Origin of the sequence: Streptomyces sp. CB02980, from assembly GCF_014451325.2 — a bacterium.
Classification (GTDB): domain Bacteria; phylum Actinomycetota; class Actinomycetes; order Streptomycetales; family Streptomycetaceae; genus Streptomyces.
This window is the reverse complement of record NZ_JACSCH020000003.1, coordinates 170864-282914: the sequence shown is the minus strand read 5'-3', so window position 1 is coordinate 282914 and position 112051 is coordinate 170864. Positions and strand designations below refer to the sequence as shown.

The following is a 112051-nucleotide window of genomic DNA, read 5'->3' as shown; positions in this document are numbered from 1 at the left end:
CGCAGGACGCGTACGTCGACGCGGTCGGCGAGCGGGCTCCAGTCGGCGGAGGTCAGGGCCACGCCCTGGTAGTCGTCGAGTACGGCGCAGCGCAGCTTCATGACGGCATGATCGCGCACGGCCCGGGGGCGGCGGGGGTTGCCCCCGCAGGCTGCTCCACCGGCTGCCCCCCGCAGGCTGCTCCGCCGGTTGCCCCCGCAGGCTGCTCCACCGGCTGCCCCGCACGGCCCCGGGCGGCCGCTGTGATCGTCGCAGGCGGTGCGGGGGAGCCCGGGCCCCCGCACCTCACCGACGGACGGTGTCGTCGGTCTTGAGGTCGTTCAGGGAGTCCTCGAAGTCGTCGACCTCGTCCGGGCAGTAGACCTGGAGGACGAGCCGCTCGACCTCGACGGCCTTGGCGTCGGTGATGACAGGACGCATCCCGGGGCCGGCGGCACCGTTCCCCTGCTGGATCTTCCACAGCGCCGTCTTCAGGGCGCTGCCCGGATCGTCGCAGACCGGGCCGCCGTCGGTGCCGAGGACCCGTTCGAGGGTCTCGGTGTCGGGGGCCGGGTATCCGGCCTGCACCAGCTCGTCCCGGAGCTGGTTGGCCTTGGCCGCGGTCTCGTTGTTCGTCTTCACCGCCTCGTACCGGACGAGGCCGGTGATGACGAGGCCGACGAGGATCACGATCGCGCCCCAGTAGATCCATTTGTGCTCGGAGGCGAAGCGGGTGGGGCTCATGCCTGCTCTCCCTCGCTCGGAGTGGTGGCGGCGGCCGTCTTCCAGCTCGGCTTGCGGAACTTCAGGAAGGCCCACGGGATGAGCAGGCCCAGGAGGACGAGGCCGCCGCCGACGATGGCGACGTACGCCCAGACGCTGCCGCTGCCGAACTGCGAGCTCGGGATGAAGCCGATGCACAGGGCGGCGACCGAGGCGAGCAGGCCGACGACGCACAGCACGCCGAGCGCGGGTGCGCGGTAGCCGCGGGGGTGGTCGGGCTGGGTCTTCCGCAGCCGCATCGCCGCGGCGAACATCAGCAGGTAGACGATCAGATACACCTGCGTGGTGATGACCGAGAAGATCCAGTAGACGCTGGAGACGTTCGGGATCAGCGCGTACCCGAGGGCGATGACCGTGGTGACGACACCCTGGGAAACAAGGATGTTCTGCTGAATGCCGTTCTTGTTCAGCTTCTGCAGGTACGGCGGCAGGTAGCCCTCCTGGCGGGAGATCTCCAGGAGGCCCTTCGAGGGGCCTGCGAGCCAGGTGAGCATGCCGCCGAGGGAGGCGGACACCAGGGCGACGGCGGCGATCGGGGTGAGCCAGCCGATGTTGAAGTACGCGAAGAAGGCGTCGAAGGCCTGCATCACGCCCGCCGTGAGGCTGAGCTGGTCGGCGGGTACGACCCAGCTGATGGCGAGCGCCGGCAGGATGAAGATCAGCAGCACCAGGCCCATCGCCAGGAACATCGACTTGGGGTACTCCTTCGCCGGGTCCTTGAGCGAGGAGACGTGCACGGCGTTCATCTCCATGCCGGAGTACGACAGGAAGTTGTTGACGATCAGGACGAGGCTGGCGAGGCCCGTCCACTGCGGGAAGAGGTTCGCGGCGGTCATCGGGGCGGCCGAGGGGTTGCCCTGGCCGAGGAAGACCATGCCGAGGACCACCAGCAGGGTGCCGGGGATCAGGGTCCCGATGATCAGACCCCAGCTGGCGAGTCCGGCCAGTGCCTTCGTGCCGCGCGAGGAGATCCACACGCCCGTCCAGTAGAGGACCACGATGACGATCGCGGTGTACGGGCCGCTGGAGGCGAGTGCCGGGTCGATGATGTAGGCGATGGTGGACGCGACGAACCCGAGCAGGCTCGGATAGTAGAAGATCGTCATCGCGAACTGGCACCACACGGCAAGGAATCCGAGCGGCTTCGACAGCCCCTCCGAGACCCACCGGTACACGCCGCCGTTCCAGCCGGAGGCGAGCTCCGCGGAGACCAGGGCGGTCGGCAGCAGGAACACGATCGCCGGGACGAGGTAGAGGAACACGCAGGCCAGGCCGTAGACGGCCATGGTGGGCGCGGCCCGCAGACTCGCCACCGACGCGGTGGTCATCAGGGCGAGCGTCACCCAGGTGAGGGTGGTGGGCGCCGGCCGCGTCGCCGCCCGCGGTCTGGGTACGTCGGCCGGCGTGTCGATACTGCTCATGGGGCCCTCCCTCGGGTCGCGCGATGAGCCCAAGCTCGGTCGTGCGGGGGCCTTCCACAAGCGGAGCGCGTCCGTACGGGGGACCCGGCGCGCGGGCCCACCCGGCCCTGACGGCCGCGGCGCGGGTCCGAGCTCAGACGGTGGGCGGCGGGTCCCAGCTCAGACGGTGGGCGTACGGGTGAAGGAACGGCGGTACGACCGGGGCGGGACGCCGCGGCGGCGGACGAACTGGGCGCGGAGCACCGCCGCGCTCCCGAAGCCGACCGCGTGGGCGATCTCCTCGACCGGCAGGTCCGTGGTCTCCAGGAGCTCCTCGGCCCGGCTCAGCCGGAGGGAGAGCAGCCACGCGTGCGGGGTGGTGCCCGTGGAGGCGGCGAACCTGCGCGCGAAGGAGCGGCGGCTCATCAGTGCCCGGCGGGCCAGCTCCGCGACGGGAAGCGGCTCGTGGAGATGCTCCCGGGCCCAGGCGAGGACGTCGGTGAGCCGGTCGTCCCGGCTGTCCTCGGGTACGGGCGTGGCGAGGTACTGGGCCTGGCCGCCGTCCCGGTGGGAGGGGAGCACCAGGTCCCGGGCGATGGCGTTGGCCGTGGTGGCCCCGTACTCCCGGCGCAGCAGATGCAGGCAGAGGTCGAAGCCGGCGGCGGCGCCCGCGCCCGTGACGATGGGGCCCTGGTCGACGTAGAGGGCGTCGGGTTCGACGGTGACGTCCGGGTGGCGTTCGGCCAGGAGTCCGGCGAACCGCCAGTGCGTGGTGGCCCGCCGCCCGTCGAGCAGCCCGGCCGCGGCGAGCGCGAACGCCCCGACGCAGTGGGCGGCGACGAGCGCCCCGCGCGCGTGGGCGGCGGTCAGCGCGTCGAGCACGTCGGGCCCCGGAGGGGTACGGAACTCGGCCCAGGGCAGGGCGATCACGAGGTCGGCGGCGGCCAGCCGGTCCAGACCGTGCTCGACCACGAGGGGCAGACCGACGTCGGTGCGGACGTTTCCGGGCCGGTCGGTGCAGAGCGCGAAGTCGAAGAGCGGAAGGCCGCCGCCGCGCGCGTCGAACACCTCGGAGACGATGCCCGCGCCGAGCATGCCGACCCCGTGCGGGGCGTAGGCGGCGACGGTGACGAAGGGCGGCATGGGGCCGAGTGTGGCACGGGGCCCGGGATCGGTACCGATGGCGGTGGCACCGGTGACCAGGGCCCGACGCGGGCGCGAGGCCGGAACGAGAACGATGGCCGTGAGGACGGAACGATGACGATGGCCGCGAGGCCGGAACGACGATGGCACGATTCCCGCGATCGATGGCAGTACGGCCACTCGTGAAGATCGGCGCCGCGCAGAAGACTTGGGGACATGACGAACCACGACGCACCGAGCGCCCGCACCGCCACCTACACGATCCTGACCACCGGATACACGCTCTCCACGGGCCCCGGGGTCGCCGCCACCGTCTCGTACGTGCGGGACGGCGACCGGCATGTGATCGTCGACCCCGGGATGGTGGCGAGCCGCGACCGGATCCTCGGCCCGCTCGCCGAACTCGGCCTGGGACCGGACGACATCACCGACGTGGTGCTCAGCCACCACCACCCCGACAACACCATGAACGTCGGCCTCTTCGGCCGGGCCCGAGTCCACGACCACAAGGCGATCTACGAGAACGACCAGTGGACCGACCGCGACGCGGAGGGCCACGAGCTGGCCCCGTCGCTGCGGCTGATCCGTACCCCCGGCCACAGCCCCGAGGACATCACCCTCCTCGCCGGCACCGACACGGGCGTCGTCGCCTTCGTGGGTGACCTGTGGTGGCGGCCGAACGGCCCGGTGGAGGACCCGGTGGCCCCCGACCACACGGTCCTCAAGGACTCGCGTCTCCGCGTCCTGGCCACGGCCGACGTGATCGTCCCGGGCCACGGCCCGGCGTTCCCGGCGGACGACACGGCGCCGCTGTAGCGGGCAGTGGGGCAGGGGCGGGCGCGACCGCGGCCCGGCCGAGGTCCGGTCGAGGCGCGGTGGAGGTCCGACCGCGGTGCTGCCGCGGTACGGCCACGGGGCCGGAGTGCCGCCTAGAATGGACTTCCATGTCGAAACCTGACGAGCTGCTCGTTGACATTGCCGCCACGGTGGAGTCCGGGCAGAGCAATCAGATGTCCATGACGGTGGTCGTGGGGGGTGCGGTCCTCACCGGTCGACTGGCCCCGGAAGCCCTGTGGCGACAGCGGGTGTCGGAGGTCCTGACGGACTCCGCCCGCCTGGGCGAGTTCTCCGGCGTCTTCAGCCCTTCCGAACGCGCGGACGGGCCACCCACCCACCTGCACTTCCACCTCGCCCGGATCCTCCAGGGCACGGTGGGCATCCCGGAGACCGGCGGCATGTACCGCGTCGCCCTCGAGGACGTCAGCGCCTGGACGGTGGGCGACTTCAGCTATTCCGATCACTGACCGATCAGAAGGGCGTCGACCGGTCAGAAGGTCGTCTCGGAGGGTGAGGCCTGCTCCTCGGCGGTGACCGTGAGGCAGGTGAAGCCGAGCTTCGTCATGGCCCGCACGACCTCGCCGACGCTGAAGTCGCGGCGGTCCTGGCGGGTGACGACCTCACCGACCTGCTTCACGGGGTACTGGCGCCGCCCGATGACGACGACGTCACCGATCGCGGGCTCGGGCTTGACGCCCTTCATGGATTCGATCACGCCGGCTTTGGTCAGCTCGAACGGGAAGCGGGCGATGACACAGCGCATGGTGACTCCTGCGGAGAAGTGGTCCAGAAGGGGGCCGGCCAGGAAATTCCCGCAGCCGATGAGGGGTACTGAAGGGTACGAAGCGGTTCTACGAGGTACTGCACGGTACTGAGGTAGCGCGGTTCTCAGGGTTGCAAAGAGCTGAGGCCCGCACCCCAAAGGTGCGGGCCTCAGCTCGTCAGCTTGTGCTACGCGTCAGCGCCGGGTGTCAGGCGGGGACGATGTTCTCGGCGGTCGGGCCCTTCTGGCCCTGCGCGATGTCGAAGCTCACCTTCTGGCCTTCCTGCAGCTCACGGAAGCCGGAGGAGGCGATGTTCGAGTAGTGGGCGAAGACGTCGGGGCCGCCACCGTCCTGCTCGATGAAGCCGAAGCCCTTTTCCGAGTTGAACCACTTCACGGTGCCAGTCGCCATACCAAATTCTCCTTCGGGGCAGTGCTCGGAGCGCACACAGTGTGTGCTCCGTGTCGCTGCGATGATCGCCCCGTCCGGAAAAAAGCCCGGAAATGAAAAAGGGTGCCCAGCGCCGGAAAACCGGAAGGGCACTCGTACGTTCGGGACCCACAACTGCAACTGATATCGACAGTAGCACGATGGGACGGAGCGTGCGGGGTGAAGATTTCGTCCTGTCGCATCCCGTGTGTTTACATGACAAATTTTCACCGCGCGTAGCTTCGAATTCTTGCGGGGCGATCTCGGAAATTTGCCCGTGTGGAGCACGGGTTGCAGGGGGTCCGGGGAGGCGTCGACGGTGTGGCTCAGGTCACACCGTCCAGTCGATGATCGGCTGTCCCCGGGCGGGTCGTCACGGTGACAACAGAGCGACCGACTCCCGCGCCCGAGGAAGGCGCGCCATGACCGCCACGCTCAACACCCCTGCCCGCGCCACCCGTTCCACCCCCGGAGCGGACGCCCGGCGTCCGCTGCTCGGCGTATCGCCCCGGTCCTGGTGCTCGCCGGCTTCGCGGCCTCCTCCGTCACGGTGACGGCGTTCACGGCCGGCGCGGCCCTGGGCCCGTGCCGGCCGGCGGCGGCCGCGCACCGCCTGCGCGGGAGCTCGACGCCGAGCCGCTGACCGGGTGCGCCGGCAGCCGTGGACCGGGCGCGCCGGTGGTGTCAGCCGGCGGCCTGCGCGATGAGCGCGGCGATCCGGGTCTCGTCGGCGACGGTGAGCTCGGTCAGGGCGTAGCTGGTCGCCCACATGGTGCCCTCGTCGAGCTGGGCGAGGTCGCTGAAGCCGAGCGTGGCGTAGCGGCTCTTGAACTTCTGCGCGCTCTGGAAGAAACAGACGACCTTGCCGTCCTTGGCGTACGCGGGCATCCCGTACCAGGTCTTCGACGCCAGGCCCGGCGCGTGCTCCTTGACGATCGCGTGGATCCGCTCGGCGAGGACCCGGTCGGTGTCCGTCATCTCGGCGATCTTCGCCAGGACATCGGCCTCCCCGTCGGCCTTGGCCGAGCGCGAGCCGCGCCGAGCGGTGCTCTTGAGCTCCGTGGCGCGCTCCTTCATCGCGTCGCGCTCTTCCTCGGTGAAGCCGTCGTACTTCGCGCTGCTCTTGCCCTCGGCGGCGGTGCTGGTGCCGGTGCTGGTGCTCTTGGTGGACGACCGCGTGTTCGACATGACGGGGTTCCTCTCGCAAGGCTGGCTGGGGATGGCTACTGCGTACGGGAAGGGGAGGGGAGGGGAGGGGAGGGGTGCGGTTACGGATCTGCCGGCGTACGGCGTACGGCGCCCGGGGTACGGCGCCCGGGGTGCGGGGTCAGGGGTGCGGGGTCAGGGGTACGGCGAACGGGCCTACGGGGTACCGGGTCAGGACGCGGCGGCCACGGAAGCGGGCTCCCAGGTGAAGCCGTCCGGGTCGGTGAAGGCGCCGGTGCCCTCGCCGCCGAGCACGACCCGGTGGGATCCCTCGCCGTCGACGGGGACGCCGACGTCCTTCGCGAGGGCGCGGCGCCCGTACAGGGCGAGCTTGACCGGGCTGCCCTCGGGGGCGGCGAACTCGACGTACTTGCGGCCGAAGCTCTTCCCGACGGTGAGGCCGTGCTCGACGTAGAACGCCCTGCTGGCGGCGACGTCCTCGGCTCCGACCAGGAGGACGAAGGACTCGACGCGGCCGGTGGCCGGGCCGGTGTCCTTCTTGTTCGAGGTCGCGACCTTCCAGATGGTCCCGTCCGGGGCCTGGAAGACGCCGCCGTAGCCCCAGAAGGACTTCGAGGCGGGCTTGAGCGAGGTGGCGCCGGCGGCGAGGGCCGCGTCGACGAAGTGCCGGACGTCGGCCGGCCGGTCCACCGTGAGGGAGAGCGAGAAGCCGCGGAAGCCGGTGGTCGCCGCGTCGGAGGCCCGCAGGCGCACATGGGCGCCGAGACCGGAGGCGGTGTAGAAGCGGTCGGCGGCCGAGAGGTCGGCCACCTCGAGGGTGATGGAGGCGATGGCGTTCATGAGAATCACGCTAGTTGCGGGGCGGTCACCGGTGCTTCTCGATTCCTGACCGGTCGGGTGACCTGCTTCGCCACGCACGAGGGCAGCCCGGCCTCGCCGTCGGCGACCTGGCGTCGGTAGACGCTGGGCGATACGCCGACGAGCTCGGTGAAGCGGGTGCTGAAGGTGCCGAGCGAGGAGCAGCCGACCGTGAAGCAGACGTCGGTGACGCTGAGGTCGCCGCGCTGGAGCAGCGCCATGGCGCGCTCGATGCGCCGCGTCATGAGGTAGGAGTACGGGGCCTCGCCGTACGCCTGCTTGAACTGGCGGCTGAGGTGCCCGGCCGACATGTTCACCCCGCGGGCGAGCGCCTCGACGTCCAGTGGCTGTGCGTACTCCCGGTCGATCCGGTCGCGAACGCGGCGCAGCCGCGCCAGATCACTCAGGCGCTGCGCCTCGGTCAGTGCGCTCATCCACGCAGGATGACACATGAGGGGAATCCTTTCAGCGCAGTTGCTGGACGCGGACGAGGTTGCCCGCGGGATCGCGGAACGCGCAGTCCCGTACGCCGTACGGCTGGTCGGTCGGCTCCTGGACCACCTCGACGTCCCCGGCCTGCACCTTCTCGAACGTGGCGTCGAGGTCGGGGGTGGCGAGCAGGATCCAGCCGTAGGTGCCCTTGGCCATCATCTCGGCGATGGTGCGCCGCTCGGCCTCGGTGATCCCCGGGTCGGCACCGGGCGGCGCGAGCAGGATGGACGTACCGGGCTGTCCGACGGGTCCGACGGTGATCCACCGGGTCCTGCCCTGGCCGACGTCGCTGCGCACCTCGAAGCCGAGGGCGTCGCGGTAGAAGGCGAGGGAGGTGTCGGGATCCTCGTGCGGGAGGACGGTGGTGTGAATGGTGATGTCCATGCCCACAAGCTAGTTGGGCACGCACGCCCTCGCTTCTCGATTCCTGACGAATGTGTCCGTAAGGCGTTCGCAAGCCGCTCGCTCCTGCTCCAGCGTCACCATCTGGTGCCCCCGTCAGGAGGCACTCTCCCCGGTGTCCCTTCCCTCGCCGATGAATCGGCGCAGTTCCGCGCAGAGGGCGCCGGGGTTGTCCAGCTGGACGAGCGTGCCCGCCTCGGGGATCTCCACGTAGCGCCCCCGCGGCAGCAGTTCGGCGAGTCGGCGGCCCGTGGCGGGCGGCATCATGAGGTCCTGGGCGCCCCAGGCGACCAGCGCCGGCCGGTCGAACTCCCGGAGTCTCTCCGCCGCCTTGAGGTACGTGTCCTTCTCCGTGCTGCGGCAGAACGCGGCGAGGTCCCGGCGGATCGCGCGCTGGGTGAGCAGGGGCCGGTACCAGCGGCGTACCAGCGCGTACGGGATCGGCCGCTTCGCCATCCCGCCCAGCGAGGTCCTCATCCGGACGAGGAAGGGGACCCGGAAGGACTGGAGCAGCAGGTAGAGGCCGCCCGGGACGCGGCTCGCCGCGTGCAGGGTCCTGCCCTGGATGCCGGGCGGGTAGTTGTCCAGCGCCTCGCACGAGGTGAGCACCAGACGGCCGACGCGCTCGTCGCGCACGCCCACGAGGAGCTGAGCCGTGCCGGCGTCGTTCTGGACCAGGGTGACGTCGTGCAGGTCGAGGCGTTCCAGGAACTCGGCCAGGATCGCGGCGATTCCGTGCGCCGACAGGTCCGCGTCCGGCCGCATCGGCCTGCGGTGGCTGCCGATCGGCAGGACGGGCACCACGACGCGGAAGTCCCCGCGCAGCTCCTCGACGACCGCGTCCCAGACCGACTCGTCGAAGCCGAGCCCGTGGACGAGCACCACGACGTCCTTGTCCCCGACTCCGTCCTCGCCCGCGCCTCCGCCCGTGTCCGTGTAGTCGATGACGCCTGCGCTCAGTTCGATCTCGGACAACGGACGACCCCCGACTCGATACGACGACTGTCTCTCACTCGATGTCTCACTCGATCTCACTAGATAGACCGATCTAGTGAGAGACTAGCGAGTGTGAGGACCACGGGCGACACCAGGCAGCGCATCGTCACCGCCGCGACCGAGCTTTTCCGGCGCCAGGGCTACGCGGCCAGCGGGATGAAACAGATCGTCGCGGCGGCGGACGCCCCGTACGGCTCGGCCTACCACTTCTTTCCCGGGGGCAAGGCGCAGCTCGGCGAGGAGGTGGTCCGTACGTCGGGTGCGGCCTACCTGGGGCTGATCGCCGAACTCTTCCCGACCGCCACCGCCGCCGGGGGAGCGGACACGGACACGGCCGTGGCCACGGACATGGCCGCCGTCACCAGCGACGCGTTCATGGCCGCGGCCGAGACCCTGCGCGAGCTCGACTTCGCGGACCCGTGCCCGATCGCCACCGTCGCGCTGGAGGTGGCAAGTACCCATGAGCCGCTGCGGCTCGCCACGGCCGAGGTGTTCGCGAGCTGGACGGACGGCCTCGCCGCCTTCTACCGGGCCGGAGGCATGGCAGAGCCCGCGGCGCACGAGACCGCGAGCTCGGTGATCGCCCTCCTCGAGGGCGCGTTCATGCTGGGCCGCGCCGCCCGCAGCACCGATCCGGTGACGGCCGCGGCGCGGGCGGCCGCGGCCGTCGTGCGTGCGGCCCTGCCTCAGGAGGGAGAGTGCGCTGAGGGCCTGCCCGGAGGATCATGGCCGGGGCCGCGGCCTGTCCGACCCTGATCCGCCGGACACCCCTAGGCGGCCTCCGCCGTCGGACGCAGCCGCTGGAACACGATCCGCCCCAGATCGAGCATGCTCAGACCGAACATCAGCACACCCAGCGGGACATGAACGGCCATCACATGGTTGACGCCCATCACCACCTGCAGGGTCCCGAGGAGCAGGAAGCCGGTGGCGTAGAGGACCGGTCGGGCCGGGGCGCCGCCCGGCCGCCACGCCAGGATCGCGGCGAGCAGGTACAGCATCGACATCGCGTACATGCCCTTGGACCCGAGGTCGTGCAGGGTCGATCCGACCTCTGACGTCAGCGCCATTCCGGCCGTGACGGCCTGGAAGAAGATGCCCGCCGTCTGCAGGGCGATCGAGACGCGCACGAACCCCGCGAACCGGCCGCCGCTCCGCCCCGCCACCACCGCTGCCGATGCCGCCGCCGTGTCCGCCGTCATCGACGCCGCCGTCCCCGCTGTCGTCCGCGTGGCCATGGTGATCCCGTCCTTCCGCTGCCGGTCGCTCTCTCGACAGTCCGACGACGCAGCCCCGGAGAATGTGAGGCGCTGTACCGGGGTTACGGAGTGATGCGCGTCTCACCGATCATGGCGAGCGCGGATCGAACGAAGGGGGACACCACCACCATGAGCGGCAGCCGTACGGAACCAGAACGCGGGCTCGCGCCCGTATCCGCCCGCCCCGAGGGCGAGTACCGGCAGTTGATCAATGTCGCCTACCGGCTGCTCGGCTCCCTGGCGGAGGCGGAGGACGCCGTTCAGGAGGCCTTCGCCCGCTGGTACGCGATGTCCGGCCCGCAGCAGGAGGCCGTCGAGGCGCCCGGCGCCTGGCTGACGACGGTGGTCGGGCGCATCTGCCTCGACGTCCTCGGCTCGGCGCGGGCGCGGCGCGAGCGCTATGTGGGCGAATGGGTCCCGGAGCCGCTGCCCGACACGACGGAGTGGCTGAACGGCCGGCCGGGCGACGGCGGGAGCGACCCCGCCGACCGGATCGCCCTCGACGAGTCGGTCGACATGGCCTTCCTCGTCGTCCTCGAATCCATGACCCCGGCCGAGCGGGTCGCGTTCATCCTGCACGACGTCTTCCGGTACCCCTTCACCGAACTGGCCACGATCGTCGGCCGCACACCCGCGGCGTGCCGGCAGCTCGCCTCCTCGGCCCGCCGGCGCGTCCGGGCGGCCCGGGCGCCGGAGCCGCCGACCGGTCTGCAGGCGCGTGTCATCAAGGACTTCAAGCAGGCGTGGGAGGCCCAGGACATCGCGGCCCTCGTCGGCCTGCTCAACCCCGACGCCACGGTGGTCGTCGACGGCGGCGGCCTGGTCGGCGCGGCACTCCGCCCGATCGCCGGTGCCGCGGAGATCGCCCGCTACATCGTCGCGATCGGCGACATGGCGCCCGGCATGACGCTCCAGATCCGCTCGGTCAACGGCCGCCCCGGCCTGGTGGCCCGACGCGGCGGCACGACCGTGACGGTGGCGGCGTTCGGCTTCGCGGACGACCGGATCACGCACATCTGGGCGGTGCGCAACCCGGAGAAGCTCCAGCCCTGGACGGAATGAGGCGGCCTTTCGAACGTCCGTACAACCTTGAACGGCCGTCGTGAGTCCTGTGGTCGTGGCGCCTGGACGCCACGACCACAGGACCCGTCCCGTGCTCCGGCCCCGCCCCCTCTGCTGATCCGCTCCAGGAAGGTCGGTGGGGCCACTGCCGGGTGCACCGCACCCTTGCCAGGCCCGTCCCCACCCCACGTCACCCCACGCCACGTCACCCCGCCCCACCCCGCCCCACGTCACCCCACCGCCCCGGAGAGACACCCCCGTGACCCCGTACAGCCGCACCACCCCGCGTCTCCTCGCCGCGGCCGTCGCCGTCGCCCTCGCCGCGACCGTCTCCGGCCCGACGGCCCAGGCGCTGGCGGTGGACACCGCGCCTCGTGCCGTCACCGCTCGGGCGGCGGCGGGCGAGCAGGCCGCCCCGCTCGACCTCCCCGACGACGCGAAGCTGCTCAGCGCCGGCCGGACCGGCATGCTCACCAGCACGGGCTGGCAGCAGGAGACCGCCGTCCACCGCTGGACGCCCTACGCGGGCGGCGCCACCGTCACGCTCACCGCAGGGCCCAAGTGGGGCAGCACGGGCTCGGACCTCGTCGCGTCCAAGGACGGGGACGTGTACACGCTCACCGACATGAGCGGGACGGCGGAGCCGGTCGTGATCGACACATCCGGTCTCGGCACCCCCGGCGAGCGCTACCACCTCCGCCGGGTCATCGGCACGACGCTCGTGATGAGCCACTACCTCCAGGGCGAGAGCCGGTGGACGTTCCATCTGGTCTCCGTGGAGAACGGCCGGACCGTCGACCGGCCGATCGCGTCACCGGTCGGACAGGAGGACTACGACCTGTACGACGCCGGGCCGGGCCGGATCGTCATCGGCTACGGCCGGCTCGAATCGACCCACTACGTGCAGCGGCTCTGCGTGGTGGACGTGGCGACCGGCGAGGTGACGGAGACGTACGAAGCCTTCCCCGACTCGTCGTTCCGCATCGGCTCCGTCGCCCAGTCCCCGAACCACCTCGCGTGGATCGAGTGGCGCCAGAGCCCCGTCCTGGCGTTCGCGCCCCGGGGCACACAGGACGTCGAGCGGATCCCGCTCACGACCACGGGCGAGGCGAGCGACGTCGAGGTCCGCCCGCTCGGCGACTGGGCGCTGTACACCCGGCCCGGCGGAGGCACGGCCTACACCGGCGCCGATCCCCTCCACGCGCTCACCGCCCGCTCCCTGACGACCGGTGAGGCGTTCGAGGTCTTGGACCACGCCTCGTCCACCGCCTACGACCGGGACGGGAACCTGCTCGTCCTCGGAGGCACGCTCGCGCAGGGCGAGGGCCTGTACCGGATCGCCCCGGACGCGGCCACCGGCAGGCCGGCCGCCACCCTCGTACGCGGCTCCGGCCGGCCGACCGCCCTCGTCGTGCAGGCGGAGACCCTGCCGCCGACCGGCACCGTCGACTTCGACCGCGCGGGCGGGCAGCTGACGGCCGCCATGACGCTCAGCCGCCCCAACGCGAACGTGACCCTGAAGCTGACGCACACCGCCTCGGGACGGACCGCCGAACCGCACACCTTCTGGCCCGGCGGGATGACCCACCCCACCGCCACCTGGAACGGATGGTTCGACGACGGCTACCCGGCCTACAACGGCGCCTACACCTGGACGATGACGGCCACGCCCGCCAACGGCATCGGCCCGGCCACCGTCCGCACCGGCTCCTTCACCCTCACCCGCGCGCCCCGGCCGCACGACTTCGACGGCAACGGCTCGCCGGACGTGTTCGTCCGCGAGAACAGCATGCTCTCCCTGTACGACGCCGGGCAGATCACCCGTCTCGGCAGCTTCGAGAGCGCGTTCGAGACACGGATCGGCTTCGGCTGGAACACGTACGACCGGATCACCGCGACCGGAGACATCGGCGGCACCCGCAACGGCGATCTCGTCGCACGGGACAGGACCGGGGCCCTCTGGCTCTTCGAGGGCAGGGGCGACGCCAAGACGCCCTTCCGAGCACGCTTCCGGGTCGGCGGCGGCTGGCAGGTGTACGACCGGCTCGCGGGTGGCTCCGACCTGACCGGTGACGGCCGGAACGACCTGATCGCCTCGGACAGGACCGGCGTGCTGTGGCTCCACCCGGGCACGGGCAGCGCCACGAAGCCCTTCGCCGCCCGCAAGAGGGTCGGCGCGGGCTGGGGCGTCTACAACCAGCTGACCGCCACCGGGAACCTGGCCGGCGGCCCGGCCGGTGACGTGGTCGCCCGCGACAAGGCCGGTGTCCTCTGGCTCCACCTCGGCAAGGGCGACGGCACCTTCGCGCCCCGCACGCGGATCGGCGGCGGCTGGGGCGCCCTCAAGAGCGTCGTCGGCCTGGGCGACGTGGACGGCGACGGCCGGAACGACTTGATGGCCCTCAAGGAGGTCGTCGGGGAATACCCCGTGATGCTCGTCTACCCGGGCACGGGCCAGTGGCGGACCCCGCTCGGACCGCCCCGGACCGCCCTCCCCCGGTACGAGAACTGGAGCGGCGAGCTCTTCTGACGCCCCGCCACCCTCCCTCCCCCAGAACGCATTCCAGAAGGAGAGCCACTCCTGTGAACCTCCCGCTCCAGGGACGTACCACCCGTCGTCGGCTCGGCGCGGTCGTCACCGTGGCGGTGGCCGTCGCCCTCGCCGCCACCGCCACCCCGACTGCCGGGGCCGCCTCGGCGCATGCCGCCGTGGCGGCCGCACAGGCACCGGCCGCCGTCTTCTCCCTGCCGGCCGGCTCGACCGTGGTCTCCAGCGGCCCGACCGGCTTCCTGGCCTCCCGCACGGAGGGCACGGCCAACGTCCACACCTGGGTCGCGTACGACGGGACCCCGACGCGGCTGCCGGCCGGACGGTACGAGCCGAACCAGGGCACGGACCTCGTCGTACGGGTCGAGGGGCCGAAGCGCACCTACCTCGACATGGCGACGGGCCGCGAGGTCGTCTCGTACCGCACCACCGAACTCGCCGGGACCCCCGTGCCCCTGCTCCACCAGGGCACCTCGCTCGTGACACGGACGTTCCCGGCCGCGCCCAAGGGGCGGGAGCTGCATGTCGTCGGCAAGGACGCCGAGGGCCGGATCGTGGACCGTGCCGTGCCGGACCTCCCCGCCGACGAGCTGGTGGCGGTGGAGAGCGCGGGGCCGGACACCTTCCTCGCCCGCTCCTACTCCGTCGTGGGCGGGGTGTGGAGCCAGAAGCTGGCCGTCGTGGACGTGGCCTCGGCGTCGGCGGTGGAGACGTACGACCACGTCTACGGTCGGACCGGACCCCAGCCGGCGACCGCGTCCTCGACCCACCTCGCCTGGCTGGAGCTGGGGGAGTACGGCGCCACGCTGGCCACCGTCCGGCGGGGCGAACCCCGGGTCACCCGCACCGACCTGCCGCGCCCGGTCGACCCGGAGACGAACGCCCGGACGACCGTGCGGATCGTCGGAGACTGGGTCGTGTACACCGCGCTCGGCGGCGGCGAGTCGTCCCGTACCGCACCCCTGCACCAGGTGACGGCCCGTTCGCTGACGACGGGCGAGACCGTCCCGCTCCTCGCGCACGCCTCCGGCCTCGTCGCCGCCCCTGACGGTTCGCTGCTCGCCTCCGGCGGCACGCTCGACCGGGGCGAGGGCGTGTACCGGATCTCGCCCGGCGCGACGGCCGAAACCCCGCCCGCCGTCTCGTTCCTGGCGACGACCGGCGTCCCCACCTCCCTCGCCGTCACCACCGAGAACGCCCCGGCCGGAACGGTGGACCTGGACCGCGCGGGCGGCTCACTGAAGCCCTCGTGGACGTTCACCCGGCCCCACGCCGAGGTGCGCCTGACCGTCCGGCACACCGCCTCGGGCCGCTCGTGGACCTCGACGCCTGCGCCCCGCACACCGGCCGAACCGTTCACCTTCACCTGGGACGGTTCCTACGACGACAGGTCCCCGGCGTTCAACGGCGCCCACACGTGGACGATGACGGCGAAGCCCGCCAACGGCATCGGCCCCGACGTCGTCCGCACCGGCTCCTTCACCCTCACCCGGCAGGTCCGGCCGCACGACTTCAACGACAACGGCACCACCGACCTCCTCGTCCGCGACGCGCAGGGCGGCCTCGCCCTGTACGAGGGGCGCCGGTACCTCACGGACGTCCACCGGGAGCCCGAGCCGCCGTCCCTGCCGCCGACGCCGCTCGGCACCGGGTGGAACGCGTACGACCGGATCACCGCCACCGGGAACCTCGGCGGCACCCCCGCGGGCGACCTGGTCGCCCGCGACACGACCGGCGTCCTCTGGCTCCACCAGGGCAACGGCAAGGGCCTCGCGCCCCGCGTCCGGGTCGGCGGCGGCTGGCAGGTCTACGACCAGCTGGCGGCCGGCTCCGACCTGACCGGCGACGGCCGGAACGACCTGATCGCCTCGGACAGGACCGGCGTGCTGTGGCTCCACCCGGGCACGGGCAGCGCCACGAAGCCCTTCGCCGCCCGCAAGAGGGTCGGCGCGGGCTGGGGCGTCTACAACAGACTGGTCGTTCCCGGAAGCCTCGGCGGCGCCGCCCACGGCGACCTGGTCGCCCGCGACAGGACCGGCGTCCTCTGGCTGCACCTCGGCAGGGGCGACGGCACCTTCGCGCCCCGCACGCGGATCGGCGCCGGCTGGAACACGTACGCGACACTGATCGGCGTCGGCGACCACGCGCCCCGCGACGGACGCGCCGACCTGGTCGGCATCTACTCCAGCGGCTACCCGAACACCTACGCGGGCACCGGCGACTGGCGCCGCCCCTTCGCCACCCCCACCGGCGGGTACGCGCCCCTGCCGGTCTCCCGCCCCGGCGACGTCTACTGACACCGACACCGCCGGGGGCCCCGCTTCGTCACCGGGTGGCGAGGCGGGGAGCGGCCGGCTCGGTGGTCGCCGTGAGGCGGCGGCGGCGGCTCGGCATCATCATCGTCGGGTGGGAGACGCTCCATGCCGCGCCCGCGCAGATGAACTCCTTGATACGGGCGCCGGCCCGGCCCGTGACGACGGTGGACGTGACCTCGTCGTCGTGGGTCACCTTCTGGAAGATGGCGTCGCGGCGTCCGAGGCTGATGCACTGCGCGGCGTAGCCGATCGAGTTCTCCGGAACCTTGCGGCCGGTCAGGCGCGCGGCGAGGGCGTCGGCGGCCTGCCACGCCATCGGGCTCGCCGTGGCGCAGGACATCCGCAGCGGCTTGCCGCCCGGTCCTTCGGCGAGCGCGGCGTCGCCGACGGCGTACACGTCGGGGTGGGAGACCGAGCGCATGGTGGCGTCGACGACGATCCGTCCGGTGCCGGACACCTCCAGGGTCGTGGCGGCCGCGATCGGGTGCACGGCGAAGCCCGCGGTCCAGACCGTCAACTGGGCCGGGATCTCCTGCCCTTCACCGGTGACGACACTGTGCGCGTCGACGCGGGCGATGTCGGCGCGCTCGTGGACCGTGATGCCGAGCCGGTCGAAGACGGTTCGCAGATGGCGCCGGGCCTTGTCGCTGAGCCAGTCGCCGACACCGCCGCGGGCGGCGAGGGCGACCTTCAGGTCCGGGCGGGCCTCGGCGATCTCGGTGGCCGCCTCGATGCCGGTCAGGCCGCCGCCGACGATCAGCACGGTCCCGCCCGGCTCCAACTCGCCGAGGCGTGCCCGCAGTCGCAGCGCGTCCTGCTTCCCGGCGACGCCGTGGGCGTACTCGGCGACACCGGGGACGCCGAGGGCGCCGGCGGTGCTCCCCAGGGCGTACACGAGGGTGTCGTAGCCGAGGGTCTCGGCGCCGTGCTCACCGGTGAGTTCGACGGTCCTGAGGTCCGCGTCGACCGCGGTGACCCACGCCGACCGGAGCTCCACGCCGGTGCCCGCGTACACGTCGCGCAGCGGGCGGCTCGGCAGATCCTGTCCGCTGGCGAGCTGGTGCAGACGGACCCGCTCGACGAACTCGGACTCGCCGTTGACGAGGGTGATCTCCACGTCGTCGCGGTGCAGCCGCTTGGCGAGGCGACCGGCGGCGATCGCTCCGGCGTACCCGGCTCCGAGGACAACGATGCGGTGCTTCATGGCTGGCTCCCTATCCGGTTGGACTCACCTCCTGAACCGGACAGCCACGCGATCCCTGACAGGAATCGAGTGTGACGTGGGTCACCACAGCTCTCTGAGCGGGCGATGGGGGCCGGCGGCCGCCCACTGGCGGGTGATGTGCTCCAGCTTGTCGGGGTTGACCTGGAGATGGACCGAGGCGACACCGTCCGATGTCGTGTCGAGACAGATGACGCCGGCGACCCGCTCGCCGATCGAGACCAGCACGGCGGGACCGCCGTTGACGACGGCGGCGTGGAGCTCGGGGTCGCCGCCGGCGATGGTCCGCTTGGCGGCGCTCGGCCGGAACAGCCCCCGCAGGTAGCGCGCGATGCCGAGTGCGCCGACGACCGGGGTCCTGCGGGCCGGAACCCGGGCCCCGCCGTCGGCCACGCCGACCGCGTCGTCGGTGAGCAGCCGGATCAGCGGCTCGGTGTCGCCGCTGAGGGCGGCGGCGAGGAACTCCTCGACGACCTTCCGCGCGGCGACCGTGTCGACCTCGGTACGGGCCCGGTCGGTGGCGAGGTGCTGCTTCGCGCGCCGGTGGATCTGCTGGCAGTTCGACTCGGTGAGGTCGAGGATCTCCGCGATCTCGCGGTGCGCGTACCCGAAGGCCTCGCGCAGCACGTACACCGCGCGCTCGTTGGGCGACAGGCGCTCCATGAGGGTGAGCATCGCGAGGGAGACCGACTCGCGCTGTTCGGCGGTGTCGGCCGGCCCGAGCATCCGGTCCCCGGCGAGCACCGGTTCCGGCAGCCACTGCCCGACGTAGGTCTCCCGCCGGACCCGTGCGGAGGTGAGCTGGTTGAGGCAGAGATTGGTGAGCACCTTGGTCAGCCACGCCTCGGGCGTCTCGATCCGCTCCCGGTCCGCCGCGTGCCACCGCAGATACGTCTCCTGTACGACGTCCTCGGCATCGCCGGCGGACCCGAGCATCCGATAGGCGATCGCCTCCAGACGACCCCTGGAACTCTCGAACAGATCGGCCTCGTACGTGCGGAGCGACATCCCTCCATGATCGGGCCCGCACGCGGGCCACGTCCACCCTCCGCTCACGGCTCCAGGCCGGCGCGGACGAGTCGGCACGTCGGAGGATCCGCTCCGCGTCATCCGCGCGGGCGCACCCCGTCGATGACGAGGGTCAGCAGGCGGTCGGTCTCGGCCGCGCCGTCGGCGTCGTGCTCGGTGGCCAGCGCGATGGCTCCGACGAGCTTGAGCAGTCGGGTGATGGTGACCTCGGGACGTACGGCGCCCGCCTGGTGGGCGCGAGCGAGGAGTCCGCCGCCGGCGTTCACGATCATCGTGTGGCAGTCGTCTCCCAGCGTCGGATCGGTGGAGCCGGTGCCGGGCATCAGGGCCGCCCCCAATCCCTTGTTGGTGACGGCGTGTGTGCCGACGGCGTGGAGCCACGTGACGAGCGCGGCCTCCGGGCCGGTCGTGGCGGCCAGGTCGCGTGCCGTGGCGCAGAGGCTCTCCACCCGGTCCCTGAACACGGACTCCAGCAGTGCCTGACGGGAGGGGAAATGCCGGTGCAGCGTGGCGGATCCGACCCCGGCGTGCCGGGCGATCTCCTCCAGGGAGGCGTCGGCGCCGTGCTGCGCGATCGCCTCTCCGGCGGCGGCCAGGATCCGCTCGTAGTTGCGCCGCGCGTCGGCGCGCATGGGCTTCTTCGGTGAGGCCGGGGTGGCGTCCTGGGACACGGGAGCTCCTGACGTCTTGCTAACCGGGGTGGCCCTCCATATTGTATCGATCATTAAACGGAGGGCCACCCCGGTTAAGGGGTGCGCCCCTCCCCTGCGTGTCCGAGAGCCAGGAGCGACAGTGGAGACGACCGACAAGACCATCGTGGTGACCGGCGCGACAGGCGTGCAGGGCCGGGCGGTGACAAGGCATCTGCTCGACGCGGGCTGGCGGGTACGCGCACTCACACGCCATCCGGACGGGGAACCGGCGAGAGAATTGCAGAGGGACGGGGCGCGGATCGTGCGCGCGGACATGAACGACGTCTCCTCGCTCGTCGCCGCCGCCGAAGGCGCATACGGCCTCTTCAGCGTCCAGCCCACGGTGGGCTCCCCGGGTACCGCCCCGGACTTCTCCGCCGAGGACGAGGTCCGCTGGGGAACGAACATCGCCGAAGCCTCTCGGGCCGTCGGCCTCACGCATCTCGTCTTCAGCTCGGTGGCCGGCGCGGACCGCCATGAGAGCGAGACGCTGCCGGAGAACCTGATCAGCAAGTGGCGGATCGAGCGGCATCTCGCGAAGCTCGGCCTGCCCGCCACGATTCTGCGGCCGGTCTCCTTCATGGAGAACTACACCGGCGAGTACGCCCTTCAGGGCGGCAGGATGGTGTCGGGCATCGCCCCCGACGTCCCCCTGCAGATCGTGGCCGTGGACGACGTCGGCTTCTTCACCGCACTGGCCTTCTCCCGGCCCCAGGAGTGGATCGGACGGGCGGCGGCCCTGGCCGGCGACGAACTGACCCCGGTCCGGATCGCCGCGCACATCGAGACGGCCATCGGGCGCCCCCTGCCGTACGAGCGGATCCCGATGGAAGCGATCCGCGCGGTCGACGAGCGGTTCGCGTTCGCCCACGAGTGGCTCAACGAACGCGGTTACCGCGCCGACGTCGCCGCCACGCGGCGGATCCACCCGGCCGCGATGGACTTCCGTACCTGGCTGGAGCGAACCGGCGCCGCCCGGATCGCGGCGTTCCTGGCCGCCCGGCAGGGAGAGGCGCCGGGCGCATGAGCGATCAGAGGCCCCGGCTCGGGACCATCGGCATCTGGGCAGGCGAACTCGACGGTTGTCCGGCGGCGGAGGTCCGCGAGGCGGCGGCCGTGATCGAGGACCTCGGCTTCGGGACCCTGTGGTTCCCCGAGGTGGCGGGGCGGGAGGCGATGGCGCAGGCCGGGATCCTGCTGTCGCGGACCCGGCGGATCGTGGTGGCGGCCGGCGGCGCGGACATCTACGCACGCGACGCCGTGACGACGGCTGCCGCACAGCGCACCCTGGAGGAGGCGTTCCCGGGGCGCTTCCTGCTCGGGTTGTGGGACAGCCACCCCAGCCTTGCCGAGGATGTCCGCGGCCACCGCTTCGGCCCCCCGGTGCCCACCATGCGCGCCTATCTCGACGCGCTGGACACGGCCCCGTTCGGGCCGCCGGCCTCGGGGGCCTCGCCCCCTCGTGTGCTTGCCGCCCTGGACCACGGCATGCTCGCGCTCGCCGCCGAACGAACCTGGGGCGCAACCCTCTTGGGCATGCCGGTCGACCACACCCGCAACGCCAGGGCCGTGCTCGGGCCGGCCCCGCTCCTGGCCGTCACCCAGCTGTGCGTCCTGGGCCCGGACCGAAAGAGCACCGCCGCACTCGCCCGCGCCACGGCAGCGGCGGCGCTGCCCAACCGTCGCGCTCTGCTGAACGACCTGGGGTACGAGGACCCGGACTCTCTCGGCGACGGGCTCGTCGATGCGATCGTGGCCCACGGCACCGCCGAGGACATCGCCCGACGCGTCCACGAGCACCTCGACGCCGGGGCCGGTCACGTCAGCCTCCACCTCGTCACCTCCACACCCCACTCGCCGCCCCTCCGGCAGTGGCGCGAGCTCGCCGCCCACCTCCTGCCCGTCCTTCCCGGCAGGGCGGCCCGTGCGTCATGACGCGGCTCCCCGGACCCCGCCGCCGGCGTCGAGGCGGGTGATGCGCCGCTGCGCGGCGAAGGCGGCGGCCGGATAGCGCGGGTCGGGCCGCAGGGCGTATTCGCGCAGGCACGCTTCGGTGAACTTGATGACGTGCTCGTCGCCGTGCTCGGCGGCGCGGGCGCCCAGCTCGTCCAGTGGGGGCAGATCCGGTATCTCCGACTGCCAGGCCGCCGTTCCCTCGTCGCGCCGGTCCGAGGTGAAGGCGAACAGGAACGCCGACTGCACCTGCCAGAGCCGGGCCAGCGTCGGCGCGTACAGCTCGTGCGGCAGATGCGGGAGTACGAGGCGGACGGCGGCGGGGGCCGTGACGCCGTGGATCAGCGGGACGGGGTACACCTCGGGGTGGCCGAGATAGACATCGGCGAACTGGGCCGTCATCTCGCTCAGCAGCCGGGGTGCCTGCTGCGGGGCCAGCATCTCCAAGGACTCGCCGTAGCCGGGGAGTTCGGCGAGCGTGTCCAGGCGGTGGCGGGCGGTACCCGGCCCCATCGGGCCGTCGAGCGGTACGCGGGGCAGCCGCGCAACCGCTTCGGGCAGTTCGTGCGGGCCGTGCAGTCGCGGGCGGCCGGGGAGTTCGCTGTAGCGGGCCGCCCAGTAGGCCAGGCCGCGGGCCAGTTCCTTCAGCTGGAGCGCTGTGCTTCCGTCGTCGGTCGCGTACAGGCCGCGTACGGCGTGCGCGGTGCGGATGACCCCGTGCGTGAGGCCGGCGAACAGCCCTGGAAGCAGGCGGGGCCACCAGCGCACGAGAACCTCGCGCCAGTGCGCCTCGGCCAGTTCGCGGACGAACAGCCGCTCCCAGTCCCCGGCCCGTTGGAAGGTGCCGAGGGCGGGACGCCACGAGGACTCGTCCGCGGGGTCCAGGGCGAAGCGGGCGGCGGGAGGCTCGTGGTGTTCCATCGCCTTCCGGTAGCGCCCTACCCACCGGGCGACTTCGTCCACGTGTCCGAGCAGGGCGAGCGCCTCGGCGCCCATCGGGCCGTGGTTGGCGAGATCCACCCCCTGTCCTCGCTCGTACCCCAGGTCGTCCATGCGTTCCAGGGCGTCGTTGAGCGCATCGCTGTAGCTGATCGACGGCATAAAAGATCCTTCGGAGAGCCAAACAGTTTGGATATCAGAACCATATACACTTGTAGCATGCCGAAGAGCGAGAACGCCGGGAAGGCGCCACGGAAGCCGACTCCGGATGAGCTTGAAGTCGCCGGTCTCGTACCGTTGTTGGAGCCGTTCTTCCGCGGCTCGGTGGTGCGGGATCTGATGCCGGCGCCCTTGCGAGGTGTCATGGAGGCGCACGGCCTGACGCCGCGCCACGGCGCCGTACTGCCCCAGTTGCTGGCCGGACAGCCGCTGACCGTCGGTGAGATCGCCCGACGGCTTCAGGTGTCACTGTCCACCGCCAGTGAACTGGTCGGAGCCCTGAGCCGGGCCGGCATCGTGGATCGGGCCGAGGACCCGGCGAACCGCCGCCGCGTCCTGGTGTCCCTGGCCGAGGAACACCGCCTGTCGCTGGAAGCCTTCATCGTCCGGCGGACCGAGCCGCTCCTGCGCGCGCTGGAGGGACTGTCGGCCGACGAGAAGGCGGGATTCCTGGCAGGACTCACGGCCTGGGTCGGCGAAGTGCAGAGGTGAGCGAGTCGTGCGTGCTTCCGCGGGCGGGCGCCGGATGTCGAAGCCTGCGCTGAGAGGCCCGGGCAACACAGCAGCCCCAGGTCGCTGACCTGGGGCTTTGCTATGGAGCGGATGACGGGAATCGAACCCGCGCCATAAGCTTGGGAATCACCGCTGCCTAAGGTGTTGATCTGCCCTCTGACCTGCACGTATCGCCCGTCAGGCGACGTGTGGCGAGGGCTCTGGAACGCCCATGTCGACCGCTGTCATCCGCCACTGAGGGCACGGATGGGGCACGTTTCCGCCCGACGCCCTGCCGATGTCGGGCGCCCGGTCAGGTCCTCCCCGGTGCCGGCGGTTTCCGCGACTAGCCTCCGCATCATGCTGCGTATCGTCGACACCCGTACCGGCCATCTCGTGGAGATTCCCTCCGTACGCCGTCATCTGCTGAGCATCTGCGTCCACCTGCCGGCCGGCGACGTCGGGCTCGGCCTGGGGGACCTGCGGGCGCTCCTGGTCGGTGACGTACTGGCGCGCACAGTGGAGCTGAACGGCCTGCAGTCCCGCACGTTCCGTACCATGCCGGACCTGCCGGACGAGCAGGCCGAGGCGCTTGACCGCTCCATGTCCGCCCTTGGCGTCCACCCGCCCGACACCGTCGGTGTTCACCATCCCAGGGGAACGCTCTGCGCCGCTGCCGACGTTCACGTCCACGCGTACGGGACCGCGGCACAGGACGCGGTCGGCGGGGTCCGTATCGACGTGGGCCAGGTCGGCCCGGCATCGGGGGAGAGAGGCGTCGCGGACCGTGCCCACTTCCCGTCCCCAGGGCTCCTGGAGGCCGTCGCCCCGGAGGGCGCCGATCCGCTGGCCATGAGGATGTTGATGCTCGGCCACGCCTACCGCACGCCGGTCTTCGTCACCAGTACTGCGCTCGAAGAGGCCCGGCGGACGCTGGCGGACTGGCGGCAGCTGGTGGCCGACTGGGCACAGGAGCCGTCCCGGCCGATGCCTGCCGATGTGCTGCGACGCGCCCATGACGTGCTGGCTGATGATCTCGGCGTCCCCGCCGTCCTGGACGCGCTGCTCACCGTGGCGACGCGCGCCGACGTACCGGCCGGTGCCAAGTTCGAGACGTTCGCGTTTCTCGACCGCGTCCTCGGACTGGACCTCGCGCGCGAGGTGGGTCACCAGCACCGGGCAGCGACATGACGTCGGGAGGAGCGGGCCAACGGGCGGTCCGGCTCAGCCGCGTTCTTCCTCTTCGGCTTCCATACGGCGGATTCCCTGGTGGGTCAGGGAGACCATCGCAGGTGTGTTGCCCGGTTCCCGGCCGACGGTGATCAGGTCCTCGCCGGCGAGGTGGGTGCAGGCGGCGGCCAGGTCCTCCTCCGGGATGCGCAGGTCGTTCCGCAGCTTCCGCCCCGGGACTCCGAGGAGTCGGTTGCCTTCGGTGGCTTCGTAGAGGGCGGTCAGGACCCGTTCGTGGTGGACCTGTCGCTCGCGGAGTGTCGCCATGACCGAGTCCTTTCATGCGTGTGAGGTGCGGCCGGCGCTCCTCACGCCTCGTCGACGCGGGTGCCGGTGCGAGGGGACGGTCTGCTGGTGGCGAGCCAGGGGAGGGCGGGTTCCGCGGCGGATCCGGTGTCGACGGTGAGGTGGAGCCGTGTGCCGCCTTCGGGTACGGGGTAGCTGCGCTGTTCCGCACCGGCGAAGGAGCGGCGGATCACTTGGGCGACCGCGCGGGCGGCTTCGGGGGTGGCGGCGCCGTTCAAGAGCGGATGACGGGAACCCGTAACGAAGCGGGGCCCGCCGATACCGACGGGCACACTCAACTCAGTCCGAGGCCGGCGGAGGGGGTGATTCGGCGGCGCGGCGGTACTCGGCGTTGATGCGTTGGGCTTCTTCGAGCTGGTCTTCGAGGATGATGATGCGGCAGGCGGCCTCGATGGGGGTGCCCTGGTCGACGAGTTCCCGGGCGCGTGCGGCGATGCGCAGCTGGTAGCGGGAGTACCGGCGGTGGCCGCCGCCGGAGCGGAGCGGGGTGATGAGGCGCGCTTCGCCAAGGGCGCGCAGGAATCCCTGGGTGGTGCCGATCATCTCGGCGGCCCGGCCCATCGTGTAGGCGGGGTAGTCGTCGTCATCGAGACGGTCGAAGGAGTCGCCTGCTGTCACTTGCACCTCTCTGGTGAACGCGTTGAGGGGCCCTGGTGCCGTATGGCACCAGGGCCCCGAAGGAACTACTACACCATCTGCCGGTCCTGATACCGCACCGGCCTTCTGTTTCCGCTGACCCGACCGAGACGCTGTCGGGCACGCGGGGATCGCGGTTGCTTGACCGGAGACCACCTCACTATCGATGTCCTGCGGTACCCGGGCTCAGACTTCCGCCCGGGCGATCCTGATGGCGCGGGTTCCTCCGTTCTTCCTCGGTGATCAACTACGTACTACGGGGTACTGCGTACTGCACTTACGGGTACCGCGACTGCCATGACAGCGGTCCCGCTCGCGGCGGCCCCTGATCACTGCGGGCCACCCGGTCCGGTCGTCAGTCCCGTCGCCGTCCTGCGACAACCCTGGCTTCGGAACTCCACCACCGCACCGTCCTGCCAACTGCACCTGCGGGTACTAGTGCCCGGCAGTTCGTCTCTGCCAGGCTCTCTTGTCTCGCTGGGATACGAGAGAAACCATAACCACGCCACTACCCAATGTCTACTCTGGCCGAGATAGATTTTCGTGCTCCATGGGGAGAGCTAGACCTTCATGGCCGGTCCAGGGTCTGCAGAGCACCTGCACTGCAGGTCAGGCGCTCGGGCTGGCCACAGCAGAGCGCGTGGGGCGCGAGAATCAGGTAGGCGAGGGCCGGGTGCAGGGACGGCTGGTGAATGGAATCGGCTCCCCTGTCGAAGCCTGACGAGCTGCTCGTCGACGTCGCCGCCTTGGTGGAGTCCGGGCGGAGCAATCAGATGTCCCTGACCCTGGACCATGGGCGACTTCAGCTACTCCGACCACTGACACGGCGCCGCGTGGGGAAACCCGTCGGTACGCGGGAGGGCCCGACCAGCACGCGCGCTGGTCGGGCCCTCATCGCTGTTCCGGTGGCGGCTCACGCCGGTCCCGTCGGTCAGACGGTCACCGGGGTGCCGAGCAGCGCGGATGCCTGCTGGACCGAGGTGAGGGCGTGTGCGGGTGCGGCGTTCTGGGGAAGGCCGCGGCAGGTGAAGCCGAGCCGGGTCATTGCCCGCAGGACTTCGTCGGCGCTGAAGTCGCGGCGGTCCTGGCGGGTGATGACCTGGCCGACCTGTTTGACGGGGTAGGTGCGGCGGCCGATGATCACGGATTCGCCGATGACCTCCTCGGGCTTGATGCCCTTCATGGATTCCAGGACGCCGCTCTTGGTCAGATCGAACGGGAACCGGGCGATGACGCAGCGCATGGTGCCTCACAGGGGGAAGGAGAGAAGGGTCCGGCCGCGGTAGGCGGTTCAGGCAGGGGCGAGGACGCCCGGAGCGCTGCCTTGTTCGGCCACGACGGGCAGGGCGTCGAGCCGGCGGTGGCGCATCGGGTATTCGGCCTGGTTCATCGGGGTGCGGGGTGCGGTGAACGGCCCGCGGTCGCCGGGGACGTCGCGCAGCCGGATGCGGTCCGTGTACGCGTCACTGTCACGGACGGCGGCGAGCTGGGCCCGGGTGACCAGCCGGGTGCACAGCCCGTCGTCGTCACAGATGAGCAGATGCCCCGCGCGGGCACTGATCACGACGGACAGGGCCACTTCGACGGTCATGTCATCGCAGACCTGCGGTGCGGCCATGTCCATGGCGTCGGCCACCGTCCTGTGCATAGGGGTGGCGTTCGCCGAGCGGGGCTGCGTCTGGACCAGCGTCAAAAGTGCCTCCTGCAGAGGTGGGTCGGTTTCCTGCTCACGTGGCGTTCAGGCCGCCGCGTCGACGGCGGACTGCCGCGCGCTCACGCGGCGGGCCGCCGCAGCGGGACTGCGTCGACCGCGGGACACCGGGCCGCGCTTACGCGGCGCGGCCGCCGGCGCGGTGATGGTGACCGGGACGCCGGAGGGGGTCCGGGCGCCGGTGATCCGGTGGAGGGCTTCCTCGCCGGAGCGGACCTGGGTGGTCTGGGGGACGATGCCGGCGTCGGCCATGAGGCGGTTCAGGCCGCGGCGCTGGTGGGAGGTGACCAGGGTGACGACGCTGCCGGACTCGCCCGCGCGGGCGGTGCGGCCGCCGCGGTGGAGGTAGTCCTTGTGGTCGGTCGGCGGGTCCACGTTGACGACGAGGTCGAGGTTGTCGACGTGGATGCCACGGGCGGCGACGTTCGTGGCGACCAGGACGGTGACGTGTCCGGTCTTGAACTGGGCGAGGGTGCGGGTGCGCTGGGGCTGGGACTTGCCGCCGTGGAGTGCCGCGGCGCGCACTCCGCTGTCGAGGAGGTCCTGGGTGAGCCGGTCCACGGCGTGCTTGGTGTCCAGGAACATGATCACCCGGCCCTCGCGCGCCGCGATCTCCGTCGTCACCCGGTGCTTGTCGGCGCCGTGCACGTGCAGGAGGTGGTGTTCCATCGTGGTGACCGCGCCCTGGGAGGGGTCGACGGAGTGGACGACGGGGTCGGTGAGGTAGCGGCGGACCAGGAGGTCGACGTTGCGGTCCAGGGTGGCGGAGAACAGCATCCGCTGGCCTTCGGGGCGCACCTGGTCCAGGAGGGCGGTGACCTGGGGCATGAATCCCATGTCGGCCATCTGGTCGGCCTCGTCCAGGACGGAGATCGCGACCTGGCTCAGCCCGCAGTCACCTCGGTCGATGAGGTCCTTGAGGCGACCGGGCGTGGCGACGACGACTTCGGCACCCCCGCGCAGGGCACCGGCCTGGCGTCCGATGGGCATGCCGCCGACCACGGTCGCCAGTCGCAGCTTGACGGCGCGTGCGTAGGGCGTGAGGGCGTCGGTCACCTGCTGGGCCAGCTCGCGTGTCGGGACGAGGACGAGGGCGAGCGGCCGGCGGGGCTCGGCGCGTTGCCCGGCGGTGCGGGCCAGGAGGGCCAGGCCGAAGGCGAGGGTCTTGCCGGAGCCGGTCCGGCCGCGGCCCAGCACGTCACGACCCACGAGGGAGTTCGGCAGGGTCGCGCCCTGGATCGGGAACGGCACGGACACGCCCTGCCCGGTGAGCGCGGCCAGGAGCTCCCTGGGCATGTCGAGTTCGCCGAACGCCTCGACGGAGGGCAGCGAGGGGGTGATCGTCTTCGGGAGGGCGAACTCTCCCTGTACCGCGGCGGGCCGGCGGCCGTGGCCGCCCGAACGGCTCGGGCCTCCCGTACGACTGGGGGCGGACGAACCGAAGCGACCGGCCCGAACCGGAGCGGCGGTGGAGCCGAAACCGGAGCCGCCGGTGCTGCGGCGGTTGCGGGAGGAGCGGCTGTTCGTACGTGTGGGGTTCATTCAGAACCTTCCTTGATGCGGCACGTCACCAAGGAATTCCCGCAACGGTGGAGCAGTGCGGGGAACCATAAGAACGGGCCGAAGAGAATGCGAAAGCGAATCTCGCCCGCATGGAATCCGTGTCGGCGCAGGCGCTGAATCTGAAATGGAGTGACGTCAGACGAACGTCGAAATCCAGGACAACAGCGGGACGCGGGCTCGAAGCGGCGGCGTCCCTGGGGGTCCGTGGGCGGTGGTCACCGGCGGTCGCCCTACCAGTGGAACCACTGCCGGAAAATGCGTGTAGCTGGGGCCCGCACCCCGAGGGATGCGGGCCCCAGCTACGAACTACGCGTCAGCTTCAGGCGGGAACGATGTTCTCGGCCGTCGGGCCCTTCTGGCCCTGCGCGATGTCGAAGGTGACCTTCTGGCCTTCCTGCAGCTCGCGGAAGCCCTGGGCGGCGATGTTCGAGTAGTGGGCGAACACGTCGGGGCCGCCACCGTCCTGCTCGATGAAGCCGAAGCCCTTTTCCGCGTTGAACCACTTCACGGTGCCAGCAGCCATGTCATTTCTCCTTTGGGCAGTACGCCGGCATCCGCACTGTGCGGATGCCGTGTCGCCGCGATGATGCCCCGACCGGAAAATGACCGGAAATACAAAGCGCCGCCTACGTCATGAAGATCGCATGAAGATTGAACAGAGACGCTTGAAGTTTTTGGGTACCAAAACTGCAACCGAGATCGACAATAGCATGCCGCAGTGGCTTCGGTGCGTAAAATAATCCCGCTCTGCGCGTTAGAGCAAATACTCTCCCTGCGGGGCCCGTTAAACTCTCAGCCCGCGGGCGTAGATATTGATTCACCCCGAGCGTAGTGTTTCGGGAGCGTGAGCTCCGGTTCGATCGTCCGCGCTGTTCAGGTCGCTGATCGCGGAGACCTCGGATCAGGCGTGGTGACCGCCGCTCGGGCCGTTCGCGTGGTGCCTGCCCTGCAGAAACCCCTCCAAGGCTTGCGTTGGAGACGCCTTCGGAGCCGTTGTCATCCGATGTTCGCCGCTCTGAAGGGCACGGATGGGGCACGTGCTGGGAAGGCGCCGTTACGAGCGCGTTCTATGGGTGTTGCGAAGGCGGTGGCGGTCCGCAGGGGCTGCAGCCGAGAGCCGACGCCTGCGGGCGCAACCGCTCCGCAATCGGCTCAGGCCGAGCCACAGCGGACGTGGACAGGCGTGGGCGCCCGGCCTCAGGAGGCGGGTTCGTCGAAGATGCCGGCCGTTGGTGGAGTACGTCCACGAGCAGTCGGCGGGCTAACGCCGGTCCAGCAGACCCCCTTCCAGGGCCAGCACGACCGCGCGTGTGCGGTCGCTGACGTTCAGCTTGGCGAAGATCCGGAGCAGATGGGTCTTCACCGTGGCCTCAGAGATGACCAGGCGCTTGCCGATCTCCGGATTGGACAGGCCGTCTGCAACGGCATTCAGCACGTCCACCTCCCGCGCGGTGAGCGTCACCGGCGAGGGCTGCCGCATCTTGGTCACCAGACGCTGCGCGACGCGCGGGGCCAGAACGGTCTCGCCCCGGGATGCAGAGTGAATGGCCTCGACGAGCTGCTCGCGGGTGGCGTCCTTGAGGAGGTAGCCGGTCGCGCCCGCCTCTACGGCATGCTCGATCTCGGTGTCGGTGTCGTAGGTGGTCAGGATCAGCACGCGAGTGCCCTGACGGCCCGCGACGATCTCGGCGGTGGCACCCGCCCCGTCGAGCACCGGCATCCGCAGATCCAGCAGCGCCAGGTCGGGCTGCAGCCGGTCGACCAGCTCGACCGCCGCCCGGCCGTCGCCCGCTTCGCCGACGATGTCGATGGTGGGCTCGGAGGCCAGCAGCGCAACCAGGCCGGCGCGCATCACTGTGTGGTCGTCGGCCAGGATGATACGGAGCACGTCTGTCGATGTTGTCATGTCACACCTGACCGTTCGTGGGAATCATGGCGAGGATGCGGGTGCCGTCTCCGACCGAGCTGGTGACGGTGAGTTCGCCGCCGAGTTCGGCGAGGCGTTTACGCATGCCGTTGAGTCCGAAGCCCCGGGACTCCTCGACCACGAAGCCCCGTCCGTCGTCGATGATTTCCAGCTCGATGCCGAACGACTGCTGTGCCAGGACGATGTCCACGGCGGAGGCTGCCGCGTGCTTGCGGATGTTGGCGAGGGACTCCTGAGTGCAGCGGAGCAGCGCGATCCGAGCCTGCTGGTCGCACTCGATGTCCGGCAGGTCTGCGGTGACGGTGACCCCGGTGTCCTCGGTGAACCGGTCCAGGGCCCGCCGCAGTGTTCTGGCCGCCGAGCCGGGGGCCACGCCGCTCTGGGGGGCCGAGCCGACGAGGACACGGGCCTCGGCGAGGTTTTCGCGGGCGGTCTGCTCGATGGATTGCAGCTGCTGCGCGCTCCTCTCCGTATCGGTTTCGAGGCCGGAGCGGGCTGCCTCTGCCAGCGCGATGATGGAGGCGAAGCCCTGGGCGAGGGTGTCGTGGATCTCCCGCGCGAGGCGCTCTCGCTCCTCTGCAGCGCCCTGGAGCCGGTGCGCCTCGGCCAGGCTCAGCTGGGTGCTTTTCAACTCGGCGCGCAGCTGGGCGCGTTCGTCGCGCAGCTTGAGAGCCCGGGGCGTCAGTACGGCGATCAGGACGCTCACCGCGTAGACAGCGAGCGAAGAGGTGGTGTTGGTGGTGAGAACATCGGCATTCCAGCCCTCCCGCAGGCTGCCGCCGACTGTGATCGCCACGGCGCCGAGCCCGCTGTAGACGATCGCGGACCGCAAACTGTTCACGAAGATGACGAACTGCGAGAGCGCCAGCGTGTACAGCACCCCGAAGCCGTCGCGGAGGTAGGCGAGTCCGCCCAGGACGAGGACGAGCAGGGCCAGATAGACGTACGCACCGAGCACCGGATTGCCGGGGCGTCTGCGCACGAGCCCGTAACAGATGCCGAGAAGTGCCAGCAGCGCCAGCGACCCGTACTTGGCCGTGCCGGGGGTGTCTCCCACGATGGTGATCACGACCAGCAGACCGATGATCACCCAGGACATGACGTCCCACCAGTGGAGCATCCATATCCAGAACGGGTCGCCGTGCTGTGGCCGTTGAAGCATGATCGTCAGACTACGTTCTCGCGCGGACGGGCAGCCGGGGCGGTGATCGGCGCCGTAAGGGACGACCGCGTCGGCCGAAGCGGCCACCATGCCCGCTCGCCGAGCAGCAGCAGGAGAGACGGCAGGACCATGAGCCGGATGACCACGGCGTCCAGCAGTACGGCCACCGCCAGACAGAAGCCCATCTGCTTCATCTCGGTGAGATGCAGGGCGACGAAGGCGCCGAACACCGTCACCATCACGATCGCCGCGCTGGTCACCACCTTGGCTGACCGGGTGATGCCGTCCAGCACCGCCTCGCGGGCCGACATGCCGTTGTGCATGGCCTCCTGGATCCGGCTGACCACGAACACCTGGTAGTCCATCGACAGGCCGAAGAGGATCACGAAGAGGAACAGCGGCACCCGGGAGGCGATCGCGCCGAGGGAGTCGAAGGCCAGCAGGTCCTCTGCCCACGTCCCCTGGAAGAACACGACCAGCAGGCCGAGCGAGGCCCCGGCGGACAGCAGATTGAGTACGACGCCGATCAGGCCGATGACCACCGAGCGGAACGCCCACACGGTCATCACGAAGGTCACCAGCAGCAGGAACCCGATGACCAGCGGCAGCTTGCTGTTCTCGTGATGCACGTAGTCGGCGCCCCGGGCCACATCACCGCTCACCCCTGTCTCCACGCCGGACAGCTTGCCGACCGTGGCGGGCAGATAGTCCTTACGGAGATGGCCGAGTGACTCGGTCGCTTCGGCGGAGGGCGCGGGGAACGGGACGGCCAGCTCCAGCACGCTGATCCGGCCGTCGGCCGACGTACGCACCTCCGGCACGGCATTCCCGGCGAACAGAGGGTCGGCCTGCGCCCGCCGGCCGAGGTCCGCCAGAGCATGCCTCACCTCCGGGGCCCGGTCCGGGGTGGAGCGGGCGACGACCTCATGCTTGACCAAAAGCTCCGGGAAGGCCGCGTTCAGCCGGTCATAGACCTGCATGGCCGGGATGTCGCGGGAGAAGGTGTCCTTGCCCGGGTCGATGAGCTTCAGGCCGAGCGCGGGCGCCGCCAGGGCGAGCATGACCAGCACCGATACGCACAGGGTGACGGCGGGACGCTTCTGCGCGGGCCGCAGCAGGGCGCCGAACACTCGGCCCGTTTCGGCCTCCGCCCGCTTCGTACGGACCGGCTTGCCGCGGCTCGCCCGGCGAGCGGCCTTGCGGGCCGAACGGCGCTCGGTCCTGTGGCCGATCGTCACAAGGAGTGCGGGAAGTACGGTCAGGGCGCTCACCATGGCGACCGCCACGACCAGGATGGTCCCCGTCGCCAGCGAGGAGAAGATGACGTCCCCGGCCAGATACAGGGTGGCGGTGGAGACGATCACAGCGAGGCCGGAGACCAGGATGGACCGGCCCGCGGTCGCCGCTGCCAGCTCCACCAGGGCTTCCGAGCTGAGCCGGCCACCAGCACGGGCCCGTTCCTCGCGTTCACGCTTGAGGTAGAAGAGCGTGTAGTCGACTCCCACCGCCAGGCCGATGAGCAGGATCATGTTGGTCCCGACACCGGGGTCGGGCAGGACGTGGGACGCGATCATGGACAGCCCCAGGGCGCCGGTGATCGAGGAAAGCGCGAGCAGCAGCGGCACACCGGCCATGACCACCGATCCGAAGACGATCAGCAGGGTGATGAGCGTGACCGGCAGCGTGATGCGCTCGGAGAGCGCGAGGTCCTTCCCGCGCTGATCATTGACGCCCTTGCTGATGGAGGGGGAGCCGGTCTCCTCCACGACCAGGTCCGGGTGGCCGTCGCGCACCATCGCGGTCTGCTCGAGGAGCGGGGCGACGTTCTTCCTGCCGTCCAGCTCGGGGCCCTTCAGGACCACCGAGACCCTGAGTACCTTGCCGTCCTTGGAGCGGACCGGGGCCGCCACACTGTCCACCTCGGGCAGCTTCCGCATCCGCTCGGTGAGGTCCCGGGCCGCGGAGTCGGCTGCGGCCATGTCCAGCGGTCCGGACTTGGCGTAGAACACGATCTGCTCGGTGGGCCTGCGCTGCAGGCCCCCTTCGGCTGCCATCGCCTCGGCGCGCCCCGCCTCACCGACCCGGAAGTCCTCGACAGTGGCTTCGTTGGTGCCGACCGCGATGCCGACGCCGAGGCACAGAATGACGAACGCGAACCAGCCGGCGATCGCACGCCATGCGTGCCGGGCGCTCCAACGGGCTATCCGCACAGGGAGTTGACTCATACCGGAGATCCTGGTCGGCGGGGGCGCAGCCCGACACGCCCGGCCGGTTGAACCTCGGGTCCACCGGTCGGTGGACGGCGGGGGAGCATGACCGCTACCAACGTCCCCTGCAACCGCCGGTAGAAGCCCGCCGAGCAGGCCGAGCAGGCCGATCAGGGGGCAAGCGGTGCGCAGTGGTACGGGACTCCTGAAGAGGTGGAGACAACGACGAAGCCCCAGGTCGCTGACCTGGGGCTTCGTAGAAGAGCGGATGACGGGGATCGGTCGGTCTGCCCACGCGCCACCGTCTGCTGTTCGTTCGCCTGGACGGTGCGACGGTGGGACCGGGCCGGCCGGCCCGCTGCTGAGCTTCCCGTCCGACAGAGGCGGCGCCCCTCATATCGCCTTTTCCTGGCCCCGATCATCGGCGCCATCGTCGACGGGCTCCTCTTCCTGCTCATCATCGGCATCGTGCTGTTCGTGGCCGACCTCATCCATGCCGCCATGCGCATGCGCCCGCTCACCGCCGCCTCGTCTGGTGACGGATCAGAGTCCGTCGCACCCGCACGGAGCTGGTCGGCGCACGCCGTGGACGGAGACGGAGACGGATACGCCTCGTGGCCCGATGCCGACGCCATCGTCACGAGTGGGAGCTAGCCTGCCTCGCGCCGAGCCGCACTCGTGCCAGAGGCTGACGCTTGCGCATCCTCGTCGAACAGGAAGGCTTCGGTCTCCCCGAAGTCGGGCGCCTGGAAGGGATGTGTGGTGGGATGCGGCGATGCTGCAGCGGCGCAGGGGGACGCCCCTTCCGGAGCGGAGAACGGCGAGGTCAGGTCGATGAGAGGGGTCCTCTTCATTGCGGGTCCATGAACGGATCTGGTGTGCCGTGACCGGGCACGGCGGTCCTACAGCTTGCTCATCTTGGCGTACGGACTCAGGATCCGCTCTTGCGCCGAGCCGAAATCCACGACCGTCGCGATCCCGTCCTCAATGCCGATGACCCGGCCGAGGCCGTGCACGTCGTGTGTGACCTGGTCGCCTACGGCGAACTGCTTAGGAGGCAGCGCGACCGGGGCTTTGAAGGGGCTGGTGGGCAAAAAGCGCTTCGGTGCACTCGACTTTGTCATTGCTGCCAGTATGCGCCCGCACATATCCGCTTCGGCCGTTCACGTCCGCAGCGCGAAGTAGCTGAGAAGAGTCTCGCCGAAAAGCAACAGCCCCAGGTCGTTGACCTGGGGCTGATGCTATGGAGCGGATGACGGGAATCGAACCCGCGCTATAAGCTTGGGAAGCTCATGTTCTACCATTAAACTACATCCGCACAGCGGCCCGATGAACGGTGCCGCATGGTTGCACACTGTACCCCATGCGCCACTTGAGGCGAAGCTTGCGCCTTTTCGGGTGCGGAGCGCCGCCTGGAGGGTGTCCCGTTGATCCCCTAATGTGGCTTCCCGTCCACCACATGTGTAGGGGAAGGGACTTGATGGGTTCGATGGAGCGCACCGTCGTCCGTTGTGCCGAAGGGCATGTGTTCAGTACCGCTTCGTTCCCGCTGCAGCAGCTCGGGGCCGGGCGGATCGGGCCGGGGCGGCTGATCCGGTGTCCGCGCTGTGCGCGGTTGCGGCATGCGGTGCCGGTGGAGTCCGGACGGCGCTGACCAGCGCCCGGGGCGCGGATGCCTGCCGATTGGGGCAGGTCCGCGCCCTCTGCGTATCGTGGGGGCGTGCTTCTCTCAGACAAGGACATCCGGGCCGAGATCGATGCCGGACGGGTGCGCATCGACCCGTACGACGAATCCATGGTGCAGCCCTCGAGCATCGACGTGAGGCTTGACCGCTTCTTCCGGGTGTTCGAGAACCACCGCCACCCCCACATCGACCCCGCCGTCGAGCAGCTCGACCTGACCCGTGAGGTCGAGCCCGAGGGCGACGAGGCGTTCATCCTCCACCCCGGCGAGTTCGTGCTCGCCTCGACCTACGAGGTCATCACCCTCCCGGACGACATCGCGTCGCGGTTGGAGGGGAAGAGCTCTCTCGGGCGGCTCGGGCTCGTGACGCACTCGACCGCCGGGTTCATCGACCCCGGTTTCTCCGGGCACGTGACCCTGGAGCTGTCGAACCTCGCCACCCTGCCGATCAAGCTCTGGCCCGGTATGAAGATCGGGCAGCTGTGCATGTTCCGGCTGAGCTCGCCCGCCGAGTTCCCGTACGGGAGCGAGCGGTACGGCTCCCGGTACCAGGGTCAGCGGGGGCCGACGGCCTCCCGCTCGTTCATGAACTTCCATCGGACCCAGGTGTGAGGCGGTCGCAGGCATGAGTGAAGTACGCGAGAACCTGACGTACGAGGGTTTCGGACGCGCCGTGCGTGAGCTGGCGCAGACGATCGCCGACGACGGCTACGAGCCCGACATCGTGCTCTCGATCGCCCGCGGCGGCGTCTTCGTCGCCGGTGGTCTGGCCTACGCCCTGGACTGCAAGAACATCCACCTCGTGAACGTGGAGTTCTACACCGGTGTGGGCACCACGCTGGAGATGCCGGTCATGCTGGCGCCCGTGCCCGACGCGATCGACTTCAGCGACAAGAAGGTGCTCATCACCGACGACGTCGCCGACACCGGCAAGACCCTCAAGCTCGTCCACGACTTCTGCGTCGACCACGTCGCCGAGGTCCGCTCCGCCGTCATCTACGAGAAGTCCCACTCCCTCGTGAAGTGCGAGTACGTGTGGAAGAAGACCGACGAGTGGATCAACTTCCCCTGGTCGGTCGAGCCGCCCGTCGTCAAGCGCGAGGGCCAGGTCCTCGACGCCTGAGCCCGCGCCCGCGCGAAGAGACGCGAAGAGACGCGAAGAGGCCCCCACCGCACCGGTGGGGGCCTCTTCGCGTCTCTTCGCGTGTCGTCAGAGCATGCCGAGCTTGATCAGGCTCAGCAGCGCCACCAGCTGGATCGCCGAGGCGCCCAGCGCCTTCGGCCACGGCAGGTCGTGCGAGCGGCTCACCATCATCGTGAAGAGCGCCCCGGCCGCCAGCCAGGTCAGCCAGCCGAGCACCTGGACCAGGCCGTTCTCGCCGCCCAGGAAGAGCGCGAAGACGAGCCGCGGCGCGTCGGTGATCGACATGATCAGCATCGACAGGCCCACCGTCGGCTGCCACGCCCCGTCGCCGCCCAGCTGGCGCGCGAGGGTGTGCGTCACCGAGCCCAGGATCAGTCCGCCGACGACGAAGCCGAGGGCGGTCATCAGGACGTACGGGATCGCCGTCGACAGGGTCGCGTTGATCGCCTCGTCGCGCGCCTTGTCGAAGCCGAAGATCGCGAGCAGCCCGTAGAGGAAGGTGACGATCAGCGCCGGGCCCCACACGGCGTGGTCCCGCATCCGCAGGAACGTGTCCGCGGGGCGCAGCACGATGCCGCTCAGGAGCGCCTTCCACGGCAGCCGGGGGCCCGTCGGGACGGGCGCGGCGCCGGCGTGGTGGGTCGCGGCGTTGCCGTAGGGGTCGTCGACGCTGAACATCTGGGTGTGGCCCGGGTTGTTCGCCGTCGCCGCGTGCGGGTGCTGCGGCTGGCCGTACGGCTCGCCGAAGTACTCCGGCTCCCCGTAGGGCTGCCCCTGCTGCTGCCCCTGGTGCCCCTGCTGGGGCCCGTGGTGTCCCTGGTGCCCTTGGTGCCCCTGCGGTGGCTGCTGTTGCCACTGCTGCTGCGGGTACGGCGGCGGGGCCGCGTTGTACCCGTACGGCGCCTGCTGCGGTTGATTGTGCGGGGGGCGGTTGTCCCGGCCGCGTCCGTTCCTGAATCCAGCCACGTCGTCGAACGTACCCGCTTCCGCTGTGCGGGCGCTCCCCGGACCTGTCCTTGCCACTGAGCTGTGACATCCCCTAGGGGGTTGAGCGGCCCCGCTGTGGGCCGTGACACGGTCGGTGGACAGGCTTGCGGTCGTCGTGACGAATCCGACGTATCACCTCAATGTCCTACTCGTAGCTTCGGAGATGTCAGCGACCCGAGCAAGGAGTTCTTCCGATGCGTGTCACCCGTCGTTCCGCCCGTACCGCCGCCGTCGCCACCGGGGCCGTCGCCGCCCTCCTGCTGCCGGCCGCCGGAGCCTTCGCCGCCGACGGGCCGGACCAGGGCCCGGACCCGGCGCCGACGTCGGGCGACCAGCCGGTCCTCTGGCGGAACGTCGACCTCGCCGACGGTTCGCTCGCCAAGGTCCACCAGGACGGACCGGGCCGCTTCTCCGCCGAGATCTACGCCGGCGGGTCCCTGATCGACACCCTCACCAGCACCGACGGGCAGCCCGCGTACGGGCAGAACAACGGCCTCCACGTCGTCCTCCAGCCCGACGGCACCGTGCGCTCCTGGGTCGAGACCGCCCCCGGGCCGGACCCGGCCCCCAAGCCGGACCCGACCCCGACCCCGGCCCCGAAGCCCAAGCCCACCCCGAAGCCCACCCCCAAGCCCGTCCCGCACCAGAAGAAGAACACGGTGCGGCAGGCCGACGCCAAGGTCACCCTCCCCGACGGGAACGTCGCCCGGCTCTTCACGAGCAAGACCTGGCCCCGTGTCGAGCTCACCCAGAAGAACGGCCGCTCCCTCGGCTCCCTCGACCTCAGGCACCCGACCGCCGCCCACCACGGCTGGACGTACAAGCTCGTCGACGCCGGCAGGCACCACTACAAGCTCGCCGCCGTCGACACCCCCCGGCAGGGCGCCGACAGCTGGGTCTACGACTTCCAGGGCAGGCTCGTGGAGAAGTACGTCGCCCAGAGGGGCTGACGGAGCGACGGCCCGACATGACGGAGAGGGCCGCCCCGCGATCTCGCGGGGCGGCCCTCTCTCACGTACCGGGTACTACTTCGCCGGTTCCGGCTCCGGCTCCTCGGCCGGCTCCGGCTCCGGGTCCACCGGGGTCTTCACCGATTCGAGGAGCAGCTGGGCCACGTCCACGACGGTGACGGACTCCTTGGCCTTGCCCTCGTTCTTCTTGCCGTTGACCGAGTCGGTCAGCATGACGAGGCAGAACGGGCAGGCGGTGGAGACGATGTCCGGGTTGAGGGACAGGGCCTCCTCGACGCGCTCGTTGTTGATGCGCTTGCCGATCCGCTCCTCCATCCACATCCGGGCACCACCGGCGCCGCAGCAGAAGCCGCGCTCCTTGTGGCGGTGCATCTCCTGCTGGCGCAGGCCGGGGACGGCGGACATGATCTCGCGCGGCGGCGTGTAGACCTTGTTGTGACGGCCCAGGTAGCACGGGTCGTGGTAGGTGATGAGGCCGTCGACCGGGGTCACCGGGACCAGCTTGCCCTCGTCGATGAGGTGCTGGAGCAGCTGGGTGTGGTGGATGACCTCGTACTCGCCGCCGAGCTGCGGGTACTCGTTGGCGATGGTGTTGAAGCAGTGCGGGCAGGTCGAGACGATCCGCTTGGCCGACTTCGGCTTCTTCGTCTCCGGGTCCTCGTCGTCCTCGCCGAACGCCATGTTCAGCATGGCGACGTTCTCCTGGGCGAGCTGCTGGAACAGCGGCTCGTTGCCCAGGCGGCGCGGGGAGTCACCGGTGCACTTCTCGTCGCCGCCCATGATCGCGAACTTGACGCCCGCCATGTGCAGGAGCTCGGCGAAGGCCTTGGTGGTCTTCTTGGCCCGGTCCTCCAGGGCGCCGGCGCAGCCGACCCAGTAGAGGTAGTCGAACTCCGAGAGGTCCTCGACGTCCTTGCCGACGATCGGGACCTCGAAGTCGACCTCCTTGGTCCACTCGACGCGCTGCTTCTTCGCCAGGCCCCAGGGGTTGCCCTTCTTCTCCAGGTTCTTGAGCATCGTGCCGGCCTCCGAGGGGAAGGCGGACTCGATCATCACCTGGTAGCGGCGCATGTCGACGATGTGGTCGATGTGCTCGATGTCGACCGGGCACTGCTCGACGCAGGCGCCGCAGGTGGTGCAGGACCACAGGACGTCGGGGTCGATGACGCCGTTCTCCTCGGCGGTGCCGATGAGAGGGCGTTCGGCCTCGGCGATCGCCGACGCGGGGACGTCCTTGAGCTGCTCCGCGGTGGCCTTCTCGTTGCCCTCCATGTCCTTGCCGCCGCCGGCGAGCAGGTACGGCGCCTTGGCGTGCGCGTGGTCGCGCAGCGACATGATGAGGAGCTTGGGGGAGAGGGGCTTGCCGGTGTTCCAGGCGGGGCACTGCGACTGGCAGCGGCCGCACTCGGTGCAGGTGGAGAAGTCGAGGATGCCCTTCCAGGAGAACTGCTCGACCTGGGAGACACCGAAGACGGCGTCCTCGGCCGGGTCCTCCCAGTCGATCTCCTTGCCGGCCGTGGTCATCGGCTGGAGCGCGCCCAGCGCGGTGGAGCCGTCGGCGTTCCGCTTGAACCAGATGTTCGGGAAGCCGAGGAAGCGGTGCCAGGCGACGCCCATGTTCGTGTTGAGCGAGACCGTGATCATCCAGGTGAAGGACGTGACGATCTTGAGCGCCGCGACGAGGTAGGTCAGGTGCTGGATCGTGCTCAGGTCGAGGTTGTCGAGCAGCGCGATCAGCGGGTACGAGGCGAAGAAGCCCGGCTCCCAGCCGGTGACGTGGTGCTGGACGCCTTCGAGGGCCCGCAGCGTCATGATGCAGAGGCCGACGATCAGGATGACGGCCTCGACGAAGTACGCCTGGCCGGTCTTGGAGCCCGCGAAGCGGGACTTGCGGCCCGCCTTGGTCGGCTTGCTGAGCTGCCGGATCACGATGAGGGTCACGATGCCCAGGACCGTCATCAGGCCGAGGAACTCGGTGAAGATCTCGTACGGCAGCCAGTCGCCGATGATCGGGATCAGCCAGTCGGCCTGGAAGAGCTGGCCGAAGGCGTTGACGATCGTCAGGAGCAGTGAGAAGAAGCCCACCGCCACGAACCAGTGCGCGAAACCGACGATGCCCCAGCGGTTCATCCGGGTGTGGCCGAGGAATTCCTTGACCAGGGTCACGGTGCGCTGGGTGGGGTCGCCGGTGCGGGTGCCGGCGGGCACGGGCTGCCCGAGGCGCACGAACCGGTAGATCTGCACGGTGGCACGACCGAACAGCGCGACGGCCACCACCGTGATGGCGATCGACACGATGATCGCGGCGAGTTGCATGAGGGGCTCCTCGGGCGGGCCTACTAAGCGGTAACTTATGGAGTCCGTGCTGAGATTACCCGTTCGGGGCCCCGTGCTGTAGCGGCGCTCGCGGTGATCTGTGTCGCTCAGGCAAACCTTGCCGCGCGACGTCTGCGGACTGCTGGAAGCGTACGCGCCAGGATCGTCAGATCCATCCCCAGCCAGTGGTGGTCCACGTAGTGGAGGTCGAGCAGCTCGCGCTCCTCCCACGGCAGGTCCGAGCGTCCGCTGATCTGCCACGGGCCGGTCAGGCCGGGGCGTACGGAGAGGCGGCGGCGCCCCTCGCCCGCGCACTCGCGGTGGCCCGGGGTCAGCGGACACGGTCCGACCAGCGACATCCGGCCGCCGACGACGTGCATGAGGAGCGGCAGCGCGGCCAGTGGGCTCTTCGTGCGGAAGGTCAGCATCGTGAAGGGTTCTCCCTCCAGGCCCGCCACCGTGCGGCGGCGCAGCACGCCCCGGCCGGGGGTGGCCGAGCCGAGGGCGACCGAGAGGGCGACGACGGCGAGCAGCGGGGACAGTGCGACCAGGAGGGCGAGCCCGCCCACGATGTCGAACGTGCGCTTGGCCGTCATTCCCCGCACCTTCCGAGCATTCCCCACACCCTTCCGAGCGACGAACGAGAATCATGGGATATTCGTGGGATATGGCTGGTTTGCCCGACATGGGGCCATCGGACTCTCTCATGCGACACCGCGCCGGATCAGGGATCGACGCGCGCTCGACTCCGTATGAGCGAGATAAAGGGTGAAGAGTTGAGCCCCCTCCGCTCAGGTCTGTTGACGCAGTTCGCGTCGTCATGCATCCTTGAGTCAGATCCACTCAAGTACGTCAGCTGGAGGAACCGAAATGGCACGTGCGGTCGGCATCGACCTGGGCACGACTAACTCCGTCGTCAGCGTTCTCGAAGGCGGCGAGCCCACCGTCATCACCAACGCCGAGGGCGCCAGGACCACGCCGTCCGTCGTCGCCTTCGCGAAGAACGGCGAGGTGCTCGTCGGCGAGGTGGCCAAGCGTCAGGCCGTCACCAACGTCGACAGGACCATCCGGTCGGTCAAGCGCCACATGGGCACCGACTGGAAGATCGAGATCGACGGCAAGAACTTCAACCCGCAGCAGATGAGCGCCTTCATCCTGCAGAAGCTGAAGCGCGACGCCGAGGCCTACCTGGGCGAGAAGGTCGTCGACGCGGTCATCACCGTGCCGGCGTACTTCAACGACTCCGAGCGCCAGGCCACCAAGGAGGCCGGTGAGATCGCGGGCCTCAACGTCCTGCGCATCGTCAACGAGCCGACCGCGGCCGCTCTCGCGTACGGCCTCGACAAGGACGACCAGACGATCCTCGTCTTCGACCTCGGTGGCGGCACCTTCGACGTGTCCCTCCTGGAGATCGGCGACGGTGTCGTCGAGGTGAAGGCCACCAACGGTGACAACCACCTCGGTGGTGACGACTGGGACCAGCGCGTCGTCGACTACCTGGTGACGCAGTTCCAGAACGGCCACGGTGTGGACCTGGCCAAGGACAAGATGGCTCTCCAGCGTCTCCGCGAGGCCGCGGAGAAGGCGAAGATCGAGCTCTCGTCCTCGACCGAGACCTCCATCAACCTGCCGTACATCACGGCCTCCGCCGAGGGCCCGCTGCACCTGGACGAGAAGCTCACCCGAGCCCAGTTCCAGCAGCTGACCTCGGACCTGCTCGACCGCTGCAAGGTGCCGTTCCACAACGTCATCAAGGACGCGGGCATCAACCTCTCCGAGATCGACCACGTCGTTCTCGTCGGTGGTTCGACCCGTATGCCGGCCGTCGCCGAGCTCGTCAAGGAGCTGACCGGCGGTCAGGACGCCAACAAGGGCGTCAACCCGGACGAGGTCGTCGCCATCGGCGCCGCGCTCCAGGCCGGTGTCCTCAAGGGTGAGGTCAAGGACGTCCTGCTCCTCGACGTGACCCCGCTGTCCCTCGGTATCGAGACCAAGGGCGGCATCATGACCAAGCTCATCGAGCGCAACACCACGATCCCGACCAAGCGGTCCGAGATCTTCACGACGGCCGAGGACAACCAGCCGTCCGTGCAGATCCAGGTCTACCAGGGCGAGCGCGAGATCGCGGCGTACAACAAGAAGCTCGGTATGTTCGAGCTGACCGGTCTGCCGCCGGCCCCGCGTGGTGTCCCGCAGATCGAGGTCGCCTTCGACATCGACGCCAACGGCATCATGCACGTGACCGCGAAGGACCTCGGCACGGGCAAGGAGCAGAAGATGACCGTCACCGGCGGCTCTTCGCTGCCGAAGGACGAGGTCGACCGCATGCGCCAGGAGGCCGAGCAGTACGCGGACGAGGACCACCGTCGCCGCGAGGCCGCCGAGTCCCGCAACCAGGGCGAGCAGCTCGTCTACCAGACGGAGAAGTTCCTCAAGGACAACGAGGACAAGGTCCCCGGTGACGTCAAGGCCGAGGTCGAGGAGTCGCTCGTCGAGCTGAAGGAGAAGCTCAAGGGCGAGGACACCGCGGAGATCCGCACCGCCACCGAGAAGGTCGCGGCCGTCTCCCAGAAGCTCGGCCAGGCGCTGTACGCCGACGCCCAGGGCGCGCAGGCCGCGGGCGGCGACGCCGGCGCCGGCCAGCAGGCCCAGGCGGACGACGACGTCGTCGACGCCGAGATCGTGGACGAGGACAAGCCGAAGGGCGGCGCTGCCTGATGTCGGAGGAGACCCCGGGCTTCGAGGAGAAGCCCGACGTCCCCGCCGACGGCACGCCCGAGGAGACCGAGGCCGCTGCCTCCGCCGACAAGGCGGAGGGGGCGGCCCCGGCCGGGGACGCTACTGACGTTGCTCTGCTGGCGCAGCTGGACCAGGCCCGCAAGGCGCTCGAAGAGCGCACCGCGGACCTCCAGCGGCTCCAGGCCGAGTACCAGAACTACCGCCGCCGCGTGGAGCGGGACCGGGTCACGGTCAAGGAGATCGCCGTCGCGAGCCTCCTGAGCGACCTGCTCCCGGTGCTCGACGACGTCGGCCGGGCCCGGGACCACGGAGAGCTCGTGGGCGGGTTCAAGTCGGTGGCCGAATCGCTGGAGACCGTCGTCGCCAAGCTGGGTCTGCAGCAGTTCGGCAAGGAGGGCGAGCCCTTCGACCCGACGATCCACGAGGCCCTGATGCACTCGTACGCGCCGGACGTCACCGAGACGACGTGCGTGGCGATCCTGCAGCCGGGGTACCGGATCGGCGAGCGGACCATCCGGCCCGCCCGCGTGGCCGTCGCCGAGCCCCAGCCGGGCGCGGCACCGGCCAAGGACGACGCGAAGTCGTCCACGGACGAGGAGAGCGGTGCCCCCGAGGAGGGGTAGCGCGACCGACCGCACAGCGGTGACACACCCCGGAGCAGTCCGGAAGGAGGGACGTCGATGAGCACGAAGGACTTCGTCGAGAAGGACTACTACAAGGTTCTCGGCGTCCCCAAGGACGCCACCGAGGCCGAGATCAAGAAGGCGTACCGGAAGCTCGCCCGCGAGAACCACCCGGACGCCAACAAGAACGACGCCAAGGCCGAGGAGCGCTTCAAGGAGATCTCCGAGGCGAACGACATCCTCGGCGACCCCAAGAAGCGCAAGGAGTACGACGAGGCCCGCGCCCTCTTCGGGAACGGTGCCCTCTTCAACCAGGGGGGCCGGTCACCCGGAGGCCACGGCGGCGGCTCGTTCAACTTCGACCTGGGTGACCTCTTCGGAGGCACCCAGGGCGGCGCGGGCGGCGGCTTCGGCGGTGGCGGTGGCGGTATCGGGGACGTCTTCGGCGGCCTGTTCAACCGCGGCGCCGGTGCGGGCACCCGTACCCAGCCGCGGCGCGGTCAGGACATCGAGTCCGAGGTGACGCTCAGCTTCACCGAGGCCATCGAGGGCGCGACCGTACCGCTGCGGATGTCCAGCCAGCAGCCGTGCACGGCGTGTTCGGGCACCGGCGACAAGAACGGCACCCCCCGGGTGTGCCCGACCTGCGTCGGCACCGGACAGGTCTCGCGCGGCAGCGGCGGCGGCTTCTCGCTCACCGACCCCTGTGTGGACTGCAAGGGCCGTGGCCTCATCGCCGAGAACCCCTGCGAGGTCTGCAAGGGCAGCGGCCGGGCCAAGTCCTCCCGCACCATGCAGGTCCGCATCCCGGCGGGTGTCTCCGACAACCAGAAGATCCGGTTGCGCGGCAAGGGAGCACCGGGGGAGCGCGGCGGGCAGAACGGCGATCTGTACGTCGTGGTGCACGTCGACACCCACCCGGTCTTCGGCCGCAAGGACGACAACCTCACCGTCACCGTGCCGGTCTCCTTCACGGAGGCGGCGCTCGGCGGCGAGGTCAAGGTGCCGACCCTCGGCGGCCCCGCGGTCACCCTCAAGCTGCCCGCGGGCACTCCGAACGGCCGGACCATGCGCGCCCGGGGCAAGGGCGCGGTCCGCAAGGACGGCACGCGCGGCGACCTGCTCGTGACGGTCGAGGTCGCGGTGCCGAAGGAGCTGGACGACAAGGCACGTGACGCCCTGGAGACCTATCGCGAGGCGACCGCCTCCGAGGACCCCCGGGCGGAGCTGTTCCAGGCCGCGAAGGGAGCGTGACCCGGTGGACGGGCGCCGACGCAATCCGTACGAACTGACCGACGAGTCGCCGGTGTACGTCATCTCGGTGGCGGCCCAGCTCTCCGGTCTGCACCCGCAGACCCTCCGTCAGTACGACCGTCTCGGTCTGGTCTCCCCGGACCGTACGGCGGGTCGTGGCCGGCGCTATTCGGCCCGTGACATCGAGCTGCTCCGTCAGGTGCAGCAGCTGTCGCAGGACGAGGGCATCAACCTGGCCGGGATCAAGCGCATCATCGAGCTGGAGAACCAGGTCGCGGCGCTGCAGAGCCGGATCGCGGAGCTGTCGGCGGCCGTCGACGGCGCGGCGGCGGCGATGCGGCAGCGCGAGGCCCAGGTGCACGCCTCGTACCGGCGCGATCTGGTGCCGTACCAGGACGTGCAGCAGGCGAGCGCGCTGGTGGTCTGGCGCCCGAAGCGCGGCGAGTAGTTCCGACACGCGTGAAGCCCCTTCCACAGCTGTGGAAGGGGCTTCACGCGTGTAACGGACCAGGGGGGTCTACGGGATGAGCTCCGCCGCGATGTCGCCGAGCGTCTCCCACCAGGGCGCGGCGCCCGTGCCGAACGCGGCGGCGAGGGCGGTGCCGACGGCGTGGTCGAGCGGGGTGAGGGCGGCGGCCGGGTCCCAGTCGGCGTCGACCCTGCCGTCCCCGGCGGACTCCAGGGTGCCGAGCGCCTTCCCGTTCCGGGTGAGCCGGCTGTCCACGTGCGAGCAGGGGACGAGCCGGTAGCGGACGCCGTCGACGCGGACGTCCACCCGGTAGGAGCGGCGCAGCAGCCGGGCGCGGGCCGGCTTGACGACGGCGGGTTCCCCGCCCACCGTCAGCGCGAGCAGGGCGGGCTTGCGGGTGCCGATCGGCGTGTGGGTGTCCGGGCGGGTCCCGGGGGCCCGTACGAGCTCCACGGTGGGCAGGCCGTGCCCGGAGACGCGGAGGGCGCCGGCGGGCCCGTCGAGGTCGATCTGTACGTACACGGTGGTGAGTTGTCCCGTTCGACGCTGGTCAGGTGTCTGGGTGGTCAGTTGTCTCCCTCGAGGATGCCCGACTGCGCGATCAGGTAGCCGAGCTGGGCCCGGCTGCCGCTGCCGAGGGCGGCGGCGAGTTTGGCGATGTGGGCGCGGCAGGTGCGCACGTTCATGCCGAGGCGGCGGGCGATGGCCTCGTCGACATGCCCCTCGACGAGGAGTTTGGCGATGGAGCGCTGGACACCGCCTATGCCGTCCACGGAGGGGCTGTACGGGATCTCGTCCTCCCACGGCACGCCGTGCAGCCAGAACTGGTCGAAGACGCCGACGAGGTACTGGACGAGGCCCTCGTGGCGGAGTTCGAGGGCGACCTGGCGGTCGCTGCGCGCAGGCACGAAGGCGACCTTGCGGTCGACGATGATCAGCCGGTCGACGATCTCCTCGAGGGTGCGCAGTTCGAGCCCGTACGGCGCGACGCGTTCGACGTAGGCCAGCGTGGCGGGATGGTGCCGTGCCGTGTGCTGGTAGAGCGTGCGCATCCGGACACCGCGGTCGAGCAGCGGCTCCATGCGGCGCAGGGCGGCTTCGAGGGTCTCGGGGCGGCGGCCGCTGCCGGGCTGGATGGTGAGGAGTTCCTCGGTGCACTCGTTGATGGCGCGGTCGAGGGCGGCGTTGATGACGCTGAGGCCTTCGAGGACCGTGATCGCCTGGGCGCCGGAGGGATCCTGCGTGTGGATCGCCATGAACGGCTCGAAAGCGTCCGCGAGGGCTATCGCGTGCTGCCGTCGGACCTGTATCTCCTGCTCGATGGGGTGCACGAGCTGGTTGAGGGCGATCGACGGCGGCACGGGGCGCAGGCACTGGCTGTCGTCCGGGTCCGGGTGCAGGAGGGAGAGTTCCCTCAGGCAGGGGGCGGCTTCGGCGTCTGCGCGGGCTATGCGGCCGGTGCGGAGCGCACTCGCATAGAGCTCCTTGCCCACGTCGCATAGTTCACCGTGACTGTGCTTATGACCGGACTCGTCGCATTCTCGCCTCATTTGCACCCCCCTCAGGGTCATGAATTACAGGAACATGATGCCCGGGTTGGCTGGTGGAAAGGGTCGGGAGTGAGCCATCGTCTTACTCGCGGGGGGGAGGTAGTGATCAAAAGAGGTGGAGATCGGCCATGACCAGGATGGTTCGTGCACTTAGCGCCATAGCCGTTGCGGCGGCTGCTCTCGGCGCACTCGCCGTCGGCGAGCCCTCGTGGGAGAGCACTCCGGCGCATTCCGTGGCAGGGCCGGACGAGCCCTCGTGGGAGAGCAACCCGGCGCACGACGTGGTGGCCGGACCCGGCGAACCCTCGTGGGAGAGCTCGCCCCGGGACGCCGTAGTCGCCGCTCCCTACGAGCCGTCGTGGGAGATCGCTTCCAGGGGTGCGGGGGTGTGACCGTGCCGCCGGACGACCCCAGGTTCCGCCGGGAGATGGCTTCGGCCTACCGGTCCGGGTGGCACTTCGTCGACCTCGCCACGGCAATCCCCCACCGTGGCGACGCGCTGAAGATCACCCTCTTCGGAGAGCCGATCGTGGTGGCACGGGAGCAGGACGAGGACGTCCGCGCCTACCGCTGCCTCCGCCGTCCCCGCGGCGCCCCACAGCCCATCCGCTGTGCCATCCGGTACGGCATGATCTTCGTCAACCTCGACCAGCGGGACCACCAGCTGATCGAGCCCGAGACCATCACCGCCACCCCCCGCAGTGCCTGAGCGATTCCCCCGTCGTTGTAGATCGCTCCGGCACTTCCCCCACACAGCGGCGCCATCGCGGACCTGAAACGCGATGGCGCCGTTGTGCTGCCCGGACGTCCTTTCGCGGGCCCGGCCGTCCCTGTGCGCGCCCGGCCGTCCCTTCACGGGCCCGGCCGCTCTTTCACGGGCCCGGACTCCCTGTACGCCCCCGGCCGGCCCCGTACGGTCGGGGCACTTCCTCAGGCGCGTCCCATCGCCCGCGTCAGGGCGATCTCGATGACGACCCGGTCCGGGTTCTCCGCCGGCGTGCGCCCGTAGCGCTCCGCGTAGCGCCCCACCGCGTCCGCGACGACCTCCGCCTCCGTACGGATGTGCGCGACGCCCTCCAGGGTGGCCCAGCGGCCCTTGTCGACCTGGCAGACCGCGACCCGCGCGCCGTCCGCGCCCGCCGCCAGGACGTTGGCGACCTTCCGGCTGTGCTTGTTCGTGATGACCCGGGCGTATCCGCCCTCGGGGTCGTAGGTGACGCCCACCGCCACGACGTGCGGAGTGCCGTCCGGGCGCGGGGTGGTCAGGGTGCACATGTGGTACTCGCGCCAGAAGCTGAGGTACGAGTCGGAGGGGTTCCTCGGGTCGGTCGCCATGCACGGAAACTACCCGGGGCAGAGCTCCCTCCGACACCTTGAGCGCAATCGACTCAACTTTGTGTACGCTGGATGAGTCATAAAGGGAGAGGACCCGTACACACCCAGGAGGAGCACCGCACGTGGACGCCGAACTGACCAACCGGAGCCGGGACGCGATCAACGCGGCCAGCAGCCGCGCCGTGTCCGAGGGACACGCCGACCTGACCCCCGCGCACCTTCTGCTCGCGCTGCTGACCGGTCAGGACAACGAGAACATCACCGACCTGCTCGCCGCCGTCGAGGCCGACCAGGCGGTCGTGCGCGCCGGCGCGGAGCGGCTGCTCGCCGCCCTGCCGAGCGTCACCGGGTCCACGGTCGCGCCCCCGCAGCCCAGCCGCGAGTTCCTCGCGGTCATCGCCGAGGCCGACCGGCAGGCCAAGGAGCTCGGCGACGACTACCTGTCCACCGAGCATCTCCTCATCGCGATCGCGGCCAAGGGCGGCCAGGCCGGTGAGATCCTCGACGCGCAGGGCGCGAGCGCTTCGAAGCTGCTCGACGCGTTCGAGAAGAGCAGGGGAGGACGCCGGGTGACCACACCCGACCCGGAGGGGCAGTACAAGGCGCTGGAGAAGTTCGGTACGGACTTCACCGCCGCCGCGCGCGAGGGCAAGCTGGACCCGGTCATCGGCCGCGACCACGAGATCCGCCGCGTCGTGCAGGTGCTGTCCCGCCGCACCAAGAACAACCCGGTCCTCATCGGTGAGCCCGGCGTCGGCAAGACCGCCGTCGTCGAGGGCCTCGCCCAGCGGATCGTGAAGGGCGACGTACCCGAGTCGCTGAAGAACAAGCGGCTGGTCTCGCTCGACCTCGGCGCGATGGTCGCCGGCGCCAAGTACCGCGGCGAGTTCGAGGAGCGCCTCAAGACCGTGCTCTCCGAGATCAAGGCGAGCGACGGCCAGATCATCACCTTCATCGACGAGCTGCACACGGTCGTCGGCGCGGGCGCCGGCGGCGACTCCTCCATGGACGCGGGCAACATGCTCAAGCCCATGCTGGCCCGTGGCGAGCTCCGCATGGTCGGCGCGACCACCCTCGACGAGTACCGCGAGCGGATCGAGAAGGACCCCGCCCTGGAGCGCCGCTTCCAGCAGGTCCTGGTCGCCGAGCCCACGGTCGAGGACACCATCGCGATCCTCCGCGGGCTCAAGGGCCGGTACGAGGCCCACCACAAGGTGCAGATCAACGACTCCGCGCTGGTGGCCGCCGCGACCCTCTCCGACCGGTACATCACCTCCCGCTTCCTCCCCGACAAGGCCATCGACCTCGTCGACGAGGCCGCCTCCCGGCTCCGGATGGAGATCGACTCCTCGCCCGTGGAGATCGACGAGCTCCAGCGCGCCGTGGACCGGCTCCGGATGGAGGAGCTGGCCCTCAAGAACGAGACGGACCCGGCGAGCAAGCAGCGCCTGGAGAAGCTGCGGCGCGACCTCGCCGACCGCGAGGAGGAGCTGCGCGGCCTGACCGCCCGCTGGGAGAAGGAGAAGCAGTCCCTCAACCGGGTCGGCGAGCTGAAGGAGCGCCTCGACGAGACCCGCGGCCGTGCCGAGCGCGCCCAGCGCGACGGCGACTTCGACACCGCCTCCAAGCTGCTCTACGGGGAGATCCCGGCTCTGGAGCGGGAGCTGGCGGAGGCGAGCGAGGCCGAGGCCCAGCAGGAATCGTCGAAGGACACCATGGTCAAGGAGGAGGTCGGCCCCGACGACATCGCGGACGTCGTCGGCGCCTGGACCGGCATCCCCGCCGGCCGCCTCCTGGAGGGCGAGACGCAGAAGCTGCTGCGCATGGAGGACGAGCTCGGTCGGCGGCTGATCGGCCAGTCCGAGGCCGTCCAGGCCGTCTCCGACGCCGTGCGCCGCACCCGCGCGGGCATCGCCGACCCCGATCGCCCCACCGGTTCCTTCCTCTTCCTCGGCCCCACGGGTGTCGGCAAGACGGAGCTGGCGAAGGCGCTCGCGGACTTCCTCTTCGACGACGAGCGGGCCATGATCCGCATCGACATGTCGGAGTACGGCGAGAAGCACAGCGTCGCGCGGCTGGTCGGAGCGCCTCCCGGCTACGTCGGGTACGAGGAGGGCGGCCAGCTCACGGAGGCGGTCCGCCGCCGCCCGTACAGCGTGGTCCTGCTCGACGAGGTGGAGAAGGCGCACCCGGAGGTCTTCGACGTCCTGCTCCAGGTCCTGGACGACGGACGGCTGACCGACGGGCAGGGGCGGACGGTGGACTTCCGCAACACCATCCTGATCCTCACGTCGAACCTGGGCAGCCAGTACCTGGTCGACCCGCTGACCCCCGCGGACGTGAAGAAGCAGCAGGTCCTGGATGTCGTCAGGGCCAGTTTCAAGCCGGAGTTCCTCAACCGGCTCGACGACCTGGTGGTCTTCTCCGCCCTCGACCGGGCCGAGCTGGGCCGGATCGCGCGGCTCCAGATCGACCGGCTCGCCAAGCGGCTCGCCGAGCGGCGGCTCACCCTGGACGTCAGCCCGGAGGCCCTGGAGTGGCTCGCCGAGGAGGGCAACGACCCGGCGTACGGTGCCCGGCCGCTGCGCCGTCTCATCCAGACGGCGATCGGCGACCGGCTCGCCAAGGAGATCCTCGCCGGCGAGGTCCAGGACGGCGACACGGTCCGCGTGGACCGCTTCGAGGACGGCCTGATCGTGGGGCCGGGGTCGCGCTAGGCGACCCCGAGAGGCCCCGAGAGGCCCCGAGAGGCCCTTCACCGCCCTGAGTGGCCCTGGGCGGTGAAGGGCCTCGAACACGTACGAGGGCGGTGACCCCGTCCTCGTACGTGACCCACACGGAGGCGTACAGCCTCGTTTTTCCTTTTCACGCTTTTCGCAGCGGTGATTTCCCCCAGGCGCACCAGATCTTGTCAGCCCGCAGCGGATCGCGGGAGGCAGGGCTTGCCACGGACCGCCCGGCATGGGGGAGGATGGCGACATCCGTACGAAGGGAAATACACGGTGAGCATCGACCCGTCCTCGATTCCGAATTTCGGGGGCCAGCCCCAGCCTCAGGCCGCAGGACCGGCGGGCCCCGTCGTCCCCGACCAGGACCTCGTCAAGCAGCTCCTCGAGCAGATGGAGCTGAAGTACGTCATCGACGACGAGGGTGACCTCGCCGCGCCGTGGGAGGAATTCCGCACGTACTTCATGTTCCGCGGCGAGGACGAGCAGCAGGTCTTCTCGGTGCGGACGTTCTACGACCGCCCGCACTCGGCCGACGACCGCGCCAAGATCCTCGACGCGATCGACGACTGGAACCGCCGCACCCTGTGGCCGAAGGTCTACACCCACCTGCACGAGGAGGAGGACGGCTCCGCCACCCTCCGCCTCATCGGTGAGGCCCAGATGCTGATCGGCACCGGCGTCGCCCTGGAGCACTTCGTGTCCTCCACGGTCAGCTGGGTCCGCGCCTCCATCGAGTTCGACAAGTGGGTCGTCGAGCAGTTCGGCCTGGAGTCCCCCGAGGACAAGGCCGCGGGCGACGAAGAGGCCTGAGCCTCCTCCGCACCACGACGAGAGCCCGGCCCCTTCCGAGGGGCCGGGCTCTCGTCGTCCGCGCCGGTGCGGCCGGGCGTCAGGCCAGTCGCTTGAGCCGGGAGACGGCCTCCTCCAGGACCTCGGTCTTCTTGCAGAAGGCGAAGCGGACGAAGGGGGCGCCGGCCTCGCGGTGGTCGTAGAAGACGGCGTTCGGGATGGCGACGACCCCGGCGCGCTCGGGCAGCGAGCGGCAGAAGGCGAAGCCGTCCTCGGCGCCGAGGGGGCGGATGTCGGTGGTGACGAAGTAGGTGCCGGCGGGCTTGTAGACCGCGAAGCCCGCCTGGGCGAGGCCCTCGCTCAGCAGGTCCCGCTTGGCGGAGAGCTCCGCGCGGAGGGTGTCGAAGTACGTGGCCGGGAGGCGCAGGGCCTCGGCGATCGCGTACTGGAACGGGCCGGAGGACACGTACGTGAGGAACTGCTTCGCCGAACGGACCGCGGAGGTCAGCTCCGGGCTCGCGGTGATCCAGCCGACCTTCCAGCCGGTGAACGAGAACGTCTTGCCGGCCGAGCCGATGGTGACCGTGCGTTCCCGCATCCCCGGCAGGCTCGCGATCGGCAGGTGCTCGGCGTCGTCGAAGACCAGGTGCTCGTACACCTCGTCGGTGACGACGAACAGGTCCCGCTCGACGGCGAGCTCGGCGACGGCGGTCAGCTCGGCCCGGGTGAGGACGGTGCCGGTGGGGTTGTGCGGGGTGTTGAGGAGGATCAGCCGGGTCCGGTCGGTGACGGCGGCCCGCAGTTCGTCGAGGTCGAGGACGTAGGACCCGTCGTGGGGGCGGAGGGTGACGGGAACCCGGGTCCCGCCGGCCATCGCGACACAGGCGGCGTACGAGTCGTAGTACGGCTCCAGGGCGATGACCTCGTCGCCCGGCTCGACGAGGGCGAGCAGCGAGGCCGCGATCGCCTCGGTGGCCCCCGCGGTGACGAGCACCTCCGTGTCCGGGTCGAAGTCGAGGCCGTAGCGGTCCCGCTGGTGGTCGGCGATCGCCGAGCGCAGCTCGGGGACGCCGGGGCCGGGCGGGTACTGGTTGCCGCGGCCGTCCCGCAGCGCGCGGACCGCCGCTTCCCGGATCTCCTCGGGGCCGTCGGTGTCGGGGAAGCCCTGACCGAGGTTGATGGCCCCGGTCCTGGCGGCGAGCGCGGACATCTCGGCGAAGATCGTCGTCCCGAATTCGGCGAGGCGGCGATTGAGCGGCGGTCGTGTCATGACGGCCATCCTGCGGCGAAGCTCTGGACTTCCTCAAGTGCGCTTTGACGGGGCGCGCCTGAGGGAATCTCCCTCGCACAAGAGAACGGGGGTAGTACTGATGGAGATCTTCATCGGGATCGTGATCGTCGTGGCGGTCGTCGTGCTGGTCGTCACCGCCAGGAACCTCGGCCGCGGTGGTGGTGGTGGCAGCCGCCGCACCGGGCGGAGCGGAAGCACCTGGGCGGACGGCGGTGGGGGCGGCGGCTGCAGTGGGGGCTCCAGCTCCTGCGGCGGCGGTTCCAGCTCGTGCGGCGGTGGCGGTGGCGGGGGTGGCGGCTGCGGCGGCGGCAGCTGAGCGGCCGTCGGGCCGGGCGGGGCCGGCTCCGCAGCCGTGTGGCACGTGACGTGGGCAATAGTCAGGGACTTGTCGATCAATTCTGATTGAACAATTGAACTGTGGGGTCCCCGAAGGGGTTGGAAAACACAGCAAGTTGGGTAAAAACGCTGCGAGTCGTCCGGCGTCCATGGTTCTCTCGCTCCTGACAGAGACAGCCCTCGGACCGTATGTGGACCCGAGCCGGCGATTCCCCACTCCCGTTGAACCCTTTTCCGGGGCGCCCCCGGCCCACCCGTCAAACCGTGTTTGCGGAGCCGACCCATGCTCACCACCCTGAAAACCTCCTACACCGATACCCGCGCGGCCGATCTGGCCTGGGCCCTCGGGCGCGAGCCGCTGCCCGCCCTCGCCGTGCTCGACCTCGAACTCTCCGGCGCCAAGCTGCAGTTGAGGCTGCTCGGCGCTTCCCACCAGGTGCTCCTGGAAGAGGAGGGCCGCAACTGTTCGGAGACCGTCGCCTGCATGCCGGGCAGCAGCACCCCGCTGCCGCTCGGCGTCTCCAAGCGCGTCGGCGAATGGGAGTACGAATTCGCCGCCCGTGTCGAGACGCTCTCGCACGGCTCCTTCGCGGGCCGGGCGCAGGAGTTGCTGGCACTCGTCGCCGACCATCCCAACGGACTCGCGGGGACCTTTCCCGGCTCCCCGCACGCCTTCACGGCGATGCTGGCGCAGCGCCACGAGGGTCAGGTGCGCTGGCGCACCTGGCACGCCTACCCGCAGGAAGGGCAGTTGGTGGTGACCAGGACCCGTATCGGCGCACGTATGCCCGCAACGCTCTGATACGCCCTCCAGGAGCTCCAGATCCACTCGTGTGGGTGACAGGGGGCGCCCTGGTCGTGACGTAGCGTTACGGTCATGATCGAGCCGACCGTGACCATGCCACCCAAGAGGGTGCGGCGGGCGCCCGTGCGGCGGCCCGAGCCGCCTCGCGAGACGGTGCGGTTCCCGGTCCTCGCGGTGGTCTTCGTCTGCGCCGCCTGCGGCCTGGTCTACGAACTCGAACTGGTCGCGCTCGCCTCCTACTTGATCGGCGACTCGGTCACCCAGGCCTCCGTCGTGCTCTCCGTCATGGTCTTCGCCATGGGGGTGGGATCGCTCCTCGCCAAGGCGCTGCGTTTCCGCGCCGCCGTCGGCTTCGGCCTGGTCGAGGCCGGGCTCGCGCTCGTCGGCGGCACCTCGGCGATGGTGCTGTACGCGGCCTTCGCCTGGTTCGGCGAATCGCGGTACGTCCTCGTGGCGTTCTCGCTCGCCATCGGGGTGCTCATCGGTGCGGAGATCCCGCTCCTGATGTCGCTCATACAGCGGGGCGACCGGTCGGGCCGGTCCGGGCGGAAGGCCTCGCTCGGGGAGCAGGACGACGCCGCGGGGACGGTCGCCGACCTCTTCGCCGCCGACTACGTCGGTGCCCTGGTCGGCGGCCTGGCCTTCCCCTTTCTGCTGCTGCCCTGGCTCGGCCAGCTCACCGGTGCCCTCGTCACCGGCGCGGTCAACGCCGTGGCGGGCGGCGGCCTCGTCCTCTGGGTGTTCCGCCGCGACCTGACCACCCGCTCCCGAGCCCTGCTCGTCGCGGTGAACGTGTCGGTCCTCGCCGTCCTCGCCACGGCGACCGTGCTCGTCGACGACTTCGAACAGGCCGCGCGCCGGGCGGTGTACGGGGAGCGGGTGCGGGTCGCCGTCCACACCGAGCTCCAGGAGATCATCGTGACCGGGGGCCGCGAAGGCCCGCCCGACCTGTTCCTCGACGGCCGCCTCCGGGTGGCCGGCCAGGACGAGTACCGCTACCACGAGGCCCTCGTCCACCCCGCGATGAACGGCGCGCACGACCGCGTGCTGATCGTCGGCGGCGGAGACGGCATGGCCGCCCGGGAGGCCCTGCGCTACCCCGGGGTCCGCTCCGTCACCGTGGTCGAACTCGACCCGGGCGTCGTCCTGCTCGCCCGGACGGACCCGGCCCTCGCCAGGCTCAACGGGCAGGCGTTCCGGGACCCGCGCGTCCGGGTGGTCTACGCGGACGCCTTCCGCTGGCTCCGGGGCGGCGCCACCGATCGTCTGCAGGAACGGTACGACGTGGTGATCTCCGATCTGCCCGACCCCGGAATCACCCCCAGCGCCAAGCTGTACGCGCAGGAGTTCTACGGGCTCGTGGCCCAGGTCCTCACCCCCTCAGGACGGTTCGCCGTCCATGCCGGGTCCGTCACCGACCGGCCCCGCACCTACTGGACCGTGGACGCCACCCTGCGCGCGGCCGGCTTCGCGACCCGCCCCTACAGCGCGAGCGGCCGCACCCCCGGCTTCGCCGCCGGACCCGACCGCGCCGACGGCTCCGGCGGTACGGGGCGGGGCCCCGGCGACTGGGGCTTCCTCCTGGCCGTACCGGGCAGCCGCCCGCCCGCCCTGGGTCTCGCCCCCGACGCGCCCCGGCTGCGCTCGCTCGGCGAGCACACCCTGGAGGCCGCGGCGCACCGCGCCGAGCGCGGCCGGGGCGACGCCGAACCGCCCCCGTCGACGCTGGTGCACCCGCGGTACGGAGGCTGAAGGGACCGGGTTCCGCGCCGAACGGGCGACGCCGCGCCCCCGTCTGAGTAGGCTCGGCTTCCATGGAGCATGAGGTGTTCGTCCCGGTCCCGGCCGAGGTTCTGCGTGCGACGCTCACGGACCCGGCCCGGGTGGTGCGCTGCGTCCCCGGTCTCCAGCGCGACGCCGACGCGGAGGCGGGCCCCCTGACGGGCCGGCTCAAGGTGCGGGTCGGCGGCAACACCATCACCTACCGGGGCGCCCTGAAGGTCGTCGAGCGGGACGGTGCCATCACCTACGAGGGCCGGGGGACCGAGGCCCGGGGCAAGGGCACGGCGGAGCTGTCGCTCACCGTCGTCCTCACTCCGGTGGCCGAGGGCACCAGCCTGAGCTTCACCGGCGGCCTGACGGCGGTCGGCCGGCTCGCCGAGGCGACGGACGAGGCCCGGTCCACGGCGGGCGCGCGGATGCTCGACAAGTTCGTGGAGGGGCTGGCGGCGCTGGTGGAGGAGCCGGACGCGCTGGAGGAGCCGGACGTGCCGGAGGAGCCGGACGCGGATGTGGCTCCTGAAGGAGCGGCCGCCGCCGCTGCCGATGACGTCGTCGAGCCCGACTCCGACGACGACGGGGTCGACGACGGTGTCGAGGAGCCGCACCGGAGTCCCGTCTTCGACGCGCCGGTGCCGCCGCCCTCCCTCGACCCCCTCCTGGACGAGGACTTCGGCGACAAGCCCATCGAGTTCCCCGCCCCGCAGCCCGCAGCCGAGGCCGCCCACGCCCGCCGGACCATGATCGGCCGGAGCGCCGAGGAGGTCGACCACGCGCCGCCGCGCGGCCGGTACGCCCCGGTTCCCGCGCCCGAGGCGTCGAGCGCCGGTGCCACCCTGCGCTGGATCGCCCCGGCCGCGGCCCTCGCGCTCGCCTCTGCCGTGGTCGTCGGCCGTGCACTGCGCCGACGCCGCTGACCCGATCGCCGCACACTGAGCCGGCGCCGCTGAAACGATCGCCGTGCACTGCGCCGACGCCGCCGACACGATTAGGGTCGGGGCGTGAGCATGCAGACGCACCTGACGGCGGGCGACGCCGAGTTGACCATCAGCCCCGAGAACGGCTGCCGGATCGAGAGCCTGCGCATCGGCGGCACCGAGGTGCTGCGCCAGGGCGAGCGGTTCGGGACCTTCCCGATGGTGCCCTGGTGCGGACGGACCGAGAACGGCCGCTTCCGCAACGGGGCCACCAGCCACCAGCTGCCGGTCAACGCACCTCCGCACGCCATCCACGGCACCGTCCGCGACCTCGCCTGGAAGGCCGCGAGGGTCTCCTCGACCGAGGCCGTCTTCACCTGCGAGCTCGGTGACCCGTGGCCGTACAAGGGCACGGTCACCCAGGTCTTCGAGCTGGCCGAGGACTCCCTCACCCTCCGCTTCGGCGTCGAGACCTACGACGACTCCTTCCCGGCCCAGGCCGGCTGGCACCCCTGGTTCCTGCGGAACCTCGGCAAGGGCGGCCAGGACGTGCGGCTCGACTTCACCCCGGCCTGGCAGGAGGAGCGCGGTGACGACCACCTCCCGACCGGACGCCGGATCGACCCCACCCCCGGCCCCTGGGACGACTGCTTCGGCATGCCCGAGGGGGTCGACGTCACCCTCACCTGGCCGGAGGAGCTGGAGCTGAAGGTCACCAGCCGCGCCGAGTGGGTCGTGATCTACGACGAGCCCGAGGAGGCCGTCTGTGTCGAGCCGCAGTCCGGCCCGCCGAACGGCCTCAACACCCACCCCCGTCTGGTCACCCCGATCGATCCCCTGGAGGTCGAGAGCACCTGGCGCTGGCGCCGCCTCTGAGCAGTGCCCTTTAAGCTCGGGGCATGACTGACGTACGCGCTGAGCTGCTCCAGCAGATCAAGGACAAGGCCGTGGTGCACGGCAAGGTGACCCTCTCCTCGGGTCTGGAAGCCGACTACTACATCGACCTGCGCCGGATCACGCTGGACGGCGAGGCCGCGCCGCTGGTGGGTCAGGTCATGCTCGACCTGACGGCCGACCTGGACTTCGACTGCGTCGGTGGTCTGACCCTGGGCGCCGACCCGGTCGCGACCTCGATGCTGCACGCCTCCGCCGCGCGCGGGCAGCGCCTCGACGCCTTCGTCGTCCGGAAGGCGCAGAAGGCGCACGGCATGCAGCGCCGTATCGAGGGCACGGACGTCAAGGGCCGTCGCTGCCTGGTCGTCGAGGACACCTCGACCACCGGCGGCTCGCCGCTGACCGCCGTGGAGGCCGTCCGTGAGGCCGGCGGCGAGGTCGTCGCCGTGGCCACGATCGTCGACCGGGGCGCCGCCGAGGCCATCGCCGGGGCGGGTCTGGCGTACCTCACGGGCTACCAGCTGGCCGATCTCGACCTGGCGTAACCGCCGCGAAGTCGTGACTTAGGTCCCGGGCATCGGTGATTGCTGTCCTGACCTGCGTTTTTGCCTAGGGGCGGGGTGTTTCACGTGAAACACCCCGCCCCTAGTCATGCCGGGCCCGTGGGAGCCCGGAGAAGAGTCTGGAAGGATGGGCGTCGACGATGACGTCGCCCCCAGGTCAGGGACAGCAACGCACACACCCCGCACATCACAAGGAGCGGACGAATGCCCATCGCAACCCCCGAGGTCTACAACGAGATGCTCGACCGGGCGAAGGCAGGCAAGTTCGCCTACCCGGCCATCAACGTGACTTCGTCCCAGACCCTGCACGCCGCCCTGCGCGGTTTCGCGGAGGCCGAGAGCGACGGCATCATCCAGATCTCGACCGGCGGAGCCGAGTTCCTGGGCGGCCAGTACAACAAGGACATGGTCACGGGCGCCGTTGCCCTGGCCGAGTTCGCGCACATCGTCGCCGCGAAGTACGACATCACGGTCGCGCTGCACACCGACCACTGCCCGAAGGACAAGCTGGACGGCTATGTCCGTCCGCTGCTCGACGTCTCCGCCGAGCGCGTCGCCCGCGGTGAGAACCCGCTGTTCCAGTCGCACATGTGGGACGGCTCCGCCGAGACCCTCGCCGACAACCTGGCCATCGGCCAGGAGCTGCTCGCGAAGGCCGCCGCCGCCAAGATCATCCTTGAGGTCGAGATCACCCCGACCGGTGGCGAGGAGGACGGCGTCAGCCACGAGATCAACGACGAGCTGTACACCACCGTCGACGACGCGCTCCGCACCGCCGAGGCCCTCGGCCTGGGCGAGAAGGGCCGCTACCTGCTCGCCGCCTCCTTCGGCAACGTGCACGGCGTCTACAAGCCGGGCAACGTCGTCCTCCGCCCGGAGCTCCTCAAGGACCTCCAGGCCGGTGTCGCCGAGAAGTACGGCAAGGCCTCCCCGTTCGACTTCGTCTTCCACGGCGGCTCGGGTTCCACGGCCGAGGAGATCGCCACCGCCCTGGAGAACGGCGTCGTGAAGATGAACCTCGACACCGACACCCAGTACGCCTTCACGCGTCCGGTGGCGAACCACATGTTCAAGAACTACGACGGCGTCCTGAAGGTCGACGGCGAGGTCGGCATCAAGTCGACCTACGACCCGCGCACCTGGGGCAAGCTGGCCGAGGCCGGCATGGCCGTCCGGGTGACCGAGGCGTGCGCGGCGCTGCGCTCGACCGGCACCAAGCTGAAGTAAGCGCTGAGGCAAGCGTGGTACGAGCGGCCCGGCACCCCCGCCCTGGCGTGGGGGTGCCGGGCCCTCGGCATGTCTGGAGGAGAGCGATGTCCGGAGGAGAGACCACGGTGACGACGACGTACGACTTCGACCGGGAGATCGACCGCCGCGGGACCTGGTCGGTCCAGTGGGACGGGATCGCGGACCGCTTCGGTGTCCCCGACCTGCTCCCCTTCACCATCTCCGACATGGACTTCGCCTCCCCGCCGGAGGTCCTCGCGGCCCTGCGCGACCGCGTCGACCACGGGGTCTTCGGCTACACCGACTGGCGGCTCGGCGAGTTCCGCGAGGCGATACGCCACTGGTACGCCACCCGGTACGAGGCCGAGGTCGACCCGGACTCCCTGGTGTACGCGCCCTCCGTGCTCTCCCAGCTCTCCCAGCTCCTGCGGATGTGGACCGAACCCGGCGACGGCGTCGTCGTCCACACCCCCACGTACGACGGCTTCCGCAAGGCCGTCACGGGGCTCGGGCGCGAGCTGCGCGGCGTCCCGGTCGGCGACACCGAGGCCCTCGAACAGGAGTTGGCCCGGCCGGACAGCAAGGTCCTGCTGCTCTGCTCCCCGCACAACCCGACCGGCCGGGTGTGGACGGAGGACGAGCTCCGGGAGTTCGCCGCCCTCGCCGAGCGCCACGGCGCGGCCGTCGTCAGCGACGAGATCCACGCCGACCTGACCACCGAGGGCCACCGCCACATCCCGTGGACCCGGATCGCCGAGCGGGGCCGGGGCCGGCGCTGGGCGCTGGTCACCTCGGCCACCAAGGCCTTCAATTTCCCCGCGCTCTCCGGCTCGTACGGGATCATCGGCGACCCCGACGAGCGCGCGGCCTTCGTCCGGCGCATGGAGACCGGGGAGGGGCTCGCCTCGCCCGCCGTGCTCTCGCTGACCGCCCACATCGCCGCGTACCGGCACGGCGCGGCCTGGCTGGACGAGCTGCGCGCGTATGTGGCGGGCACGATGACCATCGTCCGGGAGCGGCTGGCCGAAGGTCTTCCGGGGGTGGTCTGGGAGCCCCCGCAGGCCGGCTATCTGGCCTGGATCGACCTGCGGCCGCTCGGCATCGAGGAGACCCGGCTCCAGGAGGAGCTGGTGACCGTCGAGAAGGTCGCGATCATGCCGGGCGGGGTCTACGGCACCCCCGGCTTCGTCCGGCTGAACGTGGGCTGCACCCGCAGGAAGGCGGAGCGGGGCGTGGACGCCCTGGTCCGGGCGGCGGGACGGCTGCGGACGACCTGAGGGGGCGGCGGCGGGACGGCTGCGGACGACCTGAGGGGGCGGCGGCGGGACGGCCGCGGACGGCCTGAGGAGGGCGGCGGCGGGCCCGGTCGCGCGCGGTGCGGATACCGGGAGGCGGTGTGTCGCAGGCGTGTTCTAGTCTTCCTGCACTGCGCCCCGTGTTGAGGGGCCGGAATCATGCTCTTTGGGGGGCTCTTCATCGTGCGCAAGCGCGCTCTCTCGGCCGCGACGTCGTTCGCGGTCCTTGTCGGTTCCGCGGCGCTGGTCGCGGGCGCGGCCGGCCCGGCGGCCGCCGACAGCAGCAAGGCTCTGCCGATGTCGTCCGTGGGCGACATGGTGGTGGACGGTGTCCACCGGAAGATCTTCATCAGCGACCCGTACCTCGGGAAGGTCGTCGCGACCGACTACGCGGGCACGGTCCTGAGCACCGTCACCGGTCTGCCCGGCGTCACCGGGCTCGCGCTCTCCGCCGACGCGGGGAGCCTGTACGCCGCGGTGCCGGGCTCCGACCTCGTCGTCGCGCTCGACGCCGGGACCGTGACCGAACGGGCCCGGTACGCCACCGGCGAGGGCACCGACCCGCAGTACGTCGCGCTCGCGGGCGGCAGGATCTGGTTCGGCTACGGCAACGGCGACCACGGCGACATCGGGTCGGTCGACACCTCGGGCGCCGAACCCGTGGTGACCCTGGCCCAGGACACCGAGCTGAACTACTCGGGCGCCCCCCGGCTCGTCTCCTCGCCGACGGACCCGAACGCCTTCGCGGCGATGTCCTCGTACTACCACCGGTTCCTGCTGGGCACGTACGACGCGTCCACCGGCACCGCCACCCGCACCGCGCGCACCGCCGCCGACGTCGGCTCGGTGGGCATGGCCAACGACCTCGCCTACACCCCGGACGGCGGCAAGCTCATCACGGCCACGGCCGGCAACCGCCACCGGGTGTGGCGGACCACCGACATGGCCGAGCTGCCGTCCTACGCCAGCGAATACCACGGCACCGCAGTGGCCGTCGCACCCGACGGCACCGTGGCGGCCGGCTCCGACGCCCCGTACGACCCGGACGTGTTCGTCTACCGGCCCGGCGAGACGAAGCCCGTGCGGCGGTACGACTTCCCGAACACGGGGGTCTACAGCGGCGGCGACGGCCTCGCCTACAGCGCCCTCTCCTGGGAGCCGGGCGGCAGCCGCCTGTTCGCGGTGACCACGGCCTCCAGCGGCAACAGCGTCCGGCTGCACGTCCTGGACACCCCGACCAAGTCCCTGCCGACGGTCACCGTGAAGGTCCCGTCCACCGTGGCGGTTCTCAAGGCGATCACCGTCTCCGGCACGATCGCGGCGACGCTGAACCTGCCGGTCGGCTCGCCGCTCACCGTGACGCGGTACGACGCCGAGTTCCCGAAGGGCAAGGCGCTCGGGACGAGGAAGCTCGGGGCGAACGGCACGTTCTCGTTCCCCGACACCCCGACCGCGGCGGGCAACGTCACCTACAAGGTGGCGTACGCGGGTGACGCCACGCACGTGGGCGCGAGCGGCACGGCGGTCGTCAAGGTGACCCCGTTCAAGACCGCGCTGACGCTGGACCGGAACAGGCTCACCGTCAACTACGGCACCAACGTCACGTACACGGCGTCCCTCGGCTGGTCGTACCGGAACCGGGTGGTGGAGATCTGGTCCGACCCGTACGGGCCGGAGCCCAGGCGGCTGCTCAAGCGCGGCACGGTCAACTCGGCGGGGAAGCTGTCGGTGACGACCCGGATGACCCGCGACACCTGGGTGACCGCGGACTTCGCCGGTGACACCCGCTCCGGCCGGGCCCATGTCGGCTCCACCGTGTACACCCGGGCCGGCCTGACGACCTCGCTGTCCCGGCACTACAAGTGGTCGAAGATCGGCAGCATCTGGTACCAGAGCTACCACCAGACCGGCGACGTGATGGTCACCGCGTGGAACAACCCGTACCCGGGCCGGATGACCAAGTACGAGGTCCAGGTCTGGTACGCGGGCGCCTGGCGCACGGGCTCCGAGGACTACGTCCGGCTGAGCAGCGGCGGTATGGCGTACATCCTGTTCGACGGAGCCGGAGCGGCCGGCGTCCGCGCCCGGGTCCGCACGGCGTACGTGGACGGCACGTCCGGTGACAACGTGAACACCACGATCCACGGCGCGTGGAAGTACTTCAACATCACCCGCTGACCCGTCCACCGCAGCCCCGTCCACCGTCCTCTCGGATTCCGGTGGGCGGGGCTTCGGCGTTCGGGGGACCATGCAGGCATGGGCGAGCGCGACGTGCGGATGGCCTCCAGGGCCGGGCGATGGATCGTGTTCACGACCGTCCTCGGCTCCGGCATGGCGCTCCTCGACTCCACCGTCGTCAATGTGGCGCTGCCGCACATCGGCGAGGACCTGGGCGCCGACCTGGCCGTTCTCCAGTGGACGGTCAACGCCTACATGCTCACCCTTGCCGGGCTGATCCTGCTCGGCGGATCGCTCGGCGACCGGTTCGGGCGGCGCCGGGTCTTCGTGATCGGCGTGGTGTGGTTCGCCTTCGCCTCGCTCCTGTGCGGCCTCGCCCCGAACGCCGGGGTGCTCATCGCCGCCCGCGCTCTCCAGGGTGTGGGCGGGGCGCTGCTCACCCCCGGGTCCCTGGCGCTGATCCAGGCGAGTTTCCACGAGGACGACCGGGCCAGGGCGGTCGGCCTGTGGTCCGGCTTCGGCGGGGTGGGGGCGGCGATCGGGCCGTTCGTGGGCGGCTGGCTGGTGGACGGGCCGGGCTGGCGGTGGGTGTTCCTGCTGAACGTGCCGCTCGCCGCCCTCTGCGTCCCCGTCGCGCTGAGGCACGTCCCCGAATCGCGGGACGAGACCGTGCACGGCCGCTTCGACGTGCTCGGCGCGGTCCTGGGCGCGGCGGGGCTCGCGCTCGTGACGTACGCGCTGATCGGCGAGGCCTGGTGGGCCGGGGCGGCCGGGGTCCTCGTCGGCGCCTGGTTCGTGGTCGTGGAGCGGCGGCGCGGCGAACGCGCGATGGTGCCGTCGTCGATCTTCGCGTCCCGGATGTTCACCGCGGTCAACCTGGTCACGCTGTGCGTGTACGCCGCGTTCGGCGGTTTCTTCTTCCTGGCCGCCCTCCAGCTCCAGGTGGTGGCGGGCTACTCGGCGCTCGGTGCCGGCACGGCCCTGCTGCCCACGACCGTTCTGATGCTGCTGCTCTCGGCGAAGTCCGGGGAGCTGGGGGAGCGGATCGGGCCCCGGATCCCGCTGACGGTGGGGCCGCTGCTGTGTGCCGCGGGCATGCTCCTGATGCTGCGGGTCGGTGAGGACGCCGCGTACGTTCGGGACGTGCTGCCGGCGCTGCTGGTGCTCGGGCTCGGGATGACGGCCCTGGTCGCGCCGCTGACCGCGACCGTGCTCGCCTCGGTGGACGTGTCCCGGGCGGGTCTGGCCAGCGGCATCAACAACGCGGCGGCGCGGGCGGCCGGGCTGCTCGCGGTGGCCGCGCTGCCGATGCTCGCCGGGATGAGCCCGGAGGCGTACCTCTCGGCGGAGGAGTTCGGGTCGACGTTCCGGCGGGCGATGCCGATGTGCGCGGGGATCCTGGTGGTGGGCGCGGTGATCGCGTGGACGACGATGCGGACCCCGGCGGCGGCGTACTGCCATCCGGAGTGCAAGGTGCACTGCGGGGTGTCGTCCCCGCCGCTCGACCCGGGACACCGGGACGCCTCGGCCTGAGGGGGGCCCGGTGCTTCCCCGCCACAGGGCCTCCGGCAGGCGGGACTGAGGCAGACTGGCCCCATGGCCATGCATGAGAACCTCCTGGGGGGACCGGCCCCCACCCACCTGCCCGACGACCCGGGTCCGCGCGAGCTGCTCGCGAACGGTACGGCGCCGGCGGAAGTCGCCGCGAAGTACCCGACCTCCTCGCTCGCCTGGGCCCAGCTCGCGGACGACGCGTACGAGCGCGGCTCGGTCGTCGAGTCGTACGCCTACGCCCGTACCGGCTACCACCGCGGCCTCGACGCGCTGCGCCGCAACGGCTGGAAGGGCCACGGCCCGGTGCCGTGGGAGCACGAGCCGAACCGCGGCTTCCTGCGCGCCCTGCACTCGCTCGCCCGCGCGGCCGGCGAGATCGGCGAGAAGGACGAGTTCGAGCGCTGCACGACCTTCCTGCGGGACTCCTCGGAGACCGCGGCGGAGACGCTCGGCTGACATCGCCCGACGGCTGAAACTGGCCGGATTTCCCCTGCTCCGACGGACCGGGGGAAATCCGGACAGACTCCCCGCGCCGTTCGAGGGTGTTCGACTGGGACCGGTACGATCCCCGGAACCGCAGGACCGAACACGCCGGTACCGAGGCGCATTTCCCTCTTCCCCCACTGCCGGCCGACGCAGGGGAGAAGTCTGTCGTGGGCAAGCGTGCCGCATCCGCAGGACGGCGACGAACGCGGAGCCGGCGGCGGGACAGAGGCAGCCGCGGCCCCGCCGGCCGGCTCGTCCTGCCGACGCTGGTCCTGATGACGGTCGCGCTCGGCGCCGGCGTCGCCCTCGCTCACTTCAACGGCCCGCCCGCAGAGGTCACGGCGGCCCCGGCCACCACCCCCGCGCCGCCGGCGACCACCGAGAGCCCGGCGCCGAGGAAGACCGCTCCGACTCCCCGGTCCACGACGGCGAAACCGAAACCGCCGCCGAAATCGAGGTCGACCCCGTCCCCGAAACCGAAGCCGAAGCCGACGCCGAAGCCGAAGTCGATCCCGCTGAAGCCGCCCACCGTGCCGAAGTCCGGCGCCGGGACCTTCACCACCGCGCAGGCCTCCGGTGCACCGGTCGGCGACAGCGGCGAACTGCGCCGCTACCGGGTCCAGGTCGAGGAGGGCATCGAGCTGTCGGCGCGCGACACGGCCGCCGAGATCCAGCGGATCCTGGCGCATCCGCGCGGCTGGGCCGCGCACGGTCGGGGCCGCTTCCAGCTGGTCTCGGGGGACGCCGACTTCGTCATCCGGATCGCCACCCCGGACACGGCCGACGCGCTCTGCCTGCAGCAGGGCCTGGACACCCGCGGTGAGCTGAACTGCGAGACCACCGACGGGGTCGTGGTGAACCTCAAGCGGTGGATGCTGGGCTCGCCGACCTTCGCGGGGGAGGCCGCCGAGTACCGGCACCTGATCATCAACCACGAGGTCGGGCACGAGATCGGCATCCGGCAGCACATGGGCTGCCCGGGTCCGGGCAAGCCCGCGCCCGCGATGATGCAGCAGATCAAGGGCCTCGACGGATGTCGATCGAACGCATTTCCGTATGACGAAGACGGGAGCTACATCACCGGGCCGATCGTGTCATGATGCGCTTGGGACGGCGCGCGACGAAGCCCGCCTCCCGAGGGGACCGGGGCTCCCGTGACGTACGGACGACCGTGCGCACGGTGGAGCAGACCGCTACCCGGTAGTTCGTATCGAGGAGACAGAAATGTCACTCTCCCCGGGTTCTCCCGATTCCGGAGCCGGTTCGGTCACCAACGACCCGAACCTCGACTTCGCCGGCACGACGCCGTACGAGGACTACGTCCAGGCGGACGTCCTGACCCACCTCCAGCACCTCCGCTCGGACGACCCCGGCGAGATGGTCTTCCTGGTCACCACCCAGGTCATGGAGCTGTGGTTCACCGTGATCGTCCACGAGTGGGAGACCGCGAGCCGCGCCCTGCGCGAGGACCGCGTCCCCGTCGCGATGGACGCGCTCAAGCGCTCCGTGCGCGAGCTGGAGGCCCTCAACCACTCCTGGCGGCCGCTCGCCCAGCTCACCCCCGCACAGTTCAACGCCTACCGTGCTGCGCTCGGCGAGGGCTCCGGCTTCCAGTCCGCGATGTACCGGCGGATGGAGTTCCTGCTCGGCGAGAAGTCCGCGTCCATGCTCGTCCCGCACCGGGGCGCGCCCCGCGTCCACGCCGAGCTGGAGAAGGCGCTCCACGAGCCGAGCCTGTACGACGAGGTCCTCGGGCTGCTCGCCCGCCGCGGCCTGCCCGTCCCGGCCGCCGTCCTCGGCCGCGATCTCGCGCAGCGGTACGAGCCCTCGGCCGAGGTCGAGGCGGTCTGGGCCGGGATCTACGCGGACGCCGACCAGAACGGCGAGCTCGTGCGGCTCGGCGAGGCGCTCAGCGACGTCGCCGAACTGGTCTGGCGATGGCGCAACGACCACCTGGTGGCGACCCGCCGCGCGATGGGCTCGAAGACCGGCACCGGCGGCTCGGCGGGCGTGGCCTGGCTGGAGAAGCGGGCGCAGAAGAACGTCTTCCCGGAGCTCTGGACGGCGCGCAGCCATGTCTGAGACTGATGCCATGGCAGACCTCCAGAAGAAGGCGCGCGCACTCGACACCGCGGACGAACTCGGCAAGCACCGCGAGAAGTTCGCGCTCGACGAGGGGACCGTCTACCTCGACGGCAACTCCCTCGGCGCGCTGCCCGCCCACGTCCCCGCCCGGATGGCCGACGTCATCACCCGCGAGTGGGGCGAGCTCCGCATCCGCTCCTGGGACGAGTCCGGCTGGTGGACCGCGCCCGAGCGGATCGGCGACCGGATCGCCCCGATCGTGGGCGCCGCCCCGGGACAGATCGTGGTCGGCGACTCGACCAGCGTGAACGTCTTCAAGGCGGTCGTCGCGGCGGCCCGGCTGAGCGCCGACGACCGCGACGAGATCCTCGTCGACGCGACGACCTTTCCCACGGACGGGTACATCGCGGAGTCCGCGGCGCGGATGACGGGTCACCGGATCGTGCCCGTCGACCCGGCCGCCATGGCCTCGGCGGCCGGCCCGCGGACGGCCGCCGCGCTCGTCAACCACGTCGACTACCGCAGCGGCCGCCGCCACGACCTGCCCGGCATCACGGCCGCGCTGCACGCGGCGGGCGCGCTCGCCGTCTGGGACCTGTGCCACAGCGCGGGTGCCCTGCCGGTCGGCCTGGACGCGCACGGGGTCGACCTGGCCGTCGGCTGCACGTACAAGTACCTGAACGGCGGGCCCGGTTCGCCGGCCTACCTGTACGTCGCCGAGCGCCACCAGGCCGCTTTCGACTCGCCGCTGCCCGGCTGGAACTCGCACACCGACCCGTTCGCCATGACCCCCGGGTACGCGGCGGCCGCGGGCGCCGTGCGGGGCCGGGTCGGGACGCCCGACATCCTCTCGATGCTGGCCCTCGAAGCGGCGCTGGACGTCTGGGACGGCGTCGCGATCGAGGACGTACGGGCCAAGTCCCTGGCGCTCACGGACTTCTTCCTGGAGTGCGTGCGCGCCTACGTGCCGGCGGGCGGCGTCACGTCCGTGACGCCGGAGGCGCACGACGAGCGCGGCAGCCAGACCGCGCTCGCCTGCGAGAACGCGCCCGCCGTCATGGCCGAGCTGATCAAGCGCGGTGTCGTCGGCGATCTGCGCCGCCCCGACATCCTGCGGTTCGGCTTCACCCCGCTGTACGTCGGCTTCGCGGACGCGGAGCGGGCGGCGCGGGTGCTCGCGGAGGTCCTGGCGGACCTGCCCGGCTGAGGCCCCGACCGGGTTCCGCGCGGTCTCGCGCGGTCTCGTACGGTCCGATGATCGCCTGATCTGCGGGGGCTCCACTCCTGGTACCGTCCCCGCAGGTCAGGCCAATTCGGCCTCGTATCCGAGAGGTTGGAACAGCATGCCGGACCCCGCCGCGCGCGATGCCGCCGAAGAGGCGTCGGCCTTCTCGCACCCGGCCGTCCCCCCGGACGTCTCCGCCGCGTACGGCGCCCACCCGGACCAGGTGATCGACTTCTACGCCCCGCGCGACGGGCGGACCAGTGCGCCGCTCGTCGTCGCCCTGCACGGCGGGGCGTGGCGGGCGCCGTACGACCGGCAGCACCTGACCCCGTTCGTGGACTTCCTGGCCCGGCGCGGCTTCGCCGTGGCGAACGTCGAGTACCGGCGCGGCAGCGACATCCCCCGGCAGGGTGGTGCCACTCCGGTCGCCGGGCGCTGGCCCGAGACCTTCGACGACGTCGCGGCCGCGCTCGACGCCCTGCCCGGACTCGCCGCCGTCCACCTGCCGCAGGCAGACACCGGCCGGATCGTGCTCACCGGCCACTCGGCGGGCGGCCAGCTCGCCCTCTGGGCCGCCGCCCGGCACGTCCTGCCCGCCGGTTCCCCGTGGCGGCTGCCCGCCCCGCCCGCGCTGCGCGGGGTCGTCGCCCTCGCCCCCATCGCCCACTTCGGCCGGTCGGTCGAGCTGGGGGTGTGCGGCGGCGCGGTCAGCGAACTGCTCGGCGGACCGTCCTCGTACGAGGAGCGGGCGGCCCACACCGACCCCTCGGTGCTGCTGCCGACCGGGATCGCGACCACCGTCGTCCAGGGCCGTACGGACGTCGACGTGCCGTACGCCGTCGCCGACGCCTACGCCGAGGCGGCCGCGAAGGCGGGCGAGACGGTCGGCGTGACGCTCCTGGAGGAGGTCGGCCACTTCCCGCTGATCGACCCGGCGGCGGACGCGTGCGCGGTGGTGGCGGAGGAGATCGCCCAGCTGGCCTGGTGATCCCGCGGACCGAACCCCGGCGAGCCCGACCCGACGCCCTTCTGAGCCGGGGGACGGACGGGAGCCGGGGCCATAGTCCTCAAGGGGGACCCGGGAGGATCCGCATCGAGCGGGACGACCGGGTTCCCCGCCGCCCGTACCGTGGTGCGGGTGACCCAGACACAGACCCCCGAGACGAGCCGCGCCCCCGAGTTCCACCTGGTCCAGGTCGTCCTCGGCGGACTGCGGCAGGACCTCTTCCGCGACGCGTCGGCCTACCGGCCGCTCCAGCCCGCCGTGGTGAACCCCAAGGTGGCGCGCTTCCTGCCGAAGACGATACGGCCGCACCTCGGCCTGTTCCCGCACGCCGTCGTCGCGTTCCTCGCCCTGATCGCCTTCGCGATGGGCTACGAGGAGTTCGACACCCGCTTCGCCCCGCTGACGCTGATGGTCGTCTGCACCCCGCCCGCGGTCGTGCTGCTCACCCTGGTGCGGCCGGTCCTCGCCTTCTGGGCCTCGCTCGCCGGCGCGCCCGTCATCGGCTACCTCAGCGGCTACGTCGCCGGCTGGCCCTGGTCGCACATCACGTTCTTCTCCCACCTCGCGGTCCTGGGCGTGGTCGCGGCCCGCTCCCGGCCCCGCACCTCGGCGTGGATGTGGCTCGTGACGGCCGGCTTCTCCCTCTTCACGGAGATGTTCCTCGGGGTGGGGCGCAGCTCCGACACCGTTCCGCTGCTCTTCGTCGCCGCCCTGGTCCTCCTCGCCGTGACCGTCCTCCAGGTCCGCCGCCAGGCCGACCGCGAGGTCACCGCCCAGCAGACCGTCACCGCGCAGGAGCGCTCGAAGCGGACCCTCCTGGAGGAGCGCACCACCATCGCCCGTGAGCTCCACGACGTCGTCGCGCACCACATGTCGGTCGTCGCCATCCAGGCCGAGGCCGCCCCGTACCGGGTCGAGAACCCGCCGCCGGAGCTGGAGCAGGCCTTCCTCACCATCCGCGAGAACGCGGTCGCCGCGCTCACCGAGCTGCGCCGCATCCTCGGTGTCGTCCGCGCCGAGGACTACGAGGCCCCCGACGCCCCGCAGCCGACCCTCGCCGACCTGGACTCGCTCGTCCGCAACGTCCAGGACGCCGGGCTCGTCGTCGAGAAGACCGTGACCGGCGCCGTGCGCGAGCTGCCGCAGGGCGTGGAGCTCTCCGCGTACCGGATCGTCCAGGAGGCCCTGTCGAACGTGCTGCGGCACGCGCCGGGCGCCGCCGCGAAGGTCGAGGTCAGCTATGTTCTCGGCGGTCTGGGCCTGCGCATCGCCAACGGTCCGGCGCGCGGCCTCGTGAAGCCCTCCCCGGGCGCCGGTCACGGCATCACGGGCATGCGGGAGCGTGTGACGATGCTCGGTGGGGAGATGACGGCCGAGGCGACCGAGGACGGTGGCTACGAGGTGACGGCCTTCGTCCCCGTGAGCCGTGAGGAGAGTGACCAGTGATCCGCGTGCTGATCGTCGACGACCAGATGATGGTCCGCGAGGGCTTCTCGGTGCTGCTCGGCGCGATGCCGGACATCGAGGTCGTGGGCGAGGCCGTCAACGGCCGGGAGGCCGTCACCCAGGTCGCCGCCCTCCACCCCGACGTGGTCCTCATGGACATCCGGATGCCCGAGCTGAACGGCATCGACGCCACCCGGGAGATCGTCGCCGCCGACGCGGACGCGAAGGTGCTCGTCCTGACCACCTTCGACCTCGACGAGTACGTCTACCAGGCGCTGCGCGCCGGCGCCTCCGGCTTCCTGCTCAAGGACGCCTCCGCCCGGCAGCTCGCCGACGGGGTGCGGGTCGTCGCGGCCGGCGAGGCGCTGCTCGCGCCGACCGTCACCAGGCGGCTGATCACCGAGTTCGCGAAGGCGCCGGGGAGCTCGCCGCGCCCGCCGGCGATGGCGCAGATCGGGGAGCTGACGGAGCGGGAGACGGAGGTCCTGGTGCTCATCGCGCAGGGCCTGTCGAACTCCGAGATCGCCGAGCACCTCGTCGTCGCCGAGTCGACCATCAAGACCCATGTGAGCCGCATCCTGGTGAAGCTGGGGCTGCGGGACCGCACGCAGGCGGCGGTGTTCGCGTACGAGGCGGGCCTGGTGCGCGTCGGCGGCTAGGGCTGTCCGGCGGATCATCGCCGGGGCCGCGGCCCATCCACCCTGATCCGCCGGACAGGCCCTGGATCGGGCTCCGGCGCGCGGGTAGCGTCCGGTCATGGACGTTGCCTTCGACCCCTGGTCCCCGGAGTTCGTCGCCGATCCCTACCCCGCCTACGCCGAGTTGCGCGCCACCGGCCGCGCCCACTGGTACGGGCGTACGCAGCAGTGGCTGATCCCGCACCACGAGGACGTGTCGGCGCTCCTCCGGGACCGGCGGCTCGGCCGGACGTACACCCACCGCTTCACCCACGAGGAGTTCGGGCGGGAGGCTCCGCCCGCGGCGTACGAGCCCTTCCACACGCTCAACGACCACGGGCTGCTCGATCTGGAGGCGGCCGACCACACCCGGATCCGGCGGCTCGTGTCGAAGGCCTTCACTCCGAGGACGGTGGAGCGCCTGGCCCCGACGGTACGGCGGCTCGCCGCCGGGCTCGTCGGCGATCTGGTGGCGGCGGGCGGCGGCGACCTGCTCGCCTCGGTCGCCGAGCCCCTCCCCGTCGCGGTGATCGCCGAGATGCTCGGCGTCCCGGAGGACGACGAGGAGCGAGGGCGGCTGCGGCCCTGGTCGGCGGCGATCTGCGGGATGTTCGAGCTGAGCCCCTCGGAGGAGACGGCCCGGCGGGCGGTCGAGGCCTCCGTCGAGTTCTCGGACTATCTGCGGGAGCTGATCGCGCGGCGGCGGAAGAGCCCGGGGGACGATCTGATCTCGGCGCTCATCGGGGTGGAGGAGCTGACGGAGCAGGAGATGATCTCCACCTGCGTCCTGCTCCTGAACGCGGGCCACGAGGCCACCGTCAACACCACGGTCAACGGCTGGTGGACCCTCCTGAAGCACGAGGTCCGTCCGGATCCCGAAAAGTTGTCCACAGCTGTGGAAGAACTTCTGCGCTACGACACCCCGCTCCAGATGTTCGAGCGCTGGGTCCTCGACGACATCGAGATCGGCGGCCAGGTCATCCCGCGCGGCTCCGAGGTCGCCCTCCTCTTCGGCTCCGCCAACCGCGACCCGGCCCGCTTCGGCCCGACGGCCGACGCGCTCGACCTCACCCGGGCCGACAACCCGCACGTCACCTTCGGGGCGGGCATCCACTACTGCCTCGGCGCACCGCTCGCCCGCCTCGAACTGGAGGCGGTCTTCGGTGAGTTGCTCCGCCAGGCGCCGGGCCTGCGGCTCGTGGCGGAGCCCGTGTGGAAGCCGGGGTACGTGATCCGGGGCTTCGAGGAGCTGCTCGTGGAGGTGTGAGCCGTCAGCCGATCACGTCCCGCCGCCGCAGCCCTGTCAGCCGATCACGTCCCGCCTCCGCAGCCCTGTCAGCCGGGAGCGCGACCTCGGCACCCGGCGCGAGCGGTACGTCCTCCACAACGAGCTCTGGTACGAGACCTTCACCCGCCGCGACCAGATCCTGGTCCGCTGGACGGCCTACAGGGAGGCCCGGGGAGCCGAGTTCTCCTCCTGACCGTCCCCGGCGTCCACGGGCGGGGCGTCCACGGGCGGGGCGAGCCGGGCGAGGAGCGCGGCGCCCTCCGCCCCGGCGGCCGGCCGGTACGGCCCCGCCGGCCACAGCGCGAGCCCCTCGAACCGCGGGACGACGAACGGCAGGTCGTCGGCGGAGAAGTCGTGCCAGCCGCGCAGCTCGACGGTCCCGGCGGGCTTCGGCGGCAGCCCGAGCCACGGGTGCTTGCCGGTGCCGGGCGGCACCAGCGGGAGAAGCCCCTCGGGCAGGTCGTGCAGTCCGCCGTGGGCGGGGAAGACGACCAGAACGGGAACCCCGTCCTGCGGGTCGTGGAGCAGGACGTACCGCCGCCGGACCGGTACGGGGGAGTGCGCGGCCCGGGCCATCAGCCGGACCGCGGGAATCCCGCGGGTCAGCAGGTGGTGGCCGGAGTAGACGAGTGCCGCGAGCCCCACGATCGCCACGAGGAACAGCTTCATCAGGCCGCTCCCCTCCGGGCGGATGACCGCCGCCACGGCCGCTGCCGCGCAGACGGCCAGCGACACCAGGACCCGGCCGACCCCGGCGGCCCGCCGCAGGCTCCGCACGCGCCACCACGCCACCTCGCGGACGTCCGCCTCCGGTCGCCGATTCCGGGTCCGGGGCCGTGCCACGGCCTGCCGCCCGGCGTGGGCCGCGAGCCGGGCGTACGTCGGGGCGCCGGAGGTGTCCGACTCGGGCTGCTCGACCAGGCTCACGCGGGGGGCCGGATCGGTGGTCGGGACCGGATCGGGGACCTGCGGCTCCTGGGCCGTCACCTGCGGCATCCGGACCCGCACCGGCGGCTCCTGGACCTTCACCTGCGGCTGGACGGGGGTCGCCCGGCCGAGGAGTCCCGTCCGCGCGGCCTGCTCCACGATCCGCCGGCGCGCCCGCCGATGCTTCACCGGCCTGGTCCAGATCAGCGCCCCGCCGCCGGGCGGCGCGAGCACCCCGCCCTTCGACGGGTCCCCGCACCACCACATCACCCCGTCGGGGCCCGGCCGCAGCGGCTCGTACCGCTGCCGCATCGCGATCACCTCAAGCGGCCACAGCTCCTCCCCGGCCGGGGACCGCAGCACGACGGCCTCGGTGCTCCGCATGTCGCGCACGGCCGCCGCGGCGTGCGCCGACCAGGCTCCGGAGCCGAGCACGCGCCTCATCCGGCGGGCCAGGGCCCAGGACCCGGCGCCGGCGCCGGCCACGAGCACGCCCAGGGCGACGAGCGCGCCGATCAGATCGTCCGCCCAGGGCTCCCCGGGTGCCACGAGCGCCACCCCCGCGGCGGGGACGAACAGGACGCACCCGCCCGTCATCACCCCGCTCGCTCTTCGCCCGTACCGGTCCACAGCCTTCGCCGTCTCCGGCAGATCCAACGCCCGTGCCATCCCGCATCCCCCGTCACGCATGCCGTTCACGCCACGCGTGACGTTAGACGGCCGCCGTACCCCGGCACCAGTCCGTTCGGCACCGGCCCGGCTCCGCGAAAAGATCAGCTGCGGGGCAGGTCAGCCCAGGGGCCAGTCCCTGGGCAGGGTCAGCCCCCACGCCTCCCCCAGGACCGTCCACGTCCGGCGGCGGACCGGCCCCGTGACGCGGCCGTCCGCGCGGTAGCGGAAGTCCGGGCCCGAGACGGTGAGGACGCGGGCGGTCGTGTGCCGGGGCGGGGCGGCCGAAGGGTGGACGACCACCTCGGCCGTACCGCCGACCGAGCGGACCGTGAGGCTCTCCAGCGGGGTGTCGACATCGGTGAGCAGCACCCCGTCCGCCTCCACCCGCAGCCGGTGCGCGCGGACCGCGAGGGCCGTCGGGGCCGGGCGGACCAGGGTGCGGACGAGGGAGCGGCAGGTACCCCAGACGGTCGGGGAAGCCGGGGTGAGGGCGGGTGAGGCCGGCACCTGGAGGTCGCCGATGACGACGCCGTCGCTGTCGTCGACCAGCAGGTCGAGGCGTCGTACGGTCCCGTCGAGGACGGCCCGGGCGGCCGCCGGGGTGGAGCGCGGCACGCCGAGGGCGTGGGCGATTTCCAGGGCGTCCGGGGCGCCGATCGGGACGAGGGAGAGGGCGCCCGCGGCGAGCTCCCGCTCCCGGTGGAGGAGGGCCACCGTACGCAGCAGCGCGCGGTCGTCACCGAGCACCACGGGGCGGCGGGAGCCGCGCCTGGCCAGGGCGCGGGTGAATTCCTCCGGGCTGTCCGGCAGGCAGATCTTCGCCTCCGCGCCCGCGGACAGCACATCTTTCGCGATCCGTACGGACTCGCCGTCACTTCGGCGGGCGACCGGGTCGACGATGACCAGCAGCTGGTCGTGATCCGACACCTCGGTCCTTCCTCGGGTAGCATCTTTGTGCAAGAGCCCCTTGCGCTATTGCGCCAGGGGCTTCGTCTATTCCGGGGCACACCGGTGAGGCGGCCTCGGCCCCTGACCTTGGACATGCCCCACCCGGAAGGGGTGTACGCCTGTGCCCGCACTTGTGCTGCTCGGTGCTCAGTGGGGTGACGAGGGCAAGGGAAAGGCCACCGATCTCCTCGGTGGATCCGTTGACTATGTAGTGCGCTACCAGGGCGGCAACAACGCCGGCCACACCGTCGTCGTCGGCGACCAGAAGTACGCGCTGCATCTTCTCCCTTCCGGAATCCTCTCGCCGGGGTGTACCCCGGTGATCGGAAACGGTGTCGTCGTCGACCCGGCGGTCCTGCTCTCCGAGCTGAGTGGACTGAACGAGCGCGGCGTCGACACGTCGAAGCTCCTGATCAGCGGCAACGCCCACCTGATCACCCCGTACAACGTCACCCTCGACAAGGTGACGGAACGGTTCCTCGGCAAGCGCAAGATCGGCACCACGGGCCGTGGCATCGGTCCGACCTACGCCGACAAGATCAACCGCGTCGGCATCCGGGTCCAGGACCTGTACGACGAGTCGATCCTCGTCCAGAAGGTCGAGGCGGCGCTGGAGGGCAAGAACCAGCTGCTCGCCAAGCTCTACAACCGTCGCGCCATCGACGCGGAGCAGATCGTCGAGGAGATGCTCCAGTACGCGGAGCAGATCAAGCCGTTCGTCGCGGACACCACGCTGATCCTGAACAACGCGCTCGACGAGGACAAGGTCGTCCTCTTCGAGGGCGGCCAGGGCACGCTGCTCGACGTCGACCACGGCACGTACCCCTTCGTCACCTCCTCGAACCCGACCGCGGGCGGCGCCTGCACCGGCGCCGGCGTGGGCCCGACGAAGATCAGCCGGGTCATCGGCATCCTCAAGGCGTACACGACCCGTGTCGGCGCCGGCCCGTTCCCGACGGAGCTCTTCGACGCGGACGGCGAGGCGCTGCGCCGCATCGGCGGCGAGCGCGGTGTCACCACCGGCCGTGACCGCCGCTGCGGCTGGTTCGACGCGGTCATCGCGCGCTACGCGACCCGGGTCAACGGCCTGACGGACTTCTTCCTCACCAAGCTCGACGTGCTGACAGGCTGGGAGCAGATCCCGGTCTGCGTCGCGTACGAGATCGACGGCAAGCGCGTCGAGGAGCTGCCGTACTCGCAGACCGACTTCCACCACGCGAAGCCGATCTACGAGATGCTGCCGGGCTGGTCCGAGGACATCACCAAGGCGAAGACCTTCGCGGACCTGCCGAAGAACGCGCAGGCGTACGTGAAGGCGCTGGAGGAGATGTCGGGCGCACCGATCTCCGCGATCGGCGTGGGCCCCGGCCGCACCGAGACGATCGAGATCAACTCGTTCCTGTAGGCGGAACGCCCGAGGGCCCGCACCCCGTACGTCGGGTGCGGGCCCTCGGCCTTTCCCCTCGGCCTTGCTCAGACGTCCAGCTTCGTGTCCCGGCCGAGCTTCTCCCAGGTCGTGAGGTCGTCACGGACCTGGTCCAGGTGCCCCAGGATCGTGTCGATCGAGTCGTCCCCCAGGGCAAGCCGAAGCGGCGTCTCGTCGGCGTTCAGCGCGGCCAGCACCGCCGCCGCCGCCTTCGCCGGGTCGCCCTCCTGCAGCCCCCCGCCCGTCTCCACGAACGCGCGGGTCGCGCCCACCGTCTCCGTGTAGTCCGCGATGCCGTCGCCGCTCAGGCTGTGGTTGCCGAAGAGGCTCGTGCGGAAGGCGCCCGGTTCGACGATCAGGACGTCGATGCCCAGCGGCCGCACCTCCGCCGCGAGCGCCTCCGACATGCCCTCCAGGGCGAACTTCGTCGCGCTGTACGCGCCGAAGCCGGCCATCGACATCTGGCCGCCGACGCTGCTGAGCTGCACGATCGCTCCCGAGCGGCGGGCCCGCATGTGGGGCAGGACCGCGCGGGTCAGCGCCGCAGGGCCGAAGACGTGGACGTCGAACAGGGAGCGCAGCTCGGCGTCGGAGGTCTCCTCGACCGAACCGACGTGCGTGCGGCCCGCGTTGTTGACGAGGACGTCGATGCGGCCGTGGCGCTCGGCGACCTCCGCGACGACCTTGTCGACCGCCGTCGTGTCGGTGACGTCGAGCGCGACCGGGTCGACCTGGTCGGGGTGGGCCGCGACCAGGTCGTCCAGGGTCTCGGTGCGGCGGGCCGCGGCGACCACGATGTCGCCGGCCGCGATCGCCGCCTCGGCGAAGGCGCGTCCGAAACCGCTGTTGGCGCCCGTGATCAGCCAGACCTTGCTCATGGGGATCCCTCTTCCTCTTGCTCGTTCTCGTCTTCGCTTCCGCGACTCAACCAGCGTGTGCCACAAGGCTGTTGCCGGTCCAAGACCTGCTGTGATAACCCATGGTTATGACCATGGACGTGCACGGGCGTGACCTGAGGTACTTCGTCGCCGTCGCCGAGGAGCTGCACTTCACCCGCGCCGCCGAGCGGCTGTACGTCTCGCAGCCCGCGCTCAGCAAGCAGATCCGGGCCCTGGAGCGGCAGCTCGGCGCGCCCCTCTTCGACCGCGACCGGCACGGCGTCCGCCTCACCCCCGTCGGTACGGCCCTGCTGCCGCACGCCCGCGCCGTGCTCGCCGCCTGGGCGGAGGCGGACGGGGCCGTGCGGCGGGCCCGCGCCGCCGAGCGGTCCACGCTCGTCGTCGGCATGTCCACCAGCCCCGGGCGCGGCGGGCTGCTGCCCGCGATCCGCTCCCGTTTCACCGAGGCCCACCCGGAGGCCGTGCTCAAGCTGCGCCAGGTGGGGTGGGAGGACCCGACGGCCGGACTCGCCGACGGCGCGAGCGACGTGGCGTTCGTCTGGCTGCCGCTGCCCGCGGCGGAACGCTTCCGCTGGGTCGTCGTGGCCGCCGAGCCCCGGCTCGTCGCCCTCCCGGAGACCCATCCGCTGGCCGCCCGCGAGCGCCTCGACTTCGCGGACCTCCTCGACGAACCGTTCCTCGCCCTGCCGGCCACCGGCCCCGAACTGCGCGACCACTGGCTGGCGCTGGACTCCCGGGGCGGCCGCCCGCCGGTCGTCGGCGCGGAGATCGCCAGCGCCGACGAGACGTACGAGGCCCTCGTCGGCGGTCTCGGCATCTGCCTGGTCGCGGCCGGCAACGCCCCGCTCCTCGCCCGCGACGGCGTCGTCACCCGCCCCGTCGACGGCGTCGGCCCCAGCCACTTCGTCCTCGCCCACCGCGCGGACGACACCCGCCCCCTGGTCTACGCGTACGCCGAGGCGGCGGCGGGGCGGTCGGGGCGATCGGTGCAGGCAGGGCAGGCGGGGCGGTCGGGCTCCTACGAGCGGTAGTACTCGTTCGGTTCGCCGTCGAGCATCGGGTAGACGAGGAGCCGGTCCTTGCCGTTCAGCTTGTCGACGAGGAGGTAGCGGGAGAGGCCCTCCTGGCATTCGCGGTCCCAGGCGTTGGTGTCCCGGGTGGCGGGGCCGACGATCAGCAGGTTGCCGACGCCCGCGAGGACGGCCGTGGTGCCGCAGGACCAGTCCTCGTCCAAGAGCACGCCGTCGACGGTGCGCGGATAGCCGTCGAGGACGCCGACCACGGGGGCGCCGACCGGGCCCTGGGTGATCGTCACCTGTGAGGTGTAGCGCTCGTCGTTCTCGCCGTAGATCTCCGGGGCGGGGATGCGCGTCCAGCGGCCGAGGAAGCGGGCGGGGACGACCTCGGTGCCGGTGGGGGCCTTGCGGAAGGTGGCCTTGGCCGTGCCCGAGGTCCACTCCAGGACGTCGGGGGAGCGCAGCGTGAGGGTCTGGTGCGCGGCGGGGACGCAGCGCTGGGCGGGCACGCTGGTCGTCACGTCGGACTCGCCGAAGACGACCTTGTCCTCGTCGGCGGAGACGAGCCGGGAGCGGCCCATGCACAGGCGGTTCTCGGCCACCTGGACGTAGACCGCGTTCTTGGCGCCCGCCGCCCCCTGGCTGATCTCGAACCGGGCGGTCTCCCGCGGGTGGTCCTGGGAGCCCTGGATGACGCCCTCCCAGGCGCCGAGGAACGCGGCCGGGACGATGCCGGCGGGGCGGGCCGCGACGTTGCCCGTGCCGCTCGGGGCCCGGTTCTTCTGGTCGTCCATGCCGGTGTTCGGGTCGGGCCAGAAGGTGTACGTGAGGGTGGCCGCGGCCGCCACCGCGAGGGCCGCGAGCCCGGCGACCAGGGCCGTCCGGCGCGGGCGCCGGGCCTGGGACCGAGGCGCCGTGGAGGCGGTGGACGGGAGGGGCGTGGGCGGGGTCGGGTCACCGTCGGCACGGACGACGCCACCGGCACCGGCACCGCCGGCCGCACCGCCACCGGAACCATGACCGGCCGCTCCGCTCCCCGTTCCCGTCGCGCTCTCCGTCTCCGCCTCCAGGAGCCGCGCCGCGTGCCGGCCGAGCCGGGCCAGGACGTCCGCCGGGAGCCAGGGGTCGGGGATCGGCAGCGTCTCCGCGATCTCGACGGCCGAGGGCCGCGCGGCCGGGTCCTTGGCGAGGCAGGCCCGGATCACCCCGCTCAGCTCGGGCGCCAGATCCGTCAGGTCGGGCTCGTCGTGGGCGATCCGGAACATGGTCGCGTGCACACCGCTGTCCGCCGTCCCGAAGGGGGAGCGGCCGGTCGCCGCGTACGCCAGGACCGAGCCGAGGCAGAAGATGTCCGACGCGGGGGTGAGCCGGTCGCCCCGCACCTGCTCGGGAGACATGAAGCCGGGGGAGCCGACGACCGCGCCGGTGGTGGTCAGATTGCCGCCGTCGGCGACGGTGTCCACGGCGCGCGCGATGCCGAAGTCGATGATCCTCGGCCCGTCGACGGTGAGCAGGACGTTGGACGGCTTGAGGTCGCGGTGCACGAGCCCGGCGGCGTGGATGTGCACGAGGGCGCGGGCGAGGCCGGCGGCCAGCGCCTTCACGGTCGCGGGCGGCAGCGGCCCGAACTCGTCGCCGACCACGGTCCGCAGTGACGGCCCCGGTACGTAGCCGATCGCCACCCACGGCGCGTCGGCCGCGGTGTCCGAGCCGAGGACGGGCGCGGTGCCCGTGCCGCCGACCCGCTCCAGGGAGGCGACCTCGCGGGTGAACCGGCGCCGGAACTCCTCCTGGGCGGCCAGCTGCGCGTGCACGACCTTCACCGCGACGGTCCGCCCGCCGACTGAACGCGCGAGGAACACCCGGCCCATGCCCCCGACCCCGAGGCGGCCGAGCAGACGGAACGGGCCGATGCTGACCGGGTCTTCCGCGTTCAATGGCTCCACGTCGTCAGAGCATGCCAGACCGGGGGTCGGCAGTCCCTACCGATCGCGTGCCGGACCGGGGGACGGACGTGCGGTCAGCCCTCCCCACAGATCCTCAGTCCCTTCGGCGTCGAGCAGGGCAGGTGCCCGTGGGCGCGGATGACGTCCTGGCCGCTGCCCCAGCGCAGATAGGTGAGGAAGCTGGCGGTCAGCGAGTCGGCCCTCGGCTCGCGCCAGGTGTAGGCGTACTCGATCTCCCGGTACGGGTAGCTCGACTCGCCCAGCTCGTCCAGGACCGGTCTGCGGCCGTCGATGGCCACCCGGTGCAGGCCCTTCAGGCCGGTGCCCTCACGCACCTCGGTGTAGCCGATGGCGCCGGGCAGCTTGGCCACCGTGGACAGGACCTGTTCCGTGGAGTCGAGTTCGCAGCGGATGACCTGCGACTCGGGGTCGTTGCCGGTCCGGCAGTCCAGGGAGGAGTTGGCGGGCTCGTTGCGCCCGAGGACCCGGCGCTGGAACACCTCCCTGGTACCGGAGTTGGCGTCCCGGCTGACCAGCAGGATCGGCAGGTCCATGCTGGGCACCAGCTCGACCCAGTTCTTGATCTCGCCCCGGTAGATCCGGCGGATCTGGTCCAGGGTCAGGTTGTCCACGGGCACGTCGTCGTTGAGGACGAGGGTGTAGAGGGAGACGGCGACCATGCTCTCCCGCAGCTCCGGGAAGCCGCCCGGCTTGCGCCCGTCGGACAGGGCGACGACCGCGGGGGAGCCCTTGCCCTTCTTCGCCCCCTCGTCGGCCAGCCGCCGTATCCCGGACGTCGACCCGTGCGCCTCCACGCTCACGGTCGCGCCCTCGCAGTCCTTCTCGTACTTCTTCGCGAGGTCCCGTACGACGGGGGCGAAGGCCGTCGACCCGGTGACGGTGAGACTGCCCTTGGCGCAGCCGATCGGCGGCGGGGTCTGCTCCCGGACGATGATCACGGCGAGGGCGATCATGCAGAGCGTGAGGGTGATGGTGACGGTCCGCGCGACCCGGCTGAAGAGGGGCGCCTTGTCGTCGGGGGTCGTGCTGTGGTTGACGTGGACGACGCCGTCGTCGAGGGTGCCCTCGACGGTGACGGGGGCACCCGTCGGCCCGCCGGTGAGCAGGACGAGCAGCTTGTAGTGGGCGCCCCGGTTGAGCGGCACCTTGGGCAGCCGGATGGAGCCGACCCCCATGGTCGGCTGCCAGGCGGCGTCGAAGTGGGTCAGGAGCCCGGGGTGGTCGGGGGCGGTCACGACGATCGCCTTCATCTGGCGGCCGGGGCCGGTGCCGTCCGGGTGGGTGAACCGCACGGTGAGTCCGGTGTTGCCCCCGTCCGTGTAGTCGTCGCTGCCGACGGCCAGGCCGCCGTCGTTCTCGATCCGGAGCAGGACGATGGTGGCGTCGGTCAGATCCTGGGTCGTGTCGAAGTACCCGCGCCGTACGGTCGCGCCGGGGCCGGTCATGGCGCTGCTGGCCGCGGCGCCGGCGCCGATGGACGTGTCGAGCTGCACGCGGTAGCCGATCCGGCGCCGGCGTGGCACCCACCATTGGACCCAGATGGCGGCGATCGAGACAAGGACACCGATCAGTGCGGTGACCACGGCGATGATGTTCTCAGCGGTAAGCCAGTCCACCCGCGCGACGGTACGGACGCGTGTGCGGTTACGGCGGGTACGTCGCTTCCCGCCACCTGGAGTTCGTCCTTCCGTCAGCCGGGACCCTCCGCCGGCCGGACCCCCTCCGTCGGCCGGGCTCGGCGCGGGCATGCCGGGACGGCGCGCGCGGGCGCTGCGCGGGCGGGTCATCAGAGGTTGCCGGGGGTGTGGAGCGTGGGTGTAATGGCCACGAGGGGGCCTTCAGCCTGAGGAGAACCCCATGCGTGTCGTCGAAGTGACCGCCTACGGCGGACCCGAGGTCCTCAGAATGGCCCGCCGGCCCGAGCCGGTGGCCGGGGACGTCCCCGGCAGGGTGCGCGTACGGCTCAAGGCCGCCGGTGTGAACCAGGCGGATCTGCGGATCCGGGCCGGCCGGTACGCCGACGCGGTCGGCGCGCTCAAGCCCCCCTTCGTCCTGGGGACGGACTTCGCGGGGAAGCTGCTCGATCCCGTGCCCGGGATGGCCGAAGGGACTCGTGTGGCCGGTTACGTCAACTGGTACGAGGAGCTGACCGGCGAGGGCACGTACGCCGAGGTCGTCTGGGTCGATCCGGCCTGGCTGGCCCCGATTCCCGACGACGTGGAGTTCACCGTCGCCGCGTCCGTCCCGCTGGCCGCCGCCACTGCCCAGCAGGGCCTCGACCGGCTCGCACTGCCGGCCGGGTCGACGCTGCTCGTGACCGGTGCCAGCGCCGTGGTGGGCCGATTCGCCGTCCAGTACGCCCACGCGGCCGGACTGCGGGTCGTCGCCGTCGCCCACGAGGGCGACGAGAGCGAACTGAAGATCCTCGGCGCGGACCACGCGGTCCCGCGCGGCACACCGGAGGAGGTGCTCGCCCGCGTGGCCGAGGTCGCCCCGGAGGGGGTGGACGGGATCTTCGACGGGGCGCTCGTGGCGGAGGCGATCCTCCCGGCGCTGAAGGACGACGGCGTCTTCGTGGCGATCGCGCCCGACCGGGTCCCGGCCGCCGAACGGAACATCCGCGTCGAGCCCGTCCGGGCCGCACCGGACGCCGCCCGGCTGAAGGAGACGCTGGAGAAGGTCGCGGCCCGCGAGCTGATCACCCGGGTGGCCGACGTCATGCCGCTGGAGGAGGTCGCCGAGGCCCACCGCCGCGCGGAGGCGGGCCACCGGCCGGGGCGGATCGTGCTCCTGATCTGAGGGAGCCGCCCCTCCGCGGCGCGGTGCTCCCCAGGCTCCGCGGGGCACTTCAACCTGTTCTGGTCGCACCCGTCCCACCTGCGCGGTGACTGCACGAGGCGGCCCCGGGCTCGGAACTCCGAGCCCGGGGCCGCCTCATGTGCGTCCGGGGCAAGTGGAATCCCCACTGTCACAACTTCTGGTCTATACCTTGACAGGTCCAGACCAATAGCGGTTCGCTGTGCTTCCCCACCCGGCCCCACCCGGAAGGAAGTTACGCATGCTGCGTAGATTGGTCGCCTCGCTGGCCGCGCTCTGTACGGCCGTCGGACTCGCCGTCCTCCTCGTCCCCTCCGCCTCCGCCGGTGCGGTCGCCGCCTGCGCGGCCGCATGGAACTCCTCCGCCGTCTACACGGGCGGGATGACGGCCTCGCACAACGGCCACAACTGGTCGGCCAAGTGGTGGACCCAGAACGAGACTCCCGGCACGACCGGCGAGTGGGGCGTCTGGGCCGACCAGGGCGCCTGCGGCGGCGGGCCCACCACGCCGCCGCCCACCACCCCGCCGCCGAGCGGCGGATTCGTGGTCTCCGAGGCCCAGTTCAACCAGATGTTCCCGAGCCGGAACCCCTTCTACACGTACGCGGGCCTCACCGCCGCCCTCAAGTCGTACCCCGGCTTCGCCAACACCGGCAGCGACACGGTGAAGAAGCAGGAGGCCGCGGCCTTCCTCGCGAACGTCTCCCACGAGACGGGCGGCCTCGTCCACATCGTCGAGCAGAACACGGCGAACTACCCGCACTACTGCGACTCGGGCCAGCCCTACGGCTGCCCCGCCGGCCAGGCCGCCTACTACGGCCGCGGCCCCATCCAGCTCTCCTGGAACTTCAACTACAAGGCCGCCGGTGACGCCCTCGGCATCGACCTGCTGAACAACCCGTGGCGCGTCGAGCAGGACCCGGCCGTCGCGATGATGACCGGCCTCTGGTACTGGAACACCCAGAGCGGCCCGGGCACGATGACCGCCCACAACGCCATGGTCAACGGAGCCGGCTTCGGCCAGACCATCTGGGCGATCAACGGCAGCCTGGAGTGCAACGGCCGCAACCCGGCCCAGGTCCAGAGCCGGGTCACCAAGTACCAGCAGTTCACCCAGATCCTGGGCGTCCCCGCGGGGTCGAACCTGTCCTGCTAGTCAGTTCTGCCACGTAACGAACGCGGTCCAGGCGGCGGGCTCCACGGTGAACGTGGGCCCGTCGCTCTGCTTCGAGTCGCGGAGATGGACGGCGCGGGGGCGGGTGGCCACCTCGACGCACTCGCCGCCGCTGTCGCTGCTGTAGCTGGACTTGAACCAGTGCAGGTTCTCGCTCATGTTCCCTCTCCCGCCAACCGCCCGATGAGGCCCAGTGATTCGCGAGGGTCCAGGGCCTGTGCTCGGATCTTCGCATAACGCTGGGCGTATGTACTCACCTTCGCCGGGTCGCTGACCAGCACGCTTTCGTCTTGGATTTCGAGGTAGACGAGACGGTTGTGATCGGCGGTCTCGATGAGGGACATGGGACCTCGGGCACCTGCGTTCTCGCCCCCCAGGCCGACGTCCAGGGCGAGTACCTGGAGGGTGACGTTCTTGCGCTGCGCGCACTCTGCCAGGAAGCGGTACTGCCCTCGCATGACCTCCGTGCTGCCGAACTTCCGGACCAGTGCGGACTCGTCCAGGATCAGCTCGATCAAGCCCATCGGCTCCCTGTCGAAGATCGCCTTGCGGGCCATCCGCGCCGTCACGAGTTCCTCGACGCGCCCCTCGGAGGGAGGGGGGTATCCGCCTGCGATCTGCGCCCGCGAATACGCCTCCGTCTGGAACAGACCATGCACGTTGTGCATGGAGAACAAGCACAGGCTCAGGGCCGACTGCTCGATCGGCGCGTAGTTCCTGAACTGCGCCGGCAGTTTCTCCAGCCGTACCAGCTCCCGCATCGCCTCGAAGATCCCGGTCCCGTCCCCCAAGACCCGTTCCAGCTGGGCCAGCATGTCGTCGCTCACCGGTTGTGAGAGCGTCTCCATCGCGCTGATGGCAGCGCCGGTATATCCCATCTGCGCCCCCAGCTGCTCCTGGGTGAGCCCCTTCCGCAGCCTCATTTTCTTGGCCAGGGCCGCCACCATCCGCGCCGCAGGCCCCGCCGCCTCTTTGTTGTCCGCTCGCGCCATTCCCGCTCCCCATTCGGACTCAACCGATCTCAACCGGTCTCAACTGCTCCCCGCCGAATTCGACTGCCTGAAAGGTGCGTCGGTGCAGGTCAAAGGGTTGCCGACGCGCCCGTCGCAGTCGTGGAAAACGCTAGCGTCGGCGCGGGAACATGTCCTCGTGAATGAAGAGAATCGGGAAGTAAACGTGGATTGGATTCCAGTTTCCGGATTCCAACTCCGTAAGGCGGGCGTGCAATTCGACGCCGTTCGGGTGGACGGTGACGAGGGGCGGCGGCTCGCCGACCGGATGGAGGTGCTCACCGGGGGCGACCCGGGGCCGGTCGTGATCGAGGCGAACGGGCGGCGCGGGGTCTACTTCCTCGTGCCGCCGGGGTCGACGGCACGGAAGCCGTGGCCGCGCGGGGTGACCCGGTTCCATGCCGGACCCGCCCATGTGAGTTACGTGCCGGTGCCGGCGTTGACGGGCAGGACCTGGCCGCTGTCGTGGCGCTTCCCGCCGTCGTCGCCGGACCGCTTCGTCCATCCGCTGCTGCTGCGGAGCGCCGTGACCGAGCTGTTCAGCGGTGTGTCCTGACCGCTCGGTCCCGGCGGGCCGCCTACTGGTGACCGGCCTCGACGGTCTCAAGCGCCGCCGACAGCCGCTCCAGGACCCGTACCGTCTCGTCGAAGGCCTCCTGGCCGCCCAGCTCCCGCAGGAGCGCGGCGGCCAGTTCCGCGTGGCCCGGCTCGATGCGGGCGATGGCGGCCCGGCCCGCCTCGGTCGGGGTGAGGAGCTTGGCGCGGCGGTGGGCCGGGTTCGGCTCGTACGCCGCGAGTCCCTCCCGTACGAGCAGGTCCGCGATCCGCTGGACGCTCTGCCGGGTGATGCCCATGGCCCGGGCGATCCCGGCGACCGGGAGGGGTTCCGGGAGGACGGCTCCCAGGACCTGCCACCAGGCGGCGGTCAGACCGGCCGGCTCGGCGAGCTTCTCCGAGACGGCGAGGAACTGGCCGTTGAGGCGGAAGACGCCCAGGGCGGTACGGGAGAGGGCGTCCTGCGGGGCGCGGCTCACGAGTTCAGCTCGACGAACGCCGCCGGGTCCGAGTCGTGGAAGAGGCGGTACCAGGCGTCCCGCTTGCCCTCGTACGCGCCGAGCACCGCGAAGACCTCGCGCGCGAACGCGACCGGCTCCGTCGGGCCCGCCGTGATCAGGTCGCCGGTCCCGGCCTCGCCCTCGGACGTCACCGCGTCCGTGTCGACGTAGTGCTCGCCGCCCTTGTAGCCGGTGGCGGCCAGGTAGAAGGAGACCGCGCTGGTGTGCGGCCGGTCGTCGAGCAGGCCCTCCTTGGCGAGTCCGGCGGTGGCGCCGCAGATCGCGGCGACCGGCACCCCGGCGTCGAGGAAGGCGCGGGCCGCGGCCGGGAAGGCGGCGAGCTCGTCGCCCTCGTCGTACTTCTCGGCTCCCGGAAGGATCAGCAGCTCGCTGTCCTCGGGCCGGAGGTCGGCGAGCGCGAGGTCGGGGACGATCCGGATGCCGGCGAGGGTCGTGACGGGCTCTCCGGCGACCGGGCCGACGGTCCGGACCGTGTAACCGGCGCGGGCGAGCCAGGCGGTGGCGTGGCCCGTCTCCCAGTCGGCGAGCGTGTCGTAGACGGCGAGGTGGACGGTCTTCGTTCCGGTCTTCGTTCCCATGGCTGACCCCTTGGTCGGTGTGGTCGATCCCTCGGTTCCGCTGATGACAACAGACTGTCATGACGACAGGATGCTGTCAATTGCTCGAAGGATTCCGCGGGGATTCCGTGTCACGGAACAAGGTGTCGCGTCCGCCCCGGTCTCGGTGGACAAGATGGCCATGGCCCGCCCTACCTGCGGTTCCTTACCCTCGACCCCATGACCCCTCATGTCATCGAACCCGATCCCCAGGCCGGGGCCGCCGTCAAGGCCGCCGACCGCGCGCACGTGTTCCACTCCTGGTCCGCCCAGGGCCTGATCGACCCGCTCGCCGTCGCCGGCGCCGAGGGTTCGTACTTCTGGGACTACGACGGAAACCGCTACCTGGACTTCACCAGCGGCCTCGTCTACACCAACATCGGCTACCAGCACCCCCGTGTGGTCGCCGCCATCCAGGAGCAGGCCGCGAAGCTCACCACCTTCGCGCCCGCCTTCGCCATCGACGTCCGCTCCGAGGCCGCACGCCTCATCGCCGAGCGCACCCCGGGCGACCTGGACAAGATCTTCTTCACCAACGGCGGCGCCGAGGCCGTCGAGAACGCCGTCCGCATGGCCCGGCTGCACACCGGCCGCACGAAGGTGCTCTCCGCCTACCGCTCGTACCACGGCGCCACCTCCACCGCGATCAACCTGACCGGTGACCCGCGCCGCTGGGCCTCCGACAACGGCTCCGCCGGCGTCGTGCGCTTCTGGGCGCCGTTCCTCTACCGCTCGCCCTTCTACGCCACCACCGAGGCGGAGGAGAGCGCGCGGGCCCTCCAGCACCTGGAGGACACGATCGCCTTCGAGGGTCCGGCGACGATCGCCGCGATCATCCTGGAGACCGTGCCTGGCACCGCCGGCATCATGACCCCGCCGCCCGGCTACCTCGCCGGTGTCCGCGAGATCTGCGACAAGTACGGCATCGTCTTCGTCCTCGACGAGGTCATGGCGGGCTTCGGCCGCACCGGCAAGTGGTTCGCCGCCGAGCACTTCGACGTCGTGCCCGACCTGATGACCTTCGCCAAGGGCGTGAACTCCGGTTACGTGCCGCTCGGCGGCGTCGCCATCAGCGAGAAGATCGCCGCCACCTTCGACAAGCGGCCCTACCCGGGCGGACTGACCTACTCCGGTCACCCGCTGGCCTGCGCCGCCGCCGTCGCCACCATCCAGGTGATGGAGGACGAGAAGGTCGTCGAGAACGCCGCCCACATCGGCGAGAACGTCCTCGGCCCCGGCCTGCGCGAGCTCGCCGAGCGCCACCCGTCCGTCGGCGAGGTCCGCGGCCTCGGCGTCTTCTGGGCGCTCGACCTGGTCAAGAACCGCGAGACGCGTGAGCCGCTCGTCCCGTACAACGCGGCCGGCGAGGCCAACGCGCCGATGGCCGCCTTCGGCGCCGCGGCGAAGAAGAACGGCCTGTGGCCCTTCGTCAACATGAACCGCACCCACGCCGTCCCCGCCTGCAACGTCACCGAGGCGGAGGCCAAGGAAGGCCTCGCGGCCCTCGACGCGGCCCTCACCGTGGCCGACGAGCACACCGCGTAACCGCGGAACGGGTGGCCCCTTCCGTCTGGACTAGGGTGTCCGGAACCGGACGGAGGGGGCCGACCCATGCCCGCGAGCGGAGCTGTCACCCGCAACACCTTGCGACAGCAGATCGCGGACGCGCTGCGTGACGAGGTGCTCGCGGGCCGTCTCCAACCCGGCGAGGAATTCACCGTCAAACAGATCGCCGACCAGTACGGCGTCTCGGCGACCCCGGTGCGCGAAGCCCTCGTCGACCTCTGCGCGCAGGGCCTCCTCGACTCCGACCAGCACCGCGGCTTCCGCGTCCACCAGTACTCGGTCGACGACTACCGGGGCATGGTCGAGGCCCGGATGCTCGTCGTCGACGGCATCTTCCGCCGCGACGCCGCCATGGTGCCGCCCCGCTCCGCGGTCACGGAACCCGATCTCGGCATCGGCGTCGCCCTCGTCTCGATCCGGCGCAGGGGCGAGGCGGCCGCCCGTGCCGCCCGCGCCGGAGACCTCGACATCCTCATCGGGTACGACATCCGGTACTGGCGCGAACTCGCCCGGCTCGTCGCCGCCAACGACTACATCGCCGAGTTCCTCCACAAGCTCCGCGTCCAGGCCTGGGTGTTCTCCGTCCCCTACCTGCGCTCCGAGCGGGACGTCCTCGGCTGGCTGTGGAGCGGGCACGTCGACCTGGTCGACGCGATCACCCGCGGCGACGCGCAATCGGCCGTCGCGGTCGTACGGGAGTACAACGCGCACTCGATGGAATGGGCGGACCGGCTGGAGCGGCGGGCCCGCTGAGCGCCCCGCGTGACGTGACCCGGACGGGCCGGCCGGGTGGAGGGCGGTCTCCGGGTTGAGGGGCGGTCTCCGGGTTGAGGGCCCGGCTCCCCGGGCAGTTCCTCAGCGGGTGGGCGGTGTCCGTGGGGCGCCGACTAACCTGGCCGTCCCTGCAAAAGCCTGGCGTACGCCCTGCGAGCGTCCCCCGCAACTGACGGAGAGCGAGCCTCCCTTGGCCTGTGACCTGTGGCTGGTCCCCCTCGTCGACGTGCTGTGCCACAGCCCCGACAATCCCTTCGCCGAAGAGATCGCCGCGTACGACGCCGTGCTCAGCGCGTCCGGTCTGCCGACCGTGCCCGTCTACGCGTACATGCCGGGGCTCTCCGGCGACGTCGCCCCGATCGCCGGCTTCGACTACGAGGCCCTGCACTTCCTGCGCCGCGCCTACCTCCTCCAGATGTGCGGACTGCCGGTCGAACCGGTCGGCGAGCTCGGCGGGGACTACGAACAGCTCCTGGAGATGTTCGAGGCGACCGCCCAGCAGTCGCACCTGGTCTGGCACTACGACCACGCGGGCGCGTACGTGCCGGTCGACTTCCCGGTCCCGCTCGCCAGCGACGAGCTCCTGGAGGGCGGCGGGCCGCTCGGCTCCTCGTACGGGCTGCTGCGCGAGCTGGAGTTCGTGGCGCCCTCGATCGGCATCGACCCGTCGAACCCGCCGGCACCCCCCGTACCGCCGGGGCGGCCGACCACCCTGGAGGAACCGGCCGTACCGATTCCGCTGGACGGCGGCCCCTTCGCCCGGGAGCGCCATGTGTGGCTCGGGCTGCACGCGGCGGCGACCCGGAGCCTGGCCCAGGGATCGATGATCATCCTGAGCTGAGGTCCGCGCGCACGGCCCGAGCGGGCCGTCCCGCGGCCTGCGGCCCCGAGGTGCCCCGGAGGCCTGCGTCAGCGGGCCTCCGGGGGCCGCTGACGCGGCATGTTCGGCCGGGTGCCCGGCGGCAGCGGGAAACGGCCCGAGGGGTGATGGCTCTCGGCCCGCGCGGGCATCACGCCCACCGACTGGAGCGCGAGCGGCGCCGGGCCCGAGCGGAACTCGACCATCCAGTCCGCGGTCTCCGCCCGTACGAGCTCGGTCACGTCCTCCGAGAAGCGGCGCAGCACGCCCAGACAGCGCTCGGCGGCCTCGCTCGCGGTGCCCTCCGTGGGGCCCAGGACCTCCCGGACGCTCTCCGAGGCCCAGTCGAACTGCAGGGCCTGGAGACGCCGCTGCACGGCCTGTGCCGTCGCCACGTCCCTTATCCAGCCGGAGGTCAGACCGAAGTACCGGTCGCAGGCCAGGCAGGCGGCACCGAGCAGCAGTGAGAGGTAGCCCCAGCCGGCGGTGCCCTCCGCGACACCGGTCAGGTCGAGCAGCGGGAGCGCGGCGCCCGCGATCACCCCGGCGGCCGTGCCGATCCGCAGGATCCGGGCGCTGCGGCGCTTCCAGACGCGGTCGGAGAGGTACCACTCGGCGGTGCGCAGGGCATTGGACTCCACCCAGCGGTACAGCTCGTCGAGCCGCTCGGCGGGCTCGCCCCAGTCACCCAGGGGGAACGGCGTACCGGTCAGATCGCGGTGGACGTCTCCCCCGGGGGGCCCCGGTGGCTGCATCTCCGGCTGCTGGCTCACCGGGGGACTCCTCTGTTCAGCTCAGTGCTCGTGTCCTTCTGTGACGTGCGGTGCACGTGGTGCCTGCCCTTCCTACCGCCGAATGGTGGGCGGTGGGCCCGGAATCCCAGGATTTCCGCCCGCAAGGGGGTCTTGATCAGGTAGAGGAGCCCGCAGTTTCTCACCCGAAAGAGTGGTGGAGCAGGGCGGGCGGGGACCACGTAGGCTCGGCGTACCGACATACGGACGTACCGAACCTCAGGAGTGACCGTGATTCCCGGTGGTGGTCAGCCCAACATGCAGCAGCTTCTCCAGCAGGCCCAGAAGATGCAGCAGGACCTCGCCCGCGCCCAGGAGGAGCTCGCGGCGACCGAGGTCGACGGACAGGCGGGCGGCGGCCTGGTCAAGGCGACCGTGACCGGCTCCGGCGAGCTGCGCGGCCTGGTCATCGACCCCAAGGCGGTCGACCCGGAGGACACCGAGACGCTCGCCGACCTGATCGTGGCCGCCGTGCAGGCCGCCAACGACAACGCGCAGCAGCTCCAGCAGGCCAAGCTCGGCCCGCTGGCCCAGGGCATGGGCGGCATGCCCGGCCTCGGCTTCTGAGCCCGAGGGCCTTCCCCGGCCCGAGCGCTCCTCCGGGCCCGAGCGCCTTCGAGCGCGGCCCCTGGCTCCCGTGGGCTTCTTAGGCTCGCTTTAAGCCACTACCGTAAGAATCAAGCACTCCCTTGAAAGGGCGTTCCGTGTACGAAGGCGTGGTTCAGGACCTCATCGACGAACTGGGCAGGCTGCCCGGCGTCGGTCCCAAGAGCGCGCAGCGGATCGCCTTCCACATCCTCCAGGCCGAGCCGACCGACGTACGGCGTCTCGCGCACGCGCTCCTGGAGGTCAAGGAGAAGGTCAGGTTCTGCGCGATCTGCGGCAACGTGGCACAGCAGGAGCAGTGCAACATCTGCCGGGACCCGCGCCGCGACCTGACCGTCATCTGTGTGGTCGAGGAGCCGAAGGACGTCGTCGCGATCGAGCGGACCCGCGAGTTCCGGGGGCGGTACCACGTCCTCGGCGGCGCGATCAGCCCGATCGAGGGCGTCGGCCCGGACGACCTCCGCATCCGTGAGCTGCTCGCGCGGCTCGCCGACGGCAGCGTCACCGAGCTGATCCTCGCGACCGACCCGAACCTGGAGGGCGAGGCCACCGCGACGTACCTGGCGCGGATGATCAAGCCCATGGGACTCAGGGTGACCCGGCTCGCGAGCGGGCTCCCGGTCGGCGGCGACCTCGAGTACGCCGACGAGGTGACCCTCGGCCGTGCCTTCGAGGGACGGAGGCTGCTAGATGTATGACGACCGGGCCGGCGCGCTCTCAGGGAGGCTCCTCGATGTCTGACCCCACGCTGCACGCGATCACGCAGAACCCCGACGACTTCGCGGTCCAGATCGCCGACTCCATCGAGAGCTTCATCGTGGCGACCACCGAGGTCGCCAAGGGGGACGAGCCGGACAGCGCGGTCCCCTTCCTGCTCCTGGAGATCTCGCAGCTGCTCCTCGCGGGCGGACGGCTCGGCGCGCACGAGGACATCGTCCCGGACGAGCGGTACGAGACGGACACGGGTCCCGAGCCCGACATGGACGACCTGCGCGAGCGCTTCGCGGTCCTCCTCGAACCGGTCGACGTGTTCTCCGAGGTCTTCGACCCGTACGAGCCCCGCAAGGCCCCGGTCCCGGCCCGTATCTCCGACAACCTCGCCGACATCGTCGCCGACCTCCGCCACGGCCTGGCCCACTACCGCGCCGGCCGCACCAGCGAGGCCCTGTGGTGGTGGCAGTTCTCGTACTTCTCCAACTGGGGCCCCACCGCCTCGGCCACCCTCCGCGCCCTCCAGTCCCTCGTCGCCCACGTCCGCCTCGACCAGCCCCTCGCGGCCCTCGACGGCCTCGACACGGACGAGGACATCACCGAGGACGACCTCGCCGAGGAGGCGGGCCGCGTGATGGCGGAGGAGATCGGCGGACCGCTGGGCCTGAGCGAGCGCCTGTAGGTGACGCAAGGGGGTGTCCGGAGCCGGCGGCCTTCGTGAACTCCCGTACGAACGGCTGCCGTCGGGCGGCCGATTCCCCCATCATGGGCCTCATGGCAGCAACCTCCCGGTCGAAGGCCCTTCTGAGGAGCGGCATCGGCGTCGCCGCAGTCGGTGTCGTCGCCCTTCTCGCCGTCGCCTTCGGCGATCTCGGCACGGCCGATCAGATCGCCAGCGTCACCGGGGCGGTCCTGGCGGCCGTCGGTCTCGGGCTGTCCCTGTGGGGGCAGTTCGGGCGCGCCGGTCAGGCCCCCGTGCAGGCGTCCGGGACCCGGGCCGTCGCCGCCGGGGGGAGCATCGGCGTCGCGGTCACGGGCGACGGAGTGCGGCCGCCGGCCGCCCCGCCCGGCGTGCCCGGTGTGCCTGCCCCGGCCGCCCCGCCCGGTGTGCCTGCCCCGGCCGTCCCGACCACCCCTCCCGGCGGCGCCACGGCCTCAGGGCCCGTCGCCGCCTCCGGTGAGCGGTCCGTCGCCGCCGGTGGGGACATCGGGAGCGTGTCCACGGGCGACGCGTGAGCGGGGGCGTCGAGGCGTCGGGGGAGCGGTCCGTCGCGGCGGGGCGGGACATCGGCTGGGTCCACACAGGCGACCGCGTGACGGTGCTGCCGCCCGCGGCCCTCGGGCCGGTGCTGTGTCCGCCGGGGCTGGTCGACGTGCCGCGCAGGGCCGCGCACTTCGTGGGGCGCGACGCCGAGGGCGCCGTGCTCGACGGGGAGTCGGAGACCGTCGTCATCTGCGGCCTCGGCGGGGTGGGGAAGTCCTCGCTGGCCGCCCGCTGGGCGCTCCGGCAGACGGCGGACCGCAACCCCGTCTGGTGGATCACCGCGGAGAGCCGGGCGGACGTGGAGGCGGGCCTCGCGGGCCTCGCCGCCGCGATGCAGCCGGAACTGATCGACGTACTCCCGCAGGAGGCGCTGCGGGAGCGGGCGCTGCAGTGGCTGTCGGCGCACGGCGGCTGGCTGCTCGTGCTCGACAACGTCACCGATCCGGCCGATGTGGAGGGCCTGCTGGCCAGGGCCGGCGGCCGGGGGCGGGTCGTCGTCACGAGCCGGACGACGGACGGCTGGTACGGGATCGGGCGGGTTCTGGTGCTGCCCGTCCTTGCGGCGGGCGAGGCCGTGGAGCTGTTCACCCGGGTCGCCACCCACGCGGGACCCCGGGACACGACCGGGGCCGAGGGGCTCTGCGAGACCCTCGGGCAGCTGCCGCTGGCCGTGGAGATCGCCGCCGCGTACTGCGGGCGTACGGCCACGCCCCCGCTCGCGTACCTGGCGCGGCTGGGCACGGGCGGCGGGCCGGGCAACGCGGAGGAGGCCGTGGCCCGGACCCTGCGCGTCACGCTCGACCGGCTCGGTGCCTCCGATCCGTCCGCGGGGGAGCTCCTGCGGCTGCTCGCCTGGTTCGCGCCGGACCGGATTCCCGTGCCGCTGCTGCCATCGGGGTCCGGCGTGCGCGAGGCGCTGGGCGAGCTGGCGGCGCACAGCATGGTGACGCTGCACGAGGACGGGTCGGTCTCCGTGCACCGGCTGGTGCAGGCGGTGGCCCGGAGGGCGGACCGCCAGGACCCGCACCGGGAGCCGGGGCTGATCGAGCGGGCCCGGCTGGCGGCGGAGACGGCGCTGGTCCGGGCCGTACCGCAGGACAGCATGGATCCGGCGCACTGGGAGACGTGGCGCGGTCTCCGGCCGCACCTCGAGGCGTACCTGCGGTGCTCCGACCCGGGGAAGGACGACGGGGCGCTGCTCGGGACGCTGGTCGCGGCAGCCATGTACCTGACGCTCAACGCTCTGGCCGAGGGGGCGGTCGCCATGTACGAGCGGGCGCTGGCCGGCGCCGAGAGGCTGGTCGGCCCGGAGCATCCGTACACCGTCGGGGTGCGCGGCGGGATGATCGTGGTCCTCGCCGAGACGGGCCGCGGAGCGGAGGCGATCCGGCTCGCGGCCGGGGTGGTGCGGGACATGACCGAGGAGTACGGGGCCGGGCACCGGCTCGTGTTCGTGGCACGGCGCTGCCTCGCGCAGGCCCACCAGCTGTCCGGTCTCGTCGGCGAGGCGGTGGCCCTCCACGAGGGGGTCGTCGAGGACATGGTCCGCGTCCTGGGCGAGGGGGACCGTCAGACGCTGGAGGCGCTCGTCGAACTCTCCGCGGTCTACCGGTCCGCGTACCGGATCCTCGACGCGGTCGCGGTGTGCTCCCAGGCCGAGGCCGGGCTCGCGGCCGCGCTCGGCGCGGACCACCCGGAAACCCTGATGGCGCGGCTCAACCTGGCCGCCCTGTACGGGGTCGCCGGGCAGGGCGAGCGGACCCGGGCCGGTTTCGAGGAGCTGCTGCCCGTCTGCGTACGCGTCCTCGGTGAGCACCACCCGATCACGGTCACCGTGGCGGAGTCCCTCGCGGAGCTTCCCTTGTGATCACTCTCTGAGCAGCGTGTCTCACCATTCGATATCACGCTGGCGTTTCCGGGTCCCTCGTTAGACTGAGCCGATCGCAGCGCCGGCTGCGGCACACACTGAGCGAGGAGCGCACGTGGGCCTTGTCGTGCAGAAGTACGGAGGCTCCTCCGTTGCCGATGCCGAAGGCATCAAGCGCGTCGCCAAGCGGATCGTGGATGCCAAGAAGAACGGCCACCAGGTGGTCGTCGTGGTTTCCGCGATGGGCGACACGACGGACGAGTTGATCGATCTCGCCGAGCAGGTATCCCCGATCCCTGCCGGGCGTGAGTTCGACATGCTGCTGACCGCCGGAGAGCGGATCTCCATGGCCCTGCTGGCCATGGCGATCAAAAACCTGGGCCACGAGGCCCAGTCGTTCACGGGCAGCCAGGCCGGTGTCATCACCGACTCGGTCCACAACAAAGCGCGCATCATCGATGTCACGCCGGGCCGGATCCGTACCGCCCTCGACGAGGGCAACATCGCCATCGTCGCCGGGTTCCAGGGCGTGTCCCAGGACAAGAAGGACATCACCACGCTCGGCCGTGGCGGTTCCGACACCACCGCCGTGGCGCTGGCCGCCGCGCTGGACGCCGAGGTCTGCGAGATCTACACCGACGTCGACGGTGTGTTCACGGCCGACCCGCGCGTGGTGAAGAAGGCGAAGAAGATCGACTGGATCTCCTTCGAGGACATGCTGGAGCTCGCCGCCTCCGGCTCCAAGGTGCTGCTGCACCGGTGCGTCGAGTACGCGCGTCGCTACAACATCCCGATCCACGTCCGCTCGTCCTTCTCGGGGCTGCAGGGCACGTGGGTCAGCAACGAGCCGCAAGGGGACCGCAAGGTGGAGCAGGCCATCATCTCGGGCGTCGCCCACGACACCTCCGAGGCGAAGATCACCGTCGTCGGCGTGCCGGACAAGCCGGGCGAGGCCGCGGCCATCTTCCGGGCCGTCGCGGACGCCGAGATCAACATCGACATGATCGTGCAGAACGTGTCCGCCGCCTCGACCGGTCTCACGGACATCTCCTTCACCCTCCCCAAGGCCGAGGGCCGCAAGGCCATCGACGCCCTGGAGAAGGCGAAGACCGCGATCGGCTTCGACTCGCTGCGCTATGACGACCAGATCGGCAAGATCTCCCTGGTCGGCGCCGGGATGAAGACCAACCCGGGCGTCACCGCGGACTTCTTCCGTGCGCTCTCCGACGCGGGCGTGAACATCGAGCTGATCTCGACCTCCGAGATCCGCATCTCGGTCGTCACCCGCGCCGACGACGTCAACGAGGCCGTGCGAGCCGTCCACAGCGCCTTCGGCCTGGACAGCGACTCGGACGAGGCCGTCGTCTACGGAGGCACCGGCCGATGACACCGAAGCCGACGCTCGCGGTCGTCGGTGCGACCGGAGCCGTCGGCTCGGTGATGCTCCAGATGCTCACGCACCACGCGGACGTCTGGGGCGAGATACGCCTCCTCGCCTCCCCGCGCTCGGCCGGCCGCAAGGCCGCCGTGCGCGGGGAGGAGTGCGAGATCCTCGCGCTCGACGAGGAGGCCCTGGAAGGCGTCGACCTGGCGCTCTTCCTGGTGCCCGAGTCGGTGGCCGCCCGCTGGGCGCCCATCGCCGCCACCAAGGGCGCCGTCGTCGTGGACACCTCCGCCGCCTTCCGCGCGGACCCCGACGTCCCCCTCGTGGTCCCCGAGACCAACGCCCACGCGGCGCGCGTACGCCCCCGGGGCATCGTCGCCAGCCCCGGCTGCACCACCCTCGCGCTGGTCGTCGCCGTGGGCGCCCTGCACGCCGAGTTCGGGCTCTCCGAACTGGTCGTCACCGCCCAGCAGGCCGCCAGCGGCGCCGGCGCAGGACAGGCCGGCGTGGACGCGCTCCGCGCCCAGCTCGGCCTGGTGGCCGGCCACGGCGACCTGGGCACCCACCCCGGAGACGTACGGCGGGCCGTCGGCGAGAACACCGGGCCCTTCCCCGGACCCCTCGCGCTCAACGTCCTGCCCTGGTCGGGCACGGCCGGCGCCGACGGAGCCTCGTCGGAGGAGGAGCGCGTACGGGACGAGACCCGGCGGATCCTCGCGCTCCCCGCGCTGAGGGTCGCCGCCACCTGTGTGCGCGTGCCCGTCGTCACCGGACACTCCGTCTCCGTGCACGCCCGCTTCGAGCGCCCCGTGCCGCTCGACCGCGCGCACGAGATCCTCGCGACCACGCCCGGGGTCGTGCTGTACGACGACCCCGCCGCGGGCGACTTCCCCACCCCCGCCGACGTCGTCGGCACCGATCCCGCCTGGGTCGGACGGGTGCGGCGCTCCATGGACGACGAGCGGGCGCTCGACTTCTTCGTCTGCGCCGACAATCTCCGCAAGGGGGCCGCCCTCAACGCCCTCCAGATCGCGGAATCGGTTGTCACGTATTTGTAGGATCTGTGAACGACCTGTGAGCAAATAGGCGTCAGATACCTCTTGAACTGCGGTGATGCCGTGGTCGACGATGCTCTTCCCCCTTACTGCAACCAGCAGTTGGGTGGGAGGCGTCTCTGCGTGCACTCACCATGTGTGGCGCGGAACACGCTGTAAGCGGGGCATCGGGGGAGAACGGTTACGCATGAGGACGAACAACTCACCGTCGAAAAGGGTGGCGTACGCGTACAACCCTGCCGGGGGGAAGCGTGTCCAACATGCGTGGCAGACGTACTCGACATCGCGACCGTCGCTCCGCTGCGCGGGGCGGGCACCGCTGTGCTCCCCGCGCGGAGCGTCGCCGTCGTCCCCGCACGCGGCACGGCGGTCGTTCCCGCACGCGGCTCCGCGATCGTCCCCGTACGCGGCTCCGCGGTCGTCCCCTACCGCCGGCCGCGCGCGCCCGGCGGCATGCCGGTGATCGCCCCCGTGCCCACCGGATCCCGCGCGAGCTCCGTGGACGGCATCCCCTCGCCCCGGACCAGCGCCGAAGGCGACCCGGCGGCCGGAACGACCGTCGACCACCTGACCGAGACCTACCGTGCCCACTACCGGTCGCTCCTCGGCCTCGCCGCCCTGCTCCTCGACGACACCGCCTCCTGCGAGGACGTCGTCCAGGAGGCCTTCATCCGTGTCCACTCCGCCCGCAAGCGGGTGCGCGAGCCCGAGAAGACCCTCGCCTATCTGCGCCAGACCGTCGTGAACCTCTCCCGGTCCGCACTGCGCCGCCGCATCCTCGGACTCAAGCTGCTGTCCAAGCCCATGCCGGACATGGCCAGCGCGGAGGAGGGCGCGTACGACCAGCTGGAGCGCGAGGACCTGATCAAGGCGATGCGCGGACTCCAGCGGCGGCAGCGTGAGGTGCTGGCCCTGCGGTACTTCTCGGACATGACCGAGGTGCAGGTCGCCGAGGCGCTCGGGATATCCCTGGGTTCGGTGAAGGCGTACGGTTCGCGGGGCATCGCGTCGCTGCGCGTCGCGATGGGAGCGACGTCGTGAGCGAGGCACCCGGCAAGGACGTCGAGAACGGCGACGACAGCGTCGAGAACGACGTCCCTGATGTACGTGACGACCTGAGTGGACAGCGCATGGTGAACATCGAGCCCGGCCCCGGCGAGGGCGACGGGGACGACGAACTCGCGCTGCGGCGGCTGTTCCAGAGCGCCGTGTCCGGCCTGGAACCCTCCTCCGGCTCGCTCGACCACCTGCGCCGTGCCGTACCCGCGCGCCGCGCCCGCAGGCGGCAGGCCGTCGTCGGCGCCGCCGCCGCCGCGGTCCTCATCGGCACCGCCGTACCCGCCTTCGTGCACGTCGCCTCCTCCGGCGGCGTCTCCGCCGCCGGCAATCCGGTGAACGCCGGCCACGGCGAGGAGGCCCAGGGCGGCACCGGCGCCGAGACCGGCGTCGAGGGCGGCCAGAGCGCCGCGCCCCCCGCGAGCACCGTGTCGCCCAGTCAGAGCGCCACCGACGGCTCCGCGGGCAAGCCGCAGCGACCCGGCCCCGGCGTGTCCTCCACCGGCCGGCAGGAGGCGGACACCCGCCCCGGAGCCTTCCCGGCGTGCGAGGCCGCGCAGCTCGGCGTCAGCTCGGCGGGAGCCGGCGGACCCGACGGCGAGGGCAGGGTCCACGGCACCTTCCGCATCGCCAACATCTCCGACCGGGCGTGCATCGTGGAAGGCAGCGGAGTCGTCGGCTTCGAGGCCCGCGGCGCCGCCGACCCGGCGCGGATCTCGGTGATCCGGCACACCTCGGGAGACGGGGGCAGCGGACTGCCCGACCCCTCCCAGGAGTTCTCCTCACTGGCCCTGAAGCCGAACGCCTCCTACGAGGTGAAGTTCGTCTGGGTGCCGAGCGAGACCTGCCCGACGACACCCGTCACCCCGACCCCGACGGAGCCGCCGCCGACCGAGCCGCCGACCACACCGCCGACGACGGACACCCCGACCGGCGGCACGGGTACCCCCGACCCCAGCGAGGGCACGGGCTCCGGAGGAAGCGGCACCGACCCGGGCACCGGTCCGGACGCCGGCTCCGGCGCGGCGCCCCAGCTGCTCCACGAGGACGGCGGCCCGGCGGACGGCAGCGTCCTGGTCAGCCATGTCGCGGAGCCGGGCGGCCCCTCGGCGTCGGCGACCGTCCCCAACGCCTGCGCGGGCACGATCTACCGGACCGGGGTCCTGGCCGGCTCCTGACCTACAGCCCGAGCGCCTCGTCGCGGGTCGCCTCCGCCTCGCGGCGGACCAGGCGGAACCACATGAAGAGGACGAAGCCGGCGAAGACGAACCACTCCGCGGTGTAGCCGAGGTTCTGGAACGCCTTCGCGTCCAGGCTCGTGCCCGCCGCGGCCGCCGCCGGGACCGGCGTGAGCCCGGCGGGGGAGTCGGCGAGGGTGATCCAGGCGTCGTAGACGTCGTCCGTGACCACGTTCACCAGGGACGCCGCGCTGATCATCCCCAGTTGGCCCTCGGGCAGCCCGCCGGCCTGGCTGACACCCTTGGTGCCGCCGTTCTCCGAGGCCTGGAGCGCGCCCACGACCGTGACCTCGCCGGACGGCGGGGCGGGGGCCTTCGCGCCCGTGGGGAGCCAGCCGCGGACCACCGGAAGCGACCTGCCTCCGTCCGTCCGCAACAGCGTCAGCACGTAGCTGCCGGTCCGGCCGTCCAGATCACGGTCCGGGACGAGGAACTGCTCCCCGAACCGGCCGCGCGCCTCGGCCGACCGGCCCGAGGTCTCCTTGTCCACCGGAAGCAGGGAGACCAGCGGCTCCGCCTTCAGCGTGCTCGCGGCGGGTCGCTGCTCGGCCGCCTCGTGGGAGTCGACGCGATCCTCGAACTTGCCCAGCTGCCAGGTCCCCATGAACACACAGAACGGGATCGCCAGCAGGACGAAGACGTTGATCCCCCACCAGCGGGGCGTTCTCAGGAACCGGTACACGCCCCCCACGGTACGCAAGCGGCCTCGGCCCCCCGTCGGCCGGGTCCCCGGCCGCCTCAGCTCTCCACCGGACCACCCCCCAGGTGCCGCGCGGCGAACGCCAGGTCCAGGCCGACCTGCTTGATCCGCTCCTCCACTACCAGCGAGCCGTGGCCCGCGTCGTAGCGGTACACCTCGTGGACCGCGCCCCGGGCCTTGAGCCGGTCGACGTAGTTGTCGATCTGGCGGATCGGGCAGCGCGGGTCGTTGACGCCCGCCGAGATGTGCACCGGGGCCCTCACCGCGTCCACGTACGTCAGCGGCGACGAGGCCGCGTACCGCTCGGGCACCTCCTCGGGGGAGCCGCCCAGCAGCGTCCGGTCCAGCGCCTTGAGGGCCTCCATCTCGTCCTCGTACGCCGCGACGTAGTCCGCGACGGGGACCGCGGCGAGCCCGACCGCCCAGGCATCCGGCTGCGTACCGACGCCGAGGAGCGTCAGATAGCCGCCCCAGGAGCCGCCGGACAGCACGAGCCGGGACGGGTCGGCGAGGCCGCTCGCCACCGCCCAGGCGCGGACCGCGTCGATGTCCTCCAGCTCGATCAGACCGACCCGGTGCTTGAGCGCGTCCGTCCACTCCCGGCCGTACCCCGTGGAGCCCCGGTAGTTGACCCGCACCACCGCGTACCCGTGGTCCACCCAGGCCGCCGGGCCCGACGCGAAGGCGTCGCTGTCGTGCCAGGTGGGGCCGCCGTGCACCTCGAAGACCGTGGGGAAGGGGCCCTCGCCCGCCGGGCGCTGCACGAGCGCGTGGACTCTGCCGCCCGGGCCCTCCACCCACACGTCCTCCACCGGCACCGACGGCGGGGCCTTGGGGCCGGGCGGGTCGAGGACGACGCCGCCGGCCGTGGACCGCACCACCGGCGGTTCGGCGGCCGAGGACCACAGGTACTCGACGCTGCCGTCCGGCCGGGCGGTCGCGTCCGACACCGAACCCGCCGGGGTCTCCACCCGGACCAGGGCGCCGGTGGCGATCTCGTACCGCCACAGCTCGCTGCGGGCCTCGAAGCTGTGCACGATCAGCAGGCCCGAGCCGTCCGGGTACCACTCGGCCGAGACGTCGCCCGGCAGGTCGAGCCGGAGATCGGTCTCCGTGCCCGCCGCCACGTCCCAGATCATCGGCTCCCAGCGGCCGCGCCGCTGGTGCCCGACGAGCAGCCGGCTGTCGCCGTCCACGGGCGCGAAGCCGAGGACCGCGAGCCCCAGCTCCTCCGTGCCGCCCTTGGTGTCGTCGAGCTCGGCGAGCACGCCCGCGTCCGAGGAGCGCAGCACCCGCAGCGCCGAGTGCATCGCGTCCCCGTGCTCCGTGTGCTCGACGGCGATCAGGGACCCGTCGTACGACAGGTCGCCGACCCCGGCCGACTCCCGGTGCCGGTAGATCTCGACCGGGGCGCCGGCCCCGGGGCGTACGAGATGGACCGTCGAGCCGTCCTCGTCGGTTGAGCGGCCCACCAGGAGCGTGCCGTCCCGGCCGATGGCGAGCCCCGCCGGGTAGGAGGCGTCGAGGCCGGGCACGGCCGGCTCGTCCGCGCCGCCGGCGAACGGCTGGCGCATCCACACCCCGAACTCGTCCCCGTCGGTGTCCGCGAACCACCAGATCCAGGCGCCGTCCGGCGACAGGGTGCCGTCCGTCGTGCCGTTCGGCCGGTCGGTGACCTGGCGCTGCTCCCCGCTCGCCCGGTCCCAGGCGTACAGCTCGTACGTCCCCGTCGCGTTCGACACGAAGAGCGAGCGGTCCGGGGCCTCCTCCGCCCACTCGGGCAGGGAGACGCGCGGCGCGCGGAAGCGTCGCTGCCACGCGGGGGCCGGGTCGGTGAGCTCGCCCTCGAGCTCGGAGTTCTTGCTCTCAGTCATGGCACCCATGATGCTCCGCGCGGCGGACAATCGGGTCGCGTCACCCTCAACCTGTGGATAACCTCGCCGACATGTACTCGCCGACGCCCGAAGACTGGCACGAGGTCAACCGCGCACGCTGGGACGAGCGCGTCCCGATCCACGCCGCGAGCGACTTCTACGCTCTCGACGCCTTTCGCGCGGGCAAGGACGCCCTGCGGGACTTCGAGCTCGCCGAGGTCGGCGACGTCACCGGACGTTCCCTGCTGCACCTGCAGTGCCACATCGGCCTCGACACCCTCTCCTGGGCCCGCCACGGCGCCTCGCACGTCGTCGGCCTGGACTTCTCCGAGCCGGCCGTCGAGACCGCCCGCTCGCTCGCCGCGGACCTGGGCCTCACGCAGGACCGGGCGGCCTTCGTCGCGGCCGATGTGTACGACGCCGCGGAGGCCGTCCCGGACAGCGCGTACGACATCGTCTACACGGGCTGCGGCGCGCTGAACTGGCTGCCCGACATCGAGCGCTGGGCGGAGACCGCCGCCTCGCTGGTCGCCCCCGGCGGCTTCCTCTACGTGGCCGAGTTCCATCCGCTCACCGACTCGCTCGACGACGAGACCGGCAGCCGGATCGTGAACGACTACTTCGTCCGCGATCCCTGGGTCGACACCAACCCGGGCACGTACGCGGAGCTCGACGCCGCGACCGTCCACAACCGCAGCGTGGAATGGGTGCATCCGGTCGGCGAGGTCGTCACCGCGCTCGCCAGGGCCGGCCTGCGGATCGAGTTCCTGCACGAGCACGACGCCTCGCTGTACCCGCGCTACGGCGCGCTCCAGCGGCACGAGGACGGCTACTACCGCTTCCCGGCGGACCGGCCCCGCATCCCGATGATGTACTCGATCAAGGCGACCCGCTGACGTACTCGATCAGGGCGACCCGCTGACGTACTCGACCCAGGCGACCCGCCCGGCCGTCCGAGCGGGTGTCCGGCGGCTCACGGAAGCCGGATGACCGCGCGCCCGCCCGTGAGGTCCACCGTCGAGTGGTGCGGCGGGGCGCCGTCCTCCTCGTCGTCACGCAGCACCAGGGCGCTCTGACGCTCCTTGAGCTCGTTCTGCTTGCCCTGCGAGAACGTGGCGTGCAGCTGCTCGAAGCCGGTCGAGGAGATCTGCCCGCGGCGCTTCCCGCGCCCGGTCATGCGCAGGATCTGGTCGGCGAACGCGATCACGGTCAGCAGGATGACCAGACCGGGCAGCGTCACGAACACGGCGAACTCCATGCCGACCATCAGACCACGCCCGGACGGGAGTGTCAGGGGGTGTCGGGGCGGATGTGGTGCATCCGCCGCCCGTCGGGGCCGAGGACCTGTGCCCCGATCTTGTGGGTGCGCAGCGCGAGCGCGGTGCCCGCTATCCGCAGCGCCGGGGCGGCCCGTACGAACGCGGACGTGACCTCGTGCAGTTCGTCGACCGTGCGGAGCCACATCGCGACGGCCAGGTTGTGCGGCCCCGTGACCGAGGTGACCAGGCGGGTCTGGGGCAGCCGGGCGAGCGCCGCCACCGTCGCCGGCACCTCAAGGGGCGGTACGTCGGTGGTGACCATCGCCCACATCGGACGCCCGGAGAACCTCGGGGCCGGCAGACAGTGGTGGTGGAGGGCGCCGCCCGCCGACAGGACGTCCAGCCTCCGCCGTACCGTCGACTCGCTCGTACCGCACTGCCGGGCCAGTTCGGCGGCGCTGCGGCGGGCGTCACCCGACAGTTCCGCGATCAGCCGGAGGTCGAGTTCCGTGAGGTTCGGAAAGGGACGCACGTGCGCGCGTGGCCGCCGGTCCCCGCCCGTGAGTTCCGTGAGGAGCTGGACCTGACCCGGGGTGAGCTGCTCGATCCGGGACCGGTACGGGCGGTTGTGCATCCGGGTGACGACCTGGGTGCGGCACCGGAGCACCCCGGGCAGCCGCCGCACGCGTCCGGCGAGATAGCCGTCGAGGGCGTACAGGTCGGGGCTGATCACCAGCAGGACGAGGTCGGCGTCACCGGTCACCTGGTGGACGCCGAGGGTGTGCTGATCGCCCGCGACCTCGGTGGCGATGGCCTCGGAGGTGCCCGCGGCGCACTCCAGCTCGACCCAGGCGTAGAGCATCTCGTCCGAGCCGTGGCGGGCGGCGAGCAGCGAACTCCAGGCGTACCCCCCGGCCGTGAGGTGCTCCCAGCGCCGGGCGAGGGTGTCAGGACTCGACCCCAGCACGGCCGAGAGCTGGGTCCAGCTGGCGCGCGGGGCCATCTGCAGTGCGTGGATCAGCGAAAGATCCGCCTCTCCCAGGACGGATTCCCCGGTCGTCATTTCCCTCCCTGGTCGATCCCCGGCAAACCGTGGGTGTGGGTTCCGGGGCGCCCCAGCATGGTGAACCGAGGCAAAAGCATTCAAGCCGCAACGGCGGTCGTCCGCCATCGAGTCGGGCACAAGTCACACACGGGGAGAGGACGGGGGCGATGCGCATGGGGTTCGAGGATCCACCCGAGACCGCGGAGCGGACGTTCTGGGGCGGGCCGGTGGGCCAGGAGTGGTCGTCGTGGGGCGGGCCGGTGGGCCAGGAGTGGTCGTCGTGGGGCGGGCCGGGGGGCGAGGAACCGTCGTCGTGGGGCGGGCCTGTGACCGAGGAGCGGCTGCTGTGGGGCGAGCCGGTGAGCGCCGACCAGCTGGCCGCCGCCGAGCGCGGCTACGCCCGCTGCGGGCCCGCCGAACGGCTCCTGTGGGAGCGGCTGTCCGTCTTCGAGGGGGCCTTCGGCCGGGACGCCGTCCACGAGGTGTGCGCGTCGTGGACGCTGCCCCCGGGGACGATCCTCGCCGTCCTCGACCGGCTCATGCCGCTCGCCCTCCTTCCCGTCGACGACCTGTTCGCCGGCGAGGACGACGTCCCCCGCTACTGGATGCCGCACCCGATGCGGGCCGTGGGCGCCCGCCGGCTCACCGAACGCGGCGACCGCCCGGACCTCGTCCTGCGGCACCGGCGGTGGTGCGTGAAGCTCGCCCGGCGGGCCGCCGACTGGTGGCAGAGCGGCCGGCAGCTCGACGCCCGCGACCTCGCCCTGCGCGAACTCCCCGACCTGGCCGCCGCCATGGACCCGACGACCGCGCCGCACGCGCGGGACGACGAGGCGGGCACCGCCGTCGAGATCGCCGTCTCGCTGTGGTTCCTGTGGGTGGTCTGCGGGCGGGTCGCCGAGGGCCGGACCCGGCTGCGGCACGCCCTCGCCCTGCTCGGCGGGGAGCCGACGGCCCGCGCCCTGTGGCTCGCCGCGTTCCTGGAGCTGGAGGCGGGCCGCCCGGAGGAGGCCGATCCGCTGCTCGTCCGGGCCTGGGCGGCGGCCGTACGGGACGGGGACGACGGAGCCCTGGGGCTCCTCGCCCATCTGCGGGGCTCGACCGCGCTCTATCAGGGGCGCACGCGCGCGGCGGCGGACGAGTTCCGGGAGGCCCTCGCGCTGATGGGGGAGTACCCGGAGTTCGGCCCGACCCGGCACGCGTGCTGGGCGGGTATCGCGCTCGCCCTGTGCCGTACCGACCCGGAGGCCGCGCAGGAGGCCCTCGACCAGGCCGACCTGGACCGCGAGAGCCGGTGGTCGTGGGTGGGCCGTGACATGTACGCCGAGGCCTGGTCGTACGTCGCCCGCGCCGAGCTCGCGGCGTGGGACGGGGATCTGGAACGGGCCGCCGAGCACGCCCGGTGGGCGCTCCGGGAGCATCTGCGCATGGGGTCGGCGGCGGGCGCGGCCGGTGCGGCGGAACTCCTCGCCCAGATCCGGGTGTCGGCGGGCAGACGGGACGCGGCGGCCCATCTGCTGGGCGCGGTGGACCTGTTGCGGAGCTCGGTCTTCGACACCTCGTACCGGCCGGCGGAGTTCTGCGTGGTGACCCGGGCCCGGAGCGAGCGGGCGCTCCGGCTGCTGCTCGGCGGCCGGGAACTCCGGTACGCCTACGAAGAGGGCGCACGGCGCGGCCTGTTCACCCTGGCGGGGGAGGCCTGAGGTCTGCCTACGATGCCGTCATGTCGTACGCCTTCGCCGTCGCCGCGGTCTTCCTGCTGTTCTTCGCGCTCGGTGTACGACGGGACCGGCGCCGTTTCGGCAATGCCGTGCACCTCGGCCTCGCCGTCACCTTCTTCGGGATCGGGCTGCTCGCCGGGATCGAGGACGCTCCGCCCGGCGTCGCCGAGACGGTGATGATCGGTGGGCTGCTGGTGCTCGGCCTCGGCCCGGTCGTCCTCGCGGGGCTGCTCACCGCGAACGGCGTGAAGATGGTCCGCAAGGAGGGCAGGCGCCCGTCCAACCTGCTCTCGCTCCTCGCCGGGCTCGGCATGTTCGGCGTGATGGTCCTGGCGGTGACGGCCGCCGCCACCGACTCGTGGGCCCTGCAGATACTCGTCGTCACCCTCCTCCTCGTCCTCGGCTACGTCTCCTTCCTCTTCGTCTGCTTCATCGGCTACGCGTTCCTGTACGGCCGGATGAGGATCCGCCGCGACGCCGACTACGTCGTCGTGCTCGGCTCCGGCCTGATCGGCGGCCGCCGGGTGCCGCCGCTCCTCGCGAGCCGCCTGGACCGGGGGCGCGAGGTGCACGAGAGGCTGGCCGCGCACGAGCGGGGCGCCGGCGACGCCCCCGTCCTCATCACCTCGGGCGGCCGCGGCCCCGACGAGGAGGTGCCCGAGTCCCACGCGATGGCCGACTACCTCGTCGAGCGCGGCTTCCCGCCGGGCGCGCTGGTGCGCGAGGACCGCTCGCGCACCACGGAAGAGAACATGATCTTCAGCAAGGAGCTGATGGAGCGGGACCGGCCGGGCTCCTCGTGCGTGATCGTCACCAACAACTTCCACGCCTTCCGGGCCGCCATCCTGGCCCGCCGCGCGGGCGTGAACGGCCAGGTGGTGGGCTCGCCGACCGCCGCCTACTTCTGGCCGTCGGCGACCATGCGCGAGTTCGCCGCGGTCTTCCTCCAGTACAAGGTGGTCAACCTCGGGATCCTGGGGACCCTGATCCTGCTCGGGGCACTCGTCTGGGCGAGCCGCTGAGGCCGGCGCTCGGTCATCGGGGTGCTCCGTTCCGCGGGGGCGCTGATCGGCGTACCGGTCCATCTGAACACCGGGCGGGTGGGGCCGCACTCCGGCCGTGATCCGTACCGGGGACCGCGGGAGCGGCGGGATCGGGGGTCCGTACCTACTCTTGAGGTACGGAGGTCACCCATGAGCCGACGGCACCACTTCCACATCGACCACCTCGGGCACTCGGTCTCCGCGACCGTCCAGACCGGGCACAGGTCCGTCGTCGAGATCCTCGTCGACGGCAAGGAGACGGGCCATGCCGCCATCAAGGACGACGGGCCGGTCACGGTCCCGGTCGAGCTGCCGACCGAGCCGCCGACGACGGTGACCGTACGGGCCTCCACGGGGCCGGGCGAACCGCGCTGCCTGCTGCTCGCGACGGCGGACGGGGAGCCGCAGGTGATGGCGCCGAGGCCGTACTGAGAGGCCCCGGTGCCACCGAGGCCGTACGGGAGCCGCGGGTCAGGAGAGCCAGGCCATCCCGATGATCAGGAAGACCACGAAGGCGATGGCGCCGGCGACGGCCGCCGTCTTGCGGGGACGGCGCCGGGAGAGCTCCGCGAGCCCGCCCGTGCTGCTGCCCGGCCGCTCGCGCCGCCGGGAGGCGGGCGCCCCGGCGGACGGGGGTCTGTGCGCCTGCGCGGGCGCGGGTCTGCGGGCCTGCCCGGGCATCGGCGCCGGTACGGGCAGGGGCGCGGCACCGGGCATCGGGGCGGCCCCCGGTATGTGTCCTGCCCCCGGCATCTGACCGGCTCCGGGCATCTGACCGGTTCCCGGCATCGGCGCGGAGCGGGTGGCGGCGCCCGCCGGGAGGCCGGTGGTGCGGTGCGGGGTGTGCCGCGCGGGCTGCGCCGGGGCGTGCGCGGCATAGGCGCGCCAGGCACCGGAGGAGAACCAGTCCGCGATGGCCTGCGCCGGCGGCCGCTGCTCCGGCTGCTTGGCCAGCAGGCTCAGCAGATACGTCTCGAACTCGGGCGGCAGCGCCACTCCGAGCCGGCCGGGCGGCACCGGAGCGGTGTCGATGTGCTGGTACAGCAGGGCCGTGGCGGTGTCCGCGCGGAACGGCGGGCGTCCGGTGAGGAGTTGGTAGAGCACGCAGCCGAGCGAGTACACGTCGGAGGCGGGCGAGGCGGGCTGCCCGAGGGCCCGCTCGGGGGCGAGGTAGAGCCCCGTGCCGACGATCTGCCCCGTCGTGGTGAGCGCCGCCGAGGGGTCGTCGAAGAAGCGGGCGATGCCGAAGTCGGCGAGCTTCACCGTCCCGTCGGCGTCGACCAGGAGGTTCCCCGGCTTGATGTCCCGGTGCACGACACCCTGCCGGTGCGCGGCGGCGAGCCCGGCGGCGGCGTGCGCGGCGACCACGGCGACCCGCTCGGCGGGCAGCAGCAGCGGATCGGACGGACTGCCGGCCAGGCTGTCGCCCTCCACCAACTCCATGACGAGGAACAGCTTTCCGTCCCAGGTGCCGAAGTCGAAGACGCCCACCACGTGCGGGTGGCTCAGCCGGGCGGCGGTCTGCGCCTCCAGCCGGAACCGGTCGGCGGCGGAGGGGTCGGTCCCGTGCGCCAGCATCAGCTTCACGGCGACGTCCCGGCCGAGCACCTCGTCGGTGGCCTGCCACACCTCGCCCATACCGCCCCGGCCGATACACACATGAAGCCGATATCGGTCCGCGACCAGCACCTGGAGACCACCCCTTCGACGATCGATCAACTTGACGGAAGGGAACCAGCGTAGAGCCGCCGGGCGACGCCGTTCGCCGCGCTCCCCCCGGGGCGTCCGCCGACCCCCGTGAAGAAGCCCACGTCCGGCACCCCCGCTCCGGTGATACGGGCGGGGCCATGGACGACAACCGAGGCTCGGGTGAACGGAAGGTGGCATCGGCCGGTTAGCATCGCGGACCGGAGTGAGTCCGGAAATGAGTGCCGGCGGACGCCGGTGATCGTGGAACGGAGAGAGTCGTGGCGCGACCTCGCGTGGGTGTGGCGGTACTGACGATGGGCACGCGCCCCGACGAGCTGCGGGCGCTGCTCGACGCCGTGGCGGCGCAGGACGAGGCCGCCACCCGGATCGTGGTCGTCGGCAACGGCACCGGGACCCTGCCGGAGCTCCCCGAGGGCGTGACCGGGGTCGAACTGCCGGAGAACCGGGGCGTTTCCGGGGGCCGGAACGTTGCGATCGAGACACTGCGCGCGTTCGGCGACGTCGACGTGGTGGTGGACCTCGACGACGACGGCCTGCTCGTCGACACGGACGTCTTCCGCCGCCTGGCCGACCTGTACGAGGGGGACGACGCCCTGGGCGTCGTGTCGTTCCGCATCGCCGACGAGACGGGCGAGACGCAGCGCCGCCACGTCCCGCGCCTCGGGGCGAAGGACCCGATGCGCGGCGGGGAGGTCACGACCTTCCTGGGCGGCGGCCACGGCCTGTCGATGGTGATGCTCGACGAGATCGGCGGCTGGCCGGAGGACTTCTTCTTCACCCACGAGGAGACGGACATGGCCTGGCGCGCCCTCGACGCGGGCTGGAAGGTCGTCTACGAGCCGAAACTCCTCCTCCAGCACCCGAAGACCAGCCCGGCCCGGCACGCCGTCTACTACCGGATGACGGCCCGCAACCGCGTCTGGCTCGCCAAGCGCAACCTGCCGGCCCTGCTCGTCCCCGTCTACCTGGGCGTCTGGACCCTCCTCACGCTGGCCCGCACCCGCTCCCTGCCGGGCCTCGCGTCCTGGTTCGCCGGCTTCGCGGAGGGCGTCCGCCACTCCTGCGGCCCCCGCCACCCCATGCGCTGGTCCACGGTCCGCCACATGACCCGCCTGGGCCGCCCGCCGGTCATCTGACACGGAGGCCGCCGCCCGCCCCACGGGCGGCGGCCCACCGAGGCACACACTCCGGAGACCCCGGGAGACCCCGGAAACCACTCAGGGGCCTGATCCGATGTCTCGGATCAGGCCCCTGAACTGGTCTTACGGCTGTCGGGGTGGCGGGATTTGAACCCACGACCTCTTCGTCCCGAACGAAGCGCGCTGCCAAGCTGCGCTACACCCCGATGTCGCTGCTCTGTTGTTCACGTCGCGGCGACATCGATTACTTTAGCCCACGCGCGCGCTGAGGCGAAATCCGGTTTCCCGGCGGTCGCGGCGCAGGTCGGATGCGGTCCGGGCCGCGGTCGTGGTTCGGCGTGGACATGCCCCACCGCCAGAGGTCAGGCGCGGGCCGTCAGCGTGAGGAGGGTGACCTCGGGCGGGCAGGCGAAGCGGACCGGGGTGAAGCGGCTGGTGCCGCAGCCCGCCGAGACGTGGAGGTAGGACGTACGGTCGCCGACCGTGTGGGTGGAGAG

Annotated in this window: 111 protein-coding genes, 2 tRNA genes and 1 pseudogene (2 of these 114 cut by a window edge); 61 read left to right on the top strand and 53 right to left on the bottom strand. The window is 71.5% G+C overall.

Going from position 1 to position 112051, the window contains the following annotated elements; all coding sequences use genetic code 11:
• The 4 genes from E0F75_RS08215 to E0F75_RS08200 all read right to left on the bottom strand — a co-directional run.
• Positions 1-101: the start of a D-2-hydroxyacid dehydrogenase family protein gene (locus tag E0F75_RS08215; RefSeq protein WP_187621832.1), read on the bottom strand. The gene continues 859 nt to the left of window position 1, outside the view; only the first 101 of its 960 coding nucleotides appear in the window; its start codon is at positions 99-101; its stop codon lies beyond the left edge, outside the window.
• A gap of 184 nt (positions 102-285) precedes the next feature.
• Entirely contained in the window at positions 286-723 is a 438-nt protein-coding gene (locus tag E0F75_RS08210; RefSeq protein ID WP_187621831.1) for a hypothetical protein, read from the bottom strand.
• On the bottom strand, positions 720-2183 hold the full coding sequence (locus tag E0F75_RS08205; RefSeq protein ID WP_187621830.1) for an APC family permease: 1464 nt from the start codon (positions 2181-2183) through the stop codon (positions 720-722). The genes E0F75_RS08210 and E0F75_RS08205 overlap by 4 nt, the downstream gene beginning before the upstream one ends.
• Before the next feature lie 159 nt (positions 2184-2342).
• Positions 2343-3305: a GlxA family transcriptional regulator gene (locus E0F75_RS08200; protein ID WP_187621829.1), complete on the bottom strand. Its 963-nt coding sequence runs from the start codon at positions 3303-3305 to the stop codon at positions 2343-2345.
• Between the two features lie 216 nt (positions 3306-3521).
• On the opposite strand from E0F75_RS08200, the gene E0F75_RS08195 reads away from it, so the two are divergent.
• Positions 3522-4121 carry an MBL fold metallo-hydrolase gene (locus tag E0F75_RS08195; RefSeq protein WP_030323687.1) on the top strand — a complete coding sequence of 200 codons (600 nt, stop codon included), beginning with the start codon at positions 3522-3524 and terminating at the stop codon, positions 4119-4121.
• Between the two features lie 128 nt (positions 4122-4249).
• Entirely contained in the window at positions 4250-4609 is a 360-nt protein-coding gene (locus tag E0F75_RS08190; RefSeq protein ID WP_187621828.1) for a hypothetical protein, read from the top strand.
• A gap of 23 nt (positions 4610-4632) precedes the next feature.
• Here E0F75_RS08190 and E0F75_RS08185 read toward each other — a convergent pair whose 3' ends face one another.
• The 7 genes from E0F75_RS08185 to E0F75_RS08155 all read right to left on the bottom strand — a co-directional run bounded on the left by E0F75_RS08185 (position 4633) and on the right by E0F75_RS08155 (position 9229).
• Positions 4633-4905 (bottom strand): SCO5918 family protein, encoded by a 273-nt coding sequence (locus tag E0F75_RS08185; RefSeq protein ID WP_030323683.1) that lies wholly within the window; start codon positions 4903-4905, stop codon positions 4633-4635.
• 208 nt (positions 4906-5113) lie between these two features.
• Positions 5114-5317 carry a cold-shock protein gene (locus E0F75_RS08180; RefSeq protein WP_055598357.1) on the bottom strand — a complete coding sequence of 68 codons (204 nt, stop codon included), beginning with the start codon at positions 5315-5317 and terminating at the stop codon, positions 5114-5116.
• Positions 5318-6019: 702 nt separating this feature from the next.
• Positions 6020-6523: an iron chaperone gene (locus tag E0F75_RS08175; protein WP_187621827.1), complete on the bottom strand. Its 504-nt coding sequence runs from the start codon at positions 6521-6523 to the stop codon at positions 6020-6022.
• 189 nt (positions 6524-6712) lie between these two features.
• The gene (locus E0F75_RS08170) at positions 6713-7342 is read right to left on the bottom strand and encodes a glyoxalase (RefSeq protein WP_187621826.1); all 630 of its coding nucleotides are present in this window, start codon (positions 7340-7342) and stop codon (positions 6713-6715) included.
• Positions 7343-7347: 5 nt separating this feature from the next.
• Positions 7348-7794: a helix-turn-helix transcriptional regulator gene (locus E0F75_RS08165; protein ID WP_229312589.1), complete on the bottom strand. Its 447-nt coding sequence runs from the start codon at positions 7792-7794 to the stop codon at positions 7348-7350.
• A gap of 31 nt (positions 7795-7825) precedes the next feature.
• Positions 7826-8236: a VOC family protein gene (locus E0F75_RS08160; RefSeq protein ID WP_187621824.1), complete on the bottom strand. Its 411-nt coding sequence runs from the start codon at positions 8234-8236 to the stop codon at positions 7826-7828.
• Positions 8237-8350: 114 nt separating this feature from the next.
• Positions 8351-9229, bottom strand: coding sequence for an alpha/beta fold hydrolase (locus E0F75_RS08155; protein ID WP_187621823.1), 879 nt, complete (start codon positions 9227-9229; stop codon positions 8351-8353).
• 93 nt (positions 9230-9322) lie between these two features.
• Here E0F75_RS08155 and E0F75_RS08150 point away from each other — a divergent pair, with 93 nt between their 5' ends.
• Positions 9323-10006 (top strand): TetR/AcrR family transcriptional regulator, encoded by a 684-nt coding sequence (locus tag E0F75_RS08150; RefSeq protein ID WP_187621822.1) that lies wholly within the window; start codon positions 9323-9325, stop codon positions 10004-10006.
• A gap of 14 nt (positions 10007-10020) precedes the next feature.
• On the opposite strand, the gene E0F75_RS08145 is transcribed toward E0F75_RS08150, so the two are convergent.
• On the bottom strand, positions 10021-10488 hold the full coding sequence (locus tag E0F75_RS08145) for a hypothetical protein (protein WP_374115382.1): 468 nt from the start codon (positions 10486-10488) through the stop codon (positions 10021-10023).
• A 150-nt stretch (positions 10489-10638) separates the two neighbouring features.
• On the opposite strand from E0F75_RS08145, the gene sigJ reads away from it, so the two are divergent.
• The 3 genes from sigJ to E0F75_RS08130 all read left to right on the top strand — a co-directional run bounded on the left by sigJ (position 10639) and on the right by E0F75_RS08130 (position 16416).
• Entirely contained in the window at positions 10639-11571 is a 933-nt protein-coding gene (gene sigJ, locus E0F75_RS08140) for an RNA polymerase sigma factor SigJ (protein ID WP_187621821.1), read from the top strand.
• Positions 11572-11830: 259 nt separating this feature from the next.
• On the top strand, positions 11831-14101 hold the full coding sequence (locus E0F75_RS08135; protein WP_187621820.1) for a VCBS repeat-containing protein: 2271 nt from the start codon (positions 11831-11833) through the stop codon (positions 14099-14101).
• A gap of 53 nt (positions 14102-14154) precedes the next feature.
• The gene (locus E0F75_RS08130; protein ID WP_187621819.1) at positions 14155-16416 is read left to right on the top strand and encodes a hypothetical protein; all 2262 of its coding nucleotides are present in this window, start codon (positions 14155-14157) and stop codon (positions 16414-16416) included.
• Positions 16417-16444: 28 nt separating this feature from the next.
• Here E0F75_RS08130 and E0F75_RS08125 read toward each other — a convergent pair whose 3' ends face one another.
• The 3 genes from E0F75_RS08125 to E0F75_RS08115 form a co-directional block, all read right to left on the bottom strand.
• The gene (locus E0F75_RS08125) at positions 16445-17638 is read right to left on the bottom strand and encodes an NAD(P)/FAD-dependent oxidoreductase (protein ID WP_187621818.1); all 1194 of its coding nucleotides are present in this window, start codon (positions 17636-17638) and stop codon (positions 16445-16447) included.
• An 81-nt stretch (positions 17639-17719) separates the two neighbouring features.
• Positions 17720-18664 (bottom strand): RNA polymerase sigma-70 factor, encoded by a 945-nt coding sequence (locus tag E0F75_RS08120; RefSeq protein ID WP_187621817.1) that lies wholly within the window; start codon positions 18662-18664, stop codon positions 17720-17722.
• 98 nt (positions 18665-18762) lie between these two features.
• Entirely contained in the window at positions 18763-19356 is a 594-nt protein-coding gene (locus E0F75_RS08115; RefSeq protein WP_229312588.1) for a TetR/AcrR family transcriptional regulator, read from the bottom strand.
• Positions 19357-19477: 121 nt separating this feature from the next.
• Here E0F75_RS08115 and E0F75_RS08110 point away from each other — a divergent pair, with 121 nt between their 5' ends.
• Together E0F75_RS08110 and E0F75_RS08105 are read left to right on the top strand one after the other, a co-directional pair.
• Complete coding sequence (locus tag E0F75_RS08110) at positions 19478-20404, top strand: NmrA/HSCARG family protein (protein ID WP_187621816.1); 927 nt, start codon at positions 19478-19480, stop codon at positions 20402-20404.
• Complete coding sequence (locus E0F75_RS08105; RefSeq protein ID WP_187621815.1) at positions 20401-21312, top strand: TIGR03620 family F420-dependent LLM class oxidoreductase; 912 nt, start codon at positions 20401-20403, stop codon at positions 21310-21312. Before E0F75_RS08110 ends, E0F75_RS08105 begins: the two co-directional genes overlap by 4 nt.
• On the opposite strand, the gene E0F75_RS08100 is transcribed toward E0F75_RS08105, so the two are convergent.
• A complete protein-coding gene (locus E0F75_RS08100) occupies positions 21307-22431 on the bottom strand; it encodes a questin oxidase family protein (protein ID WP_187621814.1) in 1125 nt (374 codons plus the stop codon). The genes E0F75_RS08105 and E0F75_RS08100 overlap by 6 nt on opposite strands.
• A 57-nt stretch (positions 22432-22488) precedes the next feature.
• Here E0F75_RS08100 and E0F75_RS08095 point away from each other — a divergent pair, with 57 nt between their 5' ends.
• On the top strand, positions 22489-22980 hold the full coding sequence (locus tag E0F75_RS08095; RefSeq protein ID WP_187621813.1) for a MarR family winged helix-turn-helix transcriptional regulator: 492 nt from the start codon (positions 22489-22491) through the stop codon (positions 22978-22980).
• A 360-nt stretch (positions 22981-23340) separates the two neighbouring features.
• Positions 23341-24171, top strand: coding sequence for a hypothetical protein (locus E0F75_RS08090; protein ID WP_187621812.1), 831 nt, complete (start codon positions 23341-23343; stop codon positions 24169-24171).
• A gap of 33 nt (positions 24172-24204) precedes the next feature.
• Here E0F75_RS08090 and E0F75_RS08085 read toward each other — a convergent pair whose 3' ends face one another.
• The 12 genes from E0F75_RS08085 to E0F75_RS08030 all read right to left on the bottom strand — a co-directional run bounded on the left by E0F75_RS08085 (position 24205) and on the right by E0F75_RS08030 (position 35040).
• Positions 24205-24477: a hypothetical protein gene (locus E0F75_RS08085; RefSeq protein WP_187621811.1), complete on the bottom strand. Its 273-nt coding sequence runs from the start codon at positions 24475-24477 to the stop codon at positions 24205-24207.
• Between the two features lie 41 nt (positions 24478-24518).
• Entirely contained in the window at positions 24519-24734 is a 216-nt protein-coding gene (locus tag E0F75_RS08080; protein ID WP_194480332.1) for a hypothetical protein, read from the bottom strand.
• Positions 24735-24795: 61 nt separating this feature from the next.
• Complete coding sequence (locus E0F75_RS08075; protein ID WP_187621810.1) at positions 24796-25134, bottom strand: MerR family transcriptional regulator; 339 nt, start codon at positions 25132-25134, stop codon at positions 24796-24798.
• A gap of 949 nt (positions 25135-26083) precedes the next feature.
• Positions 26084-26395 carry an SCO5918 family protein gene (locus E0F75_RS08070; protein ID WP_187621809.1) on the bottom strand — a complete coding sequence of 104 codons (312 nt, stop codon included), beginning with the start codon at positions 26393-26395 and terminating at the stop codon, positions 26084-26086.
• A gap of 48 nt (positions 26396-26443) precedes the next feature.
• A complete protein-coding gene (locus E0F75_RS08065; protein WP_187621808.1) occupies positions 26444-26845 on the bottom strand; it encodes a CBS domain-containing protein in 402 nt (133 codons plus the stop codon).
• A gap of 45 nt (positions 26846-26890) precedes the next feature.
• A complete protein-coding gene (locus E0F75_RS08060; protein WP_187621807.1) occupies positions 26891-28405 on the bottom strand; it encodes a DEAD/DEAH box helicase in 1515 nt (504 codons plus the stop codon).
• Positions 28406-28745: 340 nt separating this feature from the next.
• Positions 28746-28949 (bottom strand): cold-shock protein, encoded by a 204-nt coding sequence (locus E0F75_RS08055; protein ID WP_020133169.1) that lies wholly within the window; start codon positions 28947-28949, stop codon positions 28746-28748.
• Between the two features lie 738 nt (positions 28950-29687).
• Positions 29688-30332 carry a response regulator transcription factor gene (locus tag E0F75_RS08050; protein ID WP_187621806.1) on the bottom strand — a complete coding sequence of 215 codons (645 nt, stop codon included), beginning with the start codon at positions 30330-30332 and terminating at the stop codon, positions 29688-29690.
• A gap of 1 nt (position 30333) precedes the next feature.
• Positions 30334-31515 carry a sensor histidine kinase gene (locus E0F75_RS08045; protein WP_024755982.1) on the bottom strand — a complete coding sequence of 394 codons (1182 nt, stop codon included), beginning with the start codon at positions 31513-31515 and terminating at the stop codon, positions 30334-30336.
• Positions 31516-31520: 5 nt separating this feature from the next.
• Positions 31521-33740 carry an MMPL family transporter gene (locus tag E0F75_RS08040; RefSeq protein ID WP_187621805.1) on the bottom strand — a complete coding sequence of 740 codons (2220 nt, stop codon included), beginning with the start codon at positions 33738-33740 and terminating at the stop codon, positions 31521-31523.
• An 884-nt stretch (positions 33741-34624) separates the two neighbouring features.
• The gene (locus tag E0F75_RS08035) at positions 34625-34846 is read right to left on the bottom strand and encodes a hypothetical protein (RefSeq protein WP_187621804.1); all 222 of its coding nucleotides are present in this window, start codon (positions 34844-34846) and stop codon (positions 34625-34627) included.
• Positions 34847-34966: 120 nt separating this feature from the next.
• A tRNA-Gly gene (locus tag E0F75_RS08030) sits at positions 34967-35040 on the bottom strand.
• A 402-nt stretch (positions 35041-35442) separates the two neighbouring features.
• Between E0F75_RS08030 and dcd the strand changes: the two genes are divergently transcribed.
• Together dcd and E0F75_RS08020 are read left to right on the top strand one after the other, a co-directional pair.
• Complete coding sequence (dcd, locus tag E0F75_RS08025; RefSeq protein WP_030209939.1) at positions 35443-36018, top strand: dCTP deaminase; 576 nt, start codon at positions 35443-35445, stop codon at positions 36016-36018.
• 13 nt (positions 36019-36031) lie between these two features.
• A complete protein-coding gene (locus E0F75_RS08020; protein ID WP_030323619.1) occupies positions 36032-36529 on the top strand; it encodes a phosphoribosyltransferase in 498 nt (165 codons plus the stop codon).
• An 87-nt stretch (positions 36530-36616) separates the two neighbouring features.
• Here E0F75_RS08020 and E0F75_RS08015 read toward each other — a convergent pair whose 3' ends face one another.
• Positions 36617-37516 carry a Yip1 family protein gene (locus E0F75_RS08015; RefSeq protein ID WP_187621803.1) on the bottom strand — a complete coding sequence of 300 codons (900 nt, stop codon included), beginning with the start codon at positions 37514-37516 and terminating at the stop codon, positions 36617-36619.
• 215 nt (positions 37517-37731) lie between these two features.
• Between E0F75_RS08015 and E0F75_RS08010 the strand changes: the two genes are divergently transcribed.
• Complete coding sequence (locus tag E0F75_RS08010) at positions 37732-38487, top strand: hypothetical protein (RefSeq protein WP_187622189.1); 756 nt, start codon at positions 37732-37734, stop codon at positions 38485-38487.
• Between the two features lie 75 nt (positions 38488-38562).
• On the opposite strand, the gene E0F75_RS08005 is transcribed toward E0F75_RS08010, so the two are convergent.
• Entirely contained in the window at positions 38563-40824 is a 2262-nt protein-coding gene (locus tag E0F75_RS08005; RefSeq protein WP_187621802.1) for a (Fe-S)-binding protein, read from the bottom strand.
• A gap of 107 nt (positions 40825-40931) precedes the next feature.
• Positions 40932-41420, bottom strand: a complete 489-nt coding sequence (locus E0F75_RS08000) for a sugar transferase (protein ID WP_187621801.1) — start codon at positions 41418-41420, stop codon at positions 40932-40934.
• Between the two features lie 274 nt (positions 41421-41694).
• Between E0F75_RS08000 and dnaK the strand changes: the two genes are divergently transcribed.
• The 4 genes from dnaK to E0F75_RS07980 are packed head-to-tail and all read left to right on the top strand — an operon-like array spanning position 41695 to position 45888.
• Positions 41695-43542 (top strand): molecular chaperone DnaK, encoded by a 1848-nt coding sequence (gene dnaK / locus E0F75_RS07995; RefSeq protein ID WP_187621800.1) that lies wholly within the window; start codon positions 41695-41697, stop codon positions 43540-43542.
• Complete coding sequence (gene grpE / locus E0F75_RS07990; protein WP_187621799.1) at positions 43542-44186, top strand: nucleotide exchange factor GrpE; 645 nt, start codon at positions 43542-43544, stop codon at positions 44184-44186. Before dnaK ends, grpE begins: the two co-directional genes overlap by 1 nt.
• 57 nt (positions 44187-44243) lie before the next feature.
• Positions 44244-45440: a molecular chaperone DnaJ gene (gene dnaJ / locus E0F75_RS07985; RefSeq protein ID WP_187621798.1), complete on the top strand. Its 1197-nt coding sequence runs from the start codon at positions 44244-44246 to the stop codon at positions 45438-45440.
• 4 nt (positions 45441-45444) lie between these two features.
• Positions 45445-45888: a heat shock protein transcriptional repressor HspR gene (locus E0F75_RS07980; protein WP_015034631.1), complete on the top strand. Its 444-nt coding sequence runs from the start codon at positions 45445-45447 to the stop codon at positions 45886-45888.
• Between the two features lie 69 nt (positions 45889-45957).
• On the opposite strand, the gene E0F75_RS07975 is transcribed toward E0F75_RS07980, so the two are convergent.
• Entirely contained in the window at positions 45958-46431 is a 474-nt protein-coding gene (locus E0F75_RS07975) for a hypothetical protein (RefSeq protein WP_187621797.1), read from the bottom strand.
• 44 nt (positions 46432-46475) lie between these two features.
• Positions 46476-47480 (bottom strand): hypothetical protein, encoded by a 1005-nt coding sequence (locus tag E0F75_RS07970; RefSeq protein ID WP_030323607.1) that lies wholly within the window; start codon positions 47478-47480, stop codon positions 46476-46478.
• A 367-nt stretch (positions 47481-47847) separates the two neighbouring features.
• Here E0F75_RS07970 and E0F75_RS07965 point away from each other — a divergent pair, with 367 nt between their 5' ends.
• Positions 47848-48168, top strand: a complete 321-nt coding sequence (locus E0F75_RS07965) for a hypothetical protein (protein WP_030323603.1) — start codon at positions 47848-47850, stop codon at positions 48166-48168.
• A 221-nt stretch (positions 48169-48389) separates the two neighbouring features.
• Here E0F75_RS07965 and E0F75_RS07960 read toward each other — a convergent pair whose 3' ends face one another.
• Complete coding sequence (locus E0F75_RS07960) at positions 48390-48794, bottom strand: pyridoxamine 5'-phosphate oxidase family protein (protein WP_030323601.1); 405 nt, start codon at positions 48792-48794, stop codon at positions 48390-48392.
• Between the two features lie 122 nt (positions 48795-48916).
• Between E0F75_RS07960 and clpB the strand changes: the two genes are divergently transcribed.
• Positions 48917-51511 (top strand): ATP-dependent chaperone ClpB, encoded by a 2595-nt coding sequence (gene clpB, locus E0F75_RS07955; RefSeq protein WP_187621796.1) that lies wholly within the window; start codon positions 48917-48919, stop codon positions 51509-51511.
• Positions 51512-51796: 285 nt separating this feature from the next.
• Entirely contained in the window at positions 51797-52333 is a 537-nt protein-coding gene (locus E0F75_RS07950; protein WP_073908242.1) for a YbjN domain-containing protein, read from the top strand.
• A 79-nt stretch (positions 52334-52412) separates the two neighbouring features.
• Here E0F75_RS07950 and E0F75_RS07945 read toward each other — a convergent pair whose 3' ends face one another.
• A complete protein-coding gene (locus tag E0F75_RS07945) occupies positions 52413-53582 on the bottom strand; it encodes a pyridoxal phosphate-dependent aminotransferase (RefSeq protein ID WP_229312587.1) in 1170 nt (389 codons plus the stop codon).
• Between the two features lie 100 nt (positions 53583-53682).
• Here E0F75_RS07945 and E0F75_RS07940 point away from each other — a divergent pair, with 100 nt between their 5' ends.
• The 11 genes from E0F75_RS07940 to E0F75_RS07890 all read left to right on the top strand — a co-directional run bounded on the left by E0F75_RS07940 (position 53683) and on the right by E0F75_RS07890 (position 65607).
• On the top strand, positions 53683-53919 hold the full coding sequence (locus E0F75_RS07940) for a hypothetical protein (protein ID WP_187621794.1): 237 nt from the start codon (positions 53683-53685) through the stop codon (positions 53917-53919).
• A gap of 303 nt (positions 53920-54222) precedes the next feature.
• Positions 54223-54741, top strand: coding sequence for a DUF2617 family protein (locus tag E0F75_RS07935; RefSeq protein WP_187621793.1), 519 nt, complete (start codon positions 54223-54225; stop codon positions 54739-54741).
• 75 nt (positions 54742-54816) lie between these two features.
• Entirely contained in the window at positions 54817-56496 is a 1680-nt protein-coding gene (locus E0F75_RS07930; protein ID WP_374115381.1) for a polyamine aminopropyltransferase, read from the top strand.
• 62 nt (positions 56497-56558) lie between these two features.
• On the top strand, positions 56559-57440 hold the full coding sequence (locus E0F75_RS07925; protein WP_187621792.1) for an SRPBCC family protein: 882 nt from the start codon (positions 56559-56561) through the stop codon (positions 57438-57440).
• Positions 57441-57530: 90 nt separating this feature from the next.
• Positions 57531-58316 carry an aldose 1-epimerase gene (locus E0F75_RS07920; protein WP_187622152.1) on the top strand — a complete coding sequence of 262 codons (786 nt, stop codon included), beginning with the start codon at positions 57531-57533 and terminating at the stop codon, positions 58314-58316.
• A gap of 23 nt (positions 58317-58339) precedes the next feature.
• Positions 58340-58879 (top strand): orotate phosphoribosyltransferase, encoded by a 540-nt coding sequence (pyrE, locus tag E0F75_RS07915; RefSeq protein WP_073908223.1) that lies wholly within the window; start codon positions 58340-58342, stop codon positions 58877-58879.
• A 222-nt stretch (positions 58880-59101) separates the two neighbouring features.
• On the top strand, positions 59102-60124 hold the full coding sequence (fbaA, locus tag E0F75_RS07910) for a class II fructose-bisphosphate aldolase (protein ID WP_187621791.1): 1023 nt from the start codon (positions 59102-59104) through the stop codon (positions 60122-60124).
• Between the two features lie 86 nt (positions 60125-60210).
• The gene (locus E0F75_RS07905; protein ID WP_187621790.1) at positions 60211-61401 is read left to right on the top strand and encodes a MalY/PatB family protein; all 1191 of its coding nucleotides are present in this window, start codon (positions 60211-60213) and stop codon (positions 61399-61401) included.
• A 177-nt stretch (positions 61402-61578) separates the two neighbouring features.
• Positions 61579-63597: an Ig-like domain repeat protein gene (locus tag E0F75_RS07900; protein ID WP_187621789.1), complete on the top strand. Its 2019-nt coding sequence runs from the start codon at positions 61579-61581 to the stop codon at positions 63595-63597.
• A 78-nt stretch (positions 63598-63675) separates the two neighbouring features.
• Positions 63676-65130: an MFS transporter gene (locus E0F75_RS07895; protein WP_187621788.1), complete on the top strand. Its 1455-nt coding sequence runs from the start codon at positions 63676-63678 to the stop codon at positions 65128-65130.
• 63 nt (positions 65131-65193) lie between these two features.
• Complete coding sequence (locus E0F75_RS07890) at positions 65194-65607, top strand: DUF3151 domain-containing protein (RefSeq protein ID WP_030323572.1); 414 nt, start codon at positions 65194-65196, stop codon at positions 65605-65607.
• 340 nt (positions 65608-65947) lie between these two features.
• Here E0F75_RS07890 and E0F75_RS07885 read toward each other — a convergent pair whose 3' ends face one another.
• The gene (locus E0F75_RS07885) at positions 65948-66199 is read right to left on the bottom strand and encodes a hypothetical protein (protein WP_229312586.1); all 252 of its coding nucleotides are present in this window, start codon (positions 66197-66199) and stop codon (positions 65948-65950) included.
• Between E0F75_RS07885 and E0F75_RS07880 the strand changes: the two genes are divergently transcribed.
• The 8 genes and pseudogenes from E0F75_RS07880 to E0F75_RS07845 form a co-directional block, all read left to right on the top strand.
• A complete protein-coding gene (locus tag E0F75_RS07880) occupies positions 66168-66737 on the top strand; it encodes a DUF3152 domain-containing protein (RefSeq protein ID WP_229312585.1) in 570 nt (189 codons plus the stop codon). The two genes, E0F75_RS07885 and E0F75_RS07880, sit on opposite strands and share 32 nt — an antisense overlap.
• Positions 66738-66861: 124 nt before the next feature.
• Positions 66862-67719, top strand: a complete 858-nt coding sequence (locus E0F75_RS07875; RefSeq protein ID WP_187621786.1) for a tryptophan 2,3-dioxygenase — start codon at positions 66862-66864, stop codon at positions 67717-67719.
• A gap of 10 nt (positions 67720-67729) precedes the next feature.
• Positions 67730-68929: a kynureninase gene (gene kynU, locus E0F75_RS07870; protein ID WP_187621785.1), complete on the top strand. Its 1200-nt coding sequence runs from the start codon at positions 67730-67732 to the stop codon at positions 68927-68929.
• 136 nt (positions 68930-69065) lie between these two features.
• Positions 69066-69935 carry an alpha/beta hydrolase gene (locus E0F75_RS07865; protein ID WP_187621784.1) on the top strand — a complete coding sequence of 290 codons (870 nt, stop codon included), beginning with the start codon at positions 69066-69068 and terminating at the stop codon, positions 69933-69935.
• Positions 69936-70076: 141 nt separating this feature from the next.
• Positions 70077-71399 carry a histidine kinase gene (locus tag E0F75_RS07860; protein ID WP_187621783.1) on the top strand — a complete coding sequence of 441 codons (1323 nt, stop codon included), beginning with the start codon at positions 70077-70079 and terminating at the stop codon, positions 71397-71399.
• Complete coding sequence (locus E0F75_RS07855; protein WP_187621782.1) at positions 71396-72058, top strand: response regulator transcription factor; 663 nt, start codon at positions 71396-71398, stop codon at positions 72056-72058. Before E0F75_RS07860 ends, E0F75_RS07855 begins: the two co-directional genes overlap by 4 nt.
• Positions 72059-72155: 97 nt before the next feature.
• Positions 72156-73343 (top strand): cytochrome P450, encoded by a 1188-nt coding sequence (locus E0F75_RS07850; protein ID WP_187621781.1) that lies wholly within the window; start codon positions 72156-72158, stop codon positions 73341-73343.
• Between the two features lie 67 nt (positions 73344-73410).
• Positions 73411-73515: pseudogene (locus tag E0F75_RS07845) on the top strand (MarR family transcriptional regulator); the annotation flags it as partial.
• A 5-nt stretch (positions 73516-73520) separates the two neighbouring features.
• Here E0F75_RS07845 and E0F75_RS07840 read toward each other — a convergent pair.
• Both E0F75_RS07840 and E0F75_RS07835 read right to left on the bottom strand, forming a co-directional pair.
• Entirely contained in the window at positions 73521-74960 is a 1440-nt protein-coding gene (locus tag E0F75_RS07840; protein WP_187621780.1) for a hypothetical protein, read from the bottom strand.
• Between the two features lie 120 nt (positions 74961-75080).
• Positions 75081-75890, bottom strand: a complete 810-nt coding sequence (locus E0F75_RS07835) for a diacylglycerol kinase (RefSeq protein ID WP_229312584.1) — start codon at positions 75888-75890, stop codon at positions 75081-75083.
• Between the two features lie 142 nt (positions 75891-76032).
• Between E0F75_RS07835 and E0F75_RS07830 the strand changes: the two genes are divergently transcribed.
• A complete protein-coding gene (locus tag E0F75_RS07830) occupies positions 76033-77316 on the top strand; it encodes an adenylosuccinate synthase (protein WP_187621778.1) in 1284 nt (427 codons plus the stop codon).
• A gap of 68 nt (positions 77317-77384) precedes the next feature.
• Here E0F75_RS07830 and E0F75_RS07825 read toward each other — a convergent pair whose 3' ends face one another.
• Positions 77385-78215, bottom strand: a complete 831-nt coding sequence (locus tag E0F75_RS07825) for an oxidoreductase (RefSeq protein WP_187621777.1) — start codon at positions 78213-78215, stop codon at positions 77385-77387.
• A 107-nt stretch (positions 78216-78322) separates the two neighbouring features.
• Between E0F75_RS07825 and E0F75_RS07820 the strand changes: the two genes are divergently transcribed.
• Entirely contained in the window at positions 78323-79267 is a 945-nt protein-coding gene (locus E0F75_RS07820) for a LysR family transcriptional regulator (RefSeq protein ID WP_187621776.1), read from the top strand.
• Here E0F75_RS07820 and E0F75_RS07815 read toward each other — a convergent pair.
• Both E0F75_RS07815 and E0F75_RS07810 read right to left on the bottom strand, forming a co-directional pair.
• Complete coding sequence (locus tag E0F75_RS07815) at positions 79255-81198, bottom strand: serine/threonine-protein kinase (RefSeq protein ID WP_187621775.1); 1944 nt, start codon at positions 81196-81198, stop codon at positions 79255-79257. The two genes, E0F75_RS07820 and E0F75_RS07815, sit on opposite strands and share 13 nt — an antisense overlap.
• A 74-nt stretch (positions 81199-81272) precedes the next feature.
• Positions 81273-82835 carry a substrate-binding domain-containing protein gene (locus E0F75_RS07810; protein WP_187621774.1) on the bottom strand — a complete coding sequence of 521 codons (1563 nt, stop codon included), beginning with the start codon at positions 82833-82835 and terminating at the stop codon, positions 81273-81275.
• 241 nt (positions 82836-83076) lie between these two features.
• On the opposite strand from E0F75_RS07810, the gene E0F75_RS07805 reads away from it, so the two are divergent.
• Together E0F75_RS07805 and E0F75_RS07800 are read left to right on the top strand one after the other, a co-directional pair.
• Complete coding sequence (locus tag E0F75_RS07805; RefSeq protein ID WP_187621773.1) at positions 83077-84018, top strand: NADP-dependent oxidoreductase; 942 nt, start codon at positions 83077-83079, stop codon at positions 84016-84018.
• Between the two features lie 259 nt (positions 84019-84277).
• On the top strand, positions 84278-85192 hold the full coding sequence (locus E0F75_RS07800) for a glycoside hydrolase family 19 protein (protein WP_187621772.1): 915 nt from the start codon (positions 84278-84280) through the stop codon (positions 85190-85192).
• On the opposite strand, the gene E0F75_RS07795 is transcribed toward E0F75_RS07800, so the two are convergent.
• A complete protein-coding gene (locus E0F75_RS07795) occupies positions 85193-85369 on the bottom strand; it encodes a DUF397 domain-containing protein (protein WP_187621771.1) in 177 nt (58 codons plus the stop codon).
• Positions 85366-86202, bottom strand: coding sequence for a helix-turn-helix transcriptional regulator (locus tag E0F75_RS07790; protein ID WP_187621770.1), 837 nt, complete (start codon positions 86200-86202; stop codon positions 85366-85368). Before E0F75_RS07790 ends, E0F75_RS07795 begins: the two co-directional genes overlap by 4 nt.
• A gap of 157 nt (positions 86203-86359) precedes the next feature.
• Here E0F75_RS07790 and E0F75_RS07785 point away from each other — a divergent pair, with 157 nt between their 5' ends.
• Positions 86360-86776, top strand: coding sequence for a hypothetical protein (locus E0F75_RS07785; RefSeq protein ID WP_187622151.1), 417 nt, complete (start codon positions 86360-86362; stop codon positions 86774-86776).
• Between the two features lie 22 nt (positions 86777-86798).
• Here the strand turns inward: E0F75_RS07785 and E0F75_RS07780 are convergent, their stop codons facing one another.
• Positions 86799-87254 carry a MarR family winged helix-turn-helix transcriptional regulator gene (locus E0F75_RS07780; protein ID WP_187621769.1) on the bottom strand — a complete coding sequence of 152 codons (456 nt, stop codon included), beginning with the start codon at positions 87252-87254 and terminating at the stop codon, positions 86799-86801.
• Positions 87251-87874 carry a DJ-1/PfpI family protein gene (locus E0F75_RS07775; RefSeq protein WP_187621768.1) on the bottom strand — a complete coding sequence of 208 codons (624 nt, stop codon included), beginning with the start codon at positions 87872-87874 and terminating at the stop codon, positions 87251-87253. Before E0F75_RS07775 ends, E0F75_RS07780 begins: the two co-directional genes overlap by 4 nt.
• A gap of 198 nt (positions 87875-88072) precedes the next feature.
• Here E0F75_RS07775 and E0F75_RS07770 point away from each other — a divergent pair, with 198 nt between their 5' ends.
• The 3 genes from E0F75_RS07770 (at position 88073) to E0F75_RS07760 (ending at position 91073) form a co-directional block, all read left to right on the top strand.
• The gene (locus E0F75_RS07770; RefSeq protein ID WP_055602519.1) at positions 88073-89437 is read left to right on the top strand and encodes an aspartate aminotransferase family protein; all 1365 of its coding nucleotides are present in this window, start codon (positions 88073-88075) and stop codon (positions 89435-89437) included.
• Between the two features lie 66 nt (positions 89438-89503).
• The gene (locus E0F75_RS07765) at positions 89504-90211 is read left to right on the top strand and encodes a GntR family transcriptional regulator (protein ID WP_187621767.1); all 708 of its coding nucleotides are present in this window, start codon (positions 89504-89506) and stop codon (positions 90209-90211) included.
• A 211-nt stretch (positions 90212-90422) separates the two neighbouring features.
• Complete coding sequence (locus E0F75_RS07760; RefSeq protein WP_187621766.1) at positions 90423-91073, top strand: hypothetical protein; 651 nt, start codon at positions 90423-90425, stop codon at positions 91071-91073.
• A 68-nt stretch (positions 91074-91141) separates the two neighbouring features.
• On the opposite strand, the gene E0F75_RS07755 is transcribed toward E0F75_RS07760, so the two are convergent.
• Positions 91142-91846 carry an SLATT domain-containing protein gene (locus E0F75_RS07755; protein WP_194480406.1) on the bottom strand — a complete coding sequence of 235 codons (705 nt, stop codon included), beginning with the start codon at positions 91844-91846 and terminating at the stop codon, positions 91142-91144.
• A 267-nt stretch (positions 91847-92113) separates the two neighbouring features.
• Here E0F75_RS07755 and E0F75_RS07750 point away from each other — a divergent pair, with 267 nt between their 5' ends.
• From E0F75_RS07750 to E0F75_RS07710, 9 genes are all read left to right on the top strand, one after another.
• A complete protein-coding gene (locus E0F75_RS07750) occupies positions 92114-92449 on the top strand; it encodes a YbaB/EbfC family nucleoid-associated protein (protein ID WP_148003706.1) in 336 nt (111 codons plus the stop codon).
• 137 nt (positions 92450-92586) lie between these two features.
• Positions 92587-93186, top strand: coding sequence for a recombination mediator RecR (recR, locus tag E0F75_RS07745; protein ID WP_187621765.1), 600 nt, complete (start codon positions 92587-92589; stop codon positions 93184-93186).
• Positions 93187-93221: 35 nt separating this feature from the next.
• The gene (locus E0F75_RS07740) at positions 93222-93881 is read left to right on the top strand and encodes a DUF5063 domain-containing protein (RefSeq protein WP_187621764.1); all 660 of its coding nucleotides are present in this window, start codon (positions 93222-93224) and stop codon (positions 93879-93881) included.
• 92 nt (positions 93882-93973) lie between these two features.
• Positions 93974-94435, top strand: coding sequence for a hypothetical protein (locus E0F75_RS07735; RefSeq protein ID WP_229312583.1), 462 nt, complete (start codon positions 93974-93976; stop codon positions 94433-94435).
• Positions 94432-96330, top strand: a complete 1899-nt coding sequence (locus E0F75_RS40385) for a tetratricopeptide repeat protein (protein WP_187621763.1) — start codon at positions 94432-94434, stop codon at positions 96328-96330. The genes E0F75_RS07735 and E0F75_RS40385 overlap by 4 nt, the downstream gene beginning before the upstream one ends.
• 115 nt (positions 96331-96445) lie before the next feature.
• Entirely contained in the window at positions 96446-97717 is a 1272-nt protein-coding gene (locus E0F75_RS07725; RefSeq protein ID WP_073908126.1) for an aspartate kinase, read from the top strand.
• Positions 97714-98772 (top strand): aspartate-semialdehyde dehydrogenase, encoded by a 1059-nt coding sequence (locus E0F75_RS07720; RefSeq protein ID WP_187621762.1) that lies wholly within the window; start codon positions 97714-97716, stop codon positions 98770-98772. Before E0F75_RS07725 ends, E0F75_RS07720 begins: the two co-directional genes overlap by 4 nt.
• Positions 98773-99033: 261 nt before the next feature.
• The gene (locus E0F75_RS07715) at positions 99034-99810 is read left to right on the top strand and encodes a SigE family RNA polymerase sigma factor (protein ID WP_187621761.1); all 777 of its coding nucleotides are present in this window, start codon (positions 99034-99036) and stop codon (positions 99808-99810) included.
• Positions 99807-101003, top strand: a complete 1197-nt coding sequence (locus tag E0F75_RS07710; protein WP_229312582.1) for a hypothetical protein — start codon at positions 99807-99809, stop codon at positions 101001-101003. The genes E0F75_RS07715 and E0F75_RS07710 overlap by 4 nt, the downstream gene beginning before the upstream one ends.
• A gap of 1 nt (position 101004) precedes the next feature.
• Here E0F75_RS07710 and E0F75_RS07705 read toward each other — a convergent pair whose 3' ends face one another.
• The gene (locus E0F75_RS07705) at positions 101005-101745 is read right to left on the bottom strand and encodes an SURF1 family protein (RefSeq protein WP_187621760.1); all 741 of its coding nucleotides are present in this window, start codon (positions 101743-101745) and stop codon (positions 101005-101007) included.
• 56 nt (positions 101746-101801) lie between these two features.
• Positions 101802-103646 (bottom strand): prolyl oligopeptidase family serine peptidase, encoded by a 1845-nt coding sequence (locus tag E0F75_RS07700; protein WP_374115380.1) that lies wholly within the window; start codon positions 103644-103646, stop codon positions 101802-101804.
• Between the two features lie 62 nt (positions 103647-103708).
• On the opposite strand from E0F75_RS07700, the gene E0F75_RS07695 reads away from it, so the two are divergent.
• A complete protein-coding gene (locus E0F75_RS07695) occupies positions 103709-104533 on the top strand; it encodes a bifunctional 2-polyprenyl-6-hydroxyphenol methylase/3-demethylubiquinol 3-O-methyltransferase UbiG (RefSeq protein WP_187622148.1) in 825 nt (274 codons plus the stop codon).
• Positions 104534-104610: 77 nt separating this feature from the next.
• On the opposite strand, the gene E0F75_RS07690 is transcribed toward E0F75_RS07695, so the two are convergent.
• Both E0F75_RS07690 and E0F75_RS07685 read right to left on the bottom strand, forming a co-directional pair.
• Complete coding sequence (locus E0F75_RS07690) at positions 104611-104895, bottom strand: DUF6191 domain-containing protein (protein WP_030323482.1); 285 nt, start codon at positions 104893-104895, stop codon at positions 104611-104613.
• 32 nt (positions 104896-104927) lie between these two features.
• Positions 104928-105959 carry an Lrp/AsnC family transcriptional regulator gene (locus E0F75_RS07685; RefSeq protein WP_187621758.1) on the bottom strand — a complete coding sequence of 344 codons (1032 nt, stop codon included), beginning with the start codon at positions 105957-105959 and terminating at the stop codon, positions 104928-104930.
• Between the two features lie 149 nt (positions 105960-106108).
• Between E0F75_RS07685 and E0F75_RS07680 the strand changes: the two genes are divergently transcribed.
• The 3 genes from E0F75_RS07680 to E0F75_RS07670 all read left to right on the top strand — a co-directional run bounded on the left by E0F75_RS07680 (position 106109) and on the right by E0F75_RS07670 (position 109137).
• A complete protein-coding gene (locus tag E0F75_RS07680) occupies positions 106109-107644 on the top strand; it encodes a tetratricopeptide repeat protein (RefSeq protein ID WP_229312581.1) in 1536 nt (511 codons plus the stop codon).
• A gap of 20 nt (positions 107645-107664) precedes the next feature.
• A complete protein-coding gene (locus tag E0F75_RS07675; protein ID WP_187621757.1) occupies positions 107665-108684 on the top strand; it encodes a YdcF family protein in 1020 nt (339 codons plus the stop codon).
• 171 nt (positions 108685-108855) lie between these two features.
• A complete protein-coding gene (locus E0F75_RS07670) occupies positions 108856-109137 on the top strand; it encodes a hypothetical protein (RefSeq protein ID WP_187621756.1) in 282 nt (93 codons plus the stop codon).
• 39 nt (positions 109138-109176) lie between these two features.
• Here E0F75_RS07670 and E0F75_RS07665 read toward each other — a convergent pair whose 3' ends face one another.
• Entirely contained in the window at positions 109177-110394 is a 1218-nt protein-coding gene (locus E0F75_RS07665) for a serine/threonine-protein kinase (RefSeq protein WP_187621755.1), read from the bottom strand.
• 278 nt (positions 110395-110672) lie between these two features.
• Between E0F75_RS07665 and E0F75_RS07660 the strand changes: the two genes are divergently transcribed.
• Positions 110673-111551 carry a glycosyltransferase family 2 protein gene (locus tag E0F75_RS07660; RefSeq protein ID WP_187621754.1) on the top strand — a complete coding sequence of 293 codons (879 nt, stop codon included), beginning with the start codon at positions 110673-110675 and terminating at the stop codon, positions 111549-111551.
• A gap of 135 nt (positions 111552-111686) precedes the next feature.
• Here the strand turns inward: E0F75_RS07660 and E0F75_RS07655 are convergent.
• Both E0F75_RS07655 and E0F75_RS07650 read right to left on the bottom strand, forming a co-directional pair.
• Positions 111687-111760 (bottom strand) — tRNA-Pro (locus E0F75_RS07655).
• Between the two features lie 156 nt (positions 111761-111916).
• Positions 111917-112051: the 3' portion of a metallophosphoesterase gene (locus E0F75_RS07650; RefSeq protein ID WP_187621753.1), read on the bottom strand. Its footprint extends 804 nt past the window's final position; the window shows 135 of its 939 coding nt (coding positions 805-939); the start codon falls outside the window, past its right edge — the gene reads right to left on this strand; it ends in the stop codon at positions 111917-111919.

What these genes read in the sequence shown, in the direction of transcription:
- E0F75_RS08210 (WP_187621831.1), bottom strand. Translation starts at nt 723, where the DNA reads ATGAGCCCCACCCGCTTCGCCTCCGAGCACAAATGGATCTACTGGGGC.
- E0F75_RS08205 (WP_187621830.1), bottom strand. Translation starts at nt 2,183, where the DNA reads ATGAGCAGTATCGACACGCCGGCCGACGTACCCAGACCGCGGGCGGCG.
- E0F75_RS08200 (WP_187621829.1), bottom strand. Translation starts at nt 3,305, where the DNA reads ATGCCGCCCTTCGTCACCGTCGCCGCCTACGCCCCGCACGGGGTCGGC.
- E0F75_RS08195 (WP_030323687.1), top strand. Translation starts at nt 3,522, where the DNA reads ATGACGAACCACGACGCACCGAGCGCCCGCACCGCCACCTACACGATC.
- E0F75_RS08190 (WP_187621828.1), top strand. Translation starts at nt 4,250, where the DNA reads ATGTCGAAACCTGACGAGCTGCTCGTTGACATTGCCGCCACGGTGGAG.
- E0F75_RS08185 (WP_030323683.1), bottom strand. Translation starts at nt 4,905, where the DNA reads ATGCGCTGTGTCATCGCCCGCTTCCCGTTCGAGCTGACCAAAGCCGGC.
- E0F75_RS08180 (WP_055598357.1), bottom strand. Translation starts at nt 5,317, where the DNA reads ATGGCGACTGGCACCGTGAAGTGGTTCAACTCGGAAAAGGGCTTCGGC.
- E0F75_RS08175 (WP_187621827.1), bottom strand. Translation starts at nt 6,523, where the DNA reads ATGTCGAACACGCGGTCGTCCACCAAGAGCACCAGCACCGGCACCAGC.
- E0F75_RS08170 (WP_187621826.1), bottom strand. Translation starts at nt 7,342, where the DNA reads ATGAACGCCATCGCCTCCATCACCCTCGAGGTGGCCGACCTCTCGGCC.
- E0F75_RS08165 (WP_229312589.1), bottom strand. Translation starts at nt 7,794, where the DNA reads ATGAGCGCACTGACCGAGGCGCAGCGCCTGAGTGATCTGGCGCGGCTG.
- E0F75_RS08160 (WP_187621824.1), bottom strand. Translation starts at nt 8,236, where the DNA reads ATGGACATCACCATTCACACCACCGTCCTCCCGCACGAGGATCCCGAC.
- E0F75_RS08145 (WP_374115382.1), bottom strand. Translation starts at nt 10,488, where the DNA reads ATGGCCACGCGGACGACAGCGGGGACGGCGGCGTCGATGACGGCGGAC.
- sigJ (WP_187621821.1), top strand. Translation starts at nt 10,639, where the DNA reads ATGAGCGGCAGCCGTACGGAACCAGAACGCGGGCTCGCGCCCGTATCC.
- E0F75_RS08125 (WP_187621818.1), bottom strand. Translation starts at nt 17,638, where the DNA reads ATGAAGCACCGCATCGTTGTCCTCGGAGCCGGGTACGCCGGAGCGATC.
- E0F75_RS08120 (WP_187621817.1), bottom strand. Translation starts at nt 18,664, where the DNA reads ATGTCGCTCCGCACGTACGAGGCCGATCTGTTCGAGAGTTCCAGGGGT.
- E0F75_RS08105 (WP_187621815.1), top strand. Translation starts at nt 20,401, where the DNA reads ATGAGCGATCAGAGGCCCCGGCTCGGGACCATCGGCATCTGGGCAGGC.
- E0F75_RS08100 (WP_187621814.1), bottom strand. Translation starts at nt 22,431, where the DNA reads ATGCCGTCGATCAGCTACAGCGATGCGCTCAACGACGCCCTGGAACGC.
- E0F75_RS08095 (WP_187621813.1), top strand. Translation starts at nt 22,489, where the DNA reads ATGCCGAAGAGCGAGAACGCCGGGAAGGCGCCACGGAAGCCGACTCCG.
- E0F75_RS08090 (WP_187621812.1), top strand. Translation starts at nt 23,341, where the DNA reads ATGCTGCGTATCGTCGACACCCGTACCGGCCATCTCGTGGAGATTCCC.
- E0F75_RS08085 (WP_187621811.1), bottom strand. Translation starts at nt 24,477, where the DNA reads ATGGCGACACTCCGCGAGCGACAGGTCCACCACGAACGGGTCCTGACC.
- E0F75_RS08070 (WP_187621809.1), bottom strand. Translation starts at nt 26,395, where the DNA reads ATGCGCTGCGTCATCGCCCGGTTCCCGTTCGATCTGACCAAGAGCGGC.
- E0F75_RS08060 (WP_187621807.1), bottom strand. Translation starts at nt 28,405, where the DNA reads ATGAACCCCACACGTACGAACAGCCGCTCCTCCCGCAACCGCCGCAGC.
- E0F75_RS08055 (WP_020133169.1), bottom strand. Translation starts at nt 28,949, where the DNA reads ATGGCTGCTGGCACCGTGAAGTGGTTCAACGCGGAAAAGGGCTTCGGC.
- E0F75_RS08050 (WP_187621806.1), bottom strand. Translation starts at nt 30,332, where the DNA reads ATGACAACATCGACAGACGTGCTCCGTATCATCCTGGCCGACGACCAC.
- E0F75_RS08045 (WP_024755982.1), bottom strand. Translation starts at nt 31,515, where the DNA reads ATGCTTCAACGGCCACAGCACGGCGACCCGTTCTGGATATGGATGCTC.
- E0F75_RS08040 (WP_187621805.1), bottom strand. Translation starts at nt 33,740, where the DNA reads ATGAGTCAACTCCCTGTGCGGATAGCCCGTTGGAGCGCCCGGCACGCA.
- E0F75_RS08035 (WP_187621804.1), bottom strand. Translation starts at nt 34,846, where the DNA reads ATGACAAAGTCGAGTGCACCGAAGCGCTTTTTGCCCACCAGCCCCTTC.
- E0F75_RS08020 (WP_030323619.1), top strand. Translation starts at nt 36,032, where the DNA reads ATGAGTGAAGTACGCGAGAACCTGACGTACGAGGGTTTCGGACGCGCC.
- E0F75_RS08010 (WP_187622189.1), top strand. Translation starts at nt 37,732, where the DNA reads ATGCGTGTCACCCGTCGTTCCGCCCGTACCGCCGCCGTCGCCACCGGG.
- E0F75_RS08005 (WP_187621802.1), bottom strand. Translation starts at nt 40,824, where the DNA reads ATGCAACTCGCCGCGATCATCGTGTCGATCGCCATCACGGTGGTGGCC.
- E0F75_RS08000 (WP_187621801.1), bottom strand. Translation starts at nt 41,420, where the DNA reads ATGACGGCCAAGCGCACGTTCGACATCGTGGGCGGGCTCGCCCTCCTG.
- dnaK (WP_187621800.1), top strand. Translation starts at nt 41,695, where the DNA reads ATGGCACGTGCGGTCGGCATCGACCTGGGCACGACTAACTCCGTCGTC.
- grpE (WP_187621799.1), top strand. Translation starts at nt 43,542, where the DNA reads ATGTCGGAGGAGACCCCGGGCTTCGAGGAGAAGCCCGACGTCCCCGCC.
- dnaJ (WP_187621798.1), top strand. Translation starts at nt 44,244, where the DNA reads ATGAGCACGAAGGACTTCGTCGAGAAGGACTACTACAAGGTTCTCGGC.
- E0F75_RS07970 (WP_030323607.1), bottom strand. Translation starts at nt 47,480, where the DNA reads ATGACCCTGAGGGGGGTGCAAATGAGGCGAGAATGCGACGAGTCCGGT.
- E0F75_RS07960 (WP_030323601.1), bottom strand. Translation starts at nt 48,794, where the DNA reads ATGGCGACCGACCCGAGGAACCCCTCCGACTCGTACCTCAGCTTCTGG.
- E0F75_RS07945 (WP_229312587.1), bottom strand. Translation starts at nt 53,582, where the DNA reads ATGACACGACCGCCGCTCAATCGCCGCCTCGCCGAATTCGGGACGACG.
- E0F75_RS07940 (WP_187621794.1), top strand. Translation starts at nt 53,683, where the DNA reads ATGGAGATCTTCATCGGGATCGTGATCGTCGTGGCGGTCGTCGTGCTG.
- E0F75_RS07935 (WP_187621793.1), top strand. Translation starts at nt 54,223, where the DNA reads ATGCTCACCACCCTGAAAACCTCCTACACCGATACCCGCGCGGCCGAT.
- E0F75_RS07930 (WP_374115381.1), top strand. Translation starts at nt 54,817, where the DNA reads ATGATCGAGCCGACCGTGACCATGCCACCCAAGAGGGTGCGGCGGGCG.
- E0F75_RS07925 (WP_187621792.1), top strand. Translation starts at nt 56,559, where the DNA reads ATGGAGCATGAGGTGTTCGTCCCGGTCCCGGCCGAGGTTCTGCGTGCG.
- E0F75_RS07920 (WP_187622152.1), top strand. Translation starts at nt 57,531, where the DNA reads ATGCAGACGCACCTGACGGCGGGCGACGCCGAGTTGACCATCAGCCCC.
- pyrE (WP_073908223.1), top strand. Translation starts at nt 58,340, where the DNA reads ATGACTGACGTACGCGCTGAGCTGCTCCAGCAGATCAAGGACAAGGCC.
- fbaA (WP_187621791.1), top strand. Translation starts at nt 59,102, where the DNA reads ATGCCCATCGCAACCCCCGAGGTCTACAACGAGATGCTCGACCGGGCG.
- E0F75_RS07905 (WP_187621790.1), top strand. Translation starts at nt 60,211, where the DNA reads ATGTCCGGAGGAGAGACCACGGTGACGACGACGTACGACTTCGACCGG.
- E0F75_RS07900 (WP_187621789.1), top strand. Translation starts at nt 61,579, where the DNA reads ATGCTCTTTGGGGGGCTCTTCATCGTGCGCAAGCGCGCTCTCTCGGCC.
- E0F75_RS07895 (WP_187621788.1), top strand. Translation starts at nt 63,676, where the DNA reads ATGGGCGAGCGCGACGTGCGGATGGCCTCCAGGGCCGGGCGATGGATC.
- E0F75_RS07890 (WP_030323572.1), top strand. Translation starts at nt 65,194, where the DNA reads ATGGCCATGCATGAGAACCTCCTGGGGGGACCGGCCCCCACCCACCTG.
- E0F75_RS07875 (WP_187621786.1), top strand. Translation starts at nt 66,862, where the DNA reads ATGTCACTCTCCCCGGGTTCTCCCGATTCCGGAGCCGGTTCGGTCACC.
- kynU (WP_187621785.1), top strand. Translation starts at nt 67,730, where the DNA reads ATGGCAGACCTCCAGAAGAAGGCGCGCGCACTCGACACCGCGGACGAA.
- E0F75_RS07865 (WP_187621784.1), top strand. Translation starts at nt 69,066, where the DNA reads ATGCCGGACCCCGCCGCGCGCGATGCCGCCGAAGAGGCGTCGGCCTTC.
- E0F75_RS07850 (WP_187621781.1), top strand. Translation starts at nt 72,156, where the DNA reads ATGGACGTTGCCTTCGACCCCTGGTCCCCGGAGTTCGTCGCCGATCCC.
- E0F75_RS07840 (WP_187621780.1), bottom strand. Translation starts at nt 74,960, where the DNA reads ATGGCACGGGCGTTGGATCTGCCGGAGACGGCGAAGGCTGTGGACCGG.
- E0F75_RS07825 (WP_187621777.1), bottom strand. Translation starts at nt 78,215, where the DNA reads ATGAGCAAGGTCTGGCTGATCACGGGCGCCAACAGCGGTTTCGGACGC.
- E0F75_RS07820 (WP_187621776.1), top strand. Translation starts at nt 78,323, where the DNA reads ATGACCATGGACGTGCACGGGCGTGACCTGAGGTACTTCGTCGCCGTC.
- E0F75_RS07805 (WP_187621773.1), top strand. Translation starts at nt 83,077, where the DNA reads ATGCGTGTCGTCGAAGTGACCGCCTACGGCGGACCCGAGGTCCTCAGA.
- E0F75_RS07800 (WP_187621772.1), top strand. Translation starts at nt 84,278, where the DNA reads ATGCTGCGTAGATTGGTCGCCTCGCTGGCCGCGCTCTGTACGGCCGTC.
- E0F75_RS07795 (WP_187621771.1), bottom strand. Translation starts at nt 85,369, where the DNA reads ATGAGCGAGAACCTGCACTGGTTCAAGTCCAGCTACAGCAGCGACAGC.
- E0F75_RS07790 (WP_187621770.1), bottom strand. Translation starts at nt 86,202, where the DNA reads ATGGCGCGAGCGGACAACAAAGAGGCGGCGGGGCCTGCGGCGCGGATG.
- E0F75_RS07775 (WP_187621768.1), bottom strand. Translation starts at nt 87,874, where the DNA reads ATGGGAACGAAGACCGGAACGAAGACCGTCCACCTCGCCGTCTACGAC.
- E0F75_RS07770 (WP_055602519.1), top strand. Translation starts at nt 88,073, where the DNA reads ATGACCCCTCATGTCATCGAACCCGATCCCCAGGCCGGGGCCGCCGTC.
- E0F75_RS07765 (WP_187621767.1), top strand. Translation starts at nt 89,504, where the DNA reads ATGCCCGCGAGCGGAGCTGTCACCCGCAACACCTTGCGACAGCAGATC.
- E0F75_RS07755 (WP_194480406.1), bottom strand. Translation starts at nt 91,846, where the DNA reads ATGCAGCCACCGGGGCCCCCCGGGGGAGACGTCCACCGCGATCTGACC.
- E0F75_RS07740 (WP_187621764.1), top strand. Translation starts at nt 93,222, where the DNA reads ATGTCTGACCCCACGCTGCACGCGATCACGCAGAACCCCGACGACTTC.
- E0F75_RS07735 (WP_229312583.1), top strand. Translation starts at nt 93,974, where the DNA reads ATGGCAGCAACCTCCCGGTCGAAGGCCCTTCTGAGGAGCGGCATCGGC.
- E0F75_RS07720 (WP_187621762.1), top strand. Translation starts at nt 97,714, where the DNA reads ATGACACCGAAGCCGACGCTCGCGGTCGTCGGTGCGACCGGAGCCGTC.
- E0F75_RS07700 (WP_374115380.1), bottom strand. Translation starts at nt 103,646, where the DNA reads ATGGGTGCCATGACTGAGAGCAAGAACTCCGAGCTCGAGGGCGAGCTC.
- E0F75_RS07695 (WP_187622148.1), top strand. Translation starts at nt 103,709, where the DNA reads ATGTACTCGCCGACGCCCGAAGACTGGCACGAGGTCAACCGCGCACGC.
- E0F75_RS07690 (WP_030323482.1), bottom strand. Translation starts at nt 104,895, where the DNA reads ATGGAGTTCGCCGTGTTCGTGACGCTGCCCGGTCTGGTCATCCTGCTG.
- E0F75_RS07685 (WP_187621758.1), bottom strand. Translation starts at nt 105,959, where the DNA reads ATGACGACCGGGGAATCCGTCCTGGGAGAGGCGGATCTTTCGCTGATC.
- E0F75_RS07680 (WP_229312581.1), top strand. Translation starts at nt 106,109, where the DNA reads ATGCGCATGGGGTTCGAGGATCCACCCGAGACCGCGGAGCGGACGTTC.
- E0F75_RS07675 (WP_187621757.1), top strand. Translation starts at nt 107,665, where the DNA reads ATGTCGTACGCCTTCGCCGTCGCCGCGGTCTTCCTGCTGTTCTTCGCG.
- E0F75_RS07670 (WP_187621756.1), top strand. Translation starts at nt 108,856, where the DNA reads ATGAGCCGACGGCACCACTTCCACATCGACCACCTCGGGCACTCGGTC.